General features: G+C 39.1%; 94 protein-coding genes, 1 tRNA gene and 1 pseudogene (1 of these 96 running past the window's edge). 55 read left to right on the top strand and 41 right to left on the bottom strand.

Features of this window, described 5'->3' with window-relative positions:
• Window positions 1-264: the 3' portion of a baeRF7 domain-containing protein gene (locus A0J48_RS00475; RefSeq protein ID WP_200319272.1), read on the top strand. Its footprint begins 903 nt before the window's first position; 264 of the gene's 1,167 nt are visible here — the last part of the coding sequence; the start codon falls outside the window, past its left edge; the stop codon is at window positions 262-264.
• Between the two features lie 294 nt (window positions 265-558).
• On the opposite strand, the gene A0J48_RS00470 is transcribed toward A0J48_RS00475, so the two are convergent.
• Window positions 559-2,886: a putative PEP-binding protein gene (locus A0J48_RS00470; RefSeq protein ID WP_200319270.1), complete on the bottom strand. Its 2,328-nt coding sequence runs from the start codon at window positions 2,884-2,886 to the stop codon at window positions 559-561.
• Between the two features lie 268 nt (window positions 2,887-3,154).
• On the opposite strand from A0J48_RS00470, the gene A0J48_RS00465 reads away from it, so the two are divergent.
• A complete protein-coding gene (locus A0J48_RS00465) occupies window positions 3,155-3,613 on the top strand; it encodes an MgtC/SapB family protein (RefSeq protein WP_200319269.1) in 459 nt (152 codons plus the stop codon).
• Window positions 3,614-3,801: 188 nt separating this feature from the next.
• Here the strand turns inward: A0J48_RS00465 and A0J48_RS00460 are convergent, their stop codons facing one another.
• The 3 genes from A0J48_RS00460 to A0J48_RS00450 all read right to left on the bottom strand — a co-directional run bounded on the left by A0J48_RS00460 (window position 3,802) and on the right by A0J48_RS00450 (window position 8,536).
• A complete protein-coding gene (locus A0J48_RS00460; protein WP_200319267.1) occupies window positions 3,802-4,215 on the bottom strand; it encodes a hypothetical protein in 414 nt (137 codons plus the stop codon).
• A 2-nt stretch (window positions 4,216-4,217) separates the two neighbouring features.
• On the bottom strand, window positions 4,218-5,333 hold the full coding sequence (recF, locus tag A0J48_RS00455) for a DNA replication/repair protein RecF (RefSeq protein ID WP_200319266.1): 1,116 nt from the start codon (window positions 5,331-5,333) through the stop codon (window positions 4,218-4,220).
• Window positions 5,334-5,662: 329 nt separating this feature from the next.
• Window positions 5,663-8,536: a cation-translocating P-type ATPase gene (locus tag A0J48_RS00450; RefSeq protein ID WP_200319265.1), complete on the bottom strand. Its 2,874-nt coding sequence runs from the start codon at window positions 8,534-8,536 to the stop codon at window positions 5,663-5,665.
• Between the two features lie 450 nt (window positions 8,537-8,986).
• On the opposite strand from A0J48_RS00450, the gene A0J48_RS00445 reads away from it, so the two are divergent.
• Both A0J48_RS00445 and A0J48_RS00440 read left to right on the top strand, forming a co-directional pair.
• Complete coding sequence (locus A0J48_RS00445; protein ID WP_234300633.1) at window positions 8,987-10,642, top strand: transglutaminase domain-containing protein; 1,656 nt, start codon at window positions 8,987-8,989, stop codon at window positions 10,640-10,642.
• 333 nt (window positions 10,643-10,975) lie between these two features.
• Entirely contained in the window at window positions 10,976-12,346 is a 1,371-nt protein-coding gene (locus A0J48_RS00440) for a hypothetical protein (protein ID WP_200319264.1), read from the top strand.
• 122 nt (window positions 12,347-12,468) lie between these two features.
• Here the strand turns inward: A0J48_RS00440 and A0J48_RS00435 are convergent, their stop codons facing one another.
• Entirely contained in the window at window positions 12,469-13,323 is an 855-nt protein-coding gene (locus tag A0J48_RS00435) for a PD-(D/E)XK nuclease family protein (RefSeq protein ID WP_200319263.1), read from the bottom strand.
• Window positions 13,324-13,450: 127 nt separating this feature from the next.
• Between A0J48_RS00435 and A0J48_RS00430 the strand changes: the two genes are divergently transcribed.
• The 5 genes from A0J48_RS00430 to A0J48_RS00410 all read left to right on the top strand — a co-directional run bounded on the left by A0J48_RS00430 (window position 13,451) and on the right by A0J48_RS00410 (window position 16,454).
• Window positions 13,451-14,878: a phosphoglucomutase/phosphomannomutase family protein gene (locus A0J48_RS00430; RefSeq protein WP_200319262.1), complete on the top strand. Its 1,428-nt coding sequence runs from the start codon at window positions 13,451-13,453 to the stop codon at window positions 14,876-14,878.
• A 140-nt stretch (window positions 14,879-15,018) separates the two neighbouring features.
• Window positions 15,019-15,288: a DUF1049 domain-containing protein gene (locus A0J48_RS00425; RefSeq protein ID WP_200319261.1), complete on the top strand. Its 270-nt coding sequence runs from the start codon at window positions 15,019-15,021 to the stop codon at window positions 15,286-15,288.
• A 122-nt stretch (window positions 15,289-15,410) separates the two neighbouring features.
• Entirely contained in the window at window positions 15,411-15,674 is a 264-nt protein-coding gene (locus A0J48_RS00420) for a hypothetical protein (protein ID WP_200319260.1), read from the top strand.
• A gap of 130 nt (window positions 15,675-15,804) precedes the next feature.
• The gene (locus A0J48_RS00415; protein ID WP_200319258.1) at window positions 15,805-16,077 is read left to right on the top strand and encodes a hypothetical protein; all 273 of its coding nucleotides are present in this window, start codon (window positions 15,805-15,807) and stop codon (window positions 16,075-16,077) included.
• Window positions 16,074-16,454, top strand: a complete 381-nt coding sequence (locus A0J48_RS00410) for a clan AA aspartic protease (protein ID WP_200319256.1) — start codon at window positions 16,074-16,076, stop codon at window positions 16,452-16,454. Before A0J48_RS00415 ends, A0J48_RS00410 begins: the two co-directional genes overlap by 4 nt.
• A gap of 343 nt (window positions 16,455-16,797) precedes the next feature.
• Here the strand turns inward: A0J48_RS00410 and A0J48_RS00405 are convergent, their stop codons facing one another.
• Window positions 16,798-18,435 (bottom strand): tetratricopeptide repeat protein, encoded by a 1,638-nt coding sequence (locus tag A0J48_RS00405; RefSeq protein WP_234300632.1) that lies wholly within the window; start codon window positions 18,433-18,435, stop codon window positions 16,798-16,800.
• Window positions 18,375-19,184, bottom strand: a complete 810-nt coding sequence (locus A0J48_RS00400; RefSeq protein WP_234300631.1) for an RNA polymerase sigma factor — start codon at window positions 19,182-19,184, stop codon at window positions 18,375-18,377. Before A0J48_RS00400 ends, A0J48_RS00405 begins: the two co-directional genes overlap by 61 nt.
• 706 nt (window positions 19,185-19,890) lie before the next feature.
• Here A0J48_RS00400 and psb28 point away from each other — a divergent pair.
• Both psb28 and A0J48_RS00390 read left to right on the top strand, forming a co-directional pair.
• Entirely contained in the window at window positions 19,891-20,226 is a 336-nt protein-coding gene (gene psb28 / locus A0J48_RS00395; protein WP_200319252.1) for a photosystem II reaction center protein Psb28, read from the top strand.
• Between the two features lie 140 nt (window positions 20,227-20,366).
• Complete coding sequence (locus A0J48_RS00390) at window positions 20,367-20,870, top strand: MogA/MoaB family molybdenum cofactor biosynthesis protein (protein ID WP_200319251.1); 504 nt, start codon at window positions 20,367-20,369, stop codon at window positions 20,868-20,870.
• A gap of 305 nt (window positions 20,871-21,175) precedes the next feature.
• On the opposite strand, the gene mraY is transcribed toward A0J48_RS00390, so the two are convergent.
• Together mraY and A0J48_RS00380 are read right to left on the bottom strand one after the other, a co-directional pair.
• Window positions 21,176-22,279, bottom strand: coding sequence for a phospho-N-acetylmuramoyl-pentapeptide-transferase (mraY, locus tag A0J48_RS00385; RefSeq protein WP_200319248.1), 1,104 nt, complete (start codon window positions 22,277-22,279; stop codon window positions 21,176-21,178).
• A gap of 80 nt (window positions 22,280-22,359) precedes the next feature.
• Complete coding sequence (locus A0J48_RS00380; RefSeq protein WP_200319322.1) at window positions 22,360-22,599, bottom strand: DUF3134 domain-containing protein; 240 nt, start codon at window positions 22,597-22,599, stop codon at window positions 22,360-22,362.
• 345 nt (window positions 22,600-22,944) lie between these two features.
• Here A0J48_RS00380 and A0J48_RS00375 point away from each other — a divergent pair, with 345 nt between their 5' ends.
• From A0J48_RS00375 to mdh, 5 genes are all read left to right on the top strand, one after another.
• A complete protein-coding gene (locus A0J48_RS00375) occupies window positions 22,945-23,529 on the top strand; it encodes a PAP/fibrillin family protein (protein ID WP_200319320.1) in 585 nt (194 codons plus the stop codon).
• Between the two features lie 314 nt (window positions 23,530-23,843).
• The gene (locus A0J48_RS00370; protein ID WP_200319246.1) at window positions 23,844-24,059 is read left to right on the top strand and encodes a photosystem I reaction center subunit IV; all 216 of its coding nucleotides are present in this window, start codon (window positions 23,844-23,846) and stop codon (window positions 24,057-24,059) included.
• A gap of 138 nt (window positions 24,060-24,197) precedes the next feature.
• Window positions 24,198-25,031: a DNA-formamidopyrimidine glycosylase gene (locus A0J48_RS00365; protein WP_200319244.1), complete on the top strand. Its 834-nt coding sequence runs from the start codon at window positions 24,198-24,200 to the stop codon at window positions 25,029-25,031.
• A gap of 489 nt (window positions 25,032-25,520) precedes the next feature.
• Window positions 25,521-25,736, top strand: coding sequence for an NAD(P)H-quinone oxidoreductase subunit O (ndhO, locus tag A0J48_RS00360; RefSeq protein WP_200319242.1), 216 nt, complete (start codon window positions 25,521-25,523; stop codon window positions 25,734-25,736).
• Window positions 25,737-25,794: 58 nt separating this feature from the next.
• A complete protein-coding gene (gene mdh / locus A0J48_RS00355; protein ID WP_200319241.1) occupies window positions 25,795-26,769 on the top strand; it encodes a malate dehydrogenase in 975 nt (324 codons plus the stop codon).
• 57 nt (window positions 26,770-26,826) lie between these two features.
• On the opposite strand, the gene A0J48_RS00350 is transcribed toward mdh, so the two are convergent.
• From A0J48_RS00350 to A0J48_RS00340, 3 genes are all read right to left on the bottom strand, one after another.
• On the bottom strand, window positions 26,827-27,081 hold the full coding sequence (locus A0J48_RS00350; RefSeq protein ID WP_200319239.1) for a translation initiation factor: 255 nt from the start codon (window positions 27,079-27,081) through the stop codon (window positions 26,827-26,829).
• Window positions 27,082-27,092: 11 nt separating this feature from the next.
• A complete protein-coding gene (locus tag A0J48_RS00345; RefSeq protein WP_200319237.1) occupies window positions 27,093-27,584 on the bottom strand; it encodes a hypothetical protein in 492 nt (163 codons plus the stop codon).
• A 352-nt stretch (window positions 27,585-27,936) separates the two neighbouring features.
• Window positions 27,937-29,580, bottom strand: a complete 1,644-nt coding sequence (locus A0J48_RS00340; protein WP_200319235.1) for a purple acid phosphatase family protein — start codon at window positions 29,578-29,580, stop codon at window positions 27,937-27,939.
• Window positions 29,581-29,959: 379 nt separating this feature from the next.
• Between A0J48_RS00340 and A0J48_RS00335 the strand changes: the two genes are divergently transcribed.
• Window positions 29,960-30,793 carry a carbohydrate ABC transporter permease gene (locus tag A0J48_RS00335; RefSeq protein WP_200319233.1) on the top strand — a complete coding sequence of 278 codons (834 nt, stop codon included), beginning with the start codon at window positions 29,960-29,962 and terminating at the stop codon, window positions 30,791-30,793.
• Between the two features lie 40 nt (window positions 30,794-30,833).
• Here A0J48_RS00335 and A0J48_RS00330 read toward each other — a convergent pair whose 3' ends face one another.
• Together A0J48_RS00330 and A0J48_RS00325 are read right to left on the bottom strand one after the other, a co-directional pair.
• Entirely contained in the window at window positions 30,834-31,541 is a 708-nt protein-coding gene (locus tag A0J48_RS00330) for a sugar transferase (protein ID WP_200319231.1), read from the bottom strand.
• Window positions 31,542-31,878: 337 nt separating this feature from the next.
• Window positions 31,879-36,315: a hypothetical protein gene (locus tag A0J48_RS00325; RefSeq protein ID WP_200319229.1), complete on the bottom strand. Its 4,437-nt coding sequence runs from the start codon at window positions 36,313-36,315 to the stop codon at window positions 31,879-31,881.
• Window positions 36,316-36,684: 369 nt separating this feature from the next.
• On the opposite strand from A0J48_RS00325, the gene A0J48_RS27350 reads away from it, so the two are divergent.
• From A0J48_RS27350 to cobT, 4 genes are all read left to right on the top strand, one after another.
• Window positions 36,685-36,816, top strand: coding sequence for a hypothetical protein (locus A0J48_RS27350; protein ID WP_267910266.1), 132 nt, complete (start codon window positions 36,685-36,687; stop codon window positions 36,814-36,816).
• Between the two features lie 493 nt (window positions 36,817-37,309).
• Window positions 37,310-38,008 (top strand): Crp/Fnr family transcriptional regulator, encoded by a 699-nt coding sequence (locus tag A0J48_RS00320; RefSeq protein ID WP_200319228.1) that lies wholly within the window; start codon window positions 37,310-37,312, stop codon window positions 38,006-38,008.
• 75 nt (window positions 38,009-38,083) lie between these two features.
• Window positions 38,084-38,812 (top strand): DUF2232 domain-containing protein, encoded by a 729-nt coding sequence (locus A0J48_RS00315; protein ID WP_200319226.1) that lies wholly within the window; start codon window positions 38,084-38,086, stop codon window positions 38,810-38,812.
• A gap of 212 nt (window positions 38,813-39,024) precedes the next feature.
• Window positions 39,025-40,149, top strand: a complete 1,125-nt coding sequence (gene cobT / locus A0J48_RS00310; RefSeq protein ID WP_200319224.1) for a nicotinate mononucleotide-dependent phosphoribosyltransferase CobT — start codon at window positions 39,025-39,027, stop codon at window positions 40,147-40,149.
• Here cobT and A0J48_RS00305 read toward each other — a convergent pair.
• Entirely contained in the window at window positions 40,126-40,500 is a 375-nt protein-coding gene (locus tag A0J48_RS00305; RefSeq protein WP_200319222.1) for a hypothetical protein, read from the bottom strand. The two genes, cobT and A0J48_RS00305, sit on opposite strands and share 24 nt — an antisense overlap.
• Before the next feature lie 495 nt (window positions 40,501-40,995).
• On the opposite strand from A0J48_RS00305, the gene A0J48_RS00300 reads away from it, so the two are divergent.
• Window positions 40,996-42,165, top strand: a complete 1,170-nt coding sequence (locus A0J48_RS00300) for an extracellular solute-binding protein (protein WP_200319220.1) — start codon at window positions 40,996-40,998, stop codon at window positions 42,163-42,165.
• Between the two features lie 80 nt (window positions 42,166-42,245).
• Here A0J48_RS00300 and A0J48_RS00295 read toward each other — a convergent pair whose 3' ends face one another.
• Complete coding sequence (locus A0J48_RS00295; RefSeq protein WP_200319218.1) at window positions 42,246-42,791, bottom strand: hypothetical protein; 546 nt, start codon at window positions 42,789-42,791, stop codon at window positions 42,246-42,248.
• 83 nt (window positions 42,792-42,874) lie between these two features.
• Between A0J48_RS00295 and A0J48_RS00290 the strand changes: the two genes are divergently transcribed.
• The 7 genes from A0J48_RS00290 (at window position 42,875) to A0J48_RS00260 (ending at window position 46,552) form a co-directional block, all read left to right on the top strand.
• Complete coding sequence (locus A0J48_RS00290; protein WP_200319216.1) at window positions 42,875-43,801, top strand: RpnC/YadD family protein; 927 nt, start codon at window positions 42,875-42,877, stop codon at window positions 43,799-43,801.
• 515 nt (window positions 43,802-44,316) lie between these two features.
• Entirely contained in the window at window positions 44,317-44,553 is a 237-nt protein-coding gene (locus tag A0J48_RS00285; protein ID WP_200319214.1) for a DNA-directed RNA polymerase subunit omega, read from the top strand.
• An 80-nt stretch (window positions 44,554-44,633) separates the two neighbouring features.
• Entirely contained in the window at window positions 44,634-45,125 is a 492-nt protein-coding gene (locus A0J48_RS00280; protein ID WP_200319212.1) for a hypothetical protein, read from the top strand.
• A 71-nt stretch (window positions 45,126-45,196) separates the two neighbouring features.
• Window positions 45,197-45,454, top strand: coding sequence for a type II toxin-antitoxin system Phd/YefM family antitoxin (locus A0J48_RS00275; RefSeq protein WP_200319211.1), 258 nt, complete (start codon window positions 45,197-45,199; stop codon window positions 45,452-45,454).
• 242 nt (window positions 45,455-45,696) lie between these two features.
• The gene (locus A0J48_RS00270; RefSeq protein ID WP_200319318.1) at window positions 45,697-46,299 is read left to right on the top strand and encodes a hypothetical protein; all 603 of its coding nucleotides are present in this window, start codon (window positions 45,697-45,699) and stop codon (window positions 46,297-46,299) included.
• A complete protein-coding gene (locus tag A0J48_RS00265) occupies window positions 46,278-46,424 on the top strand; it encodes a hypothetical protein (protein ID WP_200319210.1) in 147 nt (48 codons plus the stop codon). The genes A0J48_RS00270 and A0J48_RS00265 overlap by 22 nt, the downstream gene beginning before the upstream one ends.
• Window positions 46,370-46,552 (top strand): hypothetical protein, encoded by a 183-nt coding sequence (locus A0J48_RS00260; protein ID WP_200319209.1) that lies wholly within the window; start codon window positions 46,370-46,372, stop codon window positions 46,550-46,552. Before A0J48_RS00265 ends, A0J48_RS00260 begins: the two co-directional genes overlap by 55 nt.
• On the opposite strand, the gene A0J48_RS00255 is transcribed toward A0J48_RS00260, so the two are convergent.
• Complete coding sequence (locus A0J48_RS00255) at window positions 46,549-46,722, bottom strand: hypothetical protein (RefSeq protein ID WP_200319208.1); 174 nt, start codon at window positions 46,720-46,722, stop codon at window positions 46,549-46,551. The two genes, A0J48_RS00260 and A0J48_RS00255, sit on opposite strands and share 4 nt — an antisense overlap.
• Before the next feature lie 244 nt (window positions 46,723-46,966).
• Complete coding sequence (locus A0J48_RS27825) at window positions 46,967-48,670, bottom strand: MAC/perforin domain-containing protein (RefSeq protein WP_200319207.1); 1,704 nt, start codon at window positions 48,668-48,670, stop codon at window positions 46,967-46,969.
• A gap of 692 nt (window positions 48,671-49,362) precedes the next feature.
• Here A0J48_RS27825 and A0J48_RS00245 point away from each other — a divergent pair.
• Entirely contained in the window at window positions 49,363-50,508 is a 1,146-nt protein-coding gene (locus A0J48_RS00245; RefSeq protein ID WP_200319206.1) for a response regulator, read from the top strand.
• Window positions 50,509-50,722: 214 nt separating this feature from the next.
• Window positions 50,723-50,890 (top strand): hypothetical protein, encoded by a 168-nt coding sequence (locus A0J48_RS00240; RefSeq protein WP_200319205.1) that lies wholly within the window; start codon window positions 50,723-50,725, stop codon window positions 50,888-50,890.
• Window positions 50,891-51,330: 440 nt separating this feature from the next.
• Here the strand turns inward: A0J48_RS00240 and A0J48_RS00235 are convergent, their stop codons facing one another.
• Window positions 51,331-57,798, bottom strand: a complete 6,468-nt coding sequence (locus A0J48_RS00235) for an AAA family ATPase (RefSeq protein WP_200319204.1) — start codon at window positions 57,796-57,798, stop codon at window positions 51,331-51,333.
• 196 nt (window positions 57,799-57,994) lie between these two features.
• Between A0J48_RS00235 and A0J48_RS00230 the strand changes: the two genes are divergently transcribed.
• Window positions 57,995-58,360 (top strand): DUF1818 family protein, encoded by a 366-nt coding sequence (locus A0J48_RS00230; protein ID WP_200319202.1) that lies wholly within the window; start codon window positions 57,995-57,997, stop codon window positions 58,358-58,360.
• Window positions 58,361-58,486: 126 nt separating this feature from the next.
• Window positions 58,487-58,560, top strand: a tRNA-Pro gene (locus A0J48_RS00225).
• A 72-nt stretch (window positions 58,561-58,632) separates the two neighbouring features.
• Here A0J48_RS00225 and A0J48_RS00220 read toward each other — a convergent pair.
• On the bottom strand, window positions 58,633-58,872 hold the full coding sequence (locus A0J48_RS00220; protein ID WP_200319316.1) for a hypothetical protein: 240 nt from the start codon (window positions 58,870-58,872) through the stop codon (window positions 58,633-58,635).
• 73 nt (window positions 58,873-58,945) lie between these two features.
• Here A0J48_RS00220 and A0J48_RS00215 point away from each other — a divergent pair, with 73 nt between their 5' ends.
• From A0J48_RS00215 to A0J48_RS00185, 7 genes are all read left to right on the top strand, one after another.
• A complete protein-coding gene (locus A0J48_RS00215) occupies window positions 58,946-59,557 on the top strand; it encodes a DUF3318 domain-containing protein (RefSeq protein ID WP_200319200.1) in 612 nt (203 codons plus the stop codon).
• A 63-nt stretch (window positions 59,558-59,620) separates the two neighbouring features.
• A complete protein-coding gene (locus A0J48_RS00210) occupies window positions 59,621-59,959 on the top strand; it encodes a carbon dioxide-concentrating mechanism protein CcmK (protein WP_200319198.1) in 339 nt (112 codons plus the stop codon).
• Window positions 59,960-59,971: 12 nt separating this feature from the next.
• Entirely contained in the window at window positions 59,972-61,138 is a 1,167-nt protein-coding gene (locus A0J48_RS00205; protein WP_200319196.1) for a pyridoxal phosphate-dependent aminotransferase, read from the top strand.
• 78 nt (window positions 61,139-61,216) lie between these two features.
• Window positions 61,217-61,657, top strand: a complete 441-nt coding sequence (locus A0J48_RS00200) for a secondary thiamine-phosphate synthase enzyme YjbQ (protein ID WP_200319195.1) — start codon at window positions 61,217-61,219, stop codon at window positions 61,655-61,657.
• A gap of 85 nt (window positions 61,658-61,742) precedes the next feature.
• Window positions 61,743-63,716 carry a GAF domain-containing sensor histidine kinase gene (locus A0J48_RS00195; RefSeq protein WP_200319193.1) on the top strand — a complete coding sequence of 658 codons (1,974 nt, stop codon included), beginning with the start codon at window positions 61,743-61,745 and terminating at the stop codon, window positions 63,714-63,716.
• 82 nt (window positions 63,717-63,798) lie between these two features.
• A complete protein-coding gene (locus A0J48_RS00190; RefSeq protein ID WP_200319191.1) occupies window positions 63,799-66,792 on the top strand; it encodes a PAS domain S-box protein in 2,994 nt (997 codons plus the stop codon).
• 69 nt (window positions 66,793-66,861) lie between these two features.
• A complete protein-coding gene (locus A0J48_RS00185) occupies window positions 66,862-67,239 on the top strand; it encodes a response regulator transcription factor (RefSeq protein WP_200319189.1) in 378 nt (125 codons plus the stop codon).
• Window positions 67,240-67,439: 200 nt separating this feature from the next.
• Here the strand turns inward: A0J48_RS00185 and A0J48_RS00180 are convergent, their stop codons facing one another.
• Window positions 67,440-68,120: an SDR family oxidoreductase gene (locus A0J48_RS00180; protein ID WP_200319187.1), complete on the bottom strand. Its 681-nt coding sequence runs from the start codon at window positions 68,118-68,120 to the stop codon at window positions 67,440-67,442.
• A 524-nt stretch (window positions 68,121-68,644) separates the two neighbouring features.
• On the opposite strand from A0J48_RS00180, the gene A0J48_RS00175 reads away from it, so the two are divergent.
• Window positions 68,645-70,438: a WD40 repeat domain-containing protein gene (locus A0J48_RS00175; protein ID WP_200319185.1), complete on the top strand. Its 1,794-nt coding sequence runs from the start codon at window positions 68,645-68,647 to the stop codon at window positions 70,436-70,438.
• A gap of 145 nt (window positions 70,439-70,583) precedes the next feature.
• Entirely contained in the window at window positions 70,584-71,141 is a 558-nt protein-coding gene (locus tag A0J48_RS00170) for a Uma2 family endonuclease (RefSeq protein ID WP_200319183.1), read from the top strand.
• A gap of 62 nt (window positions 71,142-71,203) precedes the next feature.
• Here the strand turns inward: A0J48_RS00170 and ftsH are convergent, their stop codons facing one another.
• Together ftsH and A0J48_RS00160 are read right to left on the bottom strand one after the other, a co-directional pair.
• Entirely contained in the window at window positions 71,204-73,141 is a 1,938-nt protein-coding gene (gene ftsH, locus A0J48_RS00165) for an ATP-dependent zinc metalloprotease FtsH (protein WP_200319181.1), read from the bottom strand.
• Between the two features lie 146 nt (window positions 73,142-73,287).
• Complete coding sequence (locus A0J48_RS00160) at window positions 73,288-73,956, bottom strand: DUF1614 domain-containing protein (RefSeq protein WP_200319179.1); 669 nt, start codon at window positions 73,954-73,956, stop codon at window positions 73,288-73,290.
• Window positions 73,957-74,470: 514 nt separating this feature from the next.
• On the opposite strand from A0J48_RS00160, the gene A0J48_RS00155 reads away from it, so the two are divergent.
• Window positions 74,471-75,583: an AI-2E family transporter gene (locus tag A0J48_RS00155; protein WP_200319177.1), complete on the top strand. Its 1,113-nt coding sequence runs from the start codon at window positions 74,471-74,473 to the stop codon at window positions 75,581-75,583.
• A 165-nt stretch (window positions 75,584-75,748) separates the two neighbouring features.
• Here the strand turns inward: A0J48_RS00155 and A0J48_RS00150 are convergent, their stop codons facing one another.
• Both A0J48_RS00150 and A0J48_RS00145 read right to left on the bottom strand, forming a co-directional pair.
• Window positions 75,749-76,228, bottom strand: coding sequence for an SET domain-containing protein-lysine N-methyltransferase (locus tag A0J48_RS00150; protein WP_200319175.1), 480 nt, complete (start codon window positions 76,226-76,228; stop codon window positions 75,749-75,751).
• Between the two features lie 213 nt (window positions 76,229-76,441).
• Window positions 76,442-77,428, bottom strand: a complete 987-nt coding sequence (locus A0J48_RS00145; RefSeq protein ID WP_200319169.1) for a DMT family transporter — start codon at window positions 77,426-77,428, stop codon at window positions 76,442-76,444.
• A gap of 360 nt (window positions 77,429-77,788) precedes the next feature.
• Here A0J48_RS00145 and A0J48_RS00140 point away from each other — a divergent pair, with 360 nt between their 5' ends.
• Complete coding sequence (locus A0J48_RS00140) at window positions 77,789-79,126, top strand: RCC1 domain-containing protein (RefSeq protein ID WP_200319167.1); 1,338 nt, start codon at window positions 77,789-77,791, stop codon at window positions 79,124-79,126.
• Between the two features lie 280 nt (window positions 79,127-79,406).
• Complete coding sequence (locus A0J48_RS00135; protein WP_200319165.1) at window positions 79,407-80,576, top strand: homocysteine biosynthesis protein; 1,170 nt, start codon at window positions 79,407-79,409, stop codon at window positions 80,574-80,576.
• 65 nt (window positions 80,577-80,641) lie between these two features.
• Here the strand turns inward: A0J48_RS00135 and A0J48_RS00130 are convergent, their stop codons facing one another.
• A complete protein-coding gene (locus A0J48_RS00130; RefSeq protein ID WP_200319163.1) occupies window positions 80,642-81,661 on the bottom strand; it encodes a hypothetical protein in 1,020 nt (339 codons plus the stop codon).
• A gap of 391 nt (window positions 81,662-82,052) precedes the next feature.
• Between A0J48_RS00130 and A0J48_RS00125 the strand changes: the two genes are divergently transcribed.
• The gene (locus A0J48_RS00125) at window positions 82,053-82,952 is read left to right on the top strand and encodes a tetratricopeptide repeat protein (RefSeq protein WP_200319162.1); all 900 of its coding nucleotides are present in this window, start codon (window positions 82,053-82,055) and stop codon (window positions 82,950-82,952) included.
• A gap of 89 nt (window positions 82,953-83,041) precedes the next feature.
• Here the strand turns inward: A0J48_RS00125 and A0J48_RS00120 are convergent, their stop codons facing one another.
• Entirely contained in the window at window positions 83,042-83,665 is a 624-nt protein-coding gene (locus A0J48_RS00120; RefSeq protein ID WP_200319160.1) for a TMEM165/GDT1 family protein, read from the bottom strand.
• A gap of 445 nt (window positions 83,666-84,110) precedes the next feature.
• Here A0J48_RS00120 and A0J48_RS00115 point away from each other — a divergent pair, with 445 nt between their 5' ends.
• Window positions 84,111-84,410, top strand: coding sequence for a type II toxin-antitoxin system HigB family toxin (locus A0J48_RS00115; RefSeq protein WP_200319158.1), 300 nt, complete (start codon window positions 84,111-84,113; stop codon window positions 84,408-84,410).
• Window positions 84,394-84,795 (top strand): helix-turn-helix domain-containing protein, encoded by a 402-nt coding sequence (locus tag A0J48_RS00110; protein WP_200319156.1) that lies wholly within the window; start codon window positions 84,394-84,396, stop codon window positions 84,793-84,795. Before A0J48_RS00115 ends, A0J48_RS00110 begins: the two co-directional genes overlap by 17 nt.
• A 222-nt stretch (window positions 84,796-85,017) precedes the next feature.
• On the opposite strand, the gene miaA is transcribed toward A0J48_RS00110, so the two are convergent.
• Complete coding sequence (miaA, locus tag A0J48_RS00105) at window positions 85,018-85,929, bottom strand: tRNA (adenosine(37)-N6)-dimethylallyltransferase MiaA (RefSeq protein ID WP_200319154.1); 912 nt, start codon at window positions 85,927-85,929, stop codon at window positions 85,018-85,020.
• 211 nt (window positions 85,930-86,140) lie between these two features.
• Here miaA and gyrB point away from each other — a divergent pair, with 211 nt between their 5' ends.
• Window positions 86,141-89,383: a DNA topoisomerase (ATP-hydrolyzing) subunit B gene (gyrB, locus tag A0J48_RS00100; RefSeq protein WP_200319152.1), complete on the top strand. Its 3,243-nt coding sequence runs from the start codon at window positions 86,141-86,143 to the stop codon at window positions 89,381-89,383.
• A 1,008-nt stretch (window positions 89,384-90,391) separates the two neighbouring features.
• Entirely contained in the window at window positions 90,392-91,564 is a 1,173-nt protein-coding gene (gene rpoD / locus A0J48_RS00095) for an RNA polymerase sigma factor RpoD (protein ID WP_013191679.1), read from the top strand.
• Between the two features lie 453 nt (window positions 91,565-92,017).
• On the opposite strand, the gene A0J48_RS00090 is transcribed toward rpoD, so the two are convergent.
• The 3 genes from A0J48_RS00090 to A0J48_RS00080 all read right to left on the bottom strand — a co-directional run bounded on the left by A0J48_RS00090 (window position 92,018) and on the right by A0J48_RS00080 (window position 96,419).
• Window positions 92,018-92,197 carry a chlorophyll a/b-binding protein gene (locus tag A0J48_RS00090; protein ID WP_200319150.1) on the bottom strand — a complete coding sequence of 60 codons (180 nt, stop codon included), beginning with the start codon at window positions 92,195-92,197 and terminating at the stop codon, window positions 92,018-92,020.
• Window positions 92,198-92,481: 284 nt separating this feature from the next.
• Entirely contained in the window at window positions 92,482-94,968 is a 2,487-nt protein-coding gene (gyrA, locus tag A0J48_RS00085) for a DNA gyrase subunit A (protein ID WP_200319148.1), read from the bottom strand.
• A gap of 236 nt (window positions 94,969-95,204) precedes the next feature.
• Window positions 95,205-96,419: an RNA-guided endonuclease InsQ/TnpB family protein gene (locus A0J48_RS00080; RefSeq protein WP_200319146.1), complete on the bottom strand. Its 1,215-nt coding sequence runs from the start codon at window positions 96,417-96,419 to the stop codon at window positions 95,205-95,207.
• Window positions 96,420-96,963: 544 nt separating this feature from the next.
• Here A0J48_RS00080 and A0J48_RS00075 point away from each other — a divergent pair.
• A complete protein-coding gene (locus A0J48_RS00075; RefSeq protein WP_200319145.1) occupies window positions 96,964-97,368 on the top strand; it encodes a response regulator in 405 nt (134 codons plus the stop codon).
• A gap of 183 nt (window positions 97,369-97,551) precedes the next feature.
• On the opposite strand, the gene A0J48_RS00070 is transcribed toward A0J48_RS00075, so the two are convergent.
• A complete protein-coding gene (locus A0J48_RS00070) occupies window positions 97,552-98,436 on the bottom strand; it encodes a tetratricopeptide repeat protein (RefSeq protein WP_200319143.1) in 885 nt (294 codons plus the stop codon).
• 525 nt (window positions 98,437-98,961) lie between these two features.
• Here A0J48_RS00070 and A0J48_RS00065 point away from each other — a divergent pair.
• The gene (locus A0J48_RS00065; RefSeq protein WP_200319141.1) at window positions 98,962-100,500 is read left to right on the top strand and encodes an efflux RND transporter periplasmic adaptor subunit; all 1,539 of its coding nucleotides are present in this window, start codon (window positions 98,962-98,964) and stop codon (window positions 100,498-100,500) included.
• Between the two features lie 198 nt (window positions 100,501-100,698).
• Window positions 100,699-101,016 (top strand): annotated as a pseudogene (locus A0J48_RS00060) (RNA-guided endonuclease InsQ/TnpB family protein); the annotation flags it as partial.
• A gap of 30 nt (window positions 101,017-101,046) precedes the next feature.
• Here A0J48_RS00060 and A0J48_RS00055 read toward each other — a convergent pair.
• From A0J48_RS00055 to A0J48_RS00015, 9 genes are all read right to left on the bottom strand, one after another.
• A complete protein-coding gene (locus A0J48_RS00055) occupies window positions 101,047-102,717 on the bottom strand; it encodes a DNA methyltransferase (RefSeq protein ID WP_200319139.1) in 1,671 nt (556 codons plus the stop codon).
• A gap of 56 nt (window positions 102,718-102,773) precedes the next feature.
• Entirely contained in the window at window positions 102,774-103,004 is a 231-nt protein-coding gene (locus tag A0J48_RS00050; RefSeq protein WP_200319329.1) for a hypothetical protein, read from the bottom strand.
• Window positions 102,973-103,263: a DUF2442 domain-containing protein gene (locus tag A0J48_RS00045; protein WP_200319137.1), complete on the bottom strand. Its 291-nt coding sequence runs from the start codon at window positions 103,261-103,263 to the stop codon at window positions 102,973-102,975. The genes A0J48_RS00050 and A0J48_RS00045 overlap by 32 nt, the downstream gene beginning before the upstream one ends.
• A 3-nt stretch (window positions 103,264-103,266) precedes the next feature.
• Complete coding sequence (locus A0J48_RS00040; RefSeq protein ID WP_200319136.1) at window positions 103,267-103,527, bottom strand: DUF4160 domain-containing protein; 261 nt, start codon at window positions 103,525-103,527, stop codon at window positions 103,267-103,269.
• 171 nt (window positions 103,528-103,698) lie between these two features.
• A complete protein-coding gene (locus A0J48_RS00035; protein WP_200319134.1) occupies window positions 103,699-105,102 on the bottom strand; it encodes a ferredoxin:protochlorophyllide reductase (ATP-dependent) subunit N in 1,404 nt (467 codons plus the stop codon).
• Window positions 105,103-105,259: 157 nt separating this feature from the next.
• Window positions 105,260-106,090 (bottom strand): DUF5331 domain-containing protein, encoded by an 831-nt coding sequence (locus tag A0J48_RS00030; protein ID WP_200319132.1) that lies wholly within the window; start codon window positions 106,088-106,090, stop codon window positions 105,260-105,262.
• A 31-nt stretch (window positions 106,091-106,121) separates the two neighbouring features.
• Window positions 106,122-106,988: a ferredoxin:protochlorophyllide reductase (ATP-dependent) iron-sulfur ATP-binding protein gene (gene bchL / locus A0J48_RS00025; RefSeq protein ID WP_325077977.1), complete on the bottom strand. Its 867-nt coding sequence runs from the start codon at window positions 106,986-106,988 to the stop codon at window positions 106,122-106,124.
• Window positions 106,989-107,783: 795 nt separating this feature from the next.
• Complete coding sequence (locus A0J48_RS00020) at window positions 107,784-108,086, bottom strand: TIGR02450 family Trp-rich protein (RefSeq protein ID WP_200319128.1); 303 nt, start codon at window positions 108,084-108,086, stop codon at window positions 107,784-107,786.
• Between the two features lie 296 nt (window positions 108,087-108,382).
• A complete protein-coding gene (locus A0J48_RS00015; RefSeq protein ID WP_234300627.1) occupies window positions 108,383-111,268 on the bottom strand; it encodes an ATP-binding protein in 2,886 nt (961 codons plus the stop codon).
• A gap of 751 nt (window positions 111,269-112,019) precedes the next feature.
• On the opposite strand from A0J48_RS00015, the gene clpB reads away from it, so the two are divergent.
• Both clpB and A0J48_RS00005 read left to right on the top strand, forming a co-directional pair.
• Window positions 112,020-114,638: an ATP-dependent chaperone ClpB gene (clpB, locus tag A0J48_RS00010; protein ID WP_200319126.1), complete on the top strand. Its 2,619-nt coding sequence runs from the start codon at window positions 112,020-112,022 to the stop codon at window positions 114,636-114,638.
• Window positions 114,639-115,020: 382 nt separating this feature from the next.
• Window positions 115,021-115,245: a Nif11-like leader peptide family natural product precursor gene (locus A0J48_RS00005; protein ID WP_200319124.1), complete on the top strand. Its 225-nt coding sequence runs from the start codon at window positions 115,021-115,023 to the stop codon at window positions 115,243-115,245.
• Window positions 115,246-115,343 lie beyond the last annotated feature (98 nt).

The following is a 115,343-nucleotide window of genomic DNA, read 5'->3' as shown; positions in this document are numbered from 1 at the left end:
GCAACTAATGAGATCAAAGAAATTATTCCTGCATCTTACTATCAGAGGATTGATTCTTTGTTTGTATCAGTAAGTGAGCAGAAATGGGGAAAATTTGATTTAGAAAATACGACAGTAGAGTTACACACCAAACCCGAACCAGATGATGAAGATATGTTAGATTTTTCTGCTGTGCAAACACTATTAAATGGTGGTAGAGTTTATACTCTTGAATCAGAAGAAATGCCCAATGGATCAAAAGTGGCGGCAATTTTTAGATATTGATTTTTCATGATCATGGCCTGTTGTTATCCTTAGCAGATGTTTGAAAAGTTTAGAGAGGTATAATTTATCGTTCTGATTGGAGTGAAGCTGAACGAAAAATCAAGGGTTTGAGCGATTATTCTGAGATGCTTCACTACGCTGCACTACGTTCAGCATGACTTTTCAAACACCCTCTTAGACAATGCACCATCTCATATAGCAACAGCCAAGGTGTTTAGCACATCAACAAATGATAAAATTTAAACAATACTGTCACCTGTCACCTGTCACCTGTCACCTATCACCTGTCACCTGTCACCTGCTATAATCCCCCAATTGTTTCCTTGCTGCTGCTAAAATGATGCCGTGTTCAGCACGAGCGATCGCTTGATATGTTCTTTCTACAGCTTCTGGTTCTACAGAAATAGAACTAATTCCCCATTCAACCAACTTATCAATAATTTCTGGATATAAAGCTGGTGCTTGACCGCAGATTGAACAAGGAATACCTCCATCTTTAGCCATTTTAATTAATTGTGCGATCGCACTCATCACCGCTGGATGACGTTCATCAAAGATTTTGGCTAATTCTCCTTGTTCCCGATCAACTCCTAATATTAATTGTGTCAAATCATTTGTGCCAATAGAAATACCAGCCACACCAGCTTTAATATATTCAGGTAATAAAAACAGCACACTTGGTACTTCTGCCATAATCCATAATTGGAATTGCGAAACTTGAGTTAAACCAGCTTCCTCAACTTTGCGACGACAAAAAATAAACTCTTCCACAGTCCGCACAAATGGTAACAGCAAGTGAAGATTATTAAAGCCTGCTTGTTGTACTTTTGCTAAAGCTTTTAGTTCAAATTCAAACAATGTGGGGTTACGCAAATAACTCAATGTACCCCGTTCACCTAACATAGACTGTGGTGAAGATGATGAAGTATCACTCCATGATGGTAAATCAGACAATCGCCAATCTAAAGAGCGATACAAAACAGGTTTTGGTGCAAAAGCACAGGTAAATTTTTTAATTTCTTCTGACCATAATTCTAATAATTCTGTCTTTTTTCCACCCAAAAGCCAAGCATGAGGATTTTGTCCCTGCAAAATATTTAACACCATCAATTCTGAGCGTAACAATCCCACCCCATCCACAGGTAAACTTAGCACTTGGGAAATTAGATTAGATTGACTTAGGTTAACCAGTAGTTGGGTAGCAATCATAGGTAGATTAGGGGTTAAGGGTGCAAAATATTTATGAGACTGATTTTCTCCCTTGACTTCTTCCCCATCCCCTCTGTGACGATAAATTTCACCTCTGTCACCATCAAGCAGCAATCTTTCCCCTGTTTGCATCAAATTGGTAGCACTAGTGGCACTCACTACAGCAGGAATACCCAATTCTCTTGATAAAATTGCCCCATGACTGGTGAGACCACCTCGTTCTGTGACGATTCCTACTACATCATTGAGCAAAGGCAACCAATCAGGAGTGACTGCTGGTGCAATTAAAATTACTCCCTTGGGGATATGTTCTGGTTTTGGTTGTAAATTATTAATTACATAAGCAGTGGCCGTTACCTTACCTCTAGATGCTCCTATGCCTTTGATCAAGTGCAAATTGGCAAGAACAGCATGAGGATAGCTAACTTGAGTAATATACAATTTTGGGGCTTTTTTACCTTCCGTAATTGTCCATTTTATCTGTAGCTTTGAACCTAATTCACTAACTAATTGATTGCCCAAAATAATTAGTTGTTGCAAATATTCTGCTGATAAAGCATACTGTTTTTGTTCATCTTCACTAACTGGGTAAGCCAACAAACATTTATAATTGTTTTCTAAAAATGATTTGGAAACAGATTCCTCAACAGCTACAGATGTAGAATCATGAACACGATAAGCCAGAATTTTATTCCCTAATTGTTGTTCTTTGATAACTCCTGTTTTTTCTTCAATGTAGTAAACATCTGGTAAAACTTCACCATTGGTAATTGCTAATCCTAATCCCCACGTAGCTTCAATTTCCCATCCCGAAGAGTTGGAGTTGAAAATACCAGAAGTGATCGCATTCTCCACCGGTTGCACCAACACTGCTAAATTGATGTGTTGTAAGTTAATGCTGATACTGTGCCAATAGAGTAGACTTCTTGCACGAAACAACTGACTCCAAGTTAATTTTAATGCTTGTGCGATCGCCTCTTCATTACAAGCGCAAAACACCGACTCCAATAACCCAGATACATTCTTCTCAACCTTACTAGTATTAGGTAATGTCAGACTTGGACGCAAAATTAAACTATGATTTTCCCATTGTCTAGCAGCTTGAAAAATTCTACTGATCCAATCAGATGCTACACTAGCCGTAATAATTTCCTGACGCAAGCGACCTGCTACTTGCTGTAGTTGTCGCCAATTTTCCACATCCAAATGTAATGAAGAATGAGGTAAGTCCGCAACTAACGACTCTGAACTATTGAGGCTTTCTAGAAATTCTTGTAAAACTTCCCCAGATACCACAAAACCTGGCACAACAGGGTAGCCACGTTGTTTGATTTTACTCAAGTAAAACGCTTTATCACCTACTTTCGTGCGGTCTTGGAGTTGAATTTGGTCAAGCCAGTAGAGTTTGTCCACTCAATTTAATAATTTGTTGGTTGTGGAGTTTTAGTGATGATGATCCCAAAGATGTATATGTATCTTATAGCAGGGAACAGGGAACAGGGAACAGGGAACAGGGAACAGGGAACAGGGAACAGGGAACAGAATTGACAGTGTATCTGATAGCGCAGGCGTTAGCCATGTTTTGTAATCACTATCTGTTCTCATCCAACTTAAAACTGCCATATCGGCAGAATTATCTTGGTTTAAAGTAGTGGTAGTTTATTTTAGAGAATTCTTATCATTGACAAACCCTTACTACATACCCAGTGATGACTGGTTCAATATTTGCTTGCGTCTGTGTCTAGCTTTGTTAATTGGCGCAATCATTGGTTTAGAAAGAGAAATCACAAATAAACCGGCTGGGTTAAGAACCTATATGTTAGTTAGTATGGGTTCAGCTATATTTACTCTTACCACTATCCTAATTGGTGGGCCACAACTGGGCAGTGATTCTCTCAGTCGCGTGATCCAAGGTATTGCCGCAGGTGTGGGATTTTTAGGCGGAGGAGAAATTTGGCGGGAATCTTCTCAACCATCAAAGTCGCGGGAAATTTATGGTTTGACTTCCGCAGCTGCAATCTGGGTTGCTGCGGCTTTAGGTATTGCAGCTGGTTGTGGTTTATGGCAATTGGGTTTAATTGGAGGAATTCTCACAGTTATAGTTTTACACCTCTTAAAAAGAGTAGAAAAATTTCATTAGTCAAACAAGTTTGGATTTTGAATTGGGAATTTTAAACTTTCCCTATTCCCTATTCCCTGTTAAGTAAGTAGGCGGGAATATTTATCGTTAGGATAAAGGAGGCAGGAGGCAGAAGGCAGAAGGCAGAAGGTAAGAGGGTTTTAGCCTCGTTAACTTTTTTTCACATAATTATGTTTATTTGTACCCACCTACTTAAATAAAACTAATGCTTTGATGAAAATAGCTTCTTCTGGTCTTGTTTGCAAAATGGATTTGACCAAATTCACAAATTCTTGATCTCTATCACGATCATTTTTTACTATTTTACTAGCTGCATAAAAACTGACATCATCAATATTCAATTCATTGGTAATACCTGTTTTCAAAATTGGTTGTTCTATGCACCAAGATAGAGATTGCCCGCGTAACGTAAATTGAAACCAGGTAATTTCTTGATTATTTAATTCAAAAAAGATATCAAAGTAAGGCTCTCCTCCTTGAAACCATATTCTCTCGATCCCTTTCTGAGAACTTTGTTTCAGTAATTTTGGTTCAATCGCTCTCAGGGAAGCACCTAAAGATGCAATCTCATTTTTATCCAATACATGATTTTGATAGTTCATCTCTAAATTGTGATTTTTCCTGAGTTGACATATAAAATTTGTGAAGATTTTAACCACTGGGAATCAAAAGCACCTAAATGCGTGGTAGTGATTAAAGTTTGAAATCGGTCTTGGATAGCATCTAGTAATTGATTTTGGCGAAATGGATCTAATTCAGCTAAGACATCATCTAAAAGCAGTAAAGGGGGTTCATGAATTACTTCTTCAATTAATTGTAATTCCGCTAATTTTAAAGCTAGAACTAAAGTTCTTTGCTGTCCTTGGGAGCCATATTGACGTGCAGGTGTTTGATTGATACTTAATTCTATTTCATCACGGTGTGGTCCGACTAAGGTAGTACCTCGGTGTAGTTCAGCCGCAGAACGTTGTTGAATTTTGCCTAGAAAAACTTGCTGCACTTCCTCCGGATGACTTTTTTCGAGGGGGACATTAGGCGCATAATTGATATTTAGAACTTCTGTACTACCACTTATACTAGCGTGCCAAGCTGCGGCGATGGGTGCTAATCTGCGGATAGCCCTGTCCCGTCTGATAATTAGTCTTGTTCCGGCGGTGACTAACTGTGCATCCCAAATTGACAGTTGTGACTCCTGGTTTTTATGTCCAGAGTCCTGACTTCTTTTCAAAAAAGCATTGCGTTGACGTAGGACTTGGTTATATTGCTGGAGAATGTGAGCATAAACTGGTTCGAGTTGAATTAAAAGAGTATCTAACCAGTTACGACGATTTTCAGGACTTCCCCGTACTAATTCTAAATCTAAGCTGGAAAACTCGACTGCATTGAGAACGCCAAGAAAATCCATTTGTCGGCGGACTATTTCACTATTAATAGCTACACTCCGGCGAGCATGACGGCGTAAAGTTAGAGATAAATCACTTATACCTACAACTCTTTCGATTGTGGCATTAATTTGGGCGATATCATCCCCATCCCTAATTAAATCACGATCGCGTGCCAAACGATGCGATCGCAATGTTGCCAACAACTCCACAGCCTCCAACAAATTCGATTTTCCCTGAGCATTATTACCCACTAATATAGTTTTCGGTGCAGTAAATTCAACTTTTTGGTCTTGGTAATTACGAAACTGTCGCAAATGTAGACTTTTCAGATACATATTTAAAAATTAAAAGTTAAAAATTTAATCACTTTATAGCAGGTGACAGGTGACAGTGGTAAAAGCTTTTGAGTGTATAAGTTTTAGTTTGGATTAATGTCCTAACCGCCTTGTCTACGTCTATATTTTTCGGAATTTTCCTTAATTAAAAATTAAAAATTTACATCTCAGTTATATCTCGCTCCCAGTCTGAGACTGGGAAAACCACTATAGAAGCTCTGCCTTGAATTCATTCCCATACAGAGTATGGGAACGAGAAATAATTCCTAATGCTGAATTTTTACTCAAAAATTAAAACTCATCAATTTTGAATTTTTAATTTTGAATGTTTAGACATTTCGTTTGCCCATAAACCGGAAGAAAATCTTTTCTCCTTCAATCCAGACAAACATTAAAGCACTGAATCCAATGCAAATTAGTAACTCATCGAGAGGGAGGTAATGAGTGCCAAAAAAGGCTCGCAGTGGTTCAACATAAACCAGCATCAACTGTAAAATCGTAGTGGCAACTACAGCCCCCAATACGAATTTATTAGAAAGAGGATTCATCTCTATTGTCAGTTGATTGTTAGAACGAATAGCGATCGCATGACCCATTTGAGCAATACACAAAGACGTGAAAACCATTGTTTTCCAACGTTCGGGGTCTAAACCGTCTCCTGTAACTGCTTTGGAGTGAAAATACGCCCATTCCATCAGAATAATTGTAATGATGGCGAACACAATCCCAATGCGAACCATGTAAGAACCCAAACCCCTAGCAAAAATACTTTCGCGGGGGCTAAAAGGAGGACGTTGCATCACATCTGGTTCTGGGGGTTCTACAGCTAAAGCTAAAGCCGGCAAACCATCCGTTACCAAGTTCATCCAGAGAATTTGCAAAGGTGAAAGGGGAACACCACCCAACCCTAAAATTGGTGCAGCAGCGATGGTGAGAACTTCACCAATGTTACTACCCAAGATGTATTTGATAAAACGCCGAATATTGGTATAAACAACTCTACCTTCTTTCGTAGCGGCGACAATGGTAGCAAAATTATCATCTAACAGCACCATGTCGCTGGCTTCTTTACTGACATCTGTACCAGTTATACCCATAGCGATACCGATATCAGCTTGTTTCAGGGCGGGTGCATCATTCACACCATCTCCTGTCATCGCCACAAACCGACCACGACGTTGCAAAGCTTGGACAATTCGCAGTTTGTGTTCTGGAGACACTCTAGCGTAAATACTGACTAAATCAACTTGTTCTTCTAGTTCTTGGTCACTCATCCGTTGCAATTCTTGACCGGTGAGAACTCTAGCATCTGCATCAGCTATACCTAAGTCTACAGCGATCGCCCGTGCAGTCAATTGATGATCACCTGTAATCATAATGGGGCGAATCCCCGCCTGACGACATTCTTGCACAGCAGCCCTGACTTCCGGGCGTGGAGCATCGAGCATTCCCACCAAACCCAACCATACCAAATCTTGTTCAGAAGTATCTTCTGAAGCTTCTGGTGGAACTTCTGTCAGAGGTTTGTAAGCAAAACCCAACACCCGCAAACCTTGAGAAGCCATGTAGTCATTAGCTGCCAAAATTTGAGTACGTTGTGCTTCGTCGATGAGAATAGAACGATCTCCGACATAAATGTGAGTACAACGTGCCAAGGTTAATTCTGGTGAACCTTTGGTAAACATTAAATATTGTTCCGAGTCTAAAAAGCCTGCTATTACGGGGTCAACACCACTCATTGTGGGTTCACCGGTAGCAACTTCCTCGACTTGGCAAATGACACTCATGCGTTTGCGTTCTGAGGAAAAAGGAAACTCAGACACACGGGGTAACTTACTATTCCATTGATCTTTTTCAATTGCTGCTTTACCAGCTAATGTCATCAAAGCGCCTTCTGTGGGGTCGCCTAAAATTGCCCATTCGCCAGCTTCTTTTTGCAGTACGGAGTCATTACACACAGCACAAGCAACAAGCAAAGCAGATATTTCTGGATTTTCATCGAGGTCAACTTTCTCGCCATTTAACTGAAAATCCCCAACAGGAGCATAACCTTCTCCCGTGACTCGGAAAGTTTTTTGATTGGTGTAGACTGACTGCACCACCATTTTATTTTGAGTCAGAGTCCCGGTTTTATCAGAACAAATTGTAGTTACAGAACCGAGAGTTTCCACCGCTGGGAGTTTACGAATTAAGGCGTTATGGCGTACCATGCGCTGAGTACCCAAAGCCAAAGTTACAGTAATTACAGCAGGTAAACCTTCTGGAACTACCGCCACCGCCATACTCAGAGAAACTTCTACCAGTTCTTGTAAATTCTTCCAGCCTACTCCTTTGACTAAATCATGGATGAGTCCACCACCCACAACTAGACCCACCAAAATCAAAGAACCAGATACCAACACATTACCCAATTGAGTCATGCGCTGTTGTAGGGGTGTAGGTTCACTGTCCACTGACTGCAACATGGCAGCAATTTTGCCTAGTTCTGTAGTCATGCCAGTGTTAGTAACAAGAACCTTAGCCCGTCCTTGAACTACTTCTGTGCCTTGAAAAACTAAATTAATGCGATCGCCTAATGATGTATCTTCTGGTAATGTAAGTATTGCTTGCTTATTGACAGCTTCAGCTTCACCTGTCAGTGCCGACTCCCGCACCTGTAAATTCGACTGTTCTATTAAGCGTCCATCAGCAGCTACTTGCACACCAGCTTCTAGCAACATTACATCCCCAGGTACTAGTTCTTTCCCAGCTACATCTGCTAGTTTACCGTTGCGGATGATGCGAACTAAAGGAGAGGATAATTTTTTCAAAGCTGCTAGGGCTTTTTCTGCACGGCTTTCTTGTACATAGCCCAAAATACCATTCAGGATCACAATCGCCATAATTGCAATTGTGTCTTTAAATGGTACTTCGTTCTGTTTTAATGTGCCTTGTTGCAATGCTAAAAAATCTAAAAAACCAGAAATGAGAGCTACACCAATCAGCATTAACAACATAATGTTAGTGAACTGATCCAGTAGAATCTCCCAAGGGCTACGACCACCATGTTCTTCTAGTTCATTGGGTCCGTATTTTTGCAAACGTTGTTCAACTTCTGGGGATGTTAAGCCGCTGTCTGCATTGCTATCAAGCAGGTCTAAAGCTTTATCAACTTCTAAACTATGCCAAACTGCGGCACCTTCAGGTAAAGAATGAGCAGACATCGTGTAGGTTACAGGAAATGGTTACAAAATTCGATCATAATTGAGTAATGCCTGGAATTCCATTAACCAAAGTTACATTGGGGACTGGGGACTAAGAGGGTGTAGGGTGTAGGGTGTAGGGTGTGGGGCAAGATAGGGAGATGGAAAGATGGAGAGAAAACAATTAAAAATTTAAAATTTAAAAATTTAAAAATTTAAAAATTTAAAAATTTAAAAATTTCTGCCTGCCACCTGCTGCCTCTTGCCTTCTACCTCCTGACTAATGACCAATGCTAATGACTAATAATATAGGACTCCTATTTGATTTCTGATAGCGTAGCTCGGCGTAAGCCATACAGGACTCCGTACATACTGAAAGTCTTCTTTCCTGTTAAGAGTTCCCTGTTCCCTATTCCCTGTTCCCTGTTCCCTGCCTCCATGAAAAATTCATGAATCAAATCGGATCACTATATGAGTTTGACTGTTAGCCAGATGTTTGGGCAAAAAACAATTCGACCGCTTACCGCTGCTGCTATTTATGGCATTGCTTTTATTCAAGATAAACTAATTGCCATTGACACAATTAAAGGGCATTTACTAGAAATTGACCCCATCTCTGATAACAGTAAAATTCTCAATCCCTACCAGGTCAAGGAATTTACAGATGTTACTGGTTTAGCAGTCTGGGAAGATACTCTGTGGGTCAGCCGTGGTAATAGCGTTTATTTGTGTAAGTTGGCCTCTTTGGGGTTGGAGCATTTTGTCACCTTGCCTTATGCTGCTGATGGTGTCGCTGTTTGGGAGTCCACTGTCTATGTTAGCTGCCAACGATTAGGCTATATTCTTGTTTTTGACCGGGATACACGCAAAGAAATTACTAGATTTTATGCTCCTGGTGTCGGTAGAGAAAATTTGACCATTAGTCAAGAAACTCTCTGGGTTTGCGATCGCACCGAACAAACAGTTTACTCGATGGATCGGGCAACTGGAGAAGTTCGTTTTAGCGTCCTCACACCTTTTGCCTCTCCTACAGGCATCACCATCCATAGACAGGAGCAAACAGGTAAGGATCTGCTCTATATTGCCTACTCTTTTGAAGAGCCTTATATCCGTGATAATCCGAATGCAGACCCTAATCATGAGCTAACTTACCGGGATATCACTTTTATTCACCCCCTCTACTATCATTACAACCCAGAGAAACGCTACGCACTATCCAACGGTTATCAGGTGGAAATGTCATATCTAGAGGAAATTTCTCCCTTAGAGGAGGTGTATTTAACCAATGTGGAATGGCGTATTGCCCTACCATCAGAAACAGAACGTCAAAAGGTGAAACAAGTTGAACCCATAGGTTTACCCTTCACAGAAGAAATTATTGATGGACAAAGAGTAGCCGTATTTAAGTTTGATTCTCTTACCCCAGGAGAACGGCATATCTTTGGTTGGAAAGCACTTTTGGAAGTCCGGGGAATTAAGTATCGCATCACCCCCAAGGATGTAGAAGAATTACCAGAACTGACTCCAGAATTACAAAGTCGCTACTTAGTCGATGATGATGATTTAGCAATGGATACTACCGTTGTCCGCCGTGCAGCCCGTGATGCTGTGGGGTCAGAGACTAATATGTTACGAAAAATGTATAATATCCGCAATTACGTCTATGATGAGTTATCTTATGGTATTAAACCTCACATAGATACACCAGATGTAGTTTTAGAACGAGGCGTTGGTTCCTGTGGTGAATACGTTGGTGTATTATTAGCTTTGTGTCGTTTAAATAGCATTCCTTGTCGGACAGTAGGTAGGTATAAATGCCCTCCATATCCTGAACAACAAGGAGTACCTCTACAACCGGATTTTAATCACGTTTGGCTAGAGTTCTATATCCCTGATTTTGGTTGGGTACCAATGGAATCAAATCCCGATGACATAGGCGATTCCGGCCCATATCCCACACGGTTTTTTATGGGCTTATGCTGGTATCATATCGAAATTGGTAAAGGAGTCTCCTTTGAAACCTTAACCAGTAATGGAGATCGGTTAACAAAAGAAGACATCTCCATTGGCGAATTGGCTATTAACCATATTCGGTTTACAATTCTTAAAGAATTACCACCTTTCTAATTTAGGAATTTAAAGTTGGCAACTTGTAGCTAGAAACGGGAGATTAGGTAGCTCTAATGGTGGAATTCCTGCCCCAACTCCCCCGTTTCGGACAAATTCTGACATTTCTTAATCAGAAATTTAATTTGAGGCGGCGAATATTTATGTTCACTTTAAGGAAATAGTCAGTAATTTTTCGGTTTAGCCTGTAAGATGTTGATATGAGATTCTTCCATAAAAATATGGAGAACAACCTTCATCCAGGCATTGTTAAAACCGTATTAATCCGGTTGACACGCCCGTATTTGTGTAAGAAAAATGACTTATAAGCAAGTTTGTAAACGGTATTAACAGGTGAAAAATTGGACAAGTTCTGAATCTGAAAAAACTGTGGAGCAAACACCTTCGGTAAAATTGCATGGTGGTAAACTGGAACACCTTCACAACTACCATGACTGTTACCAAGAAGAACAATTGATATATCAACACTTGCTTCATTTGGTACAAATGGAATCTCCAGACCAAATGATTGAAAGGTTTCGCTCTCTATTTATTGAACGGGCTAATTATCCTGAACCCGAAATTATACCTATATTAGATAAAATTACTGCTTCCAAAACAGCAACTGAGGATTTTAAGTTTTTCCTCAATCGTTGTTGTCATATATTAATTAATCGCTGGTATATCCAACCCCAGCTACATTATGCAATTATTGATTTAATTAAATTATTTGATGCACCACTACCTACCAGATTAGGAGTAGGAGCAGGTAGTTTTCGGATGCGAGAAATTAAAAGATTAAGAGAATTAATACAAACTTTTATTGATAGTGACCAGTATGTAACCTTGCGACGTTTTATCCAGTTAGTGAATCAAAATCCGAAATGGGATGTTCGCAGGAATAATCAGCCATTGATAAATTTAATTAGTCGCTATCCTTATATATATGAACATTGTTTAATTAGTGAAAATTCGACTTTTGAACAACAAGAAACAGTCAGAAATTTTCAGAAACAGGTACAAAAAAAGTTTGAGATTGATTTGTCTCGTTACGTAACTTATAAAGTTCGTAGTATCCATATTTCTCAGAAATATTCGCCATTGGAAGCGAATCGCATTTTACGACCTGTGAATAATCCCACACTGTTAAGTGATCGTGATCTCTACAAAGCCTTAAAGCAATTTATTGGTAAAAGCGAAGGTGACTACACCTATCAAGAAAGAGCGCAACAGTTCTTAAAATATAGTAGTCAAACTGCTAAATTCCAAACATTTAAAGATGATTTATATGACTATCTAATCCCTTCCATTGATGGACAATATGGCAAGCGCCAATTTAATCAAAGATTATATAATCATTTACAAAATACATTGCCACAAGCTGATGAGCAGAAACCAAATGATTTCTTACTTGTGAGAACTTGTAGTCAGTTACTCAATTTTTTAGTTGTCAATAGCCAAGCATCTCCACAACATTCAACTTTTTTAGATTTAATTAGTAATCAAGGTTCTTTGCCTACAATTGGGTTGCTACTGAAAGTAGTATTAATTTGTCATAAAGTTAAACCTTATTTAGAAAAAAGATTTGCAATTTTATTTAACCATTATGAAACTGCTACCACTGATGCTATTGATTGGTTAGTAGGAACATTAGAGCAATTAAATATTGCCATGAGTATTCACTTTGGTGATATTGATTTATCATTTTTTAAGCGATTTTGTTAGGAGGCAGGAGGCAGAAGGCAGTGGTTCGACTTCGCTCACCAACCGGAGGCAGAAGTTATTACTTTTGACTTTTGATTTTTGACTTTTGACTTGATAGCTCCCCACACCCTACACCCTACACTCTACACCCTATTCTTAGTAATTGGCATTGAGTGTGATTTTGCCGGGTTAAAAGTCGAAAATTCACAGATAGAATTAAAGGGGCAAAAACGGCAGTGATAGCCAGGATTGGGTGGAAATATTTGACTAAAATTACTATTCCTTGATTGATATGCTTGTAAATCTAGTTGGTGCTTATGAGCTATATTAGCTAACTCAAATTCAACTGATGCTAATTCATTATTAGTAATAGTAATTAACTCAGATTTCTGACAAATTTCTAAATTATAAAACGATGCTACAGCCGATTTACCGGGATAAAGATAACGTGCTGCTAGTAAATAAACTAATGCTTGCCGTCGGTCAAAAGCAGATTTACCAGTTTTAAAATCTAAAATATGTAAAGTGCTATCAGACTCGATAAATACACAATCCATAGCTGCATATAAGCGAAAACAATAATTCGCTTGTTCAATCACAATTGGTTTGGGAAATCCTTCATCTCCAGGTGTTAATTGCAGAATACGTTTACCTAATAGTAAAGGCGATTTTTGATATTTTTGTAAAATTTGTAGTACCCTGTGCTTAACTTGAAAAGTGAAGTTGCTTAATTTCAGTAATTGGGCTACTTTTTCTACACCATCAGACTGAGTTAACCAATGTAGATGATGGTGAAACTCATACACACCTTTTTGGGCAAGTATGCCAATACGTTGAGGTGGAGTTGCTGTGGCTAATAAAGCTTTTACCTCTGGTTCATGTTGTCTAGCTTTAATAAATCCCCTCCTCATTTGGCAATGCCAATGTTCTTGCCCTCTAGCGGGGGCAACTAAAGACCAAAGGTGGTAGCTGGCAAAGGGTCTATCGGGGGTTGACATTGCTCAGGTAGAGTGAGAGAAATTACCTTGGGGATACTTGCGGCACAGTGGCTGTATAGTGGCTGCTAAAAAGGCTTTGCGGGATGCTTCCTAATAGTAATGATCATGTACGGGAGAGAGTGGCAAAATGAGTAACCCTAACAGTTCTGGTAAAATAAAATTTGGTACTGATGGCTGGCGTGGCATTATTGCCGATGATTTTACTTTTCCCAATGTGCGGAAAGTAACTAGGGCAATAGCTAGTTATCTGGAAACTGCCTATAGTAAAGACAGACCAGTTTTAATCGCCTACGATACAAGGTTTTTAGCGGATGAGTTTGCGCGGACATCTGCTGCGGTTTTGGCAGATTTAGGGTGGAATGTAAAAATTACGGATCGGGATTGTCCGACTCCTGTAATTGCCTACAATGCGAAACACTTGAATTCCGCAGGGGCATTGATGTTTACTGCTAGTCATAATCCTGCACCTTATTGTGGGATTAAATATATTCCAGACTATGCTGGGCCTGCTACTCCAGAAATTACTGATACTATTGTGGCAAATATAGAAACTGCCTCGGATGAGTTACCAGGAAGTAACCCATCAGGTACTATTTCTACATTTGATCCAAAGCCCGATTATTTGCATTTTATCTACACCTTGCTGGATGTGGAAAAAATTAAAAGTGCGAATTTAAAGGTTAAGTACGATGCTCTCTATTCTACCTCTCGTGGCTATTTAGATGAGGTGTTGGAACATTGTGGAACTCAGTTAGAAAGTTTCCATACTTGGAGGGATGTACTTTTTGGCGGTGGTATGCCTGAACCCAAGGGAGAACAGTTAGTTGAGTTGGTAGATGCTGTTAAGGCTGATAAGGCTGATTTGGGTTTAGCAACAGATGGTGATAGCGATCGCTTTGGGATTGTGGATGAACAAGGTAATGTTCTCACTCCTAATACGGTGCTGTTAGTTTTAGCACGCCATTTAATTAAAAACAAGGGTAAAAGTGGCGCAATTGTGAGAACTGTAGCGACTACTCATTTGTTAGATAATTTTGCGGCTAAACATGGTCTGCAAATTTATGAAACTGCGGTAGGTTTTAAATACATTGGTGAGAAAATGCGGGAAACCGCTGTTTTGATTGGTGGGGAAGAATCTGGTGGTTTGAGTATTATTGGCCATATTCCTGAAAAAGATGGGGTTTTGGCTGATATGCTGGTGGCTGAGGCGATCGCCTATGAAGGTAAGCCTTTGAGTCAGTTGGTACAGGAAGCTATTGCTGAAGCTGATGGTCCTCTGTATAACAACCGCTTGGATTTACATCTTACTGAGTCTCACAAAAATGCTGTGATTGATTCCTATACCAAAAATCCTCCTTCCGAAGTAGCAGGAATTAAGGTGAAGGAAGTGGGACGTAAGGATGGGATAAAACTGTATTTAGAGGAAGGTAGTTGGGTGTTATTGCGTCCTTCTGGTACAGAACCTTTGGTGAGGGTGTACATGGAAACTAACTCACCAGAAAAACTTAGTCAAATTGCAGCAACGATGGAAGCGGAAATTGCTAAGTTGGGATAGGTGACAGGTAACAGGTGACAGGTGACAGTGAAGAGGACAAGGAGCAGGGAGCAAGGGGGATAACTCTTCTCCCCTGCACCCCGCACTCCTGCTTCTTCTGACTCCTGACTCCTGACTCCTAAATTTTTATATATAAAATTATGAAAACATTTGTGAATTTATTTATATCTATAGTTATAGCTGGTTGGGTGTTGGCGATCGCTCTGATTTCGGTACAGAATGCAACACCTGTATCTTTACGGTTTTTGGTTTTTCAATCTATACAAGTTCCTTTTGGTTTAATATTGGCTTTTTTTGTAGCTGGGGGTTTGGTTGGTGTGGCAATTTTGCAGCCGCTTTGGGGTTTGGGTGAGTCGAAGTCTGGGGTTGATGAGGAGGCGGAGTTTTTTGTTGATGATGAGGATTTTTAGGGGTTTTTCTCTAAGAGAGGCGAACTGCTTGCAGCAGCGCTTCGCTATCGCACTTCTGGAAGTAAAAGGAATAATGTGAGATATAATTAATTTGTCACTCAATCAATCTATATTAACTTGCTATGGATTATTTTAACCTACGCACAAAAGTCATTACAGAAATAAATCTTGTCCCATCAGATAAATTAGAAGAATTATATAATTTTATTCATTATTTTCGATTAGGTCTAGAAGTATCTCAACCTTCACCTAACAAAAATATGCAGTTTGCTGGCTGTTGGAATGATATGTCAGATGAAGTGTTTGCTAATTTCAATGAAGAAATAATCACACGTCGCCAACAAGCATTTTTAGGAAGAAGAAGTGATGCAGCCAGCCTTGATTGACACAAACATTTTATCCTTTTTCTTCCGTAATCATAGTCTAGTTGTTGAGCGTTTTCAGGTCTTCTGCTTATCGCTTTTTGGTTAAAATTCAGCTAAAATAATTGAACAGCACAAAGCAGGTGTAATGATCATGCAAGCTATTTTTTGGACTGTAGAAGAAGTTGCCCAAAGAGCTAAACAATTTTATGAAAATGGCATTCGGCAACAAGTAGAGTGTGATGATAACATTGGCAAAATGATTGTGATTGATGCGGAAACCGGCGAATACGGAATTGATAAAACTGGTGTAGAAACAGCATTAAAGTTAAAGCAGAAAAAACCAAATTCCAGATTATTTACGATGCGGATTGGTTATGATGTTGCTGTCAGCTTTGGGGGAGCGATTGAGCGTAATGTCAAATGATTTACGGGAGATTGATTGACGGTAAAGCCGTAGTGCCAGTAATTTTTCGTTTACCGACACAACCAGATTTTTCTATTGATTTTATTATTGATACTGGATTCAATGACCATCTTACCTTACCACCACAAGCAGTCAGTGCGATGAATCTGCCGTTATATTCCACTACGTTTGCCAGATTAGCCGATGGTAGGGAGGCGTTGTTATCTATACATTTAGCAACAATTGTTTGGGACAATCAAGAAAAAGTAGTTCCTATTTTAGCATCTGGTTATAAACCTTTATTGGGAACGGCTTTGATGGCAGGATATCATCTGGGAATTGATTTTGAAGACAATGGTTTAGTTTCGTTAGAACAAATCCCACCCTTGATTTCATAGATTTAATATGTAGTATATTCGGGTTCTATTATCTTTGCTGGTTGGTGGATTGTCCAGTATGAGCAGTTTGTTTCAAGTACTTCTATATCAATAGCATTCGCTCCTTTAGTATTATTTGTTATTTGAAACCCTATTGCTGTTCGCAATAGGGGGATTAAATTATTGATGGGAATTTCTTGCCATCCGCCTATCTTTAGTTGGGACATTTTGACCTGCTTTCTCTCTGTCTACGTAGCTTAGTAAATGAGTGTGGTTTTTTCTTCCCACATCTTTTAGACGTTTTTTCACCCCAATTTGTGAATTTTTCAAGTTACAGGCAAATTTTCTTCCCAAAAATCCCCCCTCAACCCCTAGAACCCTTCCTCCTCTTACCTTTCAACCTCTGCAAACTCTTCTCAACCTCCCCACGAGCCGGATACAACAACTGCTGACTCAACGCACCTTCATAAGCCTGTATCGCTCCTGACTTATCCCCCAACCCTACTAAAGCTCTCCCTAACCAGTAATCAGCCATAACCGGATTAAACGCCCTCAACTCCTGACATCCCTCACAAGCCACTTCCCACCATCGTTTACTAACTCCAACATCCCCTAGCACTCCGTAACTCTCCCCTAGCCACACCGCCGCAGGTACAGATTGCACATAACCCCATGCTGGTAAAAAATGCCATCCTTTCTCCAACGCCTCCACCGCTTCCTGATGTTTTCCAGCCAACGCTAAAACCCGTCCATGACGAAACCAAGCATCAGCTAACTGGGGCTGTAGTTGCGTTCCTTGTTCAGAAATCTGACACCCTCTTTCAACCTCCTGAAAGCATTCCACCAACACCCGCCCCGCAGTCGCCCAAACACTCCAACGTTCAGGAAACCGCTTCAACATCTCCTCCACTACGTCTTCCAGGAGAGGATCACTATTCAAAGTCCCCCTTTTTAAGGGGGATTTAGGGGGATCTCCTATCACCAAAGGTAAAATATCACACAACCCCCGATAAATTGCACAATCATGGGGATAGAGATGATAAGCCTTCCCCATCATCTGTGCCGCCTTCTGATATTCCCCTGTGTCAAATAAACACCGTCCGTAGTCATACCAACCATAAGGATGATTTGGATGTTTTGCGGTAAACTCTGCCAACACCTCCACACCTTGCGCCCAATCCCCTCGGAAAATGTGATAATAGGCCAGGGATTTGTGAACTTCCACGCTATGAGGAGTCTGTCGCAGTAGAGAGGTAATCATTTTTTTAGTCTGTTTCCCCTCTTCACCTGATACCAATCTCATCTGCAAACGTTGATTAATTTGTCGTTGCAGTACCCGGAAATCATCCCCAGCTAAGGCTATAACCCTGCTTAACCACCCTCTAGCTGTTTGTATATCCCCCACCGCCATCAGGGCATCATAGCTGTAAATCAAGGAAAAAACATCATCTGGGTTGATGGACAAAACCTGCTCCAAGGTGCTGAGAGTACCAAAAGGATTTTCTCTCTGCTGATGCACCTGTGCCAAAGCCAGCCAGTGAACTACTTTGTCAGGTTCTAAAGCTGCTGCTAAATTAAAAGCCATGATTGCCTTCTGAATCTCACTTTGGCAAACTGCAATCAATCCTTTGATATGATTATGAGTCCCTTCATTTGCAGACAATAATAAGGCTTTTTCATATATTTCTAGAGCCTCTTTTTCGAGTCCCATTATCTGTAAAATTTTCCCTAATTGCAGATGCACATCAATTAATTGAGGTTGTCGCTCAAGCACTTGATGATATTCTGCAAATGCTTGTTGCCAATTTCCTATTTCATAAAGCAAATTAGCCAGTTCTAATCTTTTTTTCCACCCTTGGGGATATTTCTGGACATACTGACTTAAGGTGATAACTTTCTGCTTTTGTCTAGCTGATTTTTCCTCTACAACCAAGTGAGCATTCATCTCCAGCCCAGATAATTGGGTGAATTGTACCAATGAAGTGGCAATGTTTCCAGACATATTAAGGTTACTTTATAGTTAATTTCTTCGTGCTGGGTTTTTGTTGGTATTGATGATTCCCAATTACTACTCACTGCACCGTACTGAGCTTGTCGAAGTGTTTCATCAGATTGAAATTTTTCTCCCATCGGAATATCCTTTTTTAAGGATAGTGAAAGGTAATCAATAGGATTTTTATCTTCCCCTGCAAGATACTTGTTTAACTGCTTTTTGAGAATTTTTCGTGCCTGTTGAATACGTTTGCGAACATTCTCTTCAGAGAGGGCGAGTTGTTTGGCAACATCTTGATAGGATTTGTCTTGGCAGCAATGTAAAAAAAAAGGATAGCGCAATCTGTCAGGTAAAGATTCAATTTGGTGGTAGATATATGCTCCCATCTCCATATTCAAAATATTAGATTCTGGAAATTCTCCCCTATAAGTAAATGCTGAATGATCTGTAAATTTAATATTTTCAATGTTTTCAATTACTGTGGCTTCTCGTTTACGTTTTCGATGCAAATCCATGCAGAAATTATGAATAATTCGAGTTAACCACGATTTAGGATATATAATTTTATTTCCATATTTTGTCCATTCGTTCCAGGCTTTGAGCTTTGCTTCACTTAGTGCATCTTCAGCATCATGACAATTACCTCCCATCCACTTTAGACAAAGGTTGTAAAAATCATCTTGATATAATTCCCATAATTGCCAAAAATCCCCACAAGTATTTTGAGATAAAGTTTTAGATTGGCTTTGTTTTGCCAATATATTGTTGATTTCCAGACCCGATGATAAAGAAAACAAGAGTTCTTGCTTTGGTTTCGCTTGTATATATGACTTGCTGTTGACCATCTCAAACTTTAGGAGTGAAGATTTGTACAAACGATGGAAAAGTTCTGGGTTTATGTAATGCAGGTTTAAATGATACCTATCTTTTTAATTCAATAGTTGAGTTAAATTCAGGTATTTAAACCTAAGATTGTTTAATAATTGGTAGTTATCAGGTTTTTAAACATCTGAATCATACCAAGTTGAGTTAAATTCAGGTATTTAAACCTCAGATTGTTTAATAATTAGCAGTTATCAGGTTTGTAAGCATCTGAATCATACCAATGCCAGCATCCCAGTTAAGTATATAGAAAAAAATATTTACAGTTATTGCAAGCGAAGCAATCCCAACCCTTGCAATTGCTAAAGCTTGCATTACGCTACGCGGTCATGCAGTGTCACGAAGGGATACATTCCGCTATAGCTAAAGCCACACTTCGTGAACGCTACATTCCCAATGACATGGTGTAATTAATTCTGTCTAGGTAATTATTGAGGAATTTTTCAGGAAAAGGATACCCATCAAGTAAGTTTTGAGCTATTTCAGCGCCACCCTGAAAGAGATTCCACTACCATCACCCAATGCTTACTGTAAGATGAGAGAATATTAAACTAAAGTCACAAAACTTAAAATTCATTCATCATGGCCAAAATCCAGTTTTCTAGAGGCATTAACGAAGACGTAGTTCCAGAGGTGCGTTTAACGCGATCGCGCAGTGGTGATCAAGGTACAGCGACGTTTATCTTTACTAATCCCCAAATTTTAAGCCAAAGCAGTACCGACGATATCACAGGGATGTACATGATTGACGAAGAGGGGGAAATTATTACCCGTGAAGTGAAGGGTAAATTTGTGAACGGTAAACCAGAAGCATTGGAAGCAGTTTACCTAATGAAAAGCGTAGAAGAATGGGATCGCTTTATGCGCTTTATGAATCGCTACGCTGAAGAAAACGGTCTTGGTTTAAGTAAATCATAGGTGACGGGTGACAGGTGACAGTGAACAGTGAACAGTGAACAGTAAATAGTCAACAGTAATATCGTAAAAACTGATAACTGACTCTGTTCCCTTACCTGCAATAGATAATTTATTGTGCATTACTAACTCTACCTGTATTTATGCGATCGCAACCACATCCAGACTCACCAGCAATAACGGTGACTTGTGCAGTTGTCACTGTCAGTGATACACGCACCCCAGAAACAGATAAAAGTGGTCAACTGATTCGGCAACTGTTGTTAACTGCTAATCATACTGTTGGCGATTACACCATTATTAAAGATGAACCAGCACAGATTCAACAACAGATAGAACTGCTGGTGAAAAACGCAAACATAGATGCAGTAATATTTAATGGCGGTACAGGCATTGCTCCTAGAGATACCACCTATGATGCCATAGAAAAATTGTTAGAAAAGACTTTACCAGGATTTGGTGAGTTATTCCGCTTTTTAAGTTATCAAGAAATTGGTGCAAGAGCGATCGCATCTCGCGCTGTAGCTGGTATTTATCAAAATAAATTAATCTTTTCTCTTCCCGGTTCTAGTAACGCTGTGCGACTGGGAATGGAAAAACTGATTTTACCAGAACTTGTCCATCTGGTTACTCAAATACAGCAATAGTCAGTGACACTTCTGGGTCAATTAACAATTGACAATTGACAATTGTCAATTAACTCTTGCTGATTCGTGAGAGGGTTAGGGAATAGGAACTTTTTGATTTTTTTCTCCTGGAAAGGAGAGGTTTTAAACCTTAAATAAAACAACTATCAACTATCAACTATCAACTATCAACTATCAACTATCAACTATCAACTATCAACTATCAACTATCAACTATCAACTATCAACTATCAACTATCAATTGATAAAAAACCCCCTAATCTTCAGGGGGCTTTCATTTTATTGTCGTTGATATGCTAAAGTTTTTAGAATTTAATCATTGTCAAGCAGATGGTAGCCAAAATCGCAGCGATAATGTAGAAGACCGAAACTACTTGCAATTCTGACCAGCCAGTTAATTCTAAGTGATGGTGTAAAGGAGCCATTTTCAATAGCCGCTTTCCTTTACCATCTGGACCCTTGGTAGCTTTGTAATAACTCACTTGCGCCATTACAGATAGGGTTTCTACAAAGAAGATACCGCTCAGAATAAACAGGGCTACTAAACTGTTAGTCAAAAGTGCGACAGCAGCTAAAGCACCACCCAAAGCTAGAGAACCTGTATCTCCCATGAAAACACGGGCTGGGTTGCGATTATGGGCTAAAAATCCGATGCAACTACCACTTATAGCTGCACAGAATATCATTAGGTCAGGTGAACTTGTGGCAACGACAGCACCTAATGCGAAAATAGCGATCGCTACCGTTCCCCCGGCCAAACCATCAATCCCATCAGTTAAATTAGTAGCATTACTTTCTGCCACCAACACAAAACCAGCCAAAGGCCAAAACAGTAATCCTAAAGGTAGGGAAAAACTAACCCAAGGTAAGGCAATATTTGTTATACTAAAATCTCTATTAAACATCATCCACAGACAGAAACCAGTGGCAAAAATTATCTGCAAAGCCAGTTTCATCTTCGGAGATATACCCTTATTTGATTTCCGACGCAAAATTTGCCAATCGTCTATCCAACCAATTAAACCATAGCTGAGTGTTAAAACAGAAACAGCCAGTACATCCTGAGTAAACCCAGACAAAACACAGGCAACTATTACAGCTACAGGTATGAAAAAAATACCCCCCATAGTAGGAGTTCCAGCTTTTTTCAGATGTGCTTGCGGCCCATCTTCTCGAATAATTTGCCCTGTTTTTAATGCTTGTAGTAGGGGTACAACCCAATAACCAGCCGCAGCAGCACCCACCGCACACATCAAAAACGGCATCGTGAGAGAGCTAGTCTGCCAGGATAGTCTATGCCCTAGCCAGTCTAAAACCAATGCAGCTATAGTCAGTGAAAGGGCTAACAGAGAGGCCAGCCCTATTCCAGAAATGTTCAAACTTTGATTAGGAGATAATTTAGCGTCCACAAAAATTTCCCTTCACTCCACACAAAAAAAAATGGCAAATTAGAGACTGGTGATAAACCCAGTCCTCACACCTCTTCAGACTAGTCCTCATCTAGACTGATATCATTATCATCATCATAGTCAAGGTCGCCAATTCCATCTTCTCCACCCAAAAAGTCTGATATTTCTTCTTCTTGTTCTAAAAATGATGATTCGTGAGGTTCACGCGCTATTAGACGACCGCTAGATTGCAACCAGTCTAAAATAGAAGACTCTTGCTTCACGGGAATTACAGTAGCTCGTTGGTTTCGGGGTTGCTCGCGCAGGGGAGAATTTAACATATCAACGAATGCAAGAAGAGGTTTATTTGACATACTCTCCGCCTTAAAAGGGCAGAGATTGTAGATTTAAACGGTGATTGCCAGCAATCTCGTCTTATATCACCTAGTCCCATAGTTGATGCCCCAACTGTGTAACTAGACATTAAGAGTCTATCATTTGATACGGGATAATTTAGTTAATGATTCAACTCTTTGATTTGTAAATCCGAATTAAACAAAAAAATTTATTTAATAACCCTATAGCAAACAGCTACTCTTTCTTAGTAGATAGGATAGCTGTGTACACGGAACATTAATAAGATTGTTAATCCTGATTTCATAGTTGTTTTTACAAGGGATAAGGCCATCATGAAAAAATCTGTTCTCTTAGATGCAATTGCTGGTACAAATCGGGGTTTGTTGGCAACTGCAACCCAAAAACAGGCTATTTTAGCAGCGATTGTCGGTTTAGAAGAATTTAACCCCAATCCACGCCCGTTAGAAGCAAGCCATTTACTAGAAGGTAATTGGCGACTACTATACACTACCAGCAAAGCTTTATTAAACCTAGATCGCTTTCCTTTCTGTAAACTTGGCCAAATTTACCAATGTATTCGAGTAGAAACTACCAGCGTTTATAACATAGCTGAAATTTACGGACTACCTTCTTTAGAAGGATTAGTCAGCGTAGCTGCAAAATTTGCACCAGTTTCCGAACGTCGAGTACAAGTAAAATTCCAGCGTTCCATTATTGGCTTACAAAAGCTAATTGGCTACAAATCACCAGCCGATTTTATCCAACAAATTGAATCTGGTCGAAAGTTTACAGCTATTGATTTTCCTATCAACAGCGACCAGCAGCAAGGATGGTTAGATATCACCTACATAGATAGTGATCTGCGAATTGGCAGAGGTAACGAGGGCAGCGTATTTGTTTTAAGCAAGACATAATCGGCCATAAGCTTGAGTGTTCGCAAGAAGTATTTGCGAACGACCTTATTCTATTATAGGTACTTTGTCAAGTAGAGACTGATACTTTTATTAAGTGATAGGGGTGTAGGGTTTAGGGTGTAGGGTTTAGGGGAAAAAACTTTCTTCCGCCTTCCGCCTTCTGTCACCTGTTCCCTGTTAAGAGTTCCCTGCCCCCTTTCCTCTGACAAATGAAAAATAACTTAACAAAGACTCTAGCAAAGACCTTCAGGTTGTAGAGTGAGAACAATTAGCCCTAATTAATTGTCAATTAATAATTCAAAGGGAAGATCATCATGGTTCAACGTGGTTCTAAAGTACGTATCCTCCGTCCTGAGTCCTACTGGTATCAAGATTTAGGAACCGTAGCATCCATCGACCAAAGCGGCATTAAATACCCTGTAATTGTCCGTTTCCCCAATGTTAACTACGCTGGGATCAATACCAACAACTTTGCCCCAGAAGAATTAGTAGAGGTGGAAGCACCCAAAAAAGCTCCTGCTAAAAAGTAAGTAGCTTTACAGTGCTGAGTTCTGAGTTGTGAGTCGAGAAACATGGAAAAGCAGTAAACTAAAAATGCTGACTCCATGCCTTAATCTACTGTTGAGGTCTTACTCTCAACTCCACACCCAGCACTCATTACTCTAAAAATGCCTGAACTGCCTGAAGTTGAAACTGTCCGACGGGGTTTAAATCAATTGACCTTGAAGGAAAGAATTACGGGGGGAGATGTGTTGCTACAACGCACCATCGCCTACCCTTTTTCTATTGAAGAGTTTATAAATAACATAAAAGCAAGTACCATTAAATCTTGGCATCGTCGTGGTAAATATCTGTTAGCGGAACTTTCTCCATCTTCATGGTTGGGTGTTCATCTACGAATGACCGGTCAATTATTATGGCTAAACCAAGATGAACCTTTACACAAACACACGAGGGTAAGGTTATTTTTTGGAGAAAAACAAGAATTACGCTTTGTTGACCAACGCACCTTTGGGCAAATGTGGTATGTTCCCCCTGGTGTGGCTGTAGAAAGTATTATTACAGGTTTAGCAAAACTGGCTGTAGATCCATTTTCACCAGAGTTCACCGTTGAGTATTTAGCCAACAAGCTACAAAAAGGTCGTCGTCCGATTAAAACAGCTTTGTTAGATCAGTCAGTAGTGGCGGGATTAGGTAATATTTATGCTGATGAGGCTTTGTTTAAAAGTGGGATATTACCAACTACTATCAGTGCAGATTTACAGAAAGAACAAATTGAACCTTTAAGAACAGCAATAATTGAAGTTTTATCTGCCAGTATTGCCGCTGGTGGGACAACTTTTAGTAATTTCCTCAATGTTAAAGGTGTTAACGGCAATTATGGCGGTGAGGCATGGGTCTACAACCGCACCGGGGAACCTTGTAAAGTTTGTGGTCATGTCATCGGGCGAATTAAATTAGGTGGGCGTTCTAGTCATTTTTGTTCTCAGTGTCAGAAGTAAGATCCAGGTGATAGGAAAATATTTCTTGTCAGAATCAGGATGTCCAGGATTAAAGGATGAACAGGATGAAAATAGGAATTTCAGTACCCATTATTAGTTTAAATTAAATTAAATAACCAATAATAATTCCTAGATGATACTTTTCACCCGGATTTATTCGTGGCATCAATCCGAAATCCAAAATCCAAAATCTGATGACTCGCTTTATAATTGATTGATGGAAAAATCGACAAATCAGCAATTTGCAAAAGAATTTGAAAATTAATCAAAGTCCAGAATATAAAGTATTTGGGGGTTGACAACAGGTCTGAGATTTGTTATCATGTAATTGATAAGGAAGAACTATCTATCAATAAAAATATAAAGTCTCCTCAACCGCTTGCCTGAGAGTAGGCGGTTATATTTGTTTAAGGAAAGAAATCATGCCTTTGCGTCTGAGAGCAAGATAAAATTTTTAATCAAAGCGTTTATGAATTGTAAGGGAAACTCATGGCAGTTAAAAAAGGAAATATGGTTCGGGCTATCCGCGAAAAGCTGGAGAATAGCCTAGAAGCTAAAGCTAGTGATTCTCGCTTCCCTTCCTATTTATTTGATAGTCAAGGGGAAGTGGTAGATATCAAAGGTGATTACGCCTTGGTGAAGTTTGGCAAAGTACCAACACCAAATATTTGGTTAAAGTTAGAACAATTGGAAGAGTTTGTATAGGCTTTCCATAGTTATGCTTGTGGTGGGCAATGCCCACCCTACTAACTGATAAATGATTATGTCTAATTTCCCTTCTTCCCCAGTGGGTTGTAAATCTCCCCGTGTGACTATTGTGGGTGCGGGTAGAGTTGGTAGTACCTTAGCCCAACGCATCGCGGAGAAAAATTTGGCTGATGTGGTGTTGTTAGATATTATTGAGGGAATGCCCCAAGGTTTAGCTTTAGATTTGCTAGAAGCGCAAGGACTGGAATTACATAATCGGCAAATTAGCGGGACTAATAATTATGCAGATACAGCTAATTCAACCATTGTGGTAATTACCGCTGGGTTTCCCCGTAAACCCGGAATGAGTCGGGATGATTTGCTGAAAATCAATGCCAAGATTGTGGTTGAAGCGGCAAAAAATGCGATCGCCCATTCTCCTCATGCTATTTTTATTGTGGTAACAAATCCTCTGGATGTCATGACTTATTTAACTTGGCAAGCTACAGGTTTACCGAGAAATCAAGTCATGGGTATGGCAGGAGTGTTAGACTCAGCCCGTTTTGAAACTTTCATTGCTTTAGAATTAGGGGTTTTACCTGCGGACGTGAAAGCGATGGTTTTAGGTAGCCACGGTGATTTAATGGTGCCTTTAGCCCGCTATGCAACTGTAAATGGTATTCCTATTACAGAATTATTAGATGCAGCTACAATTGAACGTTTAGTACAAAGAACCCGCAACGGCGGCGCAGAAATTGTGGAATTAATGCACACAGGAGGAGCGTTTTTTGCTCCTGCTTCAGCCACTTCCCTGATGGTAGAATCAATTTTATTAAATCAGTCGCGGTTGTTGCCAGTAGCAGCTTATCTGCAAGGTGAATATGGTTTAAACGATATTGTAATTGGTGTTCCTTGTCGTTTGGGATGTGGTGGAGTTGAGAGTATTTTAGAAATAACTCTCAGTGATGAAGAAAAGAAAGCTTTGCAGACTTCAGCGGAGTCGGTGAGGACAAATATTACCAGGGCGTTGGCGATTTTGCAGGACACTTGATCTCCAACCCCCTTTCCATAAATTAAGTTTGCTCAAACTTCACTTCAATTACAGAAGCTAATATTCCTCATCGGTGGGATCACCGTAAGGATCTTCACTGGCGGGACGAATATTGCCAAAAGTCTCTTGGTCTGCGGGGTCGCCATAAGGATCTTCACTGGCGGGACGAATATTGCCAAAAGTCTCTTGGTCTGCGGGGTCGCCGTAAGGATCTTCACTAGCTGGACGTACCGGGAGATCGCTTTCGTCTACTCGATTATCGTTTGACCCGAAGAATAAATCTTTCGCTCTTTGCAAAAAGTCATTGACCATGATATGTCTCCTTACAGCCCTGGGGCTGTTGCTGGTACTTGAGTGAGATCCCGGCCTGTGGTGCGCCCGTTATAGCCTTGGAAATCTCGATACTGTTGAGCTTCGGATTCTGGAACGCGAATACCTTCTGGTGGTGGCGTTACCCAGTGAGCGCGACCTTCAGCATCGCGGTAGTATACGCGCCCATTTTTGGAAAGGTAATATTTGCCTTGCGCTCCCGTTCCTTGAGCATTTTTGTGTTGGTTGTAGAGATAGTAAAGTGCAGCTGCTCCGGCTAAAATTGCGACTTTTTGACCTGTTGATAATCCCTTCTTGGCCTGGGGTTGATTGACAGGAGTAGTTTGGCTCACTGTTCTACCGGCTGTATCATCAACCGGGGGTGGTGGTGAAGCAGTTCGGGAACCACCACTACAGCTGGTAAATAGTGGCATTGTTAATAAAGCTGATAGCAATATTGCTGGCAGGCGTAAAAGAGGTTTACGCTCTTTATTTATTGTGTTCATTGCATATTCTCGTCACCTAACGCTTGCTCATCCCCGTACAGTTACAAAAGCCGGGTTGAAATTTTGGTTATTTTTCTCAAAACCGAAAAAAGCACAAGTATGGCATTTGAAAGTTATGATGAAGCTGTTTTGCTAGTATTTCATCTTGCTGTTGATATAAGGCAATATTCCCTACTTATGTCTCAAGAAATATGCTATAGGAATCATATTTGATTCTTGAAAAACACTCCGTACACTTCCCCTGTTCCCTGTTAAGAGTTCCCTGTTCCCTCTCTACACAGATAATTTCAAAAATCAAATACCAGTCCTCTATAAAGCTGAATTTATATCAAGCTTTTATTGTCATGGCTGACTATTTCAACTTAAACTCATCAAATTTAACAACTTCAGAATCAGGTTTTCTAGTATCAAAGCGATAACTGCTAATAGTACCTATTCCCGTGTCAAAAATGCTAAAAACTGTAATTTCATTACTTGCAATATAAGGCATTGGCTGGCCATCTTCTCCTAACAAGGGCGAAATAGTTGGTATCACTGGTTCTAAACCGTTAGGATCACCAATGGCTGTATAATCTTCTTGATAGTTTGCTGGTACTTCTCGCTTTCTTTCACCCCAAGCTGCACCGTAAGAATTACCAACATTAGAAGTTTCTAAAAAGTGCATTCCTCTGTCACTAACAAAACGATTCCATAAATGGGAATGTCCATAAAATACTAACTGGACTTTAGCCGCCTCCAATAAAGGAATCACATCACGAATAATATAATCTGCATTTTTGGGATATTCATAACGAACAGCTTTGATATTTCCAGCTTGATCCCTTTCAATATTCTGTACAGGATTAGTGTAAGCTGGAACAATATTATCACCCAATGTATGGGGGGGATGATGAAACATGACAACTTTATATTTTGCCTGTTGAAATTCAGGACTGTTTAATTCTTGCTGAAGCCAATTATATTGTTGACTACCTTGAAAAACAGGTTCATAAATTAACTGTCCATAACCCCAATTTTCAAGATTGTAAAAATCTTTTTCTGGTTCTATATATCTACCTTTTTTATCTAATTCTAATTTTGGATGTCGCCACATATTGGTAATATACAAAACTACCAAGCGGACATCACTAAAAGTAACTGCATAATAGGTTTTTCCACCTGCTTGAGTTTCGGGTAAAGTAAAAATTTCTTCGTAAGTTATAGTATTAAAAGCATTATCTGTTAAAGATGTTTCCCCATACATTGTTTTAGCAACTTCACGGGGAAAAGTATCATTAAATTCATCATCTAAACTTTCTGTTCTGCCATATCTTCCCATGACTTCATGATTACCAATGCAAGTAAACATAGGGGCATTTTGAAGAATTTTACCACCTGTGTAAGTGAATTTTACGCCATTATCTTCCATTTGATAATTAGCACGACCTTGCAAATTAGGAAAAAAAGCATTTCCGCGATTATCATCAAACCATTCGGAAGCGCGGTCTGGAATATTGACTAAATCTCCTGCAAACCATACCCCATCAATTCTCCCAACAGTTTCCACCACTTTTTGCAGATTTGCAGCTGTCATCGGTTTTAATTGATGATCTGATGTGAGGAGAATTTTTAAAGATGTCCCTGGTTTTGGAGAAGGTGCAAGAGTAAACACTTCACTCCTAACCTTTTCACCATCTTCTGTGATACTAGTGACATAATATGGAATTCGCAAATTAGGAGTTAAACCTGTAACTTCGGCTTCATGTCGCCAAATTTCCCGTTTTACAGGTTGTTGATAAATTTGCCCGGTTTCAGTTTGATTTGCTATTCTTGATTCTTGGTCTTCTCTGGTACGGCTGAGTTTTCTAGTTTGTGCAATTGAACTGTGATCAAGTTTATCACCGTAAACAACTAAATGTTGATCACCTGCAAACTCAGTAAACCAAACTACTCGCACAGAAGTTTCTGTTGGTAGTTGCAAAAATGGGTCTGTTAGAAGTTGCGGTGGTGATATCATAGTTGCTTGTCCCAAAGAACTCACGCTTACTACCGTCAGACATATTACCAAAAAAAGGATTAAGTAGTCGTGCAAAATAAATTTTATAGTTAGGAGAGGGAATAGGGAAGAGGGAATAGGGAATAGGTAAGGAATACAGACATTTTTGTTTTCAATCAATATGTACAATTAATTTTGCTTAGGTACTTACCAAAAAAAGGATTACCAAAAAAAAGGTAAGCATTCCACAGTCAGCAGTCAGCAGTAAAAACCTTTTGGTGCAAGGCTTTGTCATAAAAATACCTTATTGATCTGCAATATGCTGTAAATGTTTAATAAATATCAAGAGCAGGATCACAGATAATTAGTATTACTTTGCATTTTTACGTGAGAAAAAAATATGAATATCAAAAAATCACAACTGCAAATCTTCATCATATTCGGATTATTGGGAGCGATCGCACTCCTAACCCTGTTTCCTTTATTCTGGCTCATTAGTACATCCTTAAAATCACCTACAGAAAATCTTTTACAGTCTCCACCGCAGTTATGGCCTCTGCAACCGAATTTAGATAACTTCACTCGCGTTTGGCAATCTTTACCTTTTGGACAATATTTATATAACAGTATTGTGGTGTCCGTATTAACTGTCATATTTAACCTGCTTTTTTGTGCTTTAGCTGCTTATCCCTTAGCAAGATTATCATTTGTAGGACGCAACGGAATTTTTATTGCCATTGTTTCCACGATTATGATTCCCTTCCAAATCGTGATGATTCCTTTATATATTTTGACCGTGCAGTTAAAGTTAACAAATAGTTATTTAGGGATGATTTTTCCCAGTTTAGCTTCTGCTTTTGGCATTTTTTTATTAAGACAAGCTTTTATGGGAGTACCAAAAGAAATAGAAGAAGCTGCCCGCATGGATGGCAGTTCTGAGTTAGGATTGTGGTGGTTTGTGATGTTGCCAGCTATTCGGCCAGCATTGATAACTCTGGCGATTTTTGTATTTATTGGTGCTTGGAGTGACTTTTTATGGCCTTTAATTGTCATCCAAGATGAGAGTTTATATACTTTACCCTTGGGAGTTGCTAAATTAGCTGGTACATTTTCCCTAGATTGGCGATTAGTAGCAGCTGGTTCAGTAATTTCTATTACTCCAGTTTTGCTATTATTTCTATTTTTACAAAGGTTTATTGTTCCCACAGATACAGGTAGTGGTGTTAAAGGTTAATCATTTATCAATCACCAGTCTCTTTACTGTCACCTGTCACCTAATAAGCACCTTTTCTGTGTAATACTACCCAAATGGTTTTAAAAATTAACATCAAATCATAACCAATAGACCATTTACGCTGATAGTCTAAATCCATACGGACTATAGTTTCAAAGTCTGTAATAGTTGAACGTCCATGAGTTTGCCATTCTCCAGTAATACCTGGTTTGACTCGTAACCTTTCCCAGTGATGTGCAGTATAGTTTATGACTTCATCAGGAGTAGGGGGGCGAGTACCAACTATACTCATGTCTCCCATGAAAACATTCCAAAATTGGGGTAGTTCATCTAAGCTAGTGCGTCGTAAGAACCTACCTAAAGGAGTAATGCGAGGATCATTAGTAGATTTAAAAATGTTACCTTTAGCTTGGTTTTTGACTAGAGATTTGAGTTTATCTGCATTCACCACCATAGAACGGAATTTCCAGATCCGAAAGGTGCGTCCATTCAGACCACAACGAAGTTGAGAATACAATATGGGACCTGGATCAAAAATGCAGGTAGCAATTGCTATGGGAACTGCTACTAGAGATGTAATTATTAAACCAGCAATGGCTCCGAGAATATCAATTAGTCTTTTGGTAGTGCTAATAGTTGATGGGTGTGATGACTTTGGTGACAAGTCAACCAGAGTGAGATTATTCAAAACACCTAATTTAGACGCACTATAATTTTGAGTTCTAGTTCTAGAGATAGAAAGTGACATAATTAGCGTTTATTTTTTACACCTGGAATTTTACGAACTAGAGTAAACTTTACTGCACTTAATTTAGATTGTAGGTAATTTTTCATACTCCACCAAGAAAAATAATGGAAGTTCATACAATCTTTGTAATCAGGAAGGTGATTTTAAATTTTTGATGTTTTTTTCACAAAGTAATTAAAAAAGAAATATGAAATAATAAATGCCCACTCAAGAGTGGATAAAGTTTTTACTCGCAAGTGGGCATTATTTATGAAGTTTTAGTTAAATTCTGCGTAAATTTTCGGTAATCGTTGTGGATATCCTTCTTTAGGAAGATGTTTTTTGAAAACATTAATGATCATGGATTAATTGCCAAGGCAAAATTAACCGTATAAGGTTCTTCTAGGGATTGCAGAGAACTGGCTTTGACCGCATCTAAGTAGCGACGCAGCACCAGTAGTTGTTGAGAATTGGGACGATAGGAGAGATTACCTTGTTTTTCAAACAGTGGTGCAGATGCGATCGCTTGATAATCTGGATTTTCATGGGAATTTTTTGCTAACCACAAAGAAATTACAGGTGTTGGATTTCCATCTTGTTCAGGGAACATTTCCGAAAGCACAGAAGGAATCAAACCTGCTGGTAGTTCCCCTTCCAAAAACGCCAGTAGTCGTTGTTGACATTGGCGTGTATTGATACCCCGACTCTCAAATAATTGCAGAACTTCGCCAAAAGAGACAGAACGTTCTGGTACAACTTTGAGCAATTCATGAAACAGGAAATAATCTGTATACTGTTGTCTAGGTATTTCTAAAACTTGGGGATGCAGAGGTAACATCGCCAAACCATAAGCTACTCGACTACAATTAGGAGTGCCATTTTCACCCAGATATAAATCTTGAATAATTTTGGCATTGGGTAATTTTTGGCGTAACCAACGGTTCACTGTACCAATACCAGCAACTCCACCAGAAAGAATTGCTTGGTTAATAGCTTCTGTGGGGACACCACGAGCTACTAATAATTTATTGAGTTCGCGGTTGAGACGACGCACATAAGGGACAAATACTTGACTTTCTAAGTCTCTTCGTTGCAATACCCAAAATTGATCAGCTAATTTTAGGGTAAAAGATTCTTGGTGTTGCAAAATCAACTTTAAAGCCACGGCAGCATCTAATAAAGCTTGTCCTAACAAAGAACTTTCTAATCTTTGCTGGAAGCGGATGCGAGCAGGAACATCTGGTTCAGCTACTCGTGGTAATTCTAACCCTTGCAAACTAAAACTAGACCATTGCATCTGGTCTAAACCGGGAATTGAAGGTTGCCAATGCCAAGGATTACTAGCAGAGGTGTTACTATCAGACGGTGCTGCACCACGAGGTTGATGAGACTTTGGTGGCAATAGTAACTGACAGATAATATCCTGCTCAATAGCCTTACCACCATAGGCAAAACTATGGAGCATAAAATCTCTGTATGTTAATTGGCTCAAGTTGGTCGGTAAATCAACCAGTGCCATTTCTGTGGATGTTGCACCAATATTCAGTGTGAGGGTATGACCGAAAAGTGGATTATCACTAGTTTTAAGAGGATGTAAACCTTGATTGTCATGCAACTGCACTGATGGAGAATTAACAGTATCCAGTTCTGGAAGTAAAGTGGCGATCGCTTCTTCTACAAAAAATATTTTTTGGGGATGGGAGACAAGTTGACTAGTGAGTATGGCTTCTCGCAGATTAAACCGATATTGTTCTGACCAGTTAGAGGGACAAGTGCAGACAACACCAGCAATATTATTGATGATTGCAGAGAAAGTTTGTTTATCTATACCGATCGCATTGGCAATTAAAGCCGGAGTCGTACTTGTTTGAGCCGACTTGAGAGTTAACAGTAATTTGGAGAGCGATCGCACTACCCAAATTAACGGACCCGCAGAAAATTCATTTAATTGCAAAACTGGTTCCCATTTCTGCTGAGTATTTTTGTAGGGAATAGCTATATGTAAATAAGGCTTTAAATTGGCAGAGTAAAGATTATGTTGCGGTGCTGGTGTAGAGCGAGTTTTATTTTGTGCCACCGCCGCAGGTGCTGTCTGTTCAATATTTTCACTGCTTTCAGTTTCTGAGTGAGGAATGGCAGCCGTAGGCAGATAAACTTCTGCTGGCAACCGAAATGATTGCTCAAAAGTAGTTGCTCCTGTTTGACTTTCTGCTGACCAATAAATCGGATAAACAACTAATCTCGAACGATTCAACAACGCCACAGAAATACCAGTCGTACCTAAATCAATTCCTAAATACCAAACTGCGTTTATATCTTTAACAGTCTCCTGAAAATTATCACTCAAGTTGTCACCAACAGAGGCAGTAACTTCGGTTTGGGAAATAGTAGCTTCCTTTTTTTTTTCAGTTTTTTGGCTCAAATCTGCCTCAGTTTCTGATTTAGGAATATCTAAATCAAAAGCAGTAATTACCGGTATATTTTCTGTGATTTTTTCGGTTATATTTTCTGTCGTTTCACTGCCAGGAAATTCTGCCATTAGCAAACTAGGATTGACCTGTTCCTGAATGTCAGGTAATGGAGTTTGGATAGTTTCTAAATTTGTTTGATTTACCGACTCAGAATTTACCCGCCAATCAAAATTAGCTAAATCTTGATCCAATTGCTGCAACTGCGCTTCATCTAGAACAATCTCCGGTACACCTTCAGTCTCCGAATTTCCGAGAGACAGTAAATCTTCATTTGGTGAAGCAGCAATATAAGTCGCCGCACGTAAATCTGGCGCTGCACTTGGCTGTTCTACAGGTGGTATTGATATGGGAGTGTCTACTGTTGTCGTTTCTAGACTATCTTCTAGGGATAAAACTTCTGAAACTTGTTCTTCACCACCAACATCAACCAACAAGTCAGTCAAGACTGTGATTGTATCACTACTATCTGGCAGAGATATCGCTACTGGAGGGGCAAATTCTGCTTGTGGTTGGCTATCCTCTGCTAACAATGATTCTCCCCATAACTCAGACGGTTGAGTTGTTGTTTCTATCAGACTATCAAGATTTTCACTCGGCTCGGAAATATCTAAACTTTCTGACTTCACAGGATTGGCAGCAACCAACAAATCATCCTCTTGTGGCTCTAAAATAGTTGGAGATGAGGAAATACTGCCAGCCATCGGAGATACTGATTCAACAGACCTGTCTGGAGTAGATACCTCATTTGTCACCGGCAAAGTCATGGCATCTGTGGTGTTGGTAGCATTTGCACCACCAAACAAACTAGCGTAAAGTTGGTCTACTTCATCAGCACTGTCTAACTGTAATTCACCAAGAGTAGTAAAAGTCTCATTCACAGACGGTGCTGGTTCATTGAGGGTCAGTTCTGACAGCACTAAATCTAAATCTTCCTCTGTGGGAGTTGCTTGTGTATCAGCAGCACTGTCTAACTCTAGTTCACTAGGAATAGTAAAAGTCTCAGTTACAGACGTTGCTGGTTCATTTAGAGTCAGTTCTGACAGCACTAAATCTAAATCTTCCTCTGTGGGAGTTGCTTGTGTGTCACCAGTAATATTTGCAGTTATTTCCGCTTGTAATTCATCAGATGAGGTAAAAGTGTCATTAACAGATGTTGTCGGTTCATTGAGGGTCAGTTCTGACAACACTAAATCTAAATCTTCCACCGTGGGAGTTGCTTGTGTGTCACCAGTAATATTTGCAGTTATTTCCGCTGGTAATTCATCAGCGGAGGTAAAAGTGTCATTAACAGATGTTGTCGGTTCATTGAGAGTCACTTCTGACAGGACTAAATCTAAATCCTCCTCCGTGGGATTTGCTTGTGTGTCACCAGTAATATTTGCAGTTATTTCCTCAGCACTATGAGTAACTAGTTGTGATGCTAATAAAGTTGATGATGCTGGTGTTGTAGCATCTACCCCAAAAATAAAAGTTGGAGCATCAGGGGATTGTTGTTGTAAATACTGAGTCAAATTATTTAAAAAATTGACCATCAACTGTTCACCTTGCATCCCCTGAATGTGCATTCTTGCCAGTGCTTCAGATAAGGACTGATGATAGGTGTTAATATTCCGCTCTAATGCCTGAAAGACAATATTGACAGTTCCATCAAGTGATAACAAGCGTTGATCTAACTCTTTAGCCAAACTATCTAACCGTTCTACACTAGCAACAGATTCGATCACCGGTTGAATAGAAGAATTTGCCGCTTCTTGATTATATTCACCTGTAGTTAAAGTATAAGAACTAGGCACGTTTCGTGTCAAATATGGAATTAAATTTGGCACTAAACGACTGACTAGCACTTGTAAAAATTCGGTAATTATCTGTTCTTGGTTTGCTAACTGCTGTGTCAAAGAATAGTTTTGCAGTCGCTTTTGTTCTAGTTGCCTAATTTCCTGGATAAGACTAGCTCTTTCTTGCAACAATCCTGTTAATTCTGCTTGTAATGGTTGAAGCAAAACAGAAATTTCATCTTTTAATTGTCCAGCTATAAAGTTACTTTGTTCTTGTTGGGACTGATAGGAATATGCAGCTTGCTGATTCTCTTGTTCCACATATCGTGCTAACAGAGATGATATTGGTGCCTCAGACTGGTCAGGAATGATTTCTTCTGAAGCCGCATTTTCATGGAGTCGAATCAGAAAGTCACGCACTCGTTGTAATACGTCTCTTTCTTCAGAACCCTGACCAGACAGTAGTTTTGACAGCAGATTGCCACTGTTGGTAAGCAAGTTGTCAATGTCTGCAATCAGTTTGTGAATTTCATCTGTACGGGAAGTCACGTTAAATTACCTTAGCGAAAAATGTACTTTGATGTTTATGGTATTTACAATTACCGAAGTTCTGAGTGACAAAAGTTCTTGCCCTAACTTCTGAGGGCAATTATGTTATGAATTACTGGGAGATGCAACTTGATTCTGATGGTTAGCTACCTTTTCAGGTAGTTCACTAAATTTTGCACTCTTTTTCAGTGTAAAATTAGAAGTCTATGTGGTCGTAGTGACAAGGAGATAGATTAAATCGCCAAATTCTTGACTAAAGTTACTGAAAAAATGGGTTTGAGGTTCCCCGTCCGGAGACGGCTTTCTGATACGATACAATAGTGCAAACAGGCAGGGCATTGTCTGTTGGGCGAGATAGTTTCAGACAGTATGAAACTGCAACTGTTGTTTGAACCCAGAATCTCCGCACTTTTAGGGCGGGAAGTATGTCAAACCCAAATTTATGCCTGTGGTCAAGAAGTAGACGACTACCTTGGCAGAAGCAGGAAACAGATCCTCTAGAAATGATTCATTTCTAGTTCAATGGTGAAACTTAAATAAGTTTAGCCAAGTTTTGTGTAGCAGGTAAACTAAGTATACATGAAAGGAAAACGGGAAAACGCAAGCAGGAAAAAGAAATTTCTGACTGCCAAACAGAGGAGTTAAAGTCATTACTGTTAGACGCTAACCCTTACCTTTCTTTGGTAATTAGTAAATACAAAGAGAAAATAAAGATTGTTGAGAAAAAATTATATTTTCGTTTTCTTATGTAACATAGTCTAGTTTCCTCTTTGAAAGTGGGCGATAGGCGGCGTACCACCGGCTATAAATGGAAGAAACTTCTGATTCTTTCTTCCTCCTGATAGCGCAGCGTGGCCTAAGCCATACTCCTAAGTCGGTACTCAGAACTCAGAACTCGGTACTGTGTCTTGAAAGCGGCTGTGATTTTATAGCTTAGGTTAAAAACGCCGATCTTGCTTGTTCTGTTAATAGCAGCTTTAATAAATAAGTTCTAATGGAAGATCGATATAGCTTGCAGACATCCGCTCAGACATGGATTACTTCAGCGCCCTTTTTTCAAGGGTTGCCTGAATCTATTGTAGAAACAGCCCTTACCCATCTTGTTACCCGTACTCACCCAGCCAATCAAGTAATTTTGTTGGAAAATGACTGGGGTGGTTCGGTTTATTTCATTGTCGATGGATGGGTAAAAATCCGTACCTACAATTTAGAAGGAAAAGAGGTAACACTAAACATTATTGGTCGTGGAGAATTATTTGGGGAAATGGCGGCGCTAGATGAAGTTCCTCGTTCCACTGATGTCATCACTCTGGCCCCAACCATGATTGGTAGTATGCCTGCTCAGGATTTTGTCAAGTTGTTGCAAACAGAGCCTTTAGCCGGACTGAGACTGGCGCAACTAATGGCACGAAGGTTACGACAAGTCAACCGACGTTTACGGCTGCGAGAATCAGATAGTCAATCGCGGGTGGCAGATACTTTGCTATTTTTAGCAGAAGGACAAGGCAAGAAAGGAGAAACAGGCACAGAAATTCCCAATTTACCTCATCGGGAATTAAGTAGTCTCAGTGGACTAGCACGGGAAACAGTCACTCGTGTATTGACAAGGCTGGAAAAAAAAGGCTTGATCATCAGGGATCAAGATGTTTTATGCATTCCCGATATGTCAGCCTTGGAAAAAATGATCATTTAGTCAGTTGTCAGTTGTCAGTGACAAAAGGCAGGAGTAATTAATTACGAATTACGAATTACGAATTACCAAGATGATATGAGTATTTTAGATTCTCTGCCAGACGAACCGGAGGAAGATTCCTCTCCTTCACCACAACCTAGTCATAACCTCAATCAACAGCCTTTAAAGCATCCCCAACTTCAGGTTGATGCTCCTTTGCGGTTGGTGGAAACAGCATTTTTAGCTAGTACCGCTAGTTTGATTTGGTTTATTAATTTCTATTTTCCTTTGGGGCCAGTTTTAAGGATATTTTTTCCTGTTCCTATTGCACTGGTTTATTTACGTTGGGGTAAACGCGCGGCTTGGATGGGCGCGGTGACATCTGGGTTACTGCTGGCAGTGTTGATGGGGCCAGTCCGCAGTTTGTTATTTTTAATGCCCTTTGGCTTGATGGGTGTACTATTGGGAGCGACTTGGCATCGTCGTGTACCTTGGATGGTGTCAATCACTTTAGGTATGCTTTTGGGTACTTTGGGTGTGTTTTTTCGCCTGTGGTTACTGTCGGTATTATCTGGTGAAGACCTGTGGGTTTATGTCATTAACCAGGTGACAGAAATTACTGAATGGATATTTCTAAAGCTGCAAATCTTGGCAACTCCGAGTGTGTTTGTCATTCAAGTGGGGGCGATAATTTTAATAGCCTTCAACAATTGGCTTTACTTGTTTGTGGTACATTTGGCCGCATGGTTACTTTTGGATCGTTTGGGAAATCCTATCCCCCGTCCACCTCGTTGGGTACAAGTATTAATGGATTATGAAAGTTAGTCATTAGTCATTGGTCTTTAGTCTTTAGGAAAAGGTAATAGGATATTCTTTCCCTACACCCTCTTCTTCCCCTAAACCCTAAACCCTAAACCCTAAACCCTAAACCCTATTCCCTACACCCTACATCCTCTTCTTTCCCTATTCCCTACACCCTACACCCTACACCCTCTTCTTCCCCTATTCCCTATTCCCTATTCCCTATTCCCTTTTATATGATTCATATTTATACGCAAATTGACCAGGGTGAAGCATGGGTAAGACGTTATCGTGGTAGTTTACCTGTGTTTGCTTGTATTTTAGGTTTTACAGAAACTTGTTTAATTCCTGGTATTTCTGCCGCTGGACTGACTCCAGAGGATAGAAAATATACTGCTTGTGCTGATGCGGAATTTTTATATTATGGTGCAACACATCAGCCTAAATATCCCCTACCACCTTTGACGGCTGGTGCTTCTCCTGTGTTGATTTCTCGTGCTGTAGTAGAGAAACTAAAGATACCGATTTATTTATTTAATGTGGGTTTACCTTTAATTCCATCTGTACCAATTATTGATTTGGGCGGTACGACTGCTAGGTGTTTAACTACAGGTGAAGCTATGGAAATCACAACCGTAAAACATCTGCTGGAACAGGGTTTGTTATGGGGTAATCAATTGAGTGCTAATATCTCCCAAAGTTATCTGATTTTAAGCGAGTGTGTTGTGGGTGGCACGACAACGGCTTTGGCAATTTTAACTGGTTTAGGTATTGATGCGGCTGGGAAAGTTAACAGTAGTCATCCTATTTGTAATCATGAGCAAAAGTGGGCTGTAGTGCAAGCTGGACTGGCAAAAATTCCCACTTTTATAGATCCTCTAGAACTAGTAGCAGCTGTGGGAGATCCTATGCAAGTGGTGGTGGCTGGGATGGCGATCGCTGCTAGTCGTCGTTGCGGGGTATTATTAGCTGGTGGTACACAAATGCTGGCTGTTTATGCTCTAATCCAAGCGATCGCTCAAGTTTACTCTTTATCTTGGCAACCAGAAGCAGTAGTAATTGGTACAACCCGTTGGGTAGCAGAAGACTCTACAGGAGCTACAGTTGATTTATCACTCAGTTTAGGCAAAAACAGCATGAATCGGGGTCAAGAAATTCCTCCCCTCTTGGCTACACAGTTAAGTTTTGCAGATTCTCGTTATCCTCAACTCCAGGCTTATGAGCAGGGTTTTGTTAAAGAAGGTGTTGGTGCTGGAGCAGCGTGTATAGCCGCCTATCTTAGCCAGAATTGGCAACAAAATCAACTTTTAACAGCTATTGAAGCCCAATTTGAGCAATTAATGAATTCGCTCTCGCATTAGTTGTTCTTCTAGGGCAGCAATCCGATTGTATGCTGCGGTTAATTGTGCTGTTAGCCTATGAATTTGTATTTCTGGCGTTATTTGCTTATCTCCAGCTTGGGGATTCATATCCGAGTAAATGCTGTCTATCAACACATCCTTATGTTCTAAATCAGAACTGAAATTACTCCATGTTTTTAACTGATAGTTTTCAACTTGATGATTTTCCAGATAACGATTTTTTGGCTGTGTTTGCTCTAAAAAGCAATCAGATAAACCCTGAGATAGTTTCCTATCAAGGCTTTCAATCACCTGGTATAGAGCATCTACTTTCTGACTTAACGTCAGTATTTGTTTTTGTAATGATTCCATTTAATACCTGCATTCCAAAAGAGTTTCTCTATGTTATTCAATTTACTGCTCAACTTTAAAATACTTATGATTTATTTAATCTTTCCTATCTTTTTTTGTATTTTGCTATAAAAATAATTATCTATATATATAACTCAACAAATTATTAAAGTATTACTTACATATTTGTTGAAAAAAGTTAAGTATTTGCTCTCAGCAGTCTTATTTGAGTTTTAAACTGACTCATCGGTTCAGTAAATAGGGAAAGAAACTTCTAACTTGTTCTTCCTACTCACAACTCGGTACTCGGTACTCGGTACTCGGTACTCGGTACTCGGTACTCAGTTTTATGGTTGATGCCATGTTACCCTATAGCAGTATGGACTTGAATGAGGTAAAAAATTTATCTAAAAAGCTTTACACTAACAGGCTTTCAACCCTATTTCCTCACAAAAGTCGGGTATATTCCTATTCCTGTCGTTAAAATTCTATTGATAGACATTAATTTAAAAAACAATGGATCGAAGGTCTTTTTTGTTAGGCGCAAGCGGACTAGCAGTTTCTCAAATGCTGATTGGGTGTAATAGTAAAAAACAGACACAACTCAATGTGCAGCTATTAAAAGGTTCTATACCTGCTCAGATAGTTAATCAGTTTCGCAAAAGTTTGCAGTCAGAGGCCAATTTAAAATTTGTCCCTATTAATCAGATTCAGGATATATTTAAGCAGTTACAAAATTGGCAAAAACCAGAAACAAAAGATCAAGCAGGATGGAAAAAATATATTCCCCTGATTCAAAATCAAAAACAATCTCCAGCTGACTTGGTGACACTGGGTGATTATTGGCTCAAAGCAGCAATTGAACAGAAACTGATTCAACCACTGGAAACAGAAAAAATTATTCAAAAATGGTCGAGTTTAAATCCTAGGTGGCAGCAATTAGTAAAACGCGACGATCAAGGGAATATAGACCCGGCAGGAAAGGTTTGGGCTGCACCTTATGGTTGGGGTAGTACAGTAATTGTTTATAATCGGGAAAAATTTCAAAAATTTGATTGGCGACCAAAAGATTGGAGTGATTTATGGCGTGAAGAATTGCGCGATCGCATTTCCTTGCTCAATCATCATAGAGAAGTAATTGGTTTAGTGCTAAAGAAACTAGGACAATCCTACAATACAGAAAATATTACGCAAATTCCTGCCTTAAAATCAGAATTACTAGCATTACACCAACAAGTAAAATTTTACGATTCTACTACTTATCTAGAACCACTAATTACAGGCGATACTTGGTTGGCTGTGGGTTGGTCAAATGATGTTATACCTATACTCAGTCGCTATCCAAAACTTACCGCAGTTATTCCCGAATCAGGAACTGCAATTTGGGCGGATTTATGGGTAAGTCCGACTGGAGTTGAGCAAAACACATTAGCATCTGATTGGATTAATTTTTGTTGGCAACCAAATATAGCCAAACAAATTGTCTTACTGACTAAAACTAATTCGCCCATGTTGACAAATTTAGCTGCTGCTGATGTTCCAGAACCATTGCAAAACCTGTTAATAAATAATCAGGAATTTTTCAATAAAAGTGAATTTTTGCTGCCCTTGTCACGTTTAGAAAATAAGCGGTATCAATATTTATTTAATACAATCAAGAACACAAATACAGATGATAAAACGTAGACAATAAAAGCCTTGTAAATCTGTTACCTGTCACCTGCTATATTTACAGAGTATAGGAACGATAAATTACGAATTACGAATTATTTTACCCTTAGCTGTAAATTTTGACGTAACCCAAACTTACTCTGAAGACCCATCTGGATATTGCATGAAGCGGGACTTATACCCAGGTTACAAGTATAAGTAGCTAACATATCTTGTTGGTAATTAAAAACTCGGATATTATAACCAAAATTCCTAGCCATGTTACCCAAGGTATTAACAAATTTATAACGTTCTAGATAATCTAGCAAACTCCAAATTTGTTGATTTACTATCAAGTCTACACGGGCTGGTTCTTGTCCAGAAGTTGGATATGCTATCCAGTTATCTAAAAGTTTGTTTTCAGAGTTTTCTTTCGCCCACCATAAACTTGGAACTGTTAATCCTGTTTGATTAATAATGTTAGCTGTAATTACAGAACTTGTGGGTTTAGTTAACAAATTCAACTCTAGTGGTGCATCAGAAGGACGAGGTATGGTTTCTGCTTGTGTGGGGAGGATGGGTAAACTCGAACAAGTAGTCAGACTAAAGCTGAGTAGGAGTGACAGAGGTTTCTTGTGAGTAATTAGGTTGTATTTACACATAAGTCCATCTGAAAAAAATCGTAACTATTAAAAAGCTGACTGTTGACATAAATTTAATAAGTATCAAGGTCTTACTTAATTTTATGACACGACAACCCCATGACCAATTTGCCAAAGAATATCTAGAAGAATTACTAACTCTTTTAGGTAAGGTAGAAACTAGCAAAGATGTAAAAAGCGAAGTTCAAGAAATAGATGTTTGGTTTGTTCCGACAACATCATCCTCTTCTGAAAATTCAGAATTAGGATTATTAGCAAAAATGGCAGTTACAAGTTGTCTTTTTGAACCATACCGTAATGCTCCCAATGAAATAGAAATTAGAAGTTGTTTATTAAAATTGTATAACGTTCATGGAGAATTGTTAAGACAGGCGAAAAGGGAAAAATTTTCGCTATCAGAAGCAAAATTACCCTGTCTATGGATTTTAACACCAACTTGCTCTGAAAAAATCCTCGATGGCTTTGGCGCGAAAGCAAACGAGAATTGGGAAACAGGAGTGTATTTTCTCCCAAAATATCAGAAAGCTGCCATTGTTGCCATAAATCAGTTACCAACTACAGAGGATACACTATGGTTAAGGGTACTCGGAAAAGGTAAAACTCAAACTCAAGCGATAAGCGAAGTAGTTCAACTCTCAGAAGAGGATGACAAATGGAAGTACCTATTAGAAATTTTCGCATCTTGGCGGAAAAATTTAGAATTGAATAGTAATGTCAATGATGAAGAGGTAACGGAGTTAATCATGAGTTTATCACCAGCGTATCTCAAACAACGGGAAGAATGGCGACAAGAGGGAATAAAAGAAGGACGACAAGAAGGACGACAAGAAGGACGACAAGATGGACAGCGTTTGATGGTAGAGAGTTTGTTAGCAGTGCGTTTTGGTAATTTAGATGAGGAATTATCTGCTATTGTCTCTCCGATAATGGAACTTTCTCTGACAGAAAGAACTCAGTTATTACTTAATCTTTCTCGTGAGGAATTATTAGCTAGATTTAGAGTTGATTAGATATTTCGGAAAACAATTTTAGAGACGTTTCATGAAACGTCTCTACATTGCATTTAAATCAAAGCTTTCATTTGAAGATTATTCAAACACTCCTGACTATCTTTTATCAAATTTTCAACCAAATTAGTTTCTTTGGGAAACTAAATCTTCCCAAAACGTTTATCTAATTTGATTGCAGTCGAATTCGCGTTTTTCCTCGTAATTTTGAGCGATAACAAGGCTATAATTCTGATATAGCTGGGTATCTGCTTGAAAAATTGTCAAATCACTTGGTAATCCTGATGGCTGTATAGAAAAACTAGTCATACTTGTGACTATTACTGTCAAATAAATATGGTTTTTTGTTGATTGGCGAAATTGGTATTTTCAAATAAGCGATCGCTCTCTATCAAAACATTATCTATGCCAATCAAGAAAATCGTTTCACTGTTGGCGTTTTCGTAACAGAAATATAGTTGCGGTTAACCGCTACTGACTGGTGCTAAACTGGGGTAGAATCCCAACAACCACTAATTATGCTCAAGCGTTCCAAGTTCGAGACAACTCAGTCTCAGATTATGCACCGTGCTGAGGATCTCATTAGCGCCGCCTCCAATCGCTATCGGATTACGGTTCAAGTGGCAAATCGAGCCAAGCGTCGGCGTTATGAAGACTTTGAAAATAACGAAGATGGAATGATGAAACCTGTACTCAGAGCAATTATTGAGATGTCGGATGAACTGACTCAGCCAGAAATTATCGGCGAATTATAATTTGCAGGGTATTGGAAATTAAGACAGTTTTTTCATCTGTTCTTAATTTCCAGTTTCCCAGTATCTTCTCAATCAGTGATATGAAAAAGAATAAACTTTTATTTTTGCGGTTTAATTTGGGACTCATTATTGCTTTGATCACAGTGACGACAATTGCATTAGGTCTACCAAATACAAACTTTTTTATCTCATCTGCTGTTGCTCAACGAATCAGTCCTAGCGATGTTTGGCAACTAGTTTATCAGCAATTACCAGACCTGCCAAAAGAAAATCAATATCTTAGTAAAGATACGCGCAAAGTTGCCGAAAATAACACTTTAGCTAGTCGGTTGATTCGCTATCACATTTATGTCAAAGGTAGATCTCCTATATATCGCTTAGATTGGAAACTCACTTTAGCTGATTATTTGAATGCTAATGAAACTATATATGAAGCATCCTATCCAGGTAATGATTCTTTAAAGCAAAATCCATTAGCAGGCGATCGCACCGCTATAGCCAAACTCACCCACAACCAACGCAATAATCTAGTACAAACGCTGGTTGATATCTTTAACTCTCCTAGGAAATAGGGAACAGTGCTTCGGCGATTTCCGAGTTTCATAGCTATAATAGACAAATATTAATGTTCAAAGTAACAACTATGTCAATCAAAATACTGGATATTCAACAATTACAAATCAGTGTTAGTCAATTACTCTCCTTGATTCAAAATGACCAAGAAATAGTAATTACTAATGGGAATACTCCCATTGCTAGATTAACTCTACTTAATTCTATTGAGCCAAATGTCTGGGAATCAGAAAATACTCCACGTCCCGGATTAAATTTAGGTGCAATGGTCATGAGTGATGATTTTGATCAACCTTTATCCGATGATTTTTGGTTGCAAAATCCATGAAATTACTGTTAGATACACATACTTTTATTTTTTGGGATAGTCAGCCATCAAAACTGTCTCCAAGAGCCTTAGAGCTATTGAACGAATAAGAAAATCTTAGATTATTGAGTGTTGTTAGTCTCTGGGAAATACAAATTAAACAGCAGTTAGGTAAACTAACATTAAATAAAACTCTAGAAGAAATTATTCTTATTCAACAAAATAATTACATCGAAATATTACCAATTATAGAGAAAACTTGTATGCCTTATAGTAAATTTACTTTGAGTAAAGCTGTAGATGATTTTCAACTGACAATTGTTGAAGGCGATCGCTTTCTACCAGAGATTTCCCCATTTAATCCGAGTTCTTTGCTCAAAGATACATTGAAAGAAACCATACCTTGGGCAGTTGCAGTAGGTAGTGAAAAAGCGCGTTCTGAAGGCATTATCAATCCCGTTTTACTAGAAGTCAAACGTCAGCTTCATGGACAAATTAGCGTCTTTTCCGGCGAAGAGTTCAACGTGCAGCCAGAGGTTGATTTGACGGGTTATGTTGATTTTCTGATTAGTCGCTCTCCAGAGCAATTATATATTAAAGCTCCGGCAGTGGTTTTGGTCGAAGCGAAGAAAGAAGACCTAAAACCAGGACTGGGACAATGTTTAGCCGAAATGGTAGCAGCACAACGTTTTAATCAACAGAAGCAGCGTCCGATTTCCACAATTTACGGAACGGTGACAAGTGGTACGGTTTGGCGGTTTCTCCAACTAGAAGGACAAACAGTAACCATTGACTTGAATGATTATCCAGTACCACCAGTTGATCAAATTTTGGGCTTTCTGATTTGGATGTCCCAGAATGGCTGAGGCAGGCTTTGGGGGTTGTTGGGTTAGGAAGCAGCGATCGCTTTCCGGTAAAATACCGCTTAATGGATAAGTGGGGCGATCGCCTTCCGCAAATCAGAAAAGCGATCGCTCTCTGGGACAAGTAGGGCGATCGCATTTTGGAGATGTAGGAAGTGCGATCGCATTCCACAAACAAGAAAAGCGATCGCTCTTTGGTAAAATGGCTTTCGTGAAAAATAAGCGATCGCTCTGTGGGACAAGTAGGGCGATCTAGCTCTTCGGTAAAATAGCTTTGATGAAAGAAAAGCGATCGCTCTCTGGGACAAGTAGGGCGATCGCTCTTGTGTAAAATGGCTTTGATGATAGATTTGCGATCGCTCTCTGGGATAAGTAGGGCGATCGCTCTTTGGTAAAATGGCTGTGATGAAAGATAAGCGATCGCACTCTTGGTGGTTGTTACCCCACTTTCCCGTTGCAAGAGATTTTTCCAGATTGGCGATCGCCCCTTATAAGTAGAATGGCTTAAATAATCCACGCTATGTCATTGCGAATGAAACGAAGCGGAATGAAGCAATCGCAAGAGTTATGGCAATTTTACATTTTGTTACATATTTATGTTTATTCTCACCGACTTACTTAGATGAAAGAAACTACTTCGGCGGATTGGTTATTTTTATCTTTTCCTGATTCATCCGGCGGATTGGTTATTTTTATCTTTTCCTGATCCATCCGGCGGATTGGTTATTTTTATCTTTTCCTGATCCATCACATAAACATCAACTTCAGGTTTAGAGTAGCCATTGTGACAATAGAAAGTATTTGCTGCAAGACCTAGGTGAGAGGAACCTATGTGAGAGGAAGTTGGTGTAACGGAAGTTGGTGTAACGGAAGTTGGTGTAACGGAAGTTGGTGTAACGGAAGTTGGTGTAACGGAAGTTGGTGTAACGGAAGTTGGATCTGAAGATTTGATTTCCCAAATACTTCCATTCCTTTTTTTTGTTCCACTTTCCCGGTCATCCCATATTAGTTGACCAATCTCTCCTTTGACACAAACTGATTGATGAAGGCAAACAAGACCTTTTACTTCATCTCCAGAAGGTGGGTTCCAGTCACATTTTCCCTTCCTAAATCTTGCAATATTTCCTAGAGCTACATAACCGGGCATAGGGCTAATGTTCCATAATGAGTAACCTAGCTCTTTACCTGAGCCTTCATCATACCAAGCACATTTGTAGTCAGTTGGAGTTTGGACTACACCTAGTATACGTGGTTTTACCAAAATCAAACCTTTGTTTGTGTTGGAGTGACCAAGCCAGTACCAACCTTCTTGATGTTTTGGTTGGTAAAAAGTCACATTCTTTTTGGCACCACTTCCTGCATCAGAAGAAACTACATCGACCGAATCAGGAGGAACAATCCAAACCTCAAGAACATGTTCCATATATTCATGGAAAGCCTTTTTAAGTTCATCTCGTCTTGCTTGGTCAAAATCTTTTTCAGGAATATCATAAATTGGCATCAAACTACCTGGAATAAAATCAATTAGAGCGGGGGATTCCTTAATAGAATCTAACCAGTTCTTATAGCTATCCTTATTAAAATTAGAATTCACCTCACTTGAATCTCCTCCTTCAGCAAGCATTGTTGTGTTTGCAATTGAGTTAAATTTGTCAATATCTGCCTGTTGATTTATTTCAACTTTTGCTGAAGCACCGAAAGTTAATTTCTTATATTGTGCGCCTGCAACCACGGCAATATCTGTTTTGCCAGTGTACTTAGTTCTATCAATCATAGAAGTGTAGTCCAGTCGTCCTCCCATAACAAACTTTCTCAGCACATGCGTCCCATATTTTTCTAAAACTTTAGTTGCAGGTAATCCTCCTTTCTCCACAGTTTGTGTAATCTCTGTCTTTGCTGTAGGGTTCATTGTTATATAATGAAAAGAACTATCAATATCAACAATCCCCAACTCTTCTAAGTGACTCATTCTTATCATCTCTTTGTTAGAGGATACTAATTCTGTATTATCAAACTTAGCTTCAATAGAAGCAGAAAAGAAGACATATTCTCCAGATAAATGGGCTTTACTAGCTAGACTATTCATAAAGCCATAAGCATTGTAAACTTCTGCTGTTTTCGTTGTTGAACGTTTTATCGGTCTGAACAAAGATTTAAAAAGTCCATAGGAAATATTGGTAATATTTTCTGTTGTCTGAGTATCCTGTGATGTATTTCGCGGCAAATCATAAATTCTTGCACGTACACTTTTAGCGTTAGCATAAAAGCCATTTGTATCATAGCCACATCCTAATAGGCTTACCACATCATAATCATATGAACTTGGGTCTTTTTGTGATGATTCTGGTGATGAATTCTGATTCTGATTGGACATATGCTATCCTTGTTAATTTTCATTAAGAACGGTATTGGTCAATACGAACAACAGAAGCTTAGTTAGCTTTGTATAGATCCCTTTTTGTTGTGCGTACCTTTGCTTTCGTTTTATAGACGATTCTGGGTGCGATTCGTTGTGAGGAAAAATGGTCAGAGTAAAAGATAGAGGCAATCTCTTATCCCTAGCCCTTAAAGTGTGTTTCCATACTTAGTTGTATGTTCAAAATACTTAACCAAAAATTATTGTGGTCAAGTTTTGAGCATTCAATTAGTAAGCTATTCGCTGCTTGTAGATAAAGTTACTACCATTCTCCGCCTGTGCGCTAGTCGGAAAAGTCGGATCTTCAGGTCGGATCGAGTCGGGTCTTGTCTGAAATATTTTTTAATATTAAGTATTTATATGGAGTAAATTTCTTGACAAAATGCTCAAAAGTAAGTGGTAACACGGCTAATAGAAGAACTGCTCATATAAATACTGAAGGGTAGTTATAAGTAAATATTATGATAATCCTATTTGATTTTTGGAAGAGATTAAGAGAAAATACGGTCAGCATAACTGAAAAATTAGCCAATATTTACATATAGAAACACTTACCAGAGGCAGCAGCCATCTCTAATTGCAACTCTATCTGTAAAATAAACTACGAAATAGTATCATCAAAAACCCTGAAAAATAACCTCTAACCGCCCATGAATCTGGAAGAAGCAATCGAATGGGTAGACTTGACCCTAAAATCTAAAACAGGTAAACACCTAACCGTACCAGAGAAAGAAATCCTCAAAGCTGCTTGGGAAAACGAAACCTATAATGCTGTTGCAGATAGCTTATATATGAGTGTGGGGCATATTAAAGATTTAGCCTCATTATTATGGAAACGTCTTTCAGATTTACTAGAAGAAAAAGTAACTAAAAATAACTTTCGTCATTTACTTTTACAAAGAAGTGCTATTTCTACTCAGTCCTCTATCAACATTGTTGAAAACGACACCTATCAAACTGAAAACCCCAAAGGCAATATTTTAATTGTTGATGACCTCATCGAAAATCTGCATTTTTTATACGATATCTTAACCAAACAGGGGTATAAAGTTCGCAGCGTCACCAACGGTAACATGGCATTAAGAACTGTCCGCAACAACCCCCCAGATGTCATTTTACTTGATATCAAAATGCCCGATATTGACGGTTATCAAGTCTGCTCAATGCTGAAAGCTGAGGCAGAAACTTCAGATATTCCGATTATTTTCCTCAGTGCATTAAACGAAGTTTTTGATAAAGTCAAAGCTTTTGAAGTTGGGGGAGTAGATTATATTACCAAGCCATTTCAAACCGAAGAAGTTATCGCCCGGATTCAAACTCACATCACTTTGCAACAGCAAAAACACCAGCTAAGACAAGAAATTGAGCAACATCAACAAACCGCAGAAATTCTCTACCAATCTCGCGCCCTGCTTGCCAGTTTATTGAATAGTTCCAGAGATGGAATTGCTGCTATGCAAGCTGTGAGAGATATGATCACTGGAGAAATCGAAGACTTTCGCTATTTATTAGTTAATCCTATCTTTGCTAGAATCTTGGGTAAAAAACGAGAAGAATTGACTAATAATTTAGGGCAAAAGCAATTCCTAAATCAACTGATTCCCGGTTTTTTTGAACAGTTAGTACAGGTAGTGGAAACAGGAGAAAGACTAGAACAAGATTTTTTTTTGGAAACCAATATGCAAAAGAAATGCTATGAATTGATAGCTGTGAAGTTAGGAGATGGATTTTCGATGACTGTGCGTGAGGTGAAAGATTATGGGGTTACTTCGTTGAATTTTGTTGTTAATTGCTGATTTTCCAAGGCTCATACCATAACATAAACAGTTTTTTTATGAAATTAAGATGAAGTTTTGATGAAATTGATAACAAGATAATTAACTAAATAAGATCACAATTTACCAGAGTTTTCAGCAGACTTTTCCGACTTACATATCCGACCTTTCCGACTTACAAGATTTAGGACTGTAAGTTATAAATCAAAAAGAGTTAAACACAGTAACTTCAATTATGAAAAAAGCACTCCTGATTGCTACCACATTCACATTACTGGCGCTTTCTCTTCCCGCACAAGCTATTCAGCTTACCCAAGTTAATCAAGATCAACTGAGCCAACAAACTCAACTGGGACAAGGTACAACAAGCTTGTGTAATTATAGAAATCGAAAAGGTTGCTAATAATTTTTAATGAATATCCCTAGCTGGATAATTCATGAATTCAATATTTGAAATCCTCCCTACCTATCATAAATGATTGAAGTAGGGAGGGTTTAATTATGTTCATATATTACAAATTACATCCCCATAAATTTATTTATTATTGTTAACTAATGACGAATTATTTCTGGCGATAAATTGTTTTTCTATCAACTCTGCAATTAGCACTTTTACGCTCTGTTATTCTCTATAATTATCACTCTTGATAAAAGCTTATTTGGTTTCAATCAACTGTTTAATATTCTCTTCTCTAGAAAGTAGTCCCTATTTTAGCATCTGGTTTTAAACCTTTACTGGGAAAGGCTTTGATGCAAGGATATCATCTAGAGATTGATTTTGAAGACAATGGTTTAGTTTCGTTAGAACAAATCTCAACCTCGATTTCATAGATTCAAGAATTACTACACTAATGATTCAGTTAAATCCAAAATCTTTTCAAATTGAAACTTCTTCACCCAATCTTGGCAAGTCTGACGCAGTAAAGTATGAGATTCAGGAACAGACTCTAGGATTTGAGTGACTAATTCTGCATCTGCGTCAAGGGCAGCTTCATGCAAATTTACAATCCATGATTTTGGCATAGCTGCTAATAAATCAGTTAAATTTAACGGTTCTTCAGTCATATTAGAAGGGTGAAACTGTGGCTCTTGTTCCTGATAAATATAATGGACTCCCAAATATTTACCCATCATCTCAAATATGGTTTCTTTGTAAAATGGTTTTCGCACAAAATCATCACAGCCAGCCGATAAAATTACCGCCTTTTCTTCTTCCCACGCACTAGCAGTTACAGCAATAATTACAGTTTCTTGCCCTTTAGTTGTGCTTTTAATGCGTTTGGTGGCTTCATAACCATCCATTACTGGCATTCGCATATCCATCCAGATCAGATGGGGTGAATATTCATGCCAAATTTTAATGGCTTCTTCACCATTATTAGCTTCTTGCACATCAAAACCAACAGGTTGTAAAAGTTTAACTAAAAGTTGGCGGTTATATTCTTGATCATCCACCACCAAGATGCGATATTGAGGTTGGTTGGGAGCTAAGGCAATAATGCGATCGCCGTGAGGTTGATTCTCAATTTCCCTTGTTTCCGCAATACCTACTAAGATATCAAATTGAAATTTTGTACCAGAGGAAAGTGAGGAAGATAAGGAAGAAATCATACCCGAATTTTGTCCCTCTTCCCTATTATCTGCCTCATTTTTTAGCGCAGTTCCAGGGGTGAAAACTTGACCACGACTAATAACAGTAATATCACCTCCCATCAAGCGCACAAATTCACGGCTAATTGTTAATCCTAATCCCGTTCCTTGCTGCACTTGCTGTCCCGATGCTGTTTGTACAAAGGGCTGAAATAAATTCTCCAGTTCCTGTGCCGCAATACCAACTCCCGTATCTGCAACCTCAAAGGTAATAGTTGTTTCTTCCTTGTTTTTCTGCATCTGGACGTTGAATCCAATTTTCACCAGCACACTGCCAGAGTCCGTAAATTTAATGGCATTATTGATCAAGTTTATCAATACTTGTCGCAACTTAATTTCATCAGTGCAGATATATTGGGGAACATCAAAAGATCGCTCAAATATTAGCTGCAAGTTTTTATCTTTGGCTTTCAAAGTAAACATATCTTCGATATCAGCCAATAAGTAATACAAATCGAAGTTAGCTGTGGATAAAACCATGCGTCCGGCTTCAATTTTGGACAAGTCCAGCACTTGATTAATTAGTGTTAATAAATGCTCTCCACTGCGATGGATAATGTCAAGATTATCTTTTTGTTCGTTTGATAGATTTGCGTCTTGGTTCATCAGTTGAGAAAAACCGAGAATAGCATTGAGGGGAGTTCGCAATTCATGACTCATATTAGCAAGAAATGTGCTTTTAGCACGGTTGGCAGTTTCGGCTGACTCTTTAGCCCATTCAAGTTCTGCTTCTATTTTTTTTCGTTCGCTAATTTCCTGTTCTAAACGGACATTTTCAATCAGGGTTTTTTCTGCTTGTTTGCGATCGCTAATATCTTGAAAGGCAGCGATCGCATATTCTACATTACCAGTCTCATCAAAAATTGGCGTACTGGTGACTTCTAAAGGTACAATTCCCTCATTGTTGTGCAGTTCCAAATCATCTGCCTGTGTTTTTTCACCACCCAGCGATCGCACAATGGGCAACTGTTCTACTGGATACATCTGGTTAGTTTCTGCCCGATATATGCGATAGGCTTGTGAAAGTTGTTCGGCTTCAGCTTTAACTAAATCTTGAATTTTCAATAACTGTTGTGAAACTTGATTAGCATAAACCAGTTTTCCCTTAGCATCATGAACAGAAATACCCAAAGGAATAGCATTAAGAAATTTATTCAGGCGGTTTTGTGTTGATTGTATTTGAGTATAAAGTCTAGCATTATTCAGGGCGATCGCCGCTTGTGTGGAAAGCATTTGTATTACTTTCAGGCGTTCCGGTGTAAAAACTCCATCAGCTAAATTATTCTCTAAATAAACAATCCCAATTAATTGCCCCTGATTCAACAACGGCGCACAAAGAATTGATTTTGGTTGATATTTTTTAATATAAACATCTTGCGTAAATCTACCCTCACGGGCAACATTACTTTCAATTAGTCCTTCCTGAGTCCTAGCAACATAATAAATAATAGATGCAGGTAAACAAGTTTCAATAGGAGTAGATTGTAATACTAAAACTTCCTCAGAATTAGCCTCACCAGACGCTTCAACTCGTAATTCTTCCAGAGATTCTAAAATCAAATAACCAGTTTGTGCGCCCGCACTAGATAGCATAATTCGCATCAAAGTTGCCAGGAGTTTATCCAGTTCAATTTCACTAGAAATTGCTACAGCAGCTTTCATCAGCGCCGCTAAATCTAGCACCTCACCGGCGGTACTACCAGAGGTACTAGGTAAACTATTACGTGAATCTAAAGACATATTAGTTTTAATAAATCGCTGCAAAAGTTGCGGATATTGCTGTTCTAAATCCTTAACTTTAGCAGTTGCACCCCAACGCAAATAGCAATGATAAGCATTAATCAAATAACCTTGGGCAACCTGCACTTTTCCCCAATTTAGATAAAATTTAGCAGCCAATTCATTAGCTAAAGCCTCTTCATTCACATAGTCATGTTCTTTAGCTAAAGCAATAGCCAGATCATAGCAATCAATAGCTTTAGTATTTTCCCCCAAAACTCGATGTAATTCCCCCTGCACCAGATAAAATTTTTGTAAATGAGTCATCGGTGCAAAACGCGCCCATTTTTTAATATTTTTCAACTTAGCTTTTACCCGTTTTTGAATGCGGGTTTGTTCAGATTTAGAAACATCAGTATATATAGCCAAGTAAATTAAAGATATGTAACAATCTGACATATGAATACTACCCACAGCACTGTCGTTAGATTCTTCCACTAACCGAGTATATTCTATAGCTTGCTGATAATCTTGAAATAAATAGCCCAGAAATATCTTATAAAAATATAGATAATGACAAATATTTTGGGCATTAGCTTCACGATGAATCGGCAACATTTTATCTTCGTCATAGCTTGCACCAATTAAACGACACTTATCTTCAGATTGCCCCATTAAATTTAAAATTAATTGCCGATTAATTGCAATATAATAATAACCTGTTTCTTGTCCAAATTGCTGGAGAGAACTAGCATACATAGCCATTTCTGGTTCTAATTTTGCTAATTCCTGACCCAAAATATAAGAATGATGAGTATAGGAAGTTGCCGCATAAGCAGCGTATTCTAAATCTCCAGTTTCCAATCCAATTACATAAGCATCCCGTAAAGGAGTTAAAGTTGCTTTCAGATGTTCTTTCCAATGTTTAATAAAGAAATTAACAACAAAAAATGTTCTCGCTTTCAGTTCTTTAGCATTGAATTTATCTAACAATTTTAGAGCAAGTTGACCGAATTGATAGCCAGATTCAATATCTCCAACAACTTCCCCTGCAAGAATCAATCCATAGGTAGCATAAGCATAACAGGAAGTAGGTGTATTTCCATATTTCAGGGATAAACTGACCTGTTCAAACACAATTAAAGCAAAAAGTTCCGGGATTGCAAAATAAGCAGCCGCAGTCACATCAGATAAAATCCGCATCGCTGCTAATTTATAAGGATTAGTCATTTCTGGTAAATCAATTAACTTCTCAATAGGTTTACCTGCAAAATTTAATCTTGTCCTTACCAGCTTGAGTAAAATATCTAGTTTATGAGGCTTTTGGGAAAGGCTAATTCCCAACATCTTTAATATTGATAGTGCAGTTTCAATAGCTTGTAGGGGTTTGTTTTGGGCTGTGTAAGATTGAATTTTTACCTGATAGACTTTGACTTTATCTAGTAACGAATTAGCTTTCTGTAAAACTATATCGGCTAAATTCTCCATTTCCTCAAAATTGCCATAGGAACTTGCTACCTCAGCAGCTTCGACATATAACGCCAAAGTTAAATCATACTCACTTTTCCAACTATCTAAACTCAAACAATTTCTACCAATTCTGAAGTAATTTCCCGCAGTTTTCCAAGCTGCTGAAGCTTTCGCTTTTTTACCAGCAATGAGATTTAATTGAGCGACTTTATCTCGTTCTAATTGTGCAAGTTTATCATGTTCTAATTGAAAGTTTATTGCTGCAATACCTAAGTTTAATTGATTAACAATATCAAAAATTTTTTGTGGGAGTAATTGTATTGAAGTATTTTGTAAGAACAGTTGTACAAGTTTCCAGTGAACGGCTTGCTTTTTTTCAGTAGGAATGAGAAAATATGCAGCTTGTTGAATTAGGTCATGAGCAAATTTATAAATAATTTTTAATTCATTAGTTTCTCTATCTGTTTGTAGAAACTTGTAGTCATCACCGATAGGTAATATCAATCCAGCTTGCATCGCCTTCCATAATTCCTGAGCCATTTCCTTTTCAGGTTTTTCATTGATAACTGCTAGGGTTTTTAAATCAAAAGAGTTACCAATACAAGCAGCTAACTGTAAAACTTTTTGTGCTGAATCTGATAATCTTTGAATTTTTTCTGTCATTAATTCGACAACATTATCAGTGATACTTCTATTGATAATTTGTTCTAAATCCCAAGACCACATACCAGTGGGGATATCAAATTTCAGCAATTGCTCTGTATAAAGTGACTTAATAAACTCCTTGATAAAAAAAGGATTTCCCTGGGTTTTTTCCCCAACTAATTCCGCTAATTTTTGGGTATGGATACAATTAGTTTTGAGTGTATCTGCAATGAATTGATTAACTTGATTAAAATTTAAAGGTGAAAGGGAGATATGATTAACCACTAACCCCTGCTGATTCATTTCTGCTACACTCAGCATAGCAGGATGAGTTGCACTGACTTCGTTATCTCGATAAGCTCCAATCAAAAACAGATATTGAGTATTAGCATGGGTCATTATCAACTGGAGCAATTGTAATGTAGCACTGTCTGTCCACTGAAGATCATCTAGGAATATAACGAGGGGATGTTCTTTTTGACAAAATACTTGAATAAAGTTTTGAAAAACTAAATTAAACCGATTTTGGGCTTCTGTGGGAGGTAATTCGGGGACAACAGATTGTTTACCAATAATCAATTCAACTTCGGGAATAACATCAATAATAATTTGTCCGTTTGCTCCTAATGCAGCTAGAATATTTTCTTGCCACTGTTGTAAGTGTATTTCAGTTTCAGTGAGTAATTGTCGCACTAATTCTTGAAACGCAGCAACTAAAGCTTGATAGGGAATATCACGGTGTAGCTGATCAAATTTTCCACTAATAAAATACCCGCGCTTTTCAGTAATTAGCTGATAAAGTTCGTGGACTAAAGCTGATTTACCAATACCAGAATATCCAGAAATTAACATGAGTTCAGTTTGACCAAGACTTGTACGCTCAAAGGCGCTCAATAAACTTTCAATCTGCGATTCTCTCCCATAAAGTTTTTCTGGAATTTGTAATTGAGGAGAAATATCTTGACATCCCAAAGTAAATCTTTGGATAGTACCGTTTGTATATTGAGTCAGACAATTTTCTAAATCTGCTTTGATTCCCCAAGCACTTTTATATCTTTCTTCTGGTGTTTTTGCCATCAATTTCATGACAATATCAGAGACAATTTGATTTATCTCACCTGCTTCTCCACCTAACAGATAAGGAGGTATTGGTTGTTTGGCAATATGGCAATGAACTAACTCAAGTGCGTCAAAAGATGCAAAAGGCAACTGGTTGGTTAACAATTCATAGAAAGTGACACCTAAAGAATAAAAATCGGTGCGGTAGTCAAGCGCACGATTCATCCTTCCTGTTTGTTCTGGAGAAATATAAGCTAATGTTCCTTCTAAAATATTAGGACTTTGTAGAGTGATATTCTCTTGGGATAAAAGGGTAGATAGACCAAAATCAATAATTTTTAATTGTCCTGTTTGGGGATTCAAAACAATATTAGATGGATTAATATCTTTATGAATGATTTTATGATGATGAATTTTGCCTAAAGCATCTACAATTTGAATGGCAAGGTGGAGAAATTCTGGTAAAGAAAAGCGATGGTTTTCCAGGATAATTTTTAAGGATTGTCCTCCAAAATCTTCCAACAACATGAGTAGGGTATTTTGGTATTTTCTCAACTCATAAGCTTTTATTGTTTCCTCTAGGTTAAGATTATGAGTGATTTCATATTCTTGTTGATAGCGGTAAAGTTCGGCAGGTGTTGGATAATCTTCTTTGAGGAGTTTCAAAATCACAGGTTGCCGATTTTTATTAAAGATGCCTTGGTATACAAGTGAATTAGCACTTTCGTAAATTTGGCTGACAATTGTGATATCTGGCAGTAAAATCATCTACTGGAGTGACAAAATAAACTGAAAAGACTAAATTCTAGATTTTAACACTCTTGGTCTCGGATTTCTCACCACAACTCTCAAAGCCTTATAAAATATACATTCTATAGATTCCGGTTTTTCACACTGCATTGAAAAATAACTTATTAAAAATGCCGGAAACATATTGGGGATAAGGATTATAGGCTAATAACTAATGGAAAAAGTAATTAAAAGCGGAACTGGTTGGCGTATAGGTTGGAATCCCGACGCACCAAAATTTAAAGGCTTGGTTGGTACAGATAATTGGGCGATTGAATTGACAGAATTGGAATTAGACGATTTTTGTCGCTTACTAAACCAGCTTGCAGACACAATGAAGCATTTAGCAACAGAATTAATGGATGAAGAAAAAATTGCCTGTGAAGCAGAAAGCGATTTATTATGGATGGAAGCAGAAGGTTATCCCCATTCCTACAGTTTGCGCTTTATCCTCAATACAGGGCGTTGTGCAGAAGGAGAATGGAATGCTGATACTGTACCAGGATTACTGCAAGCTGCGGCAACGCTAAAAGTTTTTTGAAAAACCCCTTGCTTTTTCCTTCAACTTTTGATAAATTTAGAAAAGTGACTTAATTAAGTTTAGATTCTCAAATTTGGAAAAATCCCCAATCCAAAATCCAAAATCTAAAATCCAAAATTAAGTAAACGGGGCGTAGCGCAGCTTGGTAGCGCGCCACTTTGGGGTAGTGGAGGTCGTGGGTTCGAATCCCGCCGCTCCGATTTATCAAAACCTAAATATCTCAGCCATTGCTACTTGGTTAAAACTTGCGCTTGTGAAGTTGACAACCTAGATCAAACTTGTGGGTTTGTGGGTGGTCTGTCATTACTCCAAGCCCACCAAGCGCAACCGCAATGACAATGGTAGAATTCTTGCCACTTACGACGATGGTCTACTGTGGTGACAGGCGATCGCCTATTTAGCCAAACTTCTAAAGCTTCTCGACTACTGGAGTGGCACTTGGGACAGCAAAACTGATATGCGTGAATCGCCTGATCTATCCATTCTGGGGGAGTGGGAGCAAAAGCATCCATGTAATTTAAATCTTTGGAGTGAAGTCTTAGTAGTAAATTAATATACATATATTATGACCAATAATTAAAGACAATGGAGCCAAATATTGAAATTCGCCGTTTGTTAGATGTAATGCCTGCTTCTGGACGCATGACGACTAAAATCGTCAGTAGACCAGAACAAAAAAAGGTTATAGATGCGGCTTTTCCCTTACCCTGGAGTCAGGAACGACCAATATATATTAATTTTGATTTGTGGCGACGCTTAACTAAGCCGCAACGAGATTTACTACTGCTATATCAGGTTAGCTGGTTAACTGGGGTGAAGTGGTTGCAACCAGATATTTATCAAGGACTGGTATTAGCAGGGTTGTTAGGTGGTGTAGTAGAAGTTGCCCAGTCTGATGTGGTAGGTGTAATTATTGCTGGGGGATTAAGTGCTGTAGCTGGTGTAAGAATCTGGCGTATGAACCAATCGCAAGAAGCGGAATTAAACGCCGATAAAACAGCTATTCGCATCGCCCAAAGACGCAATTATTCAGAAGTAGAAGCCGCCCAACATTTGTTAACAGCCATTGAGACAGTAGCAAAAATTGAAGGGCGTTCTGGTTTAGATTTTAGCGAATTAATTCGTTGTCAAAACTTGAGAGCGATCGCTCTTTTATCACCTGTAGGAATTCCAGAACGTAAAATTGGAAATGGATAATTCAATTGTGGATTTTGGATTTTGGATTTTGGATTGTAGATTTTGGATTGGAGCGAAGAAAAATTGACATTAGCATTAGGCATGATAGAAGTATACGGTGTTCCCGCCGCAGTGGAAGCAGCAGACGCAATGTGTAAAGCTGCCCGCATCACCTTTGTCGGTTATGAAAATACAGATTTAGGGAGAATAACCATATTAATTCGCGGTGATGTGGGTGAAGTAAATATGGCAGTAAATCAGGGACTTGAATCTGTTTTAAGAGTTAATGGCGGTGAACTACTATCTCATCATATTATTCCCCGTCCCCATGAAAATTTAGAATATGTTTTACCAATTTATCAAAGTAGAAATATTGCCCAATTCAATTCTGACATCCGCTTCCCTCCCCCATTAAGTAATTAAAACTGACGAATTATGAATCATGAATTCTCCCGCATGATGGCGGTACAATCACCAATTATTCCCGTGGTTGGGGAATTAATCAAAAACTCTCCTGAGACCATTTCCTTGGGACAAGGTGTAGTTCACTATAGCCCTCCACCAGAAGCGATAGAACTATTACCAAAATTCCTGAACGATTCAACAAATCATCTTTACAAAGCCGTTGAAGGTATTCCCATTTTATTAGCAGCATTAACAGCAAAATTATCAACATTTAACGGCATAGATATTAACAAAGAAAATTGCATTGTCGTCACAGCAGGCAGCAATATGGGCTTTATGAACGCCATTTTAGCTATTACTTCTCCAGGTGATGAAATTATATTAAACACGCCTTACTATTTCAATCATGAAATGGCAATTACAATGGCAGGTTGTCATCCAGTGTTAGTAGGGACAGACGAAAATTATCAATTAATTCCTGGAAATATAGCTAAAGCTATTACCCCAAAAACCCGCGCTGTTGTGACAATTTCACCTAATAATCCCACAGGTGTAGTCTATTCAGAAACAGCATTAAAACAAGTTAATGAAATTTGTCAAAAAAAAGGAATCTATCACATCAGCGATGAAGCCTATGAATATTTTACTTATGAAGACGTAAAGCACATTTCCCCTGGTGCATTTCCGGGAAGTAGTGCATATACAATTTCGCTTTATAGCCTTTCTAAAGCTTATGGTTTTGCTAGTTGGCGTATTGGCTATATGGTAATTCCCCAACATCTATTAAATGCAGTCAAAAAAGTACAAGATACGATATTAATATGTCCTCCTGTTGTTTCCCAGTATGCAGCTTTGGGAGCATTACAAGCAAAAGAAGATTATTTACAAGATAATATCCAAGCAATTGCCCAAACTCGGCAAATAGTTATTAATGCACTCAAGCAACTCCAAGGTTTATGTACCATCACACCTGCAAATGGTGCTTTCTACTTTTTCTTAAAAGTGCATAGCCATATAGATGCTTTTGAATTAGTAAAAAAATTAATTCAAGAATATAAAGTAGCAGTTATCCCAGGTACAACATCTGGGATGGAAGAAGGTTGTTATTTGCGTGTCGCTTATGGTGCATTGCAACAAGATACAGCAAAAGCGGGAATAGAAAGATTAGTCAAAGGATTACAACTTATCTTATCATAAACGCAGATGGACGCGGATGCACGCCGATATTATCTGTGTTTATCTGCGGTTTAATATCTAAAATCCCCAAATAAAATCATGGCAATTATTCACAAATTCATCGAAATCACAACCGAACCGGGAATTAATATTCATAATATCACTCCACAAATCCAAGATTTTGTAGAGGAAACAGGAATTAAAAACGGTCAAGTATTAGTATTTTCTCGGCATACAACAACGGCTTTAGCTATCAACGAAAATGAGGTGAGATTGTTGGCAGATGTCAAAGTATTTTTACAAAAAATAGCACCAGAAAACGACAAATATTTACACAATGACTTGCATTTAAGAGATGTTCCTGAAGATGAACCAATCAACGCCCACTCTCACCTCATGGCAATGATGTTAACTACCAGTGAAGTAATTCCGATTGTGGATGGAAAATTAGGATTAGGAACTTGGCAATCCGTTTTATTTTTTGAATTAGATGGTGCGCGTAAGCGAACAGTATTTTTACAGGTGACAGGTGACAGGTGACAGGTGAAAATTATCTAAATTACCAATTACCTAGGTTTAGTTTTTAATTTTTAATTTTTAATTTTTAAGTGGTATAAAGTGTGCTATGCCTACAGTGAACCTCAAAAAGATTCTTCACAAAAAAGAGTTACTATCTCTGATTCAAGACTTAGTAAATCAGTTGCATATTGCAGTTGAGATTGAACTGGTAGACGGCACGATACTGATGAGTATGGGAGAGAAAACGTCAGAGAATAGATATCCAATTGAGGTGTCAGGAGAAATTATTGGTTGGGTGGTGGGAGAACAACAGGCAACTATATTAGCGAATTTACTTTCATTACAGGCCAAGCAGGAAGCAGAAAAAAAAGAATTAGCTAAAGAATTGCTGGAAAGATACCAAGAAATAGATTTATTTGAGGACATTTCAACTCAATTAACAACGAGTTTGAAGACAAGGCAAATTGCCCAACTTGTACTTCAGGAAATGAGTCAATTAATTGAATCCTCGGCGGGGTTAATTTTACTACTGAGTCCAGATGGAAAGACATTTGAAATTATTGCTGAATTTGGCGTATTTTTTCATCATTCTCAACCAGAACCTGGTCAGGGAATTATTGGTAGCATTGTGCAATCTGGTCGAGCAGAACTAATTAATGATGTCCAAAGTGATCCGCGATTAAAAAAGCAGAAAAACGTTAAAGCTTTGATTTGTGTACCGTTAAAAGCTAAGGAAAAGGTACTGGGAGCGATCGCCATTGGCATAGATAAAACAGACGTATACAAAGCCGAACATCTGAAATTAGTCAGTATCTTTGCCACCCAAACAGCGATCGCCATTGAAAAAGCCTTACTTTATGAACAAAGCACTCATGTCGCACAAGAAGCTCAAGCCCAAGCCCAGAAACTTCAGCAAGCTCTCCGTGACTTACAACTAGCACAAACCCAGTTAATTCAAAGCGAAAAAATGTCCAGTTTAGGGCAACTTGTAGCTGGAGTCGCCCACGAAATCAATAACCCGCTCAACTTCATTTGTGGAAATTTAAGGTATGTTGCAGAATACGCCAAAGACTTATTAAATTTGCTACAAGACTATCAGAAATTATTACCTGTTGCTCCGCCAACTTTGCAATCAGAGTTAGACAAAATAGACTTGGAATTTATTATGCAGGATCTTCCTAAACTTCTGGATTCGATGAAGTTAGGTACTGACCGCATAGTAGAAATTGTCCAATCTCTGAAAAACTTTTCTCGCCATGACGAAGCGCAAATGAAAACCGTCAATATTCACGATGGTATTGATGGAACGTTGATGATTCTTCGCCATCGTCTGAAAGCAGCAATTCACCGTCCGGAAATTGAAATTGTTAAAGATTATGCCCAACTCCCCCTGATTGAATGTTACCCCGGACAATTGAATCAGGTATTTATGAATATCCTGTCAAATGCCGTTGATGCCTTGGAGGCAAAAATGGAGCATGACAAAATATCTACCTATATTCCTCAAATCACTATTCGCACCAAAATTCTCGAAGACGAGTGGGTGGTAGTTCGCATTACAGACAACGGACAAGGGATGAAAGAAGAGGTAATGCAACGGATGTATGACCCTTTCTTCACCACCAAAGAGGTAGGTAAAGGAACAGGGTTAGGTATGTCTATCAGCCATCAAATAGTTGTGGATGGACACAGAGGAGTTCTCAAATGTCGTTCTCAACCAGGAGAAGGGACAGAATTCTGGATACAGATTCCTGTAAGTTGTATAGAAGTAGCCAATTCTCAAGAACACAATGGCATTAACTCTATTCTCCATGTAGGAACTCTAATACCAATTACCAACACTGAATCATTGCCCACACCCGATGCTGATGGATTCATTCCTTCCACAACTCCTATCCTCAAACCAACAGATTTACTCATCCGTCATGCTCAATTGATTCGCCGACTTGCACAACAAAATACACAAATTGCAGCGGCATCAACTGAGCCAATTTACCAGATGTTTCAACATTACCCAATTTCCTTAAAGCTTTACACCACTTTATTATCTGGGTTCTATTGTCCGACGGAAATTGATTAATAAAAAGGGGTGCAGGGTGCAGGGTGCAGAGGAGAAAATAAATAATTACGAATTACGAATTACGAATTAATAATTAATAATTATGCCCAAGCAAATGGATCAATATAATCGTCAGCTATTTGAACAATGTCAAGTTGGTCTTTTACTCTGTCGAACAGATGGGACGCTGATTGATATTAATCCTGCCTATGCTGATATTTTAGGACGTACAGTTTCCGAAGCTTTGAATCTTAATCACTGGCAGATTACTGCTGAAAAATATGTTGCCAGTGAGCAAGCTATGGTAGAGAATTTAGCACCAACAGATCGCTATGGGCCTTATGAAAAAGAGTATATCCATAAAGACGGACATCTAGTGCCGGTGAGAATTTCCGGTGTAATGATAGAGAAAAATGGCGAGCGCCTACTTTGGTGTAGCGTGGAAAATTTAAGCATTATCCAACACGCCAAACAAGAACAGCGAAATGCTGAAGCTACTCTCAAACAGAGTGAGGCAAGATACCGTTCTTTAGTGACAGCGACTACACAAATTGTTTGGGTATCTTCTCCAGAAGGAATTTGCTTTGAGTTGGAAAGTTGGATAGCCTATACAGGTCAAACTTTAGAGGAAGGTGCTAATGGCGGATGGATTAATGCTGTTCATCCTGAAGACCGGGAACGTACTGGCAAAGTCTGGGGTGAGGCTGTAGCCAACCGCACCCTCTATGAAGTTGAATATAGAATTCGTAGCAAAGATGGAAATTACCGTCACTTCTTTGTTTGTGGTGCGCCCGTCCTAGCAGCAGATGGCAGTGTCCGGGAATGGATTGGTACTTGCACCGATATTCATGACCGCAAGTTGGCAGAAGCCGAATATCACCGTCTCTTGGATATGTTAAATAATTCTAGTGATGCTGTGATTGTAAGAGACTTCACCGACAAAATCATACACTGGAGTCAGGGGGCAGAACGGCTTTATGGTTGGACTGCTAACGAAGTCAAAAACCAAGCTATCAGTTATAAATTGCTAAAAACAGTATTTCCTCACCCTTTGGAACAAATCGAGGCCGAGTGTTGGCAACAGGGTATTTGGGAAGGTGAACTACAACACACCACCCGCGATGGCAGATCAATCATTGTTCAGAGTCGTTGGACAGTGCAACGAGATTTATCTGGCCAACCATGCGCCACCTTAGAAATTAATACCGATATTACTGCACGCAAACAAGCAGAAATCGCTTTGCGGGAACTCAATCAAAAACTAGAAGCCAGAGTGATAGAAAGAACAGCCGCCCTGCAAAATACCCTAGCAGAAGCACAGGGTTTAAACGCCATTTTGGATAACTTAGCCGATGGCTTATTAGTTATAGATACTAACGGCATCATTACTCACTTCAATCCTGCTTTTTTAGCCATGTATGGGTTGACAGCCAACACCATGAATGGACATTATCAGGAACTGCCGATATCAGGTTTGGCAGAGTTGGTGGAACGCACTCAAAGCCATCCCGGAGAAGTGTTTGCATCGGAAGTTCCACTAGCAAAAGAACGCATTGGCCAAGCAGTGGCTACCGCCGTCTTTAAGAAAACAGCAGACAACGAACCCGCTATTTGTTTTGGTTCAGCCTTGCTAATTCGGGATATAACGGCAGAAAAAGAAGTTGACAAGATGAAAACCGACTTTATTTCCACAGTTTCCCATGAGTTGCGAACACCGCTTACTTCTGTCCTTGGTTTTGCCTCCATTATTAAAGAAAAGCTGGAAACTAGTGTTTTCCCAATGATTTCTACCGAAGACCGCAAGCTGCAAAAAACGATTAAACGAGTATCTGACAATCTCAACATTATTGTTGCGGAAGCAGAACGGCTGACATCTTTGATTAACGATGTCTTAGATATCGCCAAAATGGAAGCAGGAAAAGTGGAATGGCAAATGCAGCGCCTTGATGCCAGCGAATTATTAGATTGGGCAACCAATTCCACAGCAGCCTTATTTGAAACCAATAACTTGCAATTGGCGAAAGAAATTGAACCAGGACTACCGCAGATAATAGGCGATCGCCACCGACTGTTACAAGTCTTGATCAACCTAATTTCCAATGCCGTTAAATTCACCACATCCGGTTGTGTTACCTGTCGCGTTAGACAAGAAAAAGATAGGGTTTGTATCAGCGTCATTGATACAGGCGTTGGCATTGCCCCAGAAGACCAATCAAAAGTATTCGAGAAATTCCGGCAAGTTGGCGATACCCTGACCGATAAACCCAAAGGTACAGGGTTAGGACTACCGATTTGTAAACAAATCATCGACCATCACGGCGGTAAAATTTGGGTAGAAAGTGAACCGGGTAAAGGCAGCACATTCTCCTTTACTGTTCCTACCTATGCCAGCAAACAGCAAACCAGTACCAGCCTGAATTTAGATGCCCTAGTTAAACAACTCAAAGATCACGTCATCACCAAAAATACGGTAGAAAACGAAAACCACAAAACTATTTTGGTGGTTGATGATGATGCCAACATTCGAGAACTACTGCGTCAACAACTAGAAAATGAAAATTATAACGTCCGGGAAGCAAAAGACGGTGTGGATGCAATTCATCAAATCAAAGCCCATCGTCCTGATTTGATTCTCCTAGATGTAATGATGCCCCAAATCAACGGGTTTGATGTGGCAGCCGTTCTCAAAAATGATCCTCAGACCGCAGATATTCCAATCATTATTTTGTCAATTGTTGAAAATAAGGAACGAGGCTATCACATAGGTATTGACCGCTATCTCACTAAACCCATAGATACAGAACAACTACTGAGCGAAATTGGCTCACTGCTTTCTCAAGTTACTTCCAATAAAAAAGTATTGGTTGTTGATAAAAATGCCTCAACCTTAAAAACTATATCAGATGTACTACAAACCCAAGGATATAGCGTAATTGAAGCTTCCGATCCTCAAGAATGTATTAATAAAGCTTTGTCAAATAAACCAGATATGATCATCATTGATTCTATCCTCTCTCAAGAAGGTGACTTGGTGAAAGCCCTGCGCTTTGAGAAGGGATTAGAGAATGTAGTCTTTATTATGTTATCTGATAGATAATCGCGTAAACTGAGAATCAATTACTATTGTCTCTTACACTGTCACCTGTCACCTGTCACCTAATTCCTTATGTCTCAAAAAATTCTCATTGTTGATGATGAACCGAATATCTTAATTTTGATGGAACAAGCCCTAGAAGAATTAGAAGATGAGGGAGTTGAACTCCTAACAGCTAGAAATGGAGAAGAGGCACTGGAAACCATCAAAACTGAACAGCCGAATCTAGTCTTTCTTGATGTGATGATGCCGAAAATGAATGGTTTGCAAGTCTGCCAAATTGTAAAAAATGACTTACAAATGAATGATATTTACATAATCATATTGACAGCTAAAGGACAGGAATTCGATAAACAAAAAGGAATTGAGGTAGGTGCAGATTTATATTTGACTAAACCATTTCGCCCTAAAGAAGTGCTGGAAAAATCAAAGCAAGTCTTGGGATTGTAAAGGCATAGATGACAGGTGACAGGTGACAATGTAATAGGGAATAGGGAATAGGGAATAGGGAATAGGGAATAGGGAATAGGGAATAGGGAATAGGGAATAGGGAATAGGGAATAGGGAATAGGGAATAGGGAATAGGGAATAGGGAATTATGAGAAGAATTACCAATTACCAATCACCCATTACCCATTATCTATTATCCATTACCCAAAATTAAATTCTGTGAATTCTGGTAAACCTGGATAAATCATATTTTTATCTAATGCTGACAAAACTTGATGATTAGCATTAGTAGAATTTAAACAGCGACAAACTAATTGAGCCACATCTGCACGATGAATACTACCAACAATACGCGAGTCTGCGGTTAAAATACCATTTCCTGTTGCTGGTTCTGATTTTAATCCGCCAGGACGAATAATTGTGTAATTGAGTCCGCTATTAATCAAGTATTGTTCAGCTTGTTCTTTGAGAATTAAAACTGGTTTTAGAGCTTCTAAAGCTGGGGGAGGTAGCGCACCTACACTATCACCACAGCCAATAGATGTCACCAAAATAAACTTTTGTACTCCTGCTTTAACTGCGGCATCAATGAGGTTTTTATTACCAATAAAATCTGGGTTAACATCATTTGTCGGTAAACCACCAATTGTACTGATAACAGCTTGTATAGGGTCATCTCCTAAAATTGCCCTCTCAACCTCATCCACATTCAAAGCATCCCCTAAAACTGGATAAACACCGATAGTTTCTAATTCCTTAGCAGCAACTTCTGTTCTCAACAGTGCTTTTACCTTTGTATCTTGGTTTGTTAAATATTTGGCGATTTCTTGACCAACACCGCGACTTGCTCCAGCAACAAAGATGTAAGATGTATTTGACATAAATATTTTCTCAGATAGATGCAAAGGTTACACAAATAATTAATATATCTTGGTTTGCTCAATTTCAGACATCACATTATTAGAAAAAATAATTAACTGGTAAATAATACACTTCATTTATTGCCATAACTGTTTCTATAGAAACAGTAAATTATTGCTTAAGTTGGTTAGAATTTCTAGAAATCATCTAAATACAGCAGTTATCAGTAGTCAACAGTCGGCAGTAAAACCTTCATTAAGCATGGTTTTCTAATTTTTTATGTATGTAGTTCATTTACCTAGAATTGACTGTAGCTTTGATTTTTATAAGACTGTGACAATTACGATAATTTCCTTTCATTTCAGGTTATAAAATTGGCTAAACGTCTTGGTAATTAGGCAGACAAAATTAAATGTGAAATAAATGTAAAATGCCTACCAGAGAAACCTTCTCAGAAAAAGGTTTTTACTTCCTGTCTCCAGCAAGAAGTAGTCTTGCTTTCTAATTATACGTTATCTTAGGTATGCAATAGTTGACAACTATCATGCAGATGGATTGGATTAGTTTACTTAAAGCGCAACAAACTGACTTCCTTCAAAGAGTGAAAAAACCCAAGACCGCTGATTTATCTCTCCTGGAAGGTCAAGTTAAAGGTTGTCATAGTGAAATTATGGCATTTTGGGGTGAACCATTGGCGACAATTTTGGAATGTTCTCGTCAACAAGCGGAAATTTTGGCGAAAAACCCACCACCAATACCACCTGAATATCCTGAACCACCAGATTGGACAATTCCCTTTCCTAGATATTTTCAGAGTCAAGCGGAAGATTATTTGGTGCGTGAACAAATTGTAGATCGAGTCATTACAGAACGTTTGGGTAAATTAGTAAAAAAAGCTCATCATGACACCTTAGAAAATATGGTGTTAGATGATGAAGGAAATTTACGTAGTGAAAGTAAGTTTACTTATTGGTTAACTAATAACCCAAAAATCAGTATTCAGATTCATGTAGCCGATGGAGAAAGTTTTAACGGCATTAAAAAAGATAAAATCCGTTGGTCAGTGACTCAAGAAGATGTAAAAAATCATCAAGTATTAATTTTTCTGTGTTTGTTTTATCCTGGAACGACTAAATTAGGCTACGAAAAGCAAACTATTATTACTGGTTTTTTACCCACAAATCAACTAGAATTTCCCGAAGCTAAAATCAATCTTACTCCCAGTAGCTTGTTATATGCAGGAGGATTAACTTGGTATTTAGAATCGCTAACTAGCAAACAAGATGATTTAAACTTAGCTGACGAAGCAACGATAGTAGAGACAATTCAAACCTTACCATCAGAGCATCCTCAAAAAAATATTATTGGTGATTGGGAATGCTGGCAAACATTAAAAGGACATACCAGAGGGATTAACTGTTTAGCTTATACAGTGAAAAATCTAAAAGTTAAAGCTGCTGGTTGTAAATACAATAAAACCGTACCGATACTAGCTAGTGGTAGTCGTGGAGAGACAAAATTATGGGATTTGTCCAAAGGTGAATTAATTGAAACTTTATCAGAATATCAATGGTCGGTTTCAGGTAAAGTAGATGAGATTAATTCCTTAGCTTTGAGTGCAGATGGACAAACTTTAGTGAGTGTTGGTGCAGATTCAACAATCAAAATTTGGCATACCGGCGCACTAGATTTAATTGATATCTTGCATAAACATAATGGTAGTGTACGCTGTGTTGCTTTTACCCCGGATGGTAAGACAGTAGCTACTGGGGGAGATGATCGAAGAATACTGTTTTGGAATTTGCGCGATCGCCAAGTAGAAAATACCTTATCTTTGGATGATACAGCAGCCCATTCAATGGTAATAAGTCGAGATGGAAAAATTTTGATTACAGGCAGCTATCGCAAAATCAAAGTTTGGCAGTTAACATCTGACTTCAATAAGAAAAACCAGCAAGAAATCAAACCAATACATACCTTAATGGGTCATACCCATATTGTTAATTCCCTGGCTATGAGTGCTGATGGTGAATTTTTAATTAGTGGGAGTCAAGATAAAACCATTAGAGTTTGGAATTTAGTTAATGGGCAATTAGTTCACACTCTCAAAAGTCACAGAGATGGAATTTATGCTGTAGCCCTAAGTCCTAATAAACAAATTATTGCCAGTGGCAGTGCTGATAAAACAATCAAACTGTGGCATTTAGAAACCGGAGAACTGTTAGGAACATTCACAGGTCACGCAAAAACAGTCACAGCTTTAGCCTTTACAAACTCCGGTGAAATGTTGGTGAGTGGGAGTTTAGATAAAACCATTAAAATTTGGCAGAGAAGCTAAATTGAACCCCCAAGTTAACCCCAAATTAACCCCAAAATCACACCCGTCAACCCCTCTGTGTAACTCTGCGTAACCTCTGCGAGCCTCTGCGTTTAAAAAAATATATTATAGCTGATAAAATAACTATGCTTTATCATTACCCACGATGACTATAGCCAGCCGCCAAATTACCTTAGAAGAATTTCTCAATCTACCGGAAACCAAACCAGCATCAGAATTTATTCATGGGGAAATTATACAAAAACCTATGCCACAGGGTGAACATAGCTTACTTCAGACCACTTTAATTGAAGTAATTAATGGCAAAGCTAGAACTCAAAAAATTGCCATAGCTTTTTCAGAACTACGCTGTACCTTTGGTGGTGACACTATTGTACCGGATGTAGCTGTATTTCGTTGGGAAAGAATACCCAAAACTGCATCAGGAAAAGTTGCTAACCGCTTTCAAATTCATCCTGACTGGGTAATTGAAATTCTTTCCCCAGACCAACAACAAAAAAAGGTATTAACTAAATTATTACATTGTTCGCGTCATGGCACAGAATTAGGCTGGTTAATGAACCCAGAAGAAGAAAGTGTATTAGCTATATTTCCTGGACAAAAAATCGAACTATATCAAAGTGATGATAAATTACCAATACTTGCAGGCATTGATTTAGAATTAACAGTTTCAGAAATTTTTGGTTGGTTGAGTTTTGGTTAAAAAAAAGAAACACAGAAGAAACTCTCCGCGTTACCTCTGTGTTCCTCTGCGTTTAAAAAACCCTAAACCAAAAGCGTTTGCAGCAAAGGTTTATCAGCATCTAACTTACCAGTTCTTAACCATTCATCCATTTCCGTTGGTGCTTTGGCTGCCTTTAGACGTTCCCGTAAATACACACCTTCAAGAATTTCTTTTTGCAACAATTCCTGGGCAATTTCTTCTAATAAATCGCGGTTATTGTGCAGAATACTTAAAGCAATGTGGTGAGCATTATCGACAATTTCCTTCACTTCCCGGTCAATTTCCGCCGTCATTTGCGGACTAATTGAACGTCGAGGATTTCCATAACCTTCGATAAACTGTTGTTGGACTTTTTCAAAAGCAACTGGCCCGAGTTTATCACTCATACCATAAATTGTAATTGCCCGTTCCGCTAAATCAGTGACTTTTTGAATATCATCAGAAGCGCCGGTAGAAACTTTACCAAACACAATTTCTTCCGAAGAACGTCCACCTAATAAAGTAGCAATGCGTCCACGAATTTCATCTTCTACCATTAAGAAACGGTCTTCTTCTGGCATTTGAATGGTATAACCCAAAGCACCGACACCACGAGGAACAACAGAAATTTTTTCCACTTTACCAGCACCAGGCATTAAAGCACCGATGATAGCGTGACCAACTTCGTGATAAGCAACGGTCTTTTTCTCGACTTCATTTAACACACGAGAACGTTTTTCTAAACCTGCAATTAGACGTTCAATGGCCTCATTAAAATCTGCCATTAATACTGCTTGACGATTATTTCTTGCTGCTAATAAAGCTGCTTCATTTACTAAGTTAGCTAAATCTGCACCAGCAAAACCAGGTGTGCGAGTAGCAATAATTCCTAAATCTACATCTTCTGCTAATTTCACATTTCTAGCGTGAACTTTAAGAATTGCTTCTCGACCAATTTTATCAGGTCTATCCACCACAATTTGACGGTCAAAACGACCAGGACGACGTAAAGCAGGATCGAGAACTTCGGGACGGTTGGTAGCAGCGATGATAATGACACCAGTGTTTGCGTCAAAACCATCCATTTCTGTTAGTAACTGGTTGAGGGTTTGTTCCCGTTCATCGTTACCACCGACGAAACCACCAGCACCACCACGAGATTTACCTAAAGCGTCTAATTCATCAATGAAGACAATACAGGGTGCTTGTTGTTTAGCTTGTTCAAATAAATCTCTAACTCGTGCAGCACCCACACCAACAAATAATTCAATAAATTCAGAACCGGAAATACTGAAGAAAGGAACACCAGCTTCACCTGCGATCGCTTTTGCTAATAATGTTTTACCAGTTCCTGGAGGGCCAACTAACAGCACACCTTTGGGAATTTTCGCTCCTAAGTTGGTGTATTTGGTCGCATTTTTGAGAAAATCAACGATTTCTTCTAATTCTGCTTTCGCTTCATCCACACCCGCAACATCTGGGAATTTTACCCCAGTGCTACCTTCAGAATAAATCCGCGCTTTGCTTTTACCTACCGTCAACGCAGCAGGGCCACCACCTTGACGATTCATTAAAAAAGCCCAAATCCCGAAGAAAATTAAGGGGGGTGCAACCCAACTCAATACAGTGCCAATCCAGGCATTTTCCGCTGGTGGAGGTGCGGCAAACTCTACATTATTGTCGCGGAGAATTTTGGGTAAATCCAAGTCAATCGCTACAGGAGTAGTTCTAAATACCTGTTCAACAGTTTTACCTTCAGGAGTTTGGGTTTTGATTGCATATTCAATGCGATCGCTCCCTACAATTGCTTTATCCACTTTACCAGCTTTTACCTGAGCGATAAAATCGCTATAAGGAACTTGCTGTAAACGTTGTCCAAAAAAATTGGGAACTATCAAATTCAGCAATAGTAAAAAAGTCAATAAAATTAGGAAGCTACCACCAAACTGCCGAATCTTCGGAGTTTTCATCTTGTTATTATTATTAGTTTCTACAGGCATGATAATTTACCTCAATAAAATTTGGTAATTGGTGATGCAATTTTGGATTTTGGATTTTGGATTTTATTTCACCAAATACAATCTAAAATCTCAAATTTTCTGCCCTATTCCCTATTCCCTCTTACACTGTCACCTGTCACCTTTTCTCAACTTAACAACAAAGCAAATAGTCCACACAAAGCAATTCCATCAAATACACCAGCACCTCCAATACTCAACACCCCCGCACTCATTCCTTGAATATCTTTAAGATGTAATAAATCAGCACCAATCAAAGTACCGAGAACACCACCAGCAAAAGCGACAGGTGCAGCATGGGGTGAAGCTATTAACATTGCTGATAAAGCCGCAGTCAGTGGTGCAAGCAATGGATTCATCTGAATCCCAATTCCTGGCACTACTCGCGCTGCAAAGTAACTGACAACAGTCACAATGGCAGTAACTAACACAATTGCCAGCCCATTACCGTGAGAAAATTGGTATAATGCCAAAGCTATAGGTATTAATCCACCGCCTAAATTCAAAGCCACTACCGTAGAACTTGTCAATTTCCTTAACGGAATTCCCCAAAATTCCCTTAACCAAAGTGCAGCAAAATCATCTGCTAATTGAACGGGAGTTTCTAGACGGTAGAGAGGAATATTGATTGTACTGGTAATAATTACTAGCACGAACAATAGAAAGGCAATGTTAGGAGAAAACCCCAACTTAGCTACCGCAACTTCTACAACATCTACTGCAACAGCAAACCAAATAAATGGCAGCAACAGTAACAACGCGAGAAATAACAGTAATGAAACTGGTAGATAGATCATGGGGATGAGAAAATAGATTGAAAATCTCCAACTAAATCGAAAATGTGTTTATTTCCACATTTTAAAGACATTGAAATTAATCTTGTGTATGTTTACAGGTGTAAAAGGTGGACAAGTAAAGTTTTGTATCTGTTTTCTATTCTAGAGACAGAATCGTTGAATCTAAATTAGTGTATACCCAACCAAAAAATGTGTCTTGCCGTACTTTTATGAAAAATCAACTAGGTTTTCTGCTCAAACTACTTCTACTCTCAACTTTTATCTCGTTTTTGATTAAGTATGCTGGACCAATGCTGTTAGTTCCAGCTACATCATTAAACGCGTTAATTTTGGTTTTGTTACCTACTGTGATTATGATCCCTGTCTTGCTTGCGCGACTTCCAGCACAGAAGCAAAATTAAAGCCGCAGTCACCAGTCAGCTAAAAGCGAGATTTAGAATGAGGTTAGAGGTTGTCAGTTAACCTAGCTGCATAGCTAAACAATTGAGTCTCACCAAGTTTTGGGAGTTAATCTGTGAAACTGGGTCAATGGATTGGTTTAATCGCCTTAGTTTTATCCTTATATATATTGTGGCAACTGCGCGAAGTGCTACTGCTGATATTTGCTGCTGTTGTCTTAGCAACTACCTTAAATCGGTTAGCACGCAGTTTCCAAAGCTTGGGGATGAAACGTGGAGTTGCTGTTTTCTTGTCAGTGACTATTTTTTTCGCTGGTGTAATTGGCTTTTTCTGGTTGATTGTCCCACCTTTTGCCCAGCAATTTCAAGAATTAACCTATCGAGTCCCCCAAGGATTTGAGCGCATTAATACTTGGATTGATGAACAGAGAACAAATATTCCTGAGCAATTAGAACCCTTAATTCCAGATATTAATAACCTCATTGCCGAAGCACAACCTTTGATTAATCGTGTATTAGGAAACTCTTTTGCTTTTGTTTCTGGCTCTTTAGTAATACTCCTAAATATTTTATTAGTGTTAGTTTTGACGGGGATGTTTTTAGCTAATCCCAATGCTTATCGAAAAGTATTTGTGAGGCTATTTCCATCCTTTTATCGCCGCAGAGTAGAAGGAATTTTAAGCCAGTGTGAAATTTCCTTAGAAAGATGGGTGACAGGGGCTTTTATTGCTGTATTGGTAGTGGGGTTAATGAGTTTGATCGGCTTGTCAATTTTAGGTGTAAAAGCAGCTTTAGCACTGGGAGTTTTAGCAGGATTTATGAATCTAATTCCCAACCTAGGACCGACAATGAGCGTAGTCCCAGCAATGGCAATAGCTTTGTTAGATTCTCCCTGGAAACCGATTTTTGTCTTGATTCTTTATTTTTTCATTCAACAAACTGAAAGTAATTTCATCACGCCTGTTGTCATGGCACATCAGGTATCTTTACTACCAGCAGTTACATTAATTTCTCAATTATTTTTTGTTACCTTTTTTGGCTTTTTAGGATTATTTTTAGCATTACCTTTAACTGTTGTGGCTAAAATTTGGGTACAAGAAGTATTAGTTAAAGATGTATTAGATCAATGGAGGTGTAATCATCATCAAGATACTGAATTTGTCATGATTTCAGAATCTATTGATAATAATGAAACTGAGGAGATGGAAGTTACATCACCGGAAGAATAATAATAACTCACAGGTAAGTGGAGAGTAAAAACCTTAAGAATTCAGGAGTCAGGAGTCAGAAGTCAGATTATTTAATCAAACCGTAGATTATCACTAGCGTGATTTTTGGCGTAACCTTTAAAAAGCTGACTACTGACCGCTGATAGCTGAATGCTTACATACTATTTATGATTTAACAGCCAATATTGTAGAATTTTCAGGTGAAGTTACTTTGAGATAATCAGCTACAAACTCACCATACTTTCTCTGGATTTCGACCGGAAGAAATTTGAATCCACGAATATTTAATCGACATTGGGGAGAACCACAAGAACATTGTGGAACGGCAATACTAATATATTCTGTTGTCTCGTAATCCCATGTAATTTCCGTTCCGGCATCAATATCAACTAATGCTACAAAATTGTAGCCTCCAAATTGATTATTGCAAACTCCCGTATTTGGGCTACAAGAATGATTGATTAATCTTCCTGGTTCATCTAATTCTATATGTAAGTCAAAGTCCATTTGAAAAGAGTGCATAGTTCTTTCTGAGAGAATTTCTACTCTTTGTCCTACTACTACAGTCTCACCTTGACGGAAACATCGGTTAGCAAAAACACTTTTTCCTTTATGTGTCACTTTGACGTATACATCACTGTTCATGATTCTTTCCTAGCAGAGATTACAAATCGCATTCTGATTTAATGAAGTTGGTATTAAGAAGTGACACTAGAACATTAAACTGGCTGTAAGCATTCAGCTATCAGTAATCAGTAATCAGCTAATAACAGCAAGAGTAAAGATTGATAATTATTAATTTCAGACAAGTTACAAAATCAAGTTACACACTCCTGATTTTTTACCTTTCTTTGTATTTCAATCTTGAAAGCTGATAGCTGAAGGCTGAATACTTACAACTGGCTCAGTATCCGCAGTTGATAGAGTGGTAACAATTGGTTCTTCAAATAGTTTTTTGCTATTCTCCTCAGTATCCTGAGATTTGCTTTGACCCAAAACCATTGCCACTAATATAAAAACTGCTCCGATCAAACCGCGTATTCCCAGTTTCTCTCCCAGTAGTAGAAACGAGAAAACCGCCCCAAAAATTGGTTCAAGGGTATACATTAACGCCGTTTCATAAGCGTTAACCCATCGTTGAGCTAATACTTGCAGAACAATAGTACCAGCAGTATCAACCAAACCAAGATATAACAGTACACCAAAGTTGGCACTGATGATCTCATGCTGTCTAAATAAGTCTGGTGCGCCCCAGATTAAAGACACTATGGCTATTACCCAAAGCTGGACTGCTGCTAGTGGTAAAACCGGGTGGCGCTGGCTGATCGACTCAAGCCTGAGAATGTAGATAGAATAAAGGAAGGCGTTACCTAACATCAATAAATCGCCAATTACTATCTCTCCACTTTCCCAACACATCACCCCTATACCAAAGATAGCTAGTGCTGCGGCGAGGAAGGTTTTTAGTAATACTTGCCGACCCAGCAATTGTCCCAGTAAAGGAACTATAATCACATTAAAACTGGCAATAAAAGCTGCACGATCAGCTGAAGTAGTCTCCAAACCAAATGTTTGAAGATTCAAAGTACAAAAAATGATTAGTCCTAATAAAGCGCCATCCCGTAGTAAGGAAAGATTTAGGAAACGCAAATAGGGGGTAAAAGGTAATGCTGCTACTATAAAGCGCGTTGCAAATATAGCCGATGGAGAAAGACTACCGACGACTTCCTTGAGAAGCGGGTAGCTTGTACCCCAGATAGCAGTGACAATCAACAAGACGGCTATACCCCAAGCATGGAGATTGTTTGATGATCTTTGAGAGTCATTATTGAGTTCTATGGTCATTGAGAAGTATAGCCTGTTACCGATTTAATTACGTTTCTGTAGTTAATCATAACAGGACTTACCCACAGAAGTTATCTGTGAAGACTGGGTATTAAGGGTGTAAGGGTTTTCCCTTGGTCTTTGCTTTGGTTATAGCATTACCTACAAAAATTTGTTGCGTATTTAAGCTGCTACGCAGCTTGATTCTATATAATTACAGATAAATCACTAAGTATACTGTTTTTAAACATATTCGTTATGACCAGAAAGGAAGCAGAAAGTAGCAGGTAGACGGGAAGAGGTTGTTAGACAAATGTACTGGTTATGACGTACTTATGTCTTTCTAATTAGGCTATTGCCAACTACGTCAAGAATAAGTCTATGCAGCTTAAAAATTCAACACTTGGGGTCTGTTTATTATCTACAATTTCAGTTTTTCTGAGTCCAGTAAAGGTATCAGCAGCAGTAGTTAGTTGTGATGCCAGATTTGGTCTTCCTCTTTCCAAACCTCCCTGCCGAATTGAAACAAAGTTGGACTATAGAAATCCAAAGTTTAATTCTCAAAAATCTCTAATTGCACAAACCTCTCAACCAACCGTAACTGCATTGTCAGGGGGAGGTAATCATTACCTCGTATTGCTATCAAATGGTGATGTCTGGGCCTGGGGTGGCAATGAAGGAGGCCAACTAGGGAATAGAAATAGAATTAATTCCAATGTTCCTATCAAAACACTCGTATCAGGAGTAACAGCTATTGCCGCTGGACAAGGGTTTTCACTTGCTGTTGTTGGTGATCGAGTGCTAAGTTGGGGTACTAACAAAAATGGTGAACTCGGAGTTGGTTTCACCGGAGGTTTTCAGGACACTCCAGCAGCTGTCATTCGCAGTTGGCATAGTAATAGCATAATAGTTTCCCTGTTTGAAGGAGGACATCATGGTGGGGTAATTGTCCGTCACCCTGATGGCAAGAACTATGTCTATCTATGGGGAAAAAACAACGACAAACAGGTAGGTGAGCCATCTGGACAGAACGTATCTATTCCCAGACTGTTAATTGACAGCTATGGCTATCCCTACACAGGATTCGTTCAAGGGGCGGGTGGCGACCACCACACCCTCCTTTTGCGAGATGATGGAACCGTCTGGGCCCTTGGCTCTAACTATTATGGACAAATTGGACAGCCCCCTCAAGTTACTAACACTGCCTACCCCGTCTTAGTCAATAGCCTTGCCAATATCTCCCAAATAGCAGCAGGTGGAGAAAACTCTCTTGCCATCACTAAAAATGGAAAAGTCTATTCCTGGGGGCGAGGAACCTTTGGTCAGCGAGGAGATGGCACCACAACAGATTTTCAATCTACTCCGGTCTTGGTTCAATTTCAAGGTCTATCTATTTCAGCTATCCAAAGCGTAGATGCTGAAGGTCCCCAAGTAATTGCAATTGATACTACAAGACGGGTGTGGGGTTGGGGTGATAACCGTTATGGACAGTCAAATAACCGTGTCAGTGTCTGTGGCAAAAAACCTAATCAAGTCACTCGACCTGTCCTCTTGTCCACTTTTACATTACAGAGTATTGCAGCTGCTCACTGGTCTAATGCCGTATTTGGAGCTAATAGCCGCACTGTTTATACTTGGGGTAGCAATGAAGATGGGCAATTGGGACAAGGGATAAATTCAGCTTGCAACCCACAACCAAACCCTGTATTGATCCCCTAGCATTAGAAACCGATCAACGGGCTGAAAATGAAAAGTTTATGACATCAATTTTTTCGTGCAAGATGTGATCTGCCTATATTGATAGTTTTCCCAATATCACGGCTAGACTAAGTAAGTCGGTGTGAAAAAACAGAGGTATGTAACAAGATGTAAACTTGCTAAAAGTCCCTTCCCTCTTGCCTTTTGCCTCTTGCCTCTTGCCTTGCCATAATGACAATTTTCAACCCTACTTAGCTGTTAACCCTCTCTGCGTCTTTGCGCCGCTGCGTGAGATATCAAAATGCCAACTATTGCGGAAATTAACGAAAAAATCAACCAGAAACGTGCCGTAGTGTGGACGGTTGAAGAATTAAAAACACGAGTAGCAGAAATCGGTATCACCAAAGCTGCTAAAGAAGTTGATGTCATTACCACCGGCACTTTTGAACCAATGGAGTCAAGCGGTGCAATTATTAATCTCGGACACACAGACCCACCCATCAAAATTCGTCGTTGTTGGATAGACGGAGTGCCAGCATATTCTGGTTTTGGTGCAGTAGATTTATACTTGGGTGCTAGTTGTGCTGTAGAAGCGATGGACGGAGAAGAACTCCGAGAACGTGGTGGTGGCCACGTCATCCAAGATTTAATTGCAGGTAAACCCGTACAAGTACGCGCATTAGGACAAGTTACCGACTGTTACCCAAGGGCAACTTTTGAAACCACCGTCACCCGTGAAACTATCAATCAGTTTTATTTATTTAATCCGCGCAACCTTTATCAAAATTTTATTATTGGCGTAAATGGAGGCGATCGCCTACTTCATACATATCTCGGACCCCTGCAACCACGGTTAGGTAATGCTGTTTACTCCAACCCCGGTGCAGTTTCCCCACTACTCAATGATCCCGAATTACAATTAGTGGGGATTGGAACGCGAATATTTTTAGGTGGTGGAATTGGTTATGTAGCCTGGGAAGGTACACAGCACTTCCCCTTACAAAAGCGATTAGCTAATCGTACACCCATAGGACCCTCAGCCACTTTAGCCTTAATTGGTGATGCCAAACAAATGGATGAGCGGTGGGTGCGGGGTTGTTACTTCAAAAGTTACGGACCTTCTTTAATGTTGGGAGTAGGTGTCCCACTTCCGGTTTTAAATGAAACAGTAATTGAACGTTGTGCTGTCCAAGATAAAGACTTAGTAGCGCCAATAGTAGACTTTTCCATTCCCCGTCGTGTCCGTCCCACCTTTGGTTTAGTCAGTTACGCTCAATTGAAATCGGGAAAAATCACCATCGAGGGTAAAGCGGTGCGAGTTGCTCCTTTAGCCAGTATGTTTCTTTCACGGCAAGTTGCCCTAGAGTTGAAACAATGGATAGAAGCAGGCACATTTACCCTCACAGAACCCGTTGCTTCCATTCCTATGGAACGTGCTTTTCTACCCCAAGACCGTTGGACGGACTTTTAAATAATTACTAATTCGTAATTCGTAATTCATAATTAAAAATTCAATTACGAATTACGAATTATAAATTACGAATTATCCTGGGGTTTTGGCTTCTTGACTGGCTTAGGAGCAGGGGTTTTTGGCACTGGTTTAGAAACCGCTGCGGGATCACCACCTATTTTCTTAACAGGACGCGGAGTTTCTCCATTGCGTCTGGGCGTAAATGGTCTTCTACCGGGGCCACCACCAGGACGGGGACCGCTTCTAGCAAATGGCGGTTTACGTTTTTTAGGCAAATCAGCGATCGCTTCGGCAGTTTCTACCACCAAAATGTCAGCTTCTCGCTTGACTTTGAAATCCCAAAACTTACCCACAGCTTTAGTAGCCAAAACACCCCGCATTTTCAACTTAAAATACTTCGGTTTTTCAGTTGGTTTTCGTGGTGCTTGTTTGATTTTAACGACTAAACTCTTGGCATCAAAAGATTGGTAAACTACCTCACCACGCACAGAAAATTCCCCATCCGGTATTTCTGACGAAACTTTGAGAGGTTGGGAAATTTCTTCTTTAGCAGCTGTTTGGCGAGCCGATTTCTTGGTTGCACCATTTTCTGGTCTCTCTAAAGCTTGTGCAATTGAAGCTTGTCCATCATCATCTGAGGAATTTTTAGCCAGATTTTCTGGCTCCCAAACTCCCACAATTTGGATGTGGAGAGAGTCATTTTCTTGTCTGGTTCGCGGATAAACCACCCACAGATGTTGTTTTTCTAAGTCCAGATGATTCTTGACTAAACTCATAATCCGACCTAAAAGGACGGCATTGAGTTCTACACCATCAGTTGTTACCAAAGTTCCTTGAGTAAACTGTTCACTGCTGGCAATGTAGCATCCCCTGACTAACCCAATTGCTCGGTACTGTAATGGTTCGCTGGGAGGTGGAATCGGTTGTTGGCGATTCGGTAAATTCCCATTGCCATCAGTTGCACTAGGGTTAACGGGTGAATTATCTGGTTTCGGGGACTTAGTTACTAAGTCAATTTTAGCTGGAGCTTCCTTAGAAGCTGTAGAACTGGAAGATTCAGGAGACGGCATCAGGTCGGAATTCATAAAAACTCCTTGCGGCGGAGACACATCCCATTGTGGGATTTAATCAAGGCATCTGGAAAGAGCGTTGGTGCGGCTGATGATAAAAGTATATTTCCTTTTCATCTAGCCATCCTATAGCGCCCTTTGCGAACAGAAAGGCGCGAAATTTTGCATTTAGAGACTAAATGTGTAATTTAGCGCCTTGACACTAGTTTTGGAAGCATAGCATAGCTAAAATTCTGAATGCTCCTCCCAAAGTCATCACTTACTTTAGCAGTGTAGATAGTTATTTGTTATAAAATTCACAGTGAAATAACCGTATTCCGCAAAGTTTTGGAAAATCTTAACTTTGCAATCTGTGTAAATATTAATCTCAATTCATCTTGTTCAAATTTATCATAAGGAAAAAATTGTGTCTCAACCCCGTAATCGGTGGATCATTCAAGTCGTTCTAGTTTTAGCTGTTGCGGCTTTTATTGGAGTTTCTGTGATTCCCATCTTTGGTGCTTTGAATAATCCCCAATCAGTATCCGAAAATACTACCAGCAATCCTAGCAGTTCTCCTACATCTAACCAAAAATCACAAATAGCAGATGAAGTTCGGGGTTATGAACTAGTTTTGCAACGAGAACCAGAAAATCAAACTGCTCTCAAAGGGCTTGTACAAGCACGGCTACAATTACTCAGTCAAAAAGGCAGAGGTGAAGTAAAACCTGCTGATATTCAAGGGGTAATTGAACCTTTAGAAAAGTTGGCTAAATTAAATCCACAACAATCTGAGTACGCTGTGCTACTAGCACAAGCAAAGCAGCAGATTGGTGATAATGAAGGAGCCGCCCAAACTTATCGCTCCATTTTAGCAACAAAACCAGGAGATCTGAAAGCTTTACAGGGGATGGTAAATTTACAACTAAGTCAGGAACGCCCAGAAGCTGCTATTGGCTTGCTGCAAGATACTTTATCTGCTGCTGCTCAAGCTAATACTATTCAGCCTGGAAGTGTTGATGTAGTTGCTGTACAGGTGCTATTGGGCAGCGTCTATGCTTATCAGAAAAAAGATGTGGAAGCTATCTCAATATACGAGCAAGCAATTAAGAAAGATACCCAGGATTTTCGTCCTGTGTTAGCAAAGGCTATGCTTTTAAAAGAACAGGGCAAAGTTGACGAAGCAAAACCTTTGTTTGAAAGCGCCATAGCTTTAGCACCTGCTCAGTATAAAGATGAAATTAACAAGGCAGCAGGAATACCAACTCCCACCCCGTCTGCTTCACCCAGCACATCACCATCACCGGAAAGTACACCTAGTCCATGAAGATGGGGAGATAGGGAGATGGGGAGAATAAATAATTAACTCTCACCTGTCACCTATCACCTGTCACCTGTCACCTGTCACCTGTCACCTCAACTTCCTTCTATGGCGGCGACGATACCGAAGATAATAAACAGAAAGCCGCCTACGAAGGTGATTTGTCGTTCGGAAATTTTACCTGCGATTAATCTACCACCAATAACTGCGATCGCTGCACATATTGAATGTCCTAAAATTGCACCCGCTGTTACACCAATGGCGTTGTTACTCGCGGCTAAAGCAATGGTAGCAAATTGTGTGCGATCGCCCCATTCTGCTATAAATGTTAATACAAATGATTTCAGTAATATTGACCACAAGCTTTTTTGCTGATTGTCTAAATCTGCTTTTTCTATGGCTTCTTTTGCTTCTTCTATGACTTCTTCGTCAGGTTTAGCGGGCATTTTCCAAGCATCGTAGAGCAGTTTTAAGCCAAAGGCTATAAACAAAACTATTTCGGCGTAATAAACATAAATTTTTGAGCCTTGTGTTAAAGCAGACAGCAATTGTCCAAATATCACTGATAAAATCGTCATTGCTGCTAAGGCTGCTGTTACACCAGCAAACACTACTCGTCGTGGGTGCTGCATTGACAAAATTACAGCGATAAAAAAGGTTTTATCACCTAGTTCGGAAATTGTAATTAATAGTAAACCTGCTGTAAATGCTGTTAACACTCTTTGTTGCTCCTTAAGGGTTTTTTACCGTGTGGAGCTTCTAATGAGTGTTTAATGACCTCACTGAAGCTCACACACTCTTTTTGTGTGAACTCAGTGAAGGTCTCGCTTTCAAATACTTTGTTATTCGCCATCTGAACCAGGCTCATCGCCAGTATGTTGATTCAAATGCGCTGGCTTTTTATGTCGCGCCAGCAGCTACTCCCCTTCGATTCGATATAAATCATACATTTATGTCGGTTGGGAGTCAAGAGTTTGGGAATAAAAGAGGAATGAACCACGAAGGACGCAAAGGACACGAAGGGAAGAGAGTTTAAGAGAGATTTTGCATAAGTCCTAAATTCACTCTTGACATCTTGCTCTCGTTTTGAGAGAATATAAATATCACAAATAAGGATTGTCAAACCTATGTACACCAATCACTATCATTTCAAACCTAGAATATATGAATTTAATTTCAATTCGCACCCTCCGCAATGATGCTGCAAAATATCCTGATATCAAAAAACAAATTGATAGCTGGTATGAAATTGTTAAAAAAGCAGAATGGCAAAATTTAGAGGATGTGCGTAAAATTTACCGTGATGCTGAAGCTGTTGGTAATTTTACTGTTTTCAATATCAAAGGTAATGATTACCGTTTAATTGTCGGGATTAATTATGCAACACAGAAGGTTTTCTACAAATACTTGCTAACTCACGCCGAATACAGTAAAAATAAATGGAAAAATGACCCTCACTTTTGACAATAAAACCTATAGTCAATTACTAGCAGAAGTCGCTCCTCAAGTAATTGAAACAGAGGAAGAGTATGAACGTCTTTTAAAAGTTGCTGAATTTCTAACTTTTAAAAAAAATCTTACTCCAGAGGAGCGAAAATTAGATAAATTGCTTGTGAAATTAATTGAAGATTATGAGGAAGAAAATTATCCAATGGATGAATCTACACCTCATGAAATTTTACAACACATCATGGAATCTAGCGGTCTTCGTCAAGCTGACTTAGTACGTATTCTTGGTTCTAGTAGTGGTGTGGTTTCTGAAATGGTTAATGGTAAACGTTCCATTAGTAAAGCACAAGCAAAAGCCTTGGGAGAATATTTTAAAGTTTCTCCAAGTTTGTTTATTTGAACTTTGATTTTTAAGGATGTTATTTGTCAGAATCAGGATATCCTGATTCTGACAATCACAACATCATGAAAATTAGAGAATTTGATAAATCCTGAACTTGCGAATAATCACATCCTGAAAATCCTTAAATCCTGGACATCCTGATTCTGACAATAACAACATCCTGAAAATGTTTGAATTTGATAAATCCTGAACTTGCAAATCATCACATCCTGTACATCCTTAAATCCTGGATATCCTGATTCTGACAAATTCATTAATTCTATTAAAAACCTGTGCTAATAAATCAGGATTATCAACATTAAAATATTCAAGATTAGGCGCTTGTCTAAACCAAGTCCGTTGACGTTTTGCAAACTGTCTAGTATGCAAAGCAATTAAATCAGTAGCTTCATCTAAAGAAATTTCACCAGCTAAATATTGTTTTATCTCTTGATATCCCAAAGTATTCAATAAAGGTAAATCAGCACCATATTTTTGACATAAATATTCAACTTCCGCGACTAACCCATCTGCAATCATTTGTTCAGTACGTCTGCGAATTCTCACATCTAAAATTTCCGGTTCACAATCTAAACAAATTTGCAAAATCGGATATTTCGGTGGATTTTCCCCTTGCTGTTCAGAAATTGGACATCCTGTAACATAATATACTTCTAAAGCTCTTAAAGTCCGCACCAAATCATTAGCGTGAATTTTCTGTGCAGCAATGGGATCAACTTGTTGCAACATCGGGTAAAGTTGATTTTGACCAAGAGATTCTAATTGCGATCGCAATTCAGGTTGTGGTGATACCCTGGGAATCTTCATCCCCTGCACAATAGAACGGATATATAACCCAGTACCACCAACCAACAACAATGGAGAAACACCAAGACTAGCTATTAAAGCTTGTGCTTGCTCTTGGTAATCTGCTACTGTCATAGTTTCAGTTGGATCACAGATATCTACCAAATAATGTGGTACTAATTTCTGTTCTTCTACATTCGGTTTAGCTGTGCCAATATCAAACTCACGGTATACTTGACGAGAATCGGCGCTGAGAATTACTGAACCCAACTTTCTAGCTAAACTCAAAGCTAAACCAGATTTACCCGTTGCTGTAGCCCCACAAATTACAATTAATTTAGTCATTAGTCGCTTCATTGCAATTAAAAATGAAAAATTAAAAATTAAAAAGGTAATTTTTAATGAATAAAGGGTTGCATCCCCTGTCTAAACTTATCATTAAATTGCGCTACAGACGGCAACAAGGCTTTTGTGTTATAATTTTGGGGTGATTTGACTTTTTTAATTTTTTTGCAAGTTTTTTGCAAGTTCAACCCCAGATATCAGGAGAATTTTCATGACGAGCAGTTACAGTGCCGATCAGATTCAGGTTCTGGAAGGTCTGGAAGCCGTCCGCAAACGACCAGGGATGTATATCGGTTCTACTGGCCCGCGAGGACTCCACCATTTAGTTTACGAGGTAGTGGATAACTCGGTTGACGAGGCTTTAGCTGGTTACTGTACTCATGTTGAGGTGGATCTTAACGCTAATGGTTCTTGTACAGTAACAGATGATGGGCGAGGTATTCCCACTGATATTCACCCAAAAACCGGAAAATCAGCTTTAGAAACTGTACTGACTGTACTTCACGCCGGAGGTAAGTTTGGCGGTGGTGGCTACAAAGTATCTGGAGGTTTACACGGGGTAGGTATTTCTGTAGTTAACGCCTTGTCTGAATTTGTGGAAGTCACTGTTTGGCGAGATAAAAAAGCACATATCCAAAGATATGAAAGAGGTGTACCAGTCACGGAACTGCAAGCCCAACCTGATAAAGAAGGCAGAAAAGGAACATCTGTCACCTTTAAGCCGGATGAGCAAATTTTTACTACTGGTACTGAGTTTGATTATATCACTTTAGCTGGTAGGTTGCGTGAATTAGCGTATCTGAATGCAGGTGTAAAAATTACCTTCACTGATCATCGCTTGGAAGTCCTCAAAAGCGATACACCCAAGGTAGAAACTTACGAATACAAGGGTGGGATTAAAGAGTATATCGCCTACATGAATCGTGAGAAGCAGCCTTTACACGAAGAAATTATTTATGTACAGGGAGAACGTAATAATGTGCAAGTGGAAGTTTCACTACAATGGTGTACTGACGCTTACACTGATAATGTCCTAGGTTTTGCTAATAATATTCGTACTATTGATGGTGGTACTCACTTAGAAGGTTTAAAAGCAGTTTTAACTCGGACATTAAATGCGATCGCTCGCAAGCGGAATAAAATTAAAGAAAATGAATCTAACCTCAGTGGTGAACACGTCCGCGAAGGTTTAACAGCAGTTATTTCCGTTAAAGTCCCTGACCCCGAATTTGAAGGACAAACCAAAACCAAACTTGGTAATACAGAAGTTCGCGGTATCGTTGATTCTTTTGTGGGTGAAGTCCTCACCGAATATCTAGAATTTCACCCTGGTATCGCTGATTCTATTCTAGATAAAGCCATTCAAGCCTACAAAGCCGCAGAAGCAGCCCGTCATGCACGGGAGTTAGTCAGACGCAAATCAGTCCTAGAATCCTCTCCTTTACCCGGTAAATTAGCAGATTGTAGTTCCCGTGATCCCTCAGAATCAGAGATTTTCATCGTGGAAGGTGATTCAGCGGGTGGCTGTTTTCATGGTGATACACTGGTAGCACTAGCTGATGGGCGATCGCTCAGTTTTAAAGAAATCGTCGCCGAACAAGCCATAGGAAAAGAACATTTCTGTTACACCATTCGTAATGATGGCACTATTGGCATAGAACGTATTATCAACCCCCGCATGACTAAAGCCAATGCTGAAGTCATCAAGGTGACTTTAGACAATGGGGAAACAATTATTTGCACACCCGACCATCGCTTCATGTTACGTGATGGCAGCTACAAACAGGCTGGGTTGTTAACACCTAATGATTCCCTCATGCCTCTGTATCGGCAAATATCAGATATAAGCAATCCAGGGATTACCATTGATGGTTATGAAATGGTTTGGAATCCGCGTTCTGATTCTTGGCTGTTCACTCATACATTAGCTGATTGGTATAACCGTTCTTTAGGTGTTTACAAACTAACAGACGGAGAACATTGCCATCATATTGATTTCAACAAGCGCAATAATAACCCCACGAATTTACAGCGTTTATCGGTTGAGGAACACTTAGCTTTACATCGCGCTCACGTTGAAAAAACATTACATCGTCAGGATGCAATTGAAAAGAGCCGCAAAACTCGTCAAAGTCACGAATTCCGTGCCAAGATGAGCCAAAGAATGCAGCATCCGGAAACGCGCCAGATTTTGTCTCAACAAGCTAAGGAACAGTGGGCTTCTGAAACTTATAAAAGCTATATGCTTGGCAGGTGGCGCGAGTTTTATGACAATAACGAAACTTATCGTCAGCAAAACCATGAACGCCTTCATCAAGCACAGCAAGACCATTGGAATGATGAGGCCAACCGTTTAGCCCAAGCCCAAAGAGTCAGCAACTATTTTGCGAATAATCCCAAAGCCCGTGAAACTCAATCACTTTTGGCCAAGGAACAATGGCAAGATGAAGCTTTGTTAGCATGGCGACGAGAAAAAACACAACAGCAATGGACACCTGAATTTCGCGCCCAACGCCAGGCAGCTTTGCAACAAACCTACTATCGCAAAACTATTGCTGTCCTCAAGCAAATTGAAATTGAGCAAGGGCAGCTTGATTTAGATGCTTATAACGCCTACCGTCAACAGACAAAAGACAAATCTTTATTGCGGTTTGATAGTTTCTGTCAACGTTACTTTGATGGTAATCAAGCGTTAGCTTATGAAGCTGTTGCTAATTACAACCACCGCATTGTTAGCATTGAACGTTTAACGGAACAGGTAGACGTTTACGATATCGAAGTTCCTGAAACCCACAACTTCGCTTTAGCCTGTGGCGTATTCGTCCACAATAGCGCGAAGCAAGGACGCGATCGCCGGACGCAAGCAATCCTGCCTTTGCGCGGTAAAATATTAAACATTGAAAAAACCGACGACTCTAAAATCTATAAGAACAATGAAGTTCAATCCTTAATTACAGCGCTGGGTTTAGGCGTAAAAGGTGAAGAATTTGATGCCTCACAATTACGGTATCATCGTGTAGTAATTATGACTGACGCGGACGTAGATGGGGCGCACATCCGGACATTGTTGTTAACTTTCTTCTATCGTTATCAGCGATCGCTCATTGAACAAGGTTTTATCTATATCGCTTGTCCACCACTTTATAAAGTAGAAAGAGGAAAAAATTACCAGTATTGTTATAGCGATCGGGAATTGCAACAGCACCTGGCTACTCTACCAGCAAACGCCAACTACACCATCCAGCGTTTTAAAGGTTTAGGGGAAATGATGCCAGAACAACTGTGGACAACCACAATGAACCCAGAAACCAGGACTCTAAAACAAGTGGAAATTGAAGACGCAGCAGAAGCAGACCGGATATTTACCATTTTGATGGGCGATCGCGTTGCACCCCGACGCGAATTCATTGAAACCTATGGTTCTAAACTGAACCTGACCGAATTGGATATCTAATTGGGGTGATGGGGTAATGGGGTAATGGGATGAATCAATAAATTATCTTTTTCCTGTTCCCTGTTCCCTGTTTGCCTGTTCCCTATCTCCCATGAAAAATTATTTCTCGACTAATTAAAATATCGTTGTATACAATAAAAACAGTTTGTCAAGTTGCATAGGGTAGAAATCTCGGCATTACGCTAATGTGTGAATAAGGCCGAAATCAGGGAAAGTTAAAATCATCTGTGAATCGGCTCATTCTGCCACAACCTTAACTCCTTAGTTCAGGTTATTGGCCTAGCATATACAAGGCTCACTGCCAGGAAAAAAGCACCACCACGGCTGCACTATGGCCCTATCTACCCGGCGGTTAGCCCGTCTTTGCTCTCAAATCAGCAATTTATAAACGAATTGTAAAAACGGGTGCATTTGTACTGCTAACTTGAGTTAACATCTAATCTTCTGTTGCTGTGAAAACTATTGTTGTACTTAAAACCTAGAATTTCCCAGGAGCAAGTGTGCCTACCTTTTAATTTAATGAGAATGCCACTGCAAAACCAAAAAGTTTTCGACAAGATTTAATGGTGTGACTACCGTTTTTAATGTCTTTTTGATAAAAGTGGCTTCACCTTGCTGAATGAGTTCGTAATTAAGACACAAAAAGAGTGCAATTTCTGTGAAACAGGCTACAATCGGAACAGTCTTGACAAGTAAATCTGCCAGCAGTCACATCCATAATGTCTGAGATGGTAGTTTTCTTGATGAAGGTGCTTCTGGTTTGAAACCAGTTAATCAGCAGTTGTGTACAACGGCGACAGCGATGAATTTTACTTTCTTTGAGCAAATTACATCCAAGTGATAGTTGCCACTAAAGTAAAAACTTTGGCCTTCTAGAAAGGCAATACTACCGGAAACAAAATAGGTAAATTAGCCAAAAGCCTATTTTCGGTCAAAAATAAGCTCGATACAAAGAGCAGTAACCACATCTTGAGTAATTGATTCTGCAAGGAGCATGAGGAACGCGGCATGAACCAGGCTAACAACGTACTCGATAGCATTTATCAGCCTGACCTAGAAATGATAAATCCGCCTGAGATCGAAGAAGAACTCTTATTGATTGAGGATGAAGAGGACTTATTGCTGACCGATGACGGCGAAATTGATGATTTTTTAGAGCCTCAGTCTGATGAGGACGACGCAAAGTCTGGAAAAGCCGCTAAATCGCGTCGTCGGACACAAAGCAAGAAAAAGCACTACACTGAAGACTCGATTCGTCTTTATCTGCAAGAAATTGGTCGTATTCGTCTATTGCGGGCAGACGAAGAAATTGAACTGGCACGGAAAATCGCGGATCTACTGGAATTGGAAAGGGTGCGCGATAGACTGTACGAACAGCTAGAGCGAGAACCCCAATTCAAGGAATGGGCAGAAGCGGTACAACTGCCATTACCAACTTTCCGTTATCGCCTCCACGTTGGCCGCAGGGCGAAAGATAAAATGGTGCAATCGAACCTGCGTCTAGTGGTTTCAATCGCCAAAAAATACATGAATCGTGGCTTATCTTTCCAAGACTTGATTCAAGAAGGAAGTCTAGGTTTGATTCGGGCAGCTGAAAAGTTCGACCACGAAAAAGGTTATAAGTTTTCTACCTACGCTACATGGTGGATTCGTCAGGCAATTACTAGAGCGATCGCTGATCAATCTCGCACTATTCGTCTACCGGTTCATCTCTATGAAACCATATCACGAATCAAGAAAACTACCAAACTTTTATCTCAAGAAATGGGTCGCAAACCCACTGAAGAAGAAATTGCTACTCGCATGGAAATGACCATCGAGAAACTGCGGTTTATTGCCAAATCTGCCCAGTTGCCAATTTCACTGGAAACACCAATTGGTAAAGAAGAAGATTCTCGTTTGGGTGATTTTATTGAATCTGATGGAGAAACACCAGAAGATCAAGTTTCCAAGAATCTACTCCGTGAAGACCTAGAAAAAGTCCTCGACAGTCTAAGTCCTCGTGAACGAGATGTTCTTAGACTCCGCTACGGTTTAGATGACGGACGGATGAAAACCCTGGAAGAAATTGGTCAGATTTTCAACGTTACCCGTGAACGAATTCGTCAAATTGAGGCCAAAGCACTCCGTAAATTACGCCATCCCAATCGTAACAGCGTCCTCAAGGAATATATTCGTTAATTAGTCAGTAGTCAGTAGTCGGTGGTCAGTTGTGTTAACGAAGGCAGGAGGCAGAAGGCAGAAGGCAGAAGGCCGTTTTTGTAACGGGGATTTATACCCCGCGCCAAAAACTTTTCGCCTTAAAAGGCCAGGTTTTAGACCCGATTGTTTCGATAAAAACTATAACTGATATAGCCGGAGACAAGGCGGTTAGGACATTAACCACAACTAAAACTTAGACACTCAAAGGCTTTTACAACTGTCACCTGTCACCTGTCACCTGTCACCTGTTATAACTGGTAACTGAATAAAAAACCTGGTAGTTATTAAAACCACCAGGTTTTTTAGTTTAGAAAAAATTTTGCGTCTCAAAAAGTTTATATGGCATTAGGAAGTTTTTGATGGCTTAAAGCCAGAAAACCACTAGGTTTGTACTTAAAACTCGGTACTCGGTACTCGGTACTCGGTACTTTGCTATAGAATACCCCAGAAGTGTAGGAAGCCTTGGCCGGAAAACAACTCGATTAAAGTTGCTGCTAAAAAGCCAATCATTGCCAAGCGACCATTCCAAATTTCTGCTTGTGGGGTGAAGCCCCAACGCCAAGCGTTACGATCTTCTACTACGGAAGTAATAGTTTTTGTTGCATTAGTCATGGTTCGCACTCCAAAAAATGTTTACTAAGCTTTATTGCTTTATGTAAACCAATATAACAATTTTTTCATAAATGCAACATTAGTTGATGTTTTTGTAGCGATTTATGAAGAAATGTCAACAATAGGCAGAAGAGCAGGGAGGATCACACCCCATACTGCTCAGTTAAGCGGTGTACCCCATCAATAAATAAATTGAACAAGAAGTTCAGGAGAAACTCATGAACTTTTGACTTGACTTTTTCTTTACCGCTAAACCCTTGTTCCGGTAACAAAAAACCTAATTTTTATGTTCGTACTTCAACAACGTTAATAATTTTCTCATCCCGGTTGACTTGCAACAGACTTTCACCCTTAGCATCTCTGTCTAGGGTTGGGACTGTATCCACAGATATTTTGACCACTCGCTCTTTATTAGTCACTAGCGCCACTTCTGAACCAGGAGTAGCACGTACCATAGCCGCTAGGTTATCAGTTTTGTTATGGAACTTCAGCATTTGGATACCCAAATCACCGCGATTAGCTGCTCTTAAACCACTTGCAGGTATGCACTTGGCATATCCTTCCTGAGTAACCAGCAATAACTGGTCGTCCTTGCTGACAGTAATACAACCCACCATTTGTTGATTCTTCAACAGTCGAAATGCTTGTAACCCCATTGCTGCACGACCCATGATCGGTAGTTGTTCCTCATTGACTGCAAATCGCAGCAAACGACCACTAGAACTAGCTAAAATCAGATGTTGACCTGTGGTTGTGAACTGATTAAAAGACAATTCATCGTCATCTTTGAGTTTTAAAATTGTCACCCCACGTCGGCTGAGGTTGGTGAATTCTTCCAAAGATATACGCTTAATTCGTCCTTGTTTAGTGAGGAGAACCATCTGAGATGTTTCTGGATATTCTGGCAGGACAAAGCGACTGACAATGCCTTCTACGTTGCCTTGTGCCGTACTAGTGAGCATGGTGATTAATGGTGTTCCGCGTGGAGAACGACCAGTTACTGCAGGAATTTCTCCCACCTTCACAGGGTAAACTTTGCCTCCAGTATTCAAAATCAGCAAATCTTTTTCGGTGTCTGTTGACTCGGTTTGAATAATAAAGTCGTTTTCATGCAAACCGTTTTCCGCTTTCGGCTTTTTCCCTGTAGGGGAGAGACGACGCACATAACCGCGCTGGGTAAATTCGAGAACTGCTTCTTCTGGTGGCTGTTCCGATTTTAGATTTTCCTGTCTTTCTGTTTTTCCCTGTTCTTGTTTAACTGGGATATCGCTGACCTGTAAAATTTTGGTACGTCGAGAGTCGCCGTATTTACGTTTGAGACTTCGCAAATCTTTTTTTAAAGCCTTCAGTAATTCCCTTCTGTCTTCTAGTAATCTCCGCAATGAGATAATTTGCTGATTGAGATCGTCAAATTCCTGCTGCAAATTGCGCTGCTCTAAACTGGTGAGACGGCGTAATGGCATTGCTAGAATTGCATCCGCTTGTACTTCACTCAAATTCAGTTGGCTACAAAGGGTCATTTTGGCTGTACTACCATCGGCTGCTTGCCTTAAAATGGTAATTACATCATCTAGGTTAGATAAAGCTGTCAACAAGCCAGCGACAATATTGATCCGGTTTTCAGCCTTGCCTAATTCATAACTGTAGCGACGGTTGAGAGTGTGTTCTCGGAAATTGAGAAATTCCTGCAACGTTTGCCGTAGACTTAACTGGCGTGGTTGTCCATCCACCAACGCTAAAAGAATGGCTCCAAAGGTAGTTTGTAAGGCGGTTTGATGATACAAATGCTGGAGAACTTCTTGGGGGTTGGTATCGCGTTTGAGTTCAATGACTACTCGCATTCCTTCCCGATCGCTCTCATCCCGCAAATCAGAAATGCCTTGTAAGCGTCCTTGATTCACCAAATCTGCTACTTTTTCAATCCAGCCAGCCTTATTCACTTGATAAGGCAATTCTGTGATTACAATTGCTGTCCGTCGTTTGCTACCCCTACTGGCTGGTATTTCTTCTAAGGTTGCTACACCCCGCAGTATAATTCCGCCTTTGCCTGTGGTGTATGCTTCCCGAATTCCTGAATTACCAACTATTTCGCCACCTGTGGGAAAGTCAGGCCCCGGAATGATCTCAAATAACTTTTCATCAGTCAAATCTGGGTTGTCAATTAAAGCTATTAAGCCATCGACAATTTCCCCTAGGTTGTGCGGTGGAATATTTGTCGCCATCCCCACAGCAATACCGGCACAACCATTCAGCAAGAGGAATGGTAACTGAGCAGGTAATACGGTTGGTTCTTGTTGGGAGTTATCGAAGTTACCGATAAATTCCACCGTTTCTTCCCCAATTTCTGCCAGCATTCCCTCATGACTTACTGATGCGAGGCGAGTTTCTGTATAACGCATCGCTGCTGGTGGGTCATTATCCACGCTACCAAAGTTACCATGTCCTGCTAGTAAGGGGTAGCGGCTGGAAAAATCCTGTACCAACCGGACTAAAGCATCATAAACCGCTTGATCACCATGGGGATGGTACTTACCTAATACGTCACCAACTACACGAGCGCATTTCCGATAAGGTCTGTCTGGTGTTAAACCAAGTTCGTGCATAGCATATAAAATCCGCCGATGCACGGGCTTTAAACCATCACGCACGTCTGGTAATGCCCGCCCAACTATCACGCTCATGGCATATTCAAGATAAGACCTTTGCATCTCGGTGTGCAGGGCTGTTGTGATGACTTGTCCTGTTGAGAGCAGGTTTAACTGTTGTGCCATGAGTTTTTTCCCTGAAATTTAACTATACAAAAGTTGCTGGAACTTACTACTGTAGCAACCACAGCATCACGGATGAAATAGGATTACTCACAAAAATTCGTAATTCGTAATTACTAATTTACTCTAATGCCCAATGCCCAATACCCCATCGTCGGTATTGCAAAACTTCACTTGTATTAAGGTTCTAATGTCTTTTAAGTCGAGGATGAAAGCCGATACAAAAAAGCTAACTAATGCTAACAAGAGCCAGCTTTTTCTTCCTGTTTCACCAGTTCGACTGCGCTCACTGACCGCCTAGAAGTGTCGGCACTATCTAGTCCACAGGCTAACACGGTCAATCTGACCGCTTCTTGTCTTAAATTCATCGCAGCGTTTAAATCTGGAGTCACACTCAAAGCCACAACTAATGGCTTACGCCACGCTGCGCGAACACATTTAAACACTCTTTGAGACAATGACAGTGATGTTTTCTTCTCACCACAACTAGAGCAAGTCTTACTACTGGGATAAAATCTATCCACAATTACTAACTTACTGCCATATAGTTGTGTTTTATATTCTAGCTGCCTCCTAAATTCATAAAAGCCCATATCTGATATAGCTTTTGATAACTTCCCATTTGCTAACATCCCTGATACATTCAAATCTTCTATACCTATAACCGCGTGGTTTTTGCTAATATAGGTGGTGATTTTGTGTAATGTATCTTTTCTGATGTTGGCTATTTTTTGGTGTAATCTCGCTATTTTGATTTGCGCTTTTCTATAGTTATTTGAACCAATGAGTTTATGGCGGTTCAAATATTGCATTCTTGCTAATTTAGATTCATATTTTTTATAGCTTTTTACGCCATTGAATATTTCTCCTGTTGATAACGTTGCTAGATGATTTATTCCTAAGTCAACTCCTACAAACTCTTGATTTTTCTGTGTTTCATTGGCTTTCACCTCCATTTTCCAAGATATAAACCACTGATCAGCTTGTTTACTGATGGTGACAGATTTCGGTTTATATCCTATAGGGAGAATTTCATAAGTTTTCAGCCAACCAATGACAGGAATTTTGATTTTTCTATAGTCAATATGAATTGCACCATCTAAGGTAAAAGAATCATGTTGGCCTTTTTTCTTAAACTTAGGAAATCCTTTACTTTTTTTGAAGAAGGATTTAAAGGCATCTGACAAATATCTTAATGCGTATTGAGGAGCGCATTTCGATACGTCATAATACCAAAGATGGGTAGATTTAATGGCTGCTACTAACCATTTATGTAAATCTATGGCTGTGGGAAATTTGATTTTATCTTCAGGATTAAGTTTGTTATGTAATAATACCTGTTGACAAAGTGCTAACCCTTGATTCCAAGCGTGTCTAGCTACTCCTGCGTGTTGCGCTAGTAGTAGTCGTTGTTGCTTGTTGACTTTGAGTTGGGTTTTCAATCCTAGTAGCATACAGCGATTTTACTGTAATTCTCTCATCAAGAGCAGATGAGTGGAAATTTTGGGCAAATGTCAGTATTTGTTAGTGTTAGTTAAGAAAACAGTAACTAGCTACTAACCCTATGGGGGATTTATCCTCCACTGACATTTTGTGTTATCCTGTTTTGAACAGAAATGGTAATCAACCTGTATAAAAACCTAACTGCCTAACAGCAATCTGTACCTTGACAATTCAACGGCAGTTGCTCTAATTGGGGAGACCCCAGGACAGCACTGCCTTATCTATGCGGTTCTACTACATTGTTTTAGTTTCCTCCTGGCAGTAGGTAAAAAATGAGAAGGAGCTAAACTAATCAGAATTTTGCAACTTTCTGGTTTCAAGTGAAACAGCACTTGCAGCAATGCAACTACGGTCGGGCATCTGGAAAGTTAACGCTTGGGGAGAGTTCCACCTCTAGACTAGGTAACGCCAGGAATCTAGTTTAAGTAGTCTCATTGAACCAAGAATCCCCGTCCATTTATGCTGGGGAGTGTCAACCTCATAAGTTAAGTTCTCATGAAAACCGTTTTAATTGTCGAAGATGATCTGATTAATGCTCGTGTTTTTTCCAAGATTTTGACCAAGCGGGGTGGCTTGGGGGTAAAACACACAGAGGACGTAGAAGAAGTGATGAAAATTGCCCAAGCAGGAGAGGCTGACTTGATTTTAATGGATGTTTCTCTCTCTCGCAGTATATATCAAGGTAAGTCTGTTGATGGGATCAAAATTACACAGATGTTAAAATCTGATCCACAAACAGCATCTTTACCTGTGATTTTAGTAACTGCACACGCTATGGAAGGCGATCGGGAGAACTTTCTCAAGCAAAGTGGTGCTGATGGCTACATCTCAAAACCCGTTGTTGATCATCAACAATTTGTTGATCAGATCATCGCTCTTCTCCCTCAAACTGATTCCTGAAAATTGATAGCTGATGTCATAAAAGTCCACCCATAAATATTTTAAATGTTTTATTTTTGAATATTTTGGGCGACTTGTATACCCAAATAGAATATATGTACTATAAACGGGCTACATTAGGCAAGTATGAATGAAAAACTGGTAATGGTAAAATTAAATACCAATTACCAATTAACACAAATTCTATTGAGCAGGTTTTTGTTCAGGTATTAATACACCTTCTGGGGGATTTAAAGCCGATTGAATACGGGGCAATTCTAAGAATTTTTTTGTATCAACCAACAAGCGTGTACCCCAAAGATTTTGTTTGAGAAAATCTAAATCAGCATAGCGTTGATCGATGCGAATTGCAGCTTCTCCCAGAGCTAAACCTTGTTGTTGATCACCTTTAGTATACAATGCTACTGCTAATGCTAATAAAGGTTCTGCGGCTTGCTTATCAATAGCAACTGATTCTTGCCATTGCTTAATCGCACCTTGAATATCACCCTGTTCATATTTGATTAAGCCAATGTTGTTAATTGCCGGCCAGAATTTTTGATCTTGGGAAATAGCTTGATTAAACTGAGCGATCGCATCTGGCAAACGACCCAACATATAGTAAGCATTACCCAAGTCAAACAAGCCTTCTGGATCATTAGGTTTTAACAGCAAACCTGCTTGATAGTTGGCTACAGAAGCCTGATAATTTTGCTGCTGGAAATTAGCTGAACCCAACGCAAATAAAACGTCAGGGTTTTTGGGATTCAGCGCCTGGGCTTTTTGTAAGGCGCTAATTGCCGCACCAAAATCCTTAGTTTGTAAATGTAATCCACCTAAGAGCAGCCATACCTTATCATTTTGAGGAGCTAATTGAGTAGCTAATCTCGCTCTTGGCAAGGCTAAATCAATTTGTTGAAATTGTGCTAGTTGAGCCGCTTCTTGAGCTAAACTCAACCCCTGCTTTTCCAACTTCGCTGTATCAAGTTGCAGTGTATAAGGTATTAGCGCCTGAGCGGCAGCTGTTTTGGGCAGACTACACAAACTACAGGCAACCAGAAAAGAAATCAAACGAATGTGTTTCGGCACTATACCGCCTCTTGACCACAAATCAAAGAATCTTTCAGATAGCTTAAACTATCTTTGCTGGAGACGAAAGAGAAACTTAACAGTAGTTAGTATCGAGTGGTGAGTGCTGAGTACCGAGTGCTGAGTGCTGAGTGCTGAGTAATGAATAGCAAGTAGAAGTTTTTCTCCGTATACTCTACATTCTACATCGCACACTGTTTCTCAACTGATGACTTTGGTAACACAGAAGTTTGCAGTTACTAGTGACTTTTGTCATGTATGAGACGTAGACTTTTTATTCGATAATTACTGACATGATTTTTATTCGATGAGGTAATGAAAGACTGTTAAACACTGGTGCAGCGCAACCTAGGGACTTCCAACTAAAAAGGTAGAGGATTGAAAGTAAGGAAAGGTTTTTCTAGATTTTTTCCCTTCAAAAAGAGACGTTTTAAACCAAATTAACCAATTGTCAATTATCAATTGTCAATTGTCAATTATCATCCGAACTTGATATGAGAAGTTGCTTTTATAAATTTACAAAATATGGCAATTGATACACCAAATTCAGTAGATTCATCAGTATTAGTTCCAGAAGTCAAGAGGAAAAAAACCAGAAATTATTGGTTGCCTTGGCTAATTGTCTTGGGACTAATGGCTGGAATCGGCTATGTAGCTTATCTCCAGTTAGTTGTGATCCCAAATCAGCAAACAAAAAATCGTGTTCTGACCCGGCCTGTAGAGAGACAAAGCCTACCTATCAGCATTTCTGCGAATGGAACTGTTAAACCTGAACGTTCAATCAATGTCAGTCCTAAAAATTCAGGCTTAGTCAAAAAGTTGCTGGTGCAAGAAGGAGATTTTGTCCAACAGGGGCAGGTAATTGCTTACATGGATGATTCCAATTTACAAGGACAACTCACCCAAGCACGGGGACAATTAGCACAAGCTGAGGCTAATCTGCGTAAATTACAAGCTGGTAATCGTCCTCAAGATATTGCTCAAGCACAGGCACAGTTGGATGATGCTGTGGCAAATTTGCGGAAGGTAGAAATTGGTAATCGTCCCCAAGATATTGCTCAAGCACAGGCACGTTTAAACAGCGCCCAAGCTAATTTCAGAAAAGCGGAAGATGATTTTCGTCGTAATCAGCAGTTGTTCAATGCCGGAGGAATTTCCCTGCAAACAGTTAACCAAAAATTAGCAGATCGTGATAGCGCCCAAGCTCAAGTGAATGAAGCCCAGGAAGCTTTAGGATTACAAAAAGCAGGTTCTCGTCCAGAAGATATTGAACAAGCACGGGCAACTGTGAGGCAACGACAACTAGCTTTAGAACTTCTGAAAGCAGGTTCTCGCCAAGAAGATATTGACCAAGCCCAAGCGCAGGTAATTTCTGCTCGTGGTTCATTACAGAGTGTTCAAGCTCAAATCAATGACACGATTATTAGAGCGCCTTTTAATGGTCTGGTGACGAAGAAATATGCTGATCCTGGTGCTTTTGTTACCCCAACAACTGCGGCTAGTTCCGTTTCTTCATCTCTTTCTGCTTCTATTTTGTCCTTGGCTACTGTTAATGAAGTGGTAGCCAATTTAGCCGAAACAAATATTCCGAAAATCCACATTGGTCAAAAAGTCACAATTAAGGCAGATGCTTACCCAGGAAAAACCTTTACAGGTCAAGTGAATCAAATTGCATCCCAAGCAACTATAGAGCAGAACGTCACTAGTTTTGAGGTGAAAGTAACTCTCTCGGATTCTCAAAAGCTATTGCGGTCGGGGATGAATGTAACAGTAGACTTTCAAGTGGGTAAGTTGGAGAATGCCATAGTTGTTCCCACCGCAGCAGTTGTACGTCGAGAACGTGCCACAGGTGTATTTGTAGCCGGAGAGGGTAATAAACCTATTTTTACTCGTATTGAGACTGGTGTGACAGTGAATAATTTCACTGAAGTCAAATCGGGATTGAAAGGAGAAGAAAGAGTTTTACTCAGCTTTCCACCAGGTTCAAGACCACAATCAACACCGAGAGGTGGTGTTTTTCCTGGTATGGGTGGTGGTGGGCGTGGTGGACGTTCTCAGCAGTAAAGAGTACCGAGTTCTGAGTATTGAGTAATGAGTAAAGAATTAATTTTTCTTCCCCTGCCTCCCCTGCTCTCCTGCCTCACAGGGGTAGGTTTTTTACATAGAGATTTATAAGAAAACAGATGAAAACCCTTGAGGCTTCGCCGTGAGCGTCAGCCGAACGGTTAAGTTTTGGAGCGTGGCGGAAAAACTTATACGTACTTTAGGCAATGGTTAGAATATTTTGGACATAAATATGGAAAGGTAACTGTTGCAGTTCCTCCTCATAACACTTCTCAAAATTGTTCTAATTGTGGCCAGAAAGTACAAAAATCTCTATCAACTAGAACCCATGTTTGTACTCATTGTGGGTTCGTTGAAGATAGAGATATCAATGCCAGTATAAATATCCTAAAGCTGGGATTAACTACGGCGGGACACGCCGGAAGCTACGCTTGGGGAGATTTGCCCTCTTGGGCGATTGGTGTCAACCTGTCGTCTAATGGCGAGTCTGTGAACCAAGAATCCCCTCGCCTTTAGGCAGGGGAGTGTCAATTCACGATAATGATACTAAAACAATTCTCCCTGTTCCGCTATATCTTGATTTTCCCGTTGTGCTTTTTTAAATGTCAACTCTCCCTGTTTCATATCAAAAAATTCTGGTCGTTTTTCTCCTGTTAATAATTCCTCAATAGTTAAAATCTGAATTTTCGCGTAATTTCTGCCATTTCCTGCTTTATAAAAACCAGAAGATGCAGCTTCTTTAATCATTGGTTGAGTGGGAGGTGTGAGAGTAAGAAATAATCCAATATCAGCTTTATTGGTTTCCATTGTACCCCGCAAATCTCTAATCATAGATGCGTTAATATTTTTTCCACCTTTCACACTAACAATGATTTTTTTAACTGCGGTTTTATTTGATTTTTTGATATCTATGATATCTTCAAAAAAGATTAAACCATCTATTCCCCCATCTGCACCTTTCTTTTTATCTTTATATGGTTGTGCATTTACCAAAGAACACGCCCACCATTGAAATTGATAAGCATCTCTGTTAAATAAATCTATTGCTGCGGCTAAATCTTTCGGTGTACCTTCAACTTCAAATTCTATCCCTGGTACTAATTTTTGATTTTTATTTTCGTCTTCAATAAATTTACTTGGAAAAGCATCTCTTAATCTTTTTTCTATTAAAGAAATTGCTAAATGAGTAATATCAATACCGATCCAATTTCTGCCTAAATTTTCTGCTGCGTGTATTGCTGTTCCACATCCACAGAATGGATCAAGAATTATATCATCTTGGTTACTACTAACTTGAATAATTCTTTCTAACAATGATAGTGGTTTTTGGGTAGGATATCCTAAAGCTTCCTTAGCTTGAGAATTAATAGGTGGTATATCATCCCAAATATCAGGAATGACTTTACCTTGCACCTCATCTAAATAACGTTTATAACGTGGTGTTTTCCCTGTTGATGGTATAGCAATTTTACCTTGACTTAGCCACTCTTCGGCGCGAGATTCTGGCATTCTCCAACCGTTCTCAGGAGGATCACAATCTAACAGTTTATAAAAATAACCTTTGCTAGTTTTCGGGTTGGTTAAATTATCAAATTGAAATCTTCTCCCGTCGCTATCAATATTACAATAATATTGTTTGATATATTCTTCAGAATAACTCAACCGTTGAGGATTCCAAGTAAATTTGTTAGATTTGACATAGTAGAAAATAATATCTGTAATTCTAGCATATTTTTTAGCATCACTATGACTGCTAGTACGTTTCCAAGTAATTTGATTACGATAATTTCTGGCATCAAATATTAAATCTAAAATCATTTTTAAATAATGACTTGCGGTAGTATCACAATGTAAATATAAACTGCCTGTAGATTTCAGAACTCGATGTAGTTCTATTAATCTAATTGCCATCATTACCAAATAAGCTGATAATGAATTTTTTCCTAATGTTCTGACTAATAAATCTAATAATTGATATAATTCACCTTTCTTTTCCTGAATTTCGTCTAAAAATCTTTCTGATTCAATTCCCCAAGTCCAGGTATCTTCAAAAGCTGTAATTTGCGCTTCTGAACCTTCACCCGTGGCATTTTTAAAGAGAATATTATAATTAGCTTTAGAATTAAAAGGCGGATCAAGGTAAATTAGATCAATAGATTCATTAGGAATATTTTCTCTAAGCATTTGGATATTATCACCGTAGTAAAGACGTTTCATATATGGTAAAATTTGGTTAATTATAAATAATAAACGATTAATATAATAACATATATCTATCTAATATTCTCATAAACGTCATCATAATTACTAATATCAAATACCTCAACACCTTGATGAATAGCATCTTCCATATCTTCCAGCGTTGCAGGTTCACCATCATATTTCAAACAACCTGCTACATCCTCCAACTTAGTTACTGGAAAAGGCTTTTTAGGTTGTAATAAAGCTGGTTTTGGTGTGATAAATGCTAAGTTAGTGAGTAATTTCCATATATTTATTTCCATGATAGGTAGAAATAGGTTCACCAGTAATTACAGAATATAGATCATGGGTCTCTAAATCTGCACCATTATCCCAATAAATTGTTCCCCATTCAGGGTTAACGTTCACTGTTTTAAAAAATGCTAAATCTTGTAAAGGTTGAAAAACACCAGTAAATTCAATTAACTGACTAATATCAACAATACCTTCTTTTCCATCTTCAAATTTCTGATAGAGTTGATAGTTATCTTGAGAAATGACTTCTATAATATCTTTCAACATAATTTACTCTAATGGTTCGATTTTCTCTAAAGAATTATTTTGTCTAGCCAAGTTCCAGTTTTTGAGAAGTTCTGATTTGTGCATTGCTGCCCATTCAATTACTAAACCTAAAACTCTAGGAGTAAGTTTACCTTCTAAAATTGATAATGTTTCTATATCAATAATTGCCTTTTGTTGATTATAACGGACGTGAAAATGTGGTGGAGGATGATCATTATAATACATGGTAATAATAATTCCTAAAAAACGGCAAACTTCGGGCATTACATCACCTGATAATATATTCTTTTTAATCAATCATATTCTAGCATATTCTCTTCCTCTGCGTCCTCTGCGCCTCTGCGGTATGGCTAACGCCACGCTTTGCGAACGTTATTAAAAAAAAGGACGAACCCCAAAAGATTCGCCCCAAAATTGCCGAAGAAAACCCAAAACTTAAATCTTCGCTTCCTCCCTTACCAACTTATCCCAACCCAAATCCTTCAAATTATTATTCCTTCTTAAAGGACGAGTTACCAACTCCAAAATATCCCGCGCATTACCAAAACCATGAATCTGTGCAAAGGTAAACTCCACAGACCATTTAGTATTAATACCCCGCGCTTCCAAAGGATTTGCATGAGACATACCAGTAATTACCAAATCTGGTTTTAACTCATAAATTCTTTGCACCTGATTATAATTATCCGGCTTTTCGACAATCGTTGGTAGAGGTGAACCCATTTCCTGACAAGTCTTTTCTAGCAAAGCTAACTCAGCAGCTTGATAGCGTTTATCCATGTAAGGAATACCGATTTCATGAACAGTCATTCCACAGCGAACTAAGAACCGCGCTAGGGAAATTTCCAACAAATTATCACCCATGAAAAACACAGATTTACCGCGAATTAATTTCACGTAATCTTCTAAATTTTCCCAAATCTGCGCTTCTCTTTCATCTAAACCTTTCGGTGTAATACCAAAAACAGAACAGATTTTTTCTACCCAGGCGCGAGTACCATCGGGACCAATAGGAAATGGTGCGCCAATTAATTTACATTTCCGGCGACGCATTAAAGTTGTCGCAGTACGGCTGAGGAAAGGATTCACACCAGCAACATAATAACCTTCTTCTAAAACAGGTAATTCGGTAAATCTTTTTGCAGGTAGCCAACCAGAAACTTTAATACCTTGTTTCTTCAATTCTAAAGTTAACTGAGTTACTACCGGGTCAGGTAAAGAACCGAATAAAACCAAAGGAGGATGGTCTACATACTCTGATTCTTCTTGGGCTACATCTTCTTTTTTCTTACCGAAATGCAGTAACTTTTGAATAGCGTTACGTTCGCCTTTTTCTGTTTCTGAAACTGGTGCTTTATCAGGACAACGGTTAGCCATTGCAGCTAATACTGTATCTTCCCCTTGAGTAAAAGCGTAGTCTAAACCGTTAGCACGAGCAACAACAATAGGAATACCAATTTCTGCTTCTAACTTGGGTGCTAAACCTTCCAAGTCCATTTTAATAATTTCGGTGGTACAAGTACCAATCCAAACTATAACACTAGGATTGCGATCGCGTTTAATTTGATCACACAATCTTTTCAATTCCTGATAATCATTTAACTGTGCGGAAATATCCCCTTCTTCTAACTCAGCCATTGCATAGCGGGGTTCAGCAAAAATCATTACCCCCATCGCATTTTGCAGAAAATAACCGCAGGTTTTTGTACCAATAACTAAAAAGAAACTATCTTCAATTTTTTGATATAACCAAGCCACACAACTAATTGGGCAAAAAGTGTGGTAATTACCAGTTTCACATTCAAAATTTAAAGCTGCTGGTTCTGTAGCGACGGTCATTTTGATTTTCTCCCCTTAATTTTTAAGGCGTAAAAGGCAGTGATCAGGAATTTAGGAATTAAGGAATTCAGGCCAGGAGACAGGATTTTTTAATGTTGAATTTTGAATTGACTGCGCCTATTCCCTATTCCCTATTCCCTATTCCCTGATAACTGATTTAATTGTTGGGGAAAAGACGTGCCATTTCTGATTCATCAAAAACCTCTGATGGCAATTCTTCCCCCAAAAGATCGTTATTGTCTTCAATTTCACTGAGAGATGTTTCATCTCCCCAAACATCAGACAACACATCTCTAAATTCACTTTCATCAGGTTGACTTAAATCATCAAACCCATTGGCATCAGACAAATTCACATCACCTAAAGCATCGTTGTCGAAGCTTTCAGTTAAATTGATTGGATCAAATGATATTCCCTCAAATTCATCTCCCATTGCTGAAGCAAATTCTCCAGACTCCTCGGAGATACTGTTGTCAGAGGCGGAAATATCATGGAAACCATTTCCGTTTCCCAGTGCATTATCTTCATCCCAGCTATTTTCAGTGGTATCAATTCCTCTTGAAAAATCTGGATCCATGACTTCTTCCTCTGCATTCCTGAAATCAGCGATCGCAGATTGGTCATGATCAGACACATCTTCCTGGATATCTTCTGTCACCACCTGGGAAAAACTGGTGTATCTTTCTGGTTCTGTGGTGGGACTTAAGCGATTACCAAGGACAATATCTGGGTCAAAATGCAGTCCTAATACTTCAATAAGAGTATCAGCGTCGGGATTTAACTTAGCAAAAGGAAACATCAACTGGGCTAGTTTGGGTTCCAGGGCATTTACTACTCCCAGGATGAGGTAAGAAGATGGTCGTTTCCCGCCATCGGGGGTATAAACTGATTCGATTGCCATTTGCAGGATAATCCAGTCTCGGTTCACCTGAAAGAACTGCAACCACTTTTGTTTGATTGAATCGGTAAAACTATCAAAGAAAGCCATAGGTTCCCCCATCCTGAAGAGGTAAATTGTTTTATACAATCATCAAGTCTAATTCCTCTTCTGCAATAGTGGCTGGTTGTTTACTCGGATTTAAATAAAAATCTGACAACAGAGAAAAAAGTTCACGATCAGGGGCATCGTTCGGAACGACACCTTCAGGACGAGATAAGATTTGGTCAGCGATATTTAAGTAATAGTCGCAAACGTAGTCTAGGGAAGGATCTGACTCTGCCATCTCAAACAGAGTTTTGCCTTTCACGCGGGAAACACGGATATCTTCAATTAAAGGTAATACTTCTAAAACTGGCATTGGTACGGCTTCTACGTATTTCTCAATTAAATCGCGTTTAGCAGTACGATTACCGATTAACCCAGCTAGACGTAGGGGGTGGGTTCGGGCTTTTTCACGGACAGATGCAGCAATACGGTTGGCAGCAAATAAAGCATCAAAGCCGTTATCGGTGACAATCATACAGTAATCAGCATAGTTGAGAGGTGCGGCAAAACCACCACACACAACGTCACCTAGAACATCAAATAAAATTACATCGTACTCATCAAAAGCGTTAAGTTCTTTTAACAGTTTGACTGTTTCACCTACTACATAGCCACCACATCCTGCACCGGCTGGGGGACCACCAGCTTCAACGCAGTCAACTCCACCATAGCCTTTGTAAATAACATCTTCAGGCCAAACATCTTCGTAGTGATAATCCTTTTCTTGCAGGGTGTCGATAATGGTGGGAATCAAAAACCCGGTGAGAGTAAAGGTGCTGTCGTGTTTGGGGTCACAACCAATTTGCAGGACTTTTTTACCGCGTTTGGCTAATGCGACGGAGATATTACAGCTGGTAGTAGATTTGCCGATTCCGCCTTTTCCGTAAACTGCTAGTTTCACTGTTGTTCGCCTCTTATAGTTTCTTTTCAAACTCGCGGCTCAAACATTTGTCTTTCAACTAGGCTGAGTCAGCGATGTGTGAGGTATGTGAGTGCCATTATTGTCTAAAGTTTCTGGAAAAGAAAGGGGCTGTCAATCTGTAAATTGACTTTAAATGAATTAATTAAGATTAAAATATATTTTTTCAATTAAAAATAGCTGTAAAACTAACTAAAAACTCTATAAATCTATTTTTTATAAATTTATCAGTTTTTAATATAAAAATAGTTACAAAATACAAAATACTGAAATCTGCTTTTAATAATGGTTTGCATAGAAATAGCTGATGATAAAGACAGCTTATATTCAGCAAATAATCTGCTAATAGTCAAAACCAGAAATTTTGCTATTGCATACCAGCAGAATAGGGATTGCAAATATTTAACGAAGGCAGGAGGCAGGGGGCAGGAGGCCGTTTTTGTAAGGGGTATTTATACACCGCTCCAAAAACTTTTCGCCTTTAAAGACTAGGTTTTAGACCCCATTGTTTCGATAAATTTAAGGTTTTTGACTCTTTAGACCAGGTGGAGTGATTTGAGTTTGTAGGTAAAATCTGAGTGTCAGCTATCATAGTTGTAAATTATTATTAAATAATCAAATATCTGACTAAAGTTAATTAAATCATGACAGAGATAACTTTCGTGTATAATTATTAATTTTTAGGAACTTACGCAAAAAAACGAAAAAACAAGGGTTTGGGCAAAGGGATAAAGTGATATAAAAATCAAGGTCGAGAAGAGGAAAACCCCTACACCCCTACACCCCTACACCCTTACACCCAGCCCTGACGAAAGATTCTGTGCGTAAGTCCTGATTTTTTTCAATGGCATTGATTTCCTGTAAAGTTTGCCAGCCGGCGTGCCATTGAGAATTATCTTGTAATAATTTGGCATTGATCCAAAAGCGCACATTTGGGTCACAAGCAGCAACCATTTCGGCATATACCCATTTACCCTGATTTTTGCGGTTAATGACTTGAAAATGTCGCCAACCATCAACTTTTTGTTGTGCTGTCCACTTAGAACCTAGTAAATAAGGAAACTTTTGTTTTTTAGGCATTGGTGATCAGAATTTTGGATTTTGGATTTTGGATTTTAGATTTTGGATTAATTCCACAGATAAATTAAATTCTGATAAATTCAGGACTTACGCAAAACAGAACGGAAGTAGGGGTAATTCATGAATTACCTCTACGCAAGAATCAGGTTTTGAGTTCAATCTTACGTAAGTCCTAAAATTCTATCAAACAGAGAAGAGGTTTGAAACTATTTTTCGGTCTGACGCTTATGAAGTTGCTTGCACGGGAGCATTTTTTCCTGATTTTGCGTAACTCCTGAATTATTAACTACTAATTTTTAATTTTGTACATCTTGCAGAGGAACTGTGCTTTTCTGGTATGCCGCAGGCTTGACGTAAAGTTTATCGGATAATTGATTTTGAAATTTGGAGTTAGATTTTTTTTGTTGCAGAGGAATAGTAATTACAAATTTTGTGCCTTGACCAACCTCTGAAAAGCATTCTAAACTACCATCATGTTTTTCTGCGATAATTTGATAACTAATGGATAATCCCAAACCAGTGCCTTTACCAACAGGTTTAGTTGTGAAAAAAGGTTCAAATAAATGTTTTTGGCTATCTTCTGGAATACCACGACCATTATCAGTAATAGTAATGCAAACTTGATGATCAGTTGTGATGGTGGTTTGGATATTAATTTGCGGTTCTTGATGTTTTTTATGGTTAACAAAGGCATCATCAAGGGCATCAATGGCATTGACCAAAAGATTCATAAATACTTGATTAAGTTGCCCAGGATAACATTCTATTAAAGGTAATTCTGCATATTTTTTAATTACGGTAAGCGCGGGTCGTTTATTATTGGCTTTCAGACGATTTTGCAAAATTAGTAACGTGCTTTCAATACCTTCATGGAGATTCACTAGTTTAATTTCTGCTTCATCTAAACGGGAAAAATTACGTAAAGATAAAACAATGTCTTTGATTCTTTGACTACCCATTTTTATAGAATTTAGCAACTTAGGCAAGTCATTAAGCATATAATTTAAATCAATTTCTTCTGCTAAGTTGGTAATTTCTCTAACTGGCTGAGGATAGTGATGTTGATAAAGATTTATTAATCTAATTAAATCTCTAATGTATTCATCAGCAGGGTCAAGATTGCCATAAATAAAGCTAACTGGGTTATTAATTTCGTGTGCTACACCAGCTACTAACTGTCCTAAACTAGACATTTTTTCACTTTGGACTAATTGGGCAGCTAATTTTTGAGCTTTATGTTTAAGTTCTGCTTCTGAGTTGATTAAGAGTTCTTCTGCTTGCTTGCGCTGGGTAATGTCATGCAAAATTACAATATACTCTTGAAAGTCTTGATGTGGTTGGTCAGACACAGAAACTTCCACAGTTTTGACATGAGATATTTGAATAATAGTGTGTTCACTACGAGTTGGCCAATTAAACGGGTAAGGGTCTAAATCTACCAGCCATATTTGCAAACAAGTTCCTAATAAATCTGATGATTGTATCCCGAAAAAACTAGTAGTAGCTGCATTAGCCTGACGAATAATACCTTCTTCATCAACTACTAAAATGCCATCTTGGGCAAAGTTAAATAAGTGTTCTGCGGCTGATTGTGCTTCTGCCATAGAGACAACTTGTGGTAGACTTGTCCAACAGGCGATCGCCACACCCACAAACACCACTATCATCAGTAAAACAACTATTAAATTCTCTGTTCCTTGATCATATAAAGTATTGAATTTACGCCCAAATAACCAACCAATAACTACTGCACTACTCAGTAGAGAGATAAGAGTAATTACTTGGTAAATAAGTGATTCATGGACATTAATCCAGGGACGATAATTATATTTTTGTACCCACCAATTAGCATTAAATAGAGGCAACCGCAAGCGACGAATCAGTTGATCTATAGCGATAATCCCTACCGGAACAAACAACCCAATTAGAAAATCTTGCCAACCCCAAGCTATTCCTCCTATCAGGAGTACAGATATTTCTAATAAAAATAAAACCAATGTTAACCGGGGAAACAAAACCTGTGGTTTATCACTTCTCAAGCATATTCCCAAATGTACAGCCATGATAGAAATAAACCAGCCCAAATTTCCAACTACAAGAATTTGAGGAACGTTACCCCAAATTAAACAGGCTAGGCTAAGAATTAACGTCAATGTTAACGCTGGACCGAATACACCTCGACGAGATACAACCGCGAATACAGATGACAAATATTTATCAACAGCAAGTTGATAGAGAATTCGAGGACAGTTAGAAACAACTGTTGCAGATGCCAATAAACAGGAAGCTGCCAATAAAAAGGTGACTAAAAGACCAGCATATTTTCCCCAAAAGTGTTGGGAAGAAACCAACAAGCTTAAAAACGCCCCATTGTCTGTATTGATAGATGTTCCTAACCTTGTTTCCACCCAAGAAGCACCTATGTAAATAGGTATCATCAACCAACTAGCAATGGAAAGAAAGGAGAGAGTTTTTGTGGGATGTATGCTGTCAGCAACAAAAGCAGAAGCTGTTTCGCAAGCGTAGGTGGCATAACTAACATATAAAAACCACTTAGCCCAATCAGCAAAACCTGGTACTGTCATCTGTTCAGGAAACAAACCAGGACTGTTGGGGGAAAACAATAACCAACCCAAACCTTGGCCAGTAAATAACAGTAATAACCCGACTGCCGGAATCACAAAAAATAAATGCAGGATACTTAAACCACGCGTGCCACTAAATGCTAGAATGAAAGGTAATAATGTCAAAGCAATTGATAGTAGTGGCGTAGGTAAAGTCAGGTTGACAGCTTCTAAATTAACTTTAATCAAGTCTGTCAGCACAATTGCATTAACTGGCAACACTGACACCCAACTAAAAAAATACCCCAAAGCTGCATAGAGAGCTAAACCAGGGTATTGTTTAAGTAACCGACAAGCGTAATTAGGCGTGCCTCCAGCCACATTTTGCCAGCTTCTTCCCAGATGTTTAACTTGATAATTTAACAACATCCCAAAGCAAACTGCTGGTACCCACACAAAAATAGCTTGTGATTTAAGTTCAGCATGAATAGCCGGAATCACAGCAATCCAGAGGATATGACCAGTTAACCCAAAACCCCAAGTCTCGATGGTACTCATGGTTCGAGTTAAACGCATCCCCACAGATGGTTTACCTGAAGAAAATGCTGAATTAAGCATGACAAGTGAAGTCTAAAAAATTGATGATCTTATAGACTAATGCAAATTTGTGCAGAACTTGTGCAAGATATCAATAATAATTTAGTGATAATTAGGATTGACAAATTTATTATCCTGGGCTGTTAAGACCGATTTTGATCCTGCTCCACTATGTTATCAGCAAAAACACGCAAACTTAAAGTAGACAGCAGAGGAGATCATGCAGAAGCAGGTTGTTAAAAGAATGCAGAATTTAGAATTTAGAATTACGTTTTGCAACGGGGATTTTACGCCGACGCAAAACCCGCTGCTTGTAGAAGTAGGGGATTTTCACCCCCAAAGGTAAGTTAAACCTTTTGAAAACTTGCAAGTTAGTATAAGAATTTTACTTAAATTTTGTACCTGTAGTGTAAACAAAACTCTGCGAAACTCCGCGCTTACCTCCGCGTTCCTCTGCGTTTTTTTATTACACTATTCCTCAGAATTATACACCCATCATACCACAAAAAATTTATAGGTCAATATCAATCCTGAAACGACGAAAACTCGTTGATAATTGAGAAAAACTTGCAATATTATTGAGAATAGACAATGGCTTTTTGCGAAAACCCTCAGAACCCACATATTTTGAAAAAGTGAGATTTAAAAAACTTATATAAAGACATCACAGCTTTGCTGATAATACTACATTATCAAGATGTGAAGACCGATCCAGGTAAACACTGCTCCCTTTTTACAATGACGATATGAGAGTAATTTATCAAAAAAATCTATGCAACCGACTAATCCGAACCAATTTACAGAAAAAGCCTGGGAAGCGATCGCCCATACTCCCGATATCGCCAAGCAGTACCAGCAACAGCAGCTAGAAAGCGAACATTTAATGAAAGCACTGCTGGAACAAGAAGGACTAGGTACTGCGATTTTCACCAAAGCTGGCGCAAATATCCAGAAAATTAGGGACTACACAGATCAATTTATTTTACGTCAACCAAAAGTATCAGGTAGCAGCAGTTCTGTATATTTAGGACGCAGTTTAGATACATTATTAGACAGAGCAGAAAAATATCGCCAAGAATTTAAAGATGAATATATTTCCGTTGAACACATCCTGCTAGGATACGCTAAAGATGATCGTTTTGGTAAAAGTCTACTCAAAGAAATTGGTTTAGACGAAGGCAAATTAAAGAATATTATTAAACAAATTCGTGGGAGTCAAAAAGTGACAGACCAAAGTCCAGAAGGAAAATATCAATCTTTAGAAAAATACGGACGTGATTTAACAGAAGCAGCACGTCAAGGACAATTAGATCCTGTGATTGGTCGGGATGATGAAATTAGAAGAACCATCCAAATTCTCTCCCGTCGGACAAAAAACAACCCGGTATTAATTGGTGAACCTGGAGTTGGTAAAACCGCAATTGCTGAAGGTTTAGCACAGCGGATAGTTGCGGGTGATGTTCCCCAATCTCTCAAAGATAGAAAACTGATTGCTTTAGATATGGGGGCGTTAATTGCTGGGGCAAAATTCCGGGGTGAATTTGAAGAACGCCTGAAAGCAGTATTAAAAGAAGTTACTGAATCTGGTGGCAATATTGTATTATTTATTGATGAAATTCATACCGTTGTTGGTGCAGGTGCAACCCAAGGTGCGATGGATGCCGGTAACTTATTAAAACCCATGTTAGCTAGAGGTGAGTTGCGTTGTATTGGGGCGACAACTTTAGATGAATATCGCAAATATATAGAAAAAGATGCAGCTTTAGAAAGACGCTTCCAACAAGTTTATGTAGATCAACCAGATGTTGCCGATACGATTTCTATTTTGCGGGGTTTGAAAGAACGGTATGAAGTGCATCACGGGGTAAAAATTTCTGATAGTTCCTTAGTTGCTGCTGCTACTTTATCGAGTCGTTATATTAGCGATCGCTTCCTCCCAGATAAAGCCATTGACTTGGTAGACGAAGCCGCAGCTAAATTAAAAATGGAGATTACCTCCAAACCAGAAGAACTAGACGAAATTGATCGCAAAATCCTTCAATTAGAAATGGAGAAACTTTCCTTACAAAAAGAAAGTGACTTAGCTTCCCGTGAACGATTAGAAAGATTAGAAAAAGAACTGGCTGACTTCAAAGAAGAACAAAGCACTTTGAGGATTCAATGGCAATCTGAAAAAGATATTATCACCAAAATTCAATCTATCAAAGAAGAAATTGATCGAGTGAACTTAGAAATTCAGCAAGCAGAAAGAAACTACGATCTCAACCGCGCTGCTGAGTTGAAATATGGCAAACTTACCGATTTACATCGACAATTAGAAGCCGTAGAAAGAGAACTAGCCAACGCCCAAGGAACAGGAAAATCTTTATTACGGGAAGAAGTCACCGAAGCTGATATTGCAGAAATCATTTCTAAGTGGACAGGAATTCCTATTAGTAAATTAGTAGAATCTGAAAAAGAAAAATTACTGCATTTAGAAGATGAACTACACCACCGTGTTATCGGTCAAGCCGAAGCTGTAACCGCCGTAGCCGATGCCATTCAACGTTCCCGCGCTGGACTTGCTGATCCCAACCGTCCCATTGCGAGTTTTATTTTCCTTGGTCCGACAGGTGTGGGTAAAACAGAATTAGCTAAAGCTTTAGCTGCTTATATGTTTGATACAGAAGAGGCTTTAGTGAGAATTGATATGTCAGAATATATGGAGAAACATACAGTTTCTCGATTAATTGGCGCACCTCCAGGTTATGTTGGTTATGAAGAAGGGGGACAATTAACCGAAGCCATTCGTCGTCGTCCTTACGCGGTAATTTTATTCGACGAAATCGAAAAAGCTCACCCCGACGTATTTAATATTTTCCTGCAAATTCTCGATGATGGTCGCGTCACCGATTCCCAAGGTAGAACGGTGGACTTCAAAAACACCATTATCATCATGACCAGTAACATCGGTTCTCAATATATTCTAGATGTCGCTGGTGATGATTCCCGTTACGATGAAATGCGTCATCGAGTCATGGAAGCAATGCGGAATAGTTTCCGTCCTGAATTCTTAAACCGCATTGATGAAGTTATCATCTTCCACAGTTTGCAGAAATCAGAATTACGGCAAATTGTGCAGTTGCAAGTAGATAGACTCAGACAAAGATTGAGTGACAAAAAAATGTCTCTGCGACTGTCTGGTGCTGCTTTAGACTTTTTAGCAGAAGTTGGTTATGATCCTGTATTTGGTGCAAGACCATTAAAACGTGCCATTCAACGGGAATTAGAAACTCAAATTGCCAAAGCAATTTTACGAGGTGAATTTAACGACGGTGACACAATTTTTGTCGATGTCCAAAACGAACGTCTAGCCTTTAGTCGTTTACCGGTGGAAGTGTTTAGCAGTTAATTTAACTGTTCAATTCAACTTATCAACCCGGTTATTTGTATTAGCCGGGTTTTTTCAAGTGTTTATTGTGCGATCGCCATTTTTGACCATAAGTATGAAGTAGTTTTTGTTGTCCTGGCATTAGTGTTATAATCATTTCGCATTTTTCACTTTATAAGTTTTGAGCTAAGTAAACAACCAATTTTAGTGTTTACTATCTGGGGTTAAAAAATTGACAATGGAAAATTACCTCTCCCTCAAGGGTCAAGAATTGAAAGTCAGGACAGGTTTTTCTGGCTCTTTCTCTTTAAAAAGAGAGGTTTTAAACAAAATTAACCAATTATCAATTGTCAATTATCCATTGATAACTACCACATCCAATTCAACTCTTTTTATACGATATATGTCTTTACAACAAGTTGAAAGTTTTTATGAAATGTTGAGTTCAGAACCAACTCTTTATGAACTATACTGTAAAAAATGCTGTCAGCAAGGAGTCTTTGATAGTTGTCATTGGGATACCAAAAAAATAGTTAATTTTGCTGCCACTCTTGGCTATAACTTTACTGAAGCTGAATTAGAGGAATTATGGTTTGCCAGTGAACCTATAAGATTAAATCGTAAATAGGTAATAGGTAATAGGTGAGCTTTCGGAGCAGGGGAGCAGGGGAGCTTTCGGAGCAGGGGAGAAAATTCTTTATCCACACCCCACACCCCACACCCCAC

The sequence above is a fragment of the Sphaerospermopsis aphanizomenoides BCCUSP55 genome (assembly GCF_001586785.1).
Classification (GTDB): Bacteria; Cyanobacteriota; Cyanobacteriia; order Cyanobacteriales; family Nostocaceae; genus Sphaerospermopsis_A; species Sphaerospermopsis_A aphanizomenoides_A.
Note: the sequence above shows the minus strand (reverse complement) of the source record. Positions and strands in the feature narration are given on the sequence as shown.

Excerpts from the sequence above, each read along its gene's own strand:
- A0J48_RS00460 (WP_200319267.1), bottom strand. The coding sequence starts at position 4,215 with ATGAACTATCAAAATCATGTATTGGATAAAAATGAGATTGCATCTTTA.
- recF (WP_200319266.1), bottom strand. The coding sequence starts at position 5,333 with ATGTATCTGAAAAGTCTACATTTGCGACAGTTTCGTAATTACCAAGAC.
- A0J48_RS00450 (WP_200319265.1), bottom strand. The coding sequence starts at position 8,536 with ATGTCTGCTCATTCTTTACCTGAAGGTGCCGCAGTTTGGCATAGTTTA.
- A0J48_RS00445 (WP_234300633.1), top strand. The coding sequence starts at position 8,987 with ATGAGTTTGACTGTTAGCCAGATGTTTGGGCAAAAAACAATTCGACCG.
- A0J48_RS00435 (WP_200319263.1), bottom strand. The coding sequence starts at position 13,323 with ATGTCAACCCCCGATAGACCCTTTGCCAGCTACCACCTTTGGTCTTTA.
- A0J48_RS00430 (WP_200319262.1), top strand. The coding sequence starts at position 13,451 with ATGAGTAACCCTAACAGTTCTGGTAAAATAAAATTTGGTACTGATGGC.
- A0J48_RS00425 (WP_200319261.1), top strand. The coding sequence starts at position 15,019 with ATGAAAACATTTGTGAATTTATTTATATCTATAGTTATAGCTGGTTGG.
- A0J48_RS00420 (WP_200319260.1), top strand. The coding sequence starts at position 15,411 with ATGGATTATTTTAACCTACGCACAAAAGTCATTACAGAAATAAATCTT.
- A0J48_RS00415 (WP_200319258.1), top strand. The coding sequence starts at position 15,805 with ATGCAAGCTATTTTTTGGACTGTAGAAGAAGTTGCCCAAAGAGCTAAA.
- A0J48_RS00410 (WP_200319256.1), top strand. The coding sequence starts at position 16,074 with ATGATTTACGGGAGATTGATTGACGGTAAAGCCGTAGTGCCAGTAATT.
- A0J48_RS00405 (WP_234300632.1), bottom strand. The coding sequence starts at position 18,435 with ATGTCTGGAAACATTGCCACTTCATTGGTACAATTCACCCAATTATCT.
- psb28 (WP_200319252.1), top strand. The coding sequence starts at position 19,891 with ATGGCCAAAATCCAGTTTTCTAGAGGCATTAACGAAGACGTAGTTCCA.
- A0J48_RS00390 (WP_200319251.1), top strand. The coding sequence starts at position 20,367 with ATGCGATCGCAACCACATCCAGACTCACCAGCAATAACGGTGACTTGT.
- A0J48_RS00380 (WP_200319322.1), bottom strand. The coding sequence starts at position 22,599 with ATGTTAAATTCTCCCCTGCGCGAGCAACCCCGAAACCAACGAGCTACT.
- A0J48_RS00370 (WP_200319246.1), top strand. The coding sequence starts at position 23,844 with ATGGTTCAACGTGGTTCTAAAGTACGTATCCTCCGTCCTGAGTCCTAC.
- A0J48_RS00365 (WP_200319244.1), top strand. The coding sequence starts at position 24,198 with ATGCCTGAACTGCCTGAAGTTGAAACTGTCCGACGGGGTTTAAATCAA.
- ndhO (WP_200319242.1), top strand. The coding sequence starts at position 25,521 with ATGGCAGTTAAAAAAGGAAATATGGTTCGGGCTATCCGCGAAAAGCTG.
- mdh (WP_200319241.1), top strand. The coding sequence starts at position 25,795 with ATGTCTAATTTCCCTTCTTCCCCAGTGGGTTGTAAATCTCCCCGTGTG.
- A0J48_RS00350 (WP_200319239.1), bottom strand. The coding sequence starts at position 27,081 with ATGGTCAATGACTTTTTGCAAAGAGCGAAAGATTTATTCTTCGGGTCA.
- A0J48_RS00345 (WP_200319237.1), bottom strand. The coding sequence starts at position 27,584 with ATGAACACAATAAATAAAGAGCGTAAACCTCTTTTACGCCTGCCAGCA.
- A0J48_RS00340 (WP_200319235.1), bottom strand. The coding sequence starts at position 29,580 with ATGATATCACCACCGCAACTTCTAACAGACCCATTTTTGCAACTACCA.
- A0J48_RS00335 (WP_200319233.1), top strand. The coding sequence starts at position 29,960 with ATGAATATCAAAAAATCACAACTGCAAATCTTCATCATATTCGGATTA.
- A0J48_RS00330 (WP_200319231.1), bottom strand. The coding sequence starts at position 31,541 with ATGTCACTTTCTATCTCTAGAACTAGAACTCAAAATTATAGTGCGTCT.
- A0J48_RS27350 (WP_267910266.1), top strand. The coding sequence starts at position 36,685 with ATGAAACTGCAACTGTTGTTTGAACCCAGAATCTCCGCACTTTTAGGG.
- A0J48_RS00320 (WP_200319228.1), top strand. The coding sequence starts at position 37,310 with ATGGAAGATCGATATAGCTTGCAGACATCCGCTCAGACATGGATTACT.
- A0J48_RS00315 (WP_200319226.1), top strand. The coding sequence starts at position 38,084 with ATGAGTATTTTAGATTCTCTGCCAGACGAACCGGAGGAAGATTCCTCT.
- cobT (WP_200319224.1), top strand. The coding sequence starts at position 39,025 with ATGATTCATATTTATACGCAAATTGACCAGGGTGAAGCATGGGTAAGA.
- A0J48_RS00305 (WP_200319222.1), bottom strand. The coding sequence starts at position 40,500 with ATGGAATCATTACAAAAACAAATACTGACGTTAAGTCAGAAAGTAGAT.
- A0J48_RS00300 (WP_200319220.1), top strand. The coding sequence starts at position 40,996 with ATGGATCGAAGGTCTTTTTTGTTAGGCGCAAGCGGACTAGCAGTTTCT.
- A0J48_RS00295 (WP_200319218.1), bottom strand. The coding sequence starts at position 42,791 with ATGTGTAAATACAACCTAATTACTCACAAGAAACCTCTGTCACTCCTA.
- A0J48_RS00290 (WP_200319216.1), top strand. The coding sequence starts at position 42,875 with ATGACACGACAACCCCATGACCAATTTGCCAAAGAATATCTAGAAGAA.
- A0J48_RS00285 (WP_200319214.1), top strand. The coding sequence starts at position 44,317 with ATGCTCAAGCGTTCCAAGTTCGAGACAACTCAGTCTCAGATTATGCAC.
- A0J48_RS00280 (WP_200319212.1), top strand. The coding sequence starts at position 44,634 with ATGAAAAAGAATAAACTTTTATTTTTGCGGTTTAATTTGGGACTCATT.
- A0J48_RS00275 (WP_200319211.1), top strand. The coding sequence starts at position 45,197 with ATGTCAATCAAAATACTGGATATTCAACAATTACAAATCAGTGTTAGT.
- A0J48_RS00270 (WP_200319318.1), top strand. The coding sequence starts at position 45,697 with ATGCCTTATAGTAAATTTACTTTGAGTAAAGCTGTAGATGATTTTCAA.
- A0J48_RS27825 (WP_200319207.1), bottom strand. The coding sequence starts at position 48,670 with ATGTCCAATCAGAATCAGAATTCATCACCAGAATCATCACAAAAAGAC.
- A0J48_RS00245 (WP_200319206.1), top strand. The coding sequence starts at position 49,363 with ATGAATCTGGAAGAAGCAATCGAATGGGTAGACTTGACCCTAAAATCT.
- A0J48_RS00240 (WP_200319205.1), top strand. The coding sequence starts at position 50,723 with ATGAAAAAAGCACTCCTGATTGCTACCACATTCACATTACTGGCGCTT.
- A0J48_RS00235 (WP_200319204.1), bottom strand. The coding sequence starts at position 57,798 with ATGATTTTACTGCCAGATATCACAATTGTCAGCCAAATTTACGAAAGT.
- A0J48_RS00230 (WP_200319202.1), top strand. The coding sequence starts at position 57,995 with ATGGAAAAAGTAATTAAAAGCGGAACTGGTTGGCGTATAGGTTGGAAT.
- A0J48_RS00220 (WP_200319316.1), bottom strand. The coding sequence starts at position 58,872 with ATGGATGCTTTTGCTCCCACTCCCCCAGAATGGATAGATCAGGCGATT.
- A0J48_RS00215 (WP_200319200.1), top strand. The coding sequence starts at position 58,946 with ATGGAGCCAAATATTGAAATTCGCCGTTTGTTAGATGTAATGCCTGCT.
- A0J48_RS00205 (WP_200319196.1), top strand. The coding sequence starts at position 59,972 with ATGAATCATGAATTCTCCCGCATGATGGCGGTACAATCACCAATTATT.
- A0J48_RS00200 (WP_200319195.1), top strand. The coding sequence starts at position 61,217 with ATGGCAATTATTCACAAATTCATCGAAATCACAACCGAACCGGGAATT.
- A0J48_RS00195 (WP_200319193.1), top strand. The coding sequence starts at position 61,743 with ATGCCTACAGTGAACCTCAAAAAGATTCTTCACAAAAAAGAGTTACTA.
- A0J48_RS00190 (WP_200319191.1), top strand. The coding sequence starts at position 63,799 with ATGCCCAAGCAAATGGATCAATATAATCGTCAGCTATTTGAACAATGT.
- A0J48_RS00185 (WP_200319189.1), top strand. The coding sequence starts at position 66,862 with ATGTCTCAAAAAATTCTCATTGTTGATGATGAACCGAATATCTTAATT.
- A0J48_RS00180 (WP_200319187.1), bottom strand. The coding sequence starts at position 68,120 with ATGTCAAATACATCTTACATCTTTGTTGCTGGAGCAAGTCGCGGTGTT.
- A0J48_RS00175 (WP_200319185.1), top strand. The coding sequence starts at position 68,645 with ATGCAGATGGATTGGATTAGTTTACTTAAAGCGCAACAAACTGACTTC.
- A0J48_RS00170 (WP_200319183.1), top strand. The coding sequence starts at position 70,584 with ATGACTATAGCCAGCCGCCAAATTACCTTAGAAGAATTTCTCAATCTA.
- ftsH (WP_200319181.1), bottom strand. The coding sequence starts at position 73,141 with ATGCCTGTAGAAACTAATAATAATAACAAGATGAAAACTCCGAAGATT.
- A0J48_RS00160 (WP_200319179.1), bottom strand. The coding sequence starts at position 73,956 with ATGATCTATCTACCAGTTTCATTACTGTTATTTCTCGCGTTGTTACTG.
- A0J48_RS00150 (WP_200319175.1), bottom strand. The coding sequence starts at position 76,228 with ATGAACAGTGATGTATACGTCAAAGTGACACATAAAGGAAAAAGTGTT.
- A0J48_RS00145 (WP_200319169.1), bottom strand. The coding sequence starts at position 77,428 with ATGACCATAGAACTCAATAATGACTCTCAAAGATCATCAAACAATCTC.
- A0J48_RS00140 (WP_200319167.1), top strand. The coding sequence starts at position 77,789 with ATGCAGCTTAAAAATTCAACACTTGGGGTCTGTTTATTATCTACAATT.
- A0J48_RS00135 (WP_200319165.1), top strand. The coding sequence starts at position 79,407 with ATGCCAACTATTGCGGAAATTAACGAAAAAATCAACCAGAAACGTGCC.
- A0J48_RS00130 (WP_200319163.1), bottom strand. The coding sequence starts at position 81,661 with ATGAATTCCGACCTGATGCCGTCTCCTGAATCTTCCAGTTCTACAGCT.
- A0J48_RS00115 (WP_200319158.1), top strand. The coding sequence starts at position 84,111 with ATGAATTTAATTTCAATTCGCACCCTCCGCAATGATGCTGCAAAATAT.
- A0J48_RS00110 (WP_200319156.1), top strand. The coding sequence starts at position 84,394 with ATGACCCTCACTTTTGACAATAAAACCTATAGTCAATTACTAGCAGAA.
- miaA (WP_200319154.1), bottom strand. The coding sequence starts at position 85,929 with ATGACTAAATTAATTGTAATTTGTGGGGCTACAGCAACGGGTAAATCT.
- gyrB (WP_200319152.1), top strand. The coding sequence starts at position 86,141 with ATGACGAGCAGTTACAGTGCCGATCAGATTCAGGTTCTGGAAGGTCTG.
- rpoD (WP_013191679.1), top strand. The coding sequence starts at position 90,392 with ATGAACCAGGCTAACAACGTACTCGATAGCATTTATCAGCCTGACCTA.
- A0J48_RS00090 (WP_200319150.1), bottom strand. The coding sequence starts at position 92,197 with ATGACTAATGCAACAAAAACTATTACTTCCGTAGTAGAAGATCGTAAC.
- gyrA (WP_200319148.1), bottom strand. The coding sequence starts at position 94,968 with ATGGCACAACAGTTAAACCTGCTCTCAACAGGACAAGTCATCACAACA.
- A0J48_RS00080 (WP_200319146.1), bottom strand. The coding sequence starts at position 96,419 with ATGCTACTAGGATTGAAAACCCAACTCAAAGTCAACAAGCAACAACGA.
- A0J48_RS00075 (WP_200319145.1), top strand. The coding sequence starts at position 96,964 with ATGAAAACCGTTTTAATTGTCGAAGATGATCTGATTAATGCTCGTGTT.
- A0J48_RS00065 (WP_200319141.1), top strand. The coding sequence starts at position 98,962 with ATGGCAATTGATACACCAAATTCAGTAGATTCATCAGTATTAGTTCCA.
- A0J48_RS00055 (WP_200319139.1), bottom strand. The coding sequence starts at position 102,717 with ATGAAACGTCTTTACTACGGTGATAATATCCAAATGCTTAGAGAAAAT.
- A0J48_RS00050 (WP_200319329.1), bottom strand. The coding sequence starts at position 103,004 with ATGGAAATAAATATATGGAAATTACTCACTAACTTAGCATTTATCACA.
- A0J48_RS00045 (WP_200319137.1), bottom strand. The coding sequence starts at position 103,263 with ATGTTGAAAGATATTATAGAAGTCATTTCTCAAGATAACTATCAACTC.
- A0J48_RS00040 (WP_200319136.1), bottom strand. The coding sequence starts at position 103,527 with ATGCCCGAAGTTTGCCGTTTTTTAGGAATTATTATTACCATGTATTAT.
- A0J48_RS00035 (WP_200319134.1), bottom strand. The coding sequence starts at position 105,102 with ATGACCGTCGCTACAGAACCAGCAGCTTTAAATTTTGAATGTGAAACT.
- A0J48_RS00030 (WP_200319132.1), bottom strand. The coding sequence starts at position 106,090 with ATGGCTTTCTTTGATAGTTTTACCGATTCAATCAAACAAAAGTGGTTG.
- A0J48_RS00020 (WP_200319128.1), bottom strand. The coding sequence starts at position 108,086 with ATGCCTAAAAAACAAAAGTTTCCTTATTTACTAGGTTCTAAGTGGACA.
- A0J48_RS00015 (WP_234300627.1), bottom strand. The coding sequence starts at position 111,268 with ATGCTTAATTCAGCATTTTCTTCAGGTAAACCATCTGTGGGGATGCGT.
- clpB (WP_200319126.1), top strand. The coding sequence starts at position 112,020 with ATGCAACCGACTAATCCGAACCAATTTACAGAAAAAGCCTGGGAAGCG.
- A0J48_RS00005 (WP_200319124.1), top strand. The coding sequence starts at position 115,021 with ATGTCTTTACAACAAGTTGAAAGTTTTTATGAAATGTTGAGTTCAGAA.